The sequence below is a fragment of the Streptomyces sp. CNS606 genome (genome assembly GCF_000426325.1).
In genome coordinates, this window is the sequence record NZ_AUFD01000012.1 from 115,344 (window position 1) to 208,264 (window position 92,921).

General features: G+C 75.0%; 66 protein-coding genes, 1 tRNA gene and 1 pseudogene. 39 read left to right on the forward strand and 29 right to left on the reverse strand.

Annotation, left to right across the window (positions count from 1 at the left end; genetic code table 11):
- The first annotated feature begins 199 nt into the window (after positions 1-199).
- Positions 200-1,315 carry a hypothetical protein gene (locus K304_RS0110150; protein WP_027763657.1) on the forward strand — a complete coding sequence of 372 codons (1,116 nt, stop codon included), beginning with the start codon at positions 200-202 and terminating at the stop codon, positions 1,313-1,315.
- Positions 1,316-1,343: 28 nt separating this feature from the next.
- Here the strand turns inward: K304_RS0110150 and K304_RS0110155 are convergent, their stop codons facing one another.
- On the reverse strand, positions 1,344-2,510 hold the full coding sequence (locus tag K304_RS0110155; RefSeq protein WP_027763658.1) for a serine hydrolase domain-containing protein: 1,167 nt from the start codon (positions 2,508-2,510) through the stop codon (positions 1,344-1,346).
- A gap of 118 nt (positions 2,511-2,628) precedes the next feature.
- Positions 2,629-4,311, reverse strand: a complete 1,683-nt coding sequence (locus K304_RS0110160; protein WP_027763659.1) for a TIGR03767 family metallophosphoesterase — start codon at positions 4,309-4,311, stop codon at positions 2,629-2,631.
- Between the two features lie 310 nt (positions 4,312-4,621).
- Here K304_RS0110160 and pepN point away from each other — a divergent pair, with 310 nt between their 5' ends.
- From pepN to K304_RS0110175, 3 genes are all read left to right on the forward strand, one after another.
- Complete coding sequence (gene pepN, locus K304_RS0110165; RefSeq protein ID WP_027763660.1) at positions 4,622-7,213, forward strand: aminopeptidase N; 2,592 nt, start codon at positions 4,622-4,624, stop codon at positions 7,211-7,213.
- Positions 7,214-7,324: 111 nt separating this feature from the next.
- Entirely contained in the window at positions 7,325-8,803 is a 1,479-nt protein-coding gene (locus K304_RS0110170) for an AAA family ATPase (RefSeq protein WP_027763661.1), read from the forward strand.
- 201 nt (positions 8,804-9,004) lie between these two features.
- The gene (locus K304_RS0110175) at positions 9,005-9,355 is read left to right on the forward strand and encodes a VOC family protein (RefSeq protein ID WP_027763662.1); all 351 of its coding nucleotides are present in this window, start codon (positions 9,005-9,007) and stop codon (positions 9,353-9,355) included.
- Between the two features lie 102 nt (positions 9,356-9,457).
- On the opposite strand, the gene K304_RS0110180 is transcribed toward K304_RS0110175, so the two are convergent.
- The 5 genes from K304_RS0110180 to K304_RS0110200 form a co-directional block, all read right to left on the reverse strand.
- Complete coding sequence (locus K304_RS0110180; RefSeq protein WP_027763663.1) at positions 9,458-9,703, reverse strand: type II toxin-antitoxin system VapB family antitoxin; 246 nt, start codon at positions 9,701-9,703, stop codon at positions 9,458-9,460.
- Between the two features lie 77 nt (positions 9,704-9,780).
- Positions 9,781-10,029: a hypothetical protein gene (locus tag K304_RS0110185; protein WP_027763664.1), complete on the reverse strand. Its 249-nt coding sequence runs from the start codon at positions 10,027-10,029 to the stop codon at positions 9,781-9,783.
- 47 nt (positions 10,030-10,076) lie between these two features.
- A complete protein-coding gene (locus tag K304_RS0110190) occupies positions 10,077-10,877 on the reverse strand; it encodes a DUF427 domain-containing protein (RefSeq protein WP_027763665.1) in 801 nt (266 codons plus the stop codon).
- A gap of 46 nt (positions 10,878-10,923) precedes the next feature.
- Entirely contained in the window at positions 10,924-13,110 is a 2,187-nt protein-coding gene (gene malQ / locus K304_RS0110195) for a 4-alpha-glucanotransferase (RefSeq protein WP_027763666.1), read from the reverse strand.
- Positions 13,110-13,370, reverse strand: a complete 261-nt coding sequence (locus K304_RS0110200) for a hypothetical protein (RefSeq protein ID WP_027763667.1) — start codon at positions 13,368-13,370, stop codon at positions 13,110-13,112. The genes malQ and K304_RS0110200 overlap by 1 nt, the downstream gene beginning before the upstream one ends.
- Positions 13,371-13,877: 507 nt before the next feature.
- Between K304_RS0110200 and K304_RS28280 the strand changes: the two genes are divergently transcribed.
- Positions 13,878-17,060: a glycoside hydrolase family 84 protein gene (locus K304_RS28280; protein WP_078528894.1), complete on the forward strand. Its 3,183-nt coding sequence runs from the start codon at positions 13,878-13,880 to the stop codon at positions 17,058-17,060.
- A gap of 59 nt (positions 17,061-17,119) precedes the next feature.
- On the opposite strand, the gene K304_RS0110210 is transcribed toward K304_RS28280, so the two are convergent.
- Entirely contained in the window at positions 17,120-17,659 is a 540-nt protein-coding gene (locus K304_RS0110210) for an HNH endonuclease (RefSeq protein WP_027763668.1), read from the reverse strand.
- A 307-nt stretch (positions 17,660-17,966) separates the two neighbouring features.
- Here K304_RS0110210 and K304_RS0110215 point away from each other — a divergent pair, with 307 nt between their 5' ends.
- From K304_RS0110215 to K304_RS0110255, 9 genes are all read left to right on the forward strand, one after another.
- Positions 17,967-18,947, forward strand: coding sequence for a mechanosensitive ion channel family protein (locus K304_RS0110215; RefSeq protein WP_027763669.1), 981 nt, complete (start codon positions 17,967-17,969; stop codon positions 18,945-18,947).
- A 198-nt stretch (positions 18,948-19,145) separates the two neighbouring features.
- Entirely contained in the window at positions 19,146-20,429 is a 1,284-nt protein-coding gene (locus K304_RS0110220; RefSeq protein ID WP_027763670.1) for a family 4 glycosyl hydrolase, read from the forward strand.
- Positions 20,420-21,412, forward strand: a complete 993-nt coding sequence (locus tag K304_RS0110225; protein ID WP_027763671.1) for a BadF/BadG/BcrA/BcrD ATPase family protein — start codon at positions 20,420-20,422, stop codon at positions 21,410-21,412. The genes K304_RS0110220 and K304_RS0110225 overlap by 10 nt, the downstream gene beginning before the upstream one ends.
- A 356-nt stretch (positions 21,413-21,768) precedes the next feature.
- Positions 21,769-23,268 (forward strand): hypothetical protein, encoded by a 1,500-nt coding sequence (locus tag K304_RS33325; RefSeq protein ID WP_027763672.1) that lies wholly within the window; start codon positions 21,769-21,771, stop codon positions 23,266-23,268.
- The gene (locus K304_RS0110235) at positions 23,265-24,284 is read left to right on the forward strand and encodes a glutamate ABC transporter substrate-binding protein (RefSeq protein WP_078528876.1); all 1,020 of its coding nucleotides are present in this window, start codon (positions 23,265-23,267) and stop codon (positions 24,282-24,284) included. Before K304_RS33325 ends, K304_RS0110235 begins: the two co-directional genes overlap by 4 nt.
- A 92-nt stretch (positions 24,285-24,376) precedes the next feature.
- A complete protein-coding gene (locus K304_RS0110240) occupies positions 24,377-25,720 on the forward strand; it encodes a hypothetical protein (RefSeq protein WP_027763674.1) in 1,344 nt (447 codons plus the stop codon).
- A gap of 41 nt (positions 25,721-25,761) precedes the next feature.
- Entirely contained in the window at positions 25,762-28,635 is a 2,874-nt protein-coding gene (locus K304_RS0110245; RefSeq protein ID WP_027763675.1) for a tetratricopeptide repeat protein, read from the forward strand.
- A 2-nt stretch (positions 28,636-28,637) separates the two neighbouring features.
- Entirely contained in the window at positions 28,638-30,161 is a 1,524-nt protein-coding gene (locus K304_RS0110250; RefSeq protein ID WP_027763676.1) for a PP2C family protein-serine/threonine phosphatase, read from the forward strand.
- Between the two features lie 190 nt (positions 30,162-30,351).
- Positions 30,352-31,779: an FHA domain-containing protein gene (locus tag K304_RS0110255; RefSeq protein WP_027763677.1), complete on the forward strand. Its 1,428-nt coding sequence runs from the start codon at positions 30,352-30,354 to the stop codon at positions 31,777-31,779.
- A gap of 75 nt (positions 31,780-31,854) precedes the next feature.
- On the opposite strand, the gene K304_RS0110260 is transcribed toward K304_RS0110255, so the two are convergent.
- Positions 31,855-33,345 (reverse strand): PucR family transcriptional regulator, encoded by a 1,491-nt coding sequence (locus K304_RS0110260; protein ID WP_027763678.1) that lies wholly within the window; start codon positions 33,343-33,345, stop codon positions 31,855-31,857.
- Between the two features lie 161 nt (positions 33,346-33,506).
- Here K304_RS0110260 and K304_RS28290 point away from each other — a divergent pair, with 161 nt between their 5' ends.
- From K304_RS28290 to K304_RS0110290, 6 genes are all read left to right on the forward strand, one after another.
- On the forward strand, positions 33,507-35,030 hold the full coding sequence (locus tag K304_RS28290; RefSeq protein WP_051308214.1) for a sodium:solute symporter family protein: 1,524 nt from the start codon (positions 33,507-33,509) through the stop codon (positions 35,028-35,030).
- A 108-nt stretch (positions 35,031-35,138) separates the two neighbouring features.
- Positions 35,139-36,788, forward strand: a complete 1,650-nt coding sequence (locus tag K304_RS28295) for a thiamine pyrophosphate-binding protein (RefSeq protein WP_051308216.1) — start codon at positions 35,139-35,141, stop codon at positions 36,786-36,788.
- A gap of 30 nt (positions 36,789-36,818) precedes the next feature.
- A complete protein-coding gene (locus K304_RS0110275) occupies positions 36,819-37,223 on the forward strand; it encodes a globin (protein ID WP_027763679.1) in 405 nt (134 codons plus the stop codon).
- A 50-nt stretch (positions 37,224-37,273) separates the two neighbouring features.
- Positions 37,274-40,681, forward strand: a complete 3,408-nt coding sequence (locus K304_RS0110280) for an ABC transporter permease (RefSeq protein ID WP_027763680.1) — start codon at positions 37,274-37,276, stop codon at positions 40,679-40,681.
- Positions 40,682-40,685: 4 nt separating this feature from the next.
- Complete coding sequence (locus tag K304_RS28300) at positions 40,686-43,478, forward strand: FtsX-like permease family protein (protein WP_037789857.1); 2,793 nt, start codon at positions 40,686-40,688, stop codon at positions 43,476-43,478.
- Positions 43,475-44,485 carry an ATP-binding cassette domain-containing protein gene (locus K304_RS0110290; RefSeq protein ID WP_051308221.1) on the forward strand — a complete coding sequence of 337 codons (1,011 nt, stop codon included), beginning with the start codon at positions 43,475-43,477 and terminating at the stop codon, positions 44,483-44,485. The genes K304_RS28300 and K304_RS0110290 overlap by 4 nt, the downstream gene beginning before the upstream one ends.
- 19 nt (positions 44,486-44,504) lie before the next feature.
- On the opposite strand, the gene K304_RS0110295 is transcribed toward K304_RS0110290, so the two are convergent.
- The 7 genes from K304_RS0110295 to K304_RS0110325 all read right to left on the reverse strand — a co-directional run bounded on the left by K304_RS0110295 (position 44,505) and on the right by K304_RS0110325 (position 54,071).
- Complete coding sequence (locus K304_RS0110295) at positions 44,505-45,182, reverse strand: DUF8010 domain-containing protein (RefSeq protein ID WP_027763682.1); 678 nt, start codon at positions 45,180-45,182, stop codon at positions 44,505-44,507.
- Complete coding sequence (locus K304_RS0110300; RefSeq protein ID WP_027763683.1) at positions 45,145-45,579, reverse strand: acyl-CoA thioesterase; 435 nt, start codon at positions 45,577-45,579, stop codon at positions 45,145-45,147. The genes K304_RS0110295 and K304_RS0110300 overlap by 38 nt, the downstream gene beginning before the upstream one ends.
- Positions 45,580-45,609: 30 nt before the next feature.
- The gene (ettA, locus tag K304_RS0110305; RefSeq protein WP_027763684.1) at positions 45,610-47,274 is read right to left on the reverse strand and encodes an energy-dependent translational throttle protein EttA; all 1,665 of its coding nucleotides are present in this window, start codon (positions 47,272-47,274) and stop codon (positions 45,610-45,612) included.
- A gap of 245 nt (positions 47,275-47,519) precedes the next feature.
- Positions 47,520-48,935, reverse strand: coding sequence for a Cys-Gln thioester bond-forming surface protein (locus K304_RS0110310; protein ID WP_027763685.1), 1,416 nt, complete (start codon positions 48,933-48,935; stop codon positions 47,520-47,522).
- Between the two features lie 190 nt (positions 48,936-49,125).
- Positions 49,126-49,578 carry a single-stranded DNA-binding protein gene (locus tag K304_RS28305; RefSeq protein ID WP_051308223.1) on the reverse strand — a complete coding sequence of 151 codons (453 nt, stop codon included), beginning with the start codon at positions 49,576-49,578 and terminating at the stop codon, positions 49,126-49,128.
- A gap of 191 nt (positions 49,579-49,769) precedes the next feature.
- Complete coding sequence (locus K304_RS28310; RefSeq protein ID WP_486591621.1) at positions 49,770-51,881, reverse strand: GTPase; 2,112 nt, start codon at positions 51,879-51,881, stop codon at positions 49,770-49,772.
- A 501-nt stretch (positions 51,882-52,382) separates the two neighbouring features.
- Entirely contained in the window at positions 52,383-54,071 is a 1,689-nt protein-coding gene (locus K304_RS0110325) for a dynamin family protein (protein ID WP_027763686.1), read from the reverse strand.
- A 330-nt stretch (positions 54,072-54,401) separates the two neighbouring features.
- Here K304_RS0110325 and K304_RS0110330 point away from each other — a divergent pair.
- A tRNA-Arg gene (locus tag K304_RS0110330) sits at positions 54,402-54,474 on the forward strand.
- A gap of 1,071 nt (positions 54,475-55,545) precedes the next feature.
- Here K304_RS0110330 and K304_RS0110335 read toward each other — a convergent pair.
- Positions 55,546-56,160: a dihydrofolate reductase family protein gene (locus tag K304_RS0110335; protein WP_027763687.1), complete on the reverse strand. Its 615-nt coding sequence runs from the start codon at positions 56,158-56,160 to the stop codon at positions 55,546-55,548.
- 304 nt (positions 56,161-56,464) lie between these two features.
- Between K304_RS0110335 and K304_RS0110340 the strand changes: the two genes are divergently transcribed.
- Positions 56,465-57,091 carry an LAETG motif-containing sortase-dependent surface protein gene (locus K304_RS0110340; RefSeq protein ID WP_027763688.1) on the forward strand — a complete coding sequence of 209 codons (627 nt, stop codon included), beginning with the start codon at positions 56,465-56,467 and terminating at the stop codon, positions 57,089-57,091.
- 95 nt (positions 57,092-57,186) lie between these two features.
- On the opposite strand, the gene K304_RS0110345 is transcribed toward K304_RS0110340, so the two are convergent.
- Positions 57,187-57,801 (reverse strand): glyoxalase, encoded by a 615-nt coding sequence (locus K304_RS0110345; protein ID WP_027763689.1) that lies wholly within the window; start codon positions 57,799-57,801, stop codon positions 57,187-57,189.
- Between the two features lie 99 nt (positions 57,802-57,900).
- Complete coding sequence (locus tag K304_RS0110350; RefSeq protein WP_027763690.1) at positions 57,901-58,482, reverse strand: GNAT family N-acetyltransferase; 582 nt, start codon at positions 58,480-58,482, stop codon at positions 57,901-57,903.
- Between the two features lie 132 nt (positions 58,483-58,614).
- Between K304_RS0110350 and K304_RS0110355 the strand changes: the two genes are divergently transcribed.
- The 5 genes and pseudogenes from K304_RS0110355 to K304_RS33970 all read left to right on the forward strand — a co-directional run.
- Positions 58,615-59,025 (forward strand): hypothetical protein, encoded by a 411-nt coding sequence (locus tag K304_RS0110355; RefSeq protein WP_027763691.1) that lies wholly within the window; start codon positions 58,615-58,617, stop codon positions 59,023-59,025.
- Positions 59,022-59,567: a DCC1-like thiol-disulfide oxidoreductase family protein gene (locus K304_RS0110360; RefSeq protein WP_027763692.1), complete on the forward strand. Its 546-nt coding sequence runs from the start codon at positions 59,022-59,024 to the stop codon at positions 59,565-59,567. Before K304_RS0110355 ends, K304_RS0110360 begins: the two co-directional genes overlap by 4 nt.
- 137 nt (positions 59,568-59,704) lie before the next feature.
- Positions 59,705-60,385 carry a TetR/AcrR family transcriptional regulator gene (locus K304_RS28315; protein ID WP_037789922.1) on the forward strand — a complete coding sequence of 227 codons (681 nt, stop codon included), beginning with the start codon at positions 59,705-59,707 and terminating at the stop codon, positions 60,383-60,385.
- Between the two features lie 114 nt (positions 60,386-60,499).
- On the forward strand, positions 60,500-60,772 hold the full coding sequence (locus K304_RS33965) for a hypothetical protein (RefSeq protein ID WP_486591622.1): 273 nt from the start codon (positions 60,500-60,502) through the stop codon (positions 60,770-60,772).
- Positions 60,773-60,814: 42 nt separating this feature from the next.
- Positions 60,815-61,009 (forward strand): annotated as a pseudogene (locus K304_RS33970) (Uma2 family endonuclease); the annotation flags it as partial.
- 45 nt (positions 61,010-61,054) lie between these two features.
- On the opposite strand, the gene K304_RS28325 reads toward K304_RS33970, so the two are convergent.
- Positions 61,055-62,047, reverse strand: coding sequence for a hypothetical protein (locus K304_RS28325; protein WP_037789859.1), 993 nt, complete (start codon positions 62,045-62,047; stop codon positions 61,055-61,057).
- Positions 62,048-62,231: 184 nt separating this feature from the next.
- Here K304_RS28325 and K304_RS28330 point away from each other — a divergent pair, with 184 nt between their 5' ends.
- Genes K304_RS28330 through K304_RS28340 form a run of 3 tightly spaced genes read left to right on the forward strand, consistent with a single transcriptional unit; the run spans position 62,232 to position 65,223 of the window.
- Positions 62,232-63,044 carry an SDR family NAD(P)-dependent oxidoreductase gene (locus K304_RS28330; protein ID WP_051308230.1) on the forward strand — a complete coding sequence of 271 codons (813 nt, stop codon included), beginning with the start codon at positions 62,232-62,234 and terminating at the stop codon, positions 63,042-63,044.
- Complete coding sequence (locus K304_RS28335; protein ID WP_051308233.1) at positions 63,041-64,348, forward strand: glycosyltransferase; 1,308 nt, start codon at positions 63,041-63,043, stop codon at positions 64,346-64,348. Before K304_RS28330 ends, K304_RS28335 begins: the two co-directional genes overlap by 4 nt.
- Positions 64,342-65,223 (forward strand): DMT family transporter, encoded by an 882-nt coding sequence (locus tag K304_RS28340; protein ID WP_051308235.1) that lies wholly within the window; start codon positions 64,342-64,344, stop codon positions 65,221-65,223. Before K304_RS28335 ends, K304_RS28340 begins: the two co-directional genes overlap by 7 nt.
- Before the next feature lie 78 nt (positions 65,224-65,301).
- Here K304_RS28340 and K304_RS28345 read toward each other — a convergent pair whose 3' ends face one another.
- Positions 65,302-66,636: a 3-deoxy-7-phosphoheptulonate synthase gene (locus tag K304_RS28345; protein WP_078528882.1), complete on the reverse strand. Its 1,335-nt coding sequence runs from the start codon at positions 66,634-66,636 to the stop codon at positions 65,302-65,304.
- Between the two features lie 286 nt (positions 66,637-66,922).
- Here K304_RS28345 and K304_RS0110400 point away from each other — a divergent pair, with 286 nt between their 5' ends.
- Positions 66,923-67,360: a cold-shock protein gene (locus K304_RS0110400; protein WP_027763693.1), complete on the forward strand. Its 438-nt coding sequence runs from the start codon at positions 66,923-66,925 to the stop codon at positions 67,358-67,360.
- Positions 67,361-67,375: 15 nt separating this feature from the next.
- Here K304_RS0110400 and K304_RS28350 read toward each other — a convergent pair whose 3' ends face one another.
- Positions 67,376-68,281 carry a PAS domain-containing protein gene (locus tag K304_RS28350; protein WP_078528884.1) on the reverse strand — a complete coding sequence of 302 codons (906 nt, stop codon included), beginning with the start codon at positions 68,279-68,281 and terminating at the stop codon, positions 67,376-67,378.
- A gap of 734 nt (positions 68,282-69,015) precedes the next feature.
- Between K304_RS28350 and K304_RS0110410 the strand changes: the two genes are divergently transcribed.
- From K304_RS0110410 to K304_RS0110420, 3 genes are all read left to right on the forward strand, one after another.
- The gene (locus K304_RS0110410) at positions 69,016-69,876 is read left to right on the forward strand and encodes a 1,4-dihydroxy-6-naphtoate synthase (protein ID WP_027763694.1); all 861 of its coding nucleotides are present in this window, start codon (positions 69,016-69,018) and stop codon (positions 69,874-69,876) included.
- A 103-nt stretch (positions 69,877-69,979) separates the two neighbouring features.
- Positions 69,980-71,200, forward strand: coding sequence for an FAD-dependent oxidoreductase (locus K304_RS0110415; protein WP_027763695.1), 1,221 nt, complete (start codon positions 69,980-69,982; stop codon positions 71,198-71,200).
- A gap of 9 nt (positions 71,201-71,209) precedes the next feature.
- A complete protein-coding gene (locus K304_RS0110420) occupies positions 71,210-72,145 on the forward strand; it encodes a sigma-70 family RNA polymerase sigma factor (RefSeq protein ID WP_027763696.1) in 936 nt (311 codons plus the stop codon).
- A gap of 47 nt (positions 72,146-72,192) precedes the next feature.
- Here the strand turns inward: K304_RS0110420 and K304_RS0110425 are convergent, their stop codons facing one another.
- Genes K304_RS0110425 through K304_RS0110435 form a run of 3 tightly spaced genes read right to left on the reverse strand, consistent with a single transcriptional unit; the run spans position 72,193 to position 75,559 of the window.
- Positions 72,193-73,212: a Gfo/Idh/MocA family protein gene (locus tag K304_RS0110425; protein WP_078528888.1), complete on the reverse strand. Its 1,020-nt coding sequence runs from the start codon at positions 73,210-73,212 to the stop codon at positions 72,193-72,195.
- Positions 73,213-73,227: 15 nt separating this feature from the next.
- Positions 73,228-74,538, reverse strand: coding sequence for a lipopolysaccharide biosynthesis protein RfbH (gene rfbH, locus K304_RS0110430; protein WP_027763698.1), 1,311 nt, complete (start codon positions 74,536-74,538; stop codon positions 73,228-73,230).
- On the reverse strand, positions 74,531-75,559 hold the full coding sequence (locus K304_RS0110435; RefSeq protein ID WP_027763699.1) for an NAD-dependent epimerase/dehydratase family protein: 1,029 nt from the start codon (positions 75,557-75,559) through the stop codon (positions 74,531-74,533). Before K304_RS0110435 ends, rfbH begins: the two co-directional genes overlap by 8 nt.
- 231 nt (positions 75,560-75,790) lie before the next feature.
- Between K304_RS0110435 and K304_RS28355 the strand changes: the two genes are divergently transcribed.
- Positions 75,791-77,050, forward strand: a complete 1,260-nt coding sequence (locus K304_RS28355) for an activator-dependent family glycosyltransferase (protein ID WP_486591623.1) — start codon at positions 75,791-75,793, stop codon at positions 77,048-77,050.
- 67 nt (positions 77,051-77,117) lie between these two features.
- Here the strand turns inward: K304_RS28355 and K304_RS0110445 are convergent, their stop codons facing one another.
- Together K304_RS0110445 and K304_RS0110450 are read right to left on the reverse strand one after the other, a co-directional pair.
- Positions 77,118-77,768, reverse strand: a complete 651-nt coding sequence (locus K304_RS0110445) for a response regulator transcription factor (RefSeq protein WP_027763700.1) — start codon at positions 77,766-77,768, stop codon at positions 77,118-77,120.
- Positions 77,769-77,773: 5 nt separating this feature from the next.
- Positions 77,774-78,979, reverse strand: coding sequence for a histidine kinase (locus K304_RS0110450; RefSeq protein WP_037789939.1), 1,206 nt, complete (start codon positions 78,977-78,979; stop codon positions 77,774-77,776).
- A 168-nt stretch (positions 78,980-79,147) separates the two neighbouring features.
- On the opposite strand from K304_RS0110450, the gene K304_RS33975 reads away from it, so the two are divergent.
- Genes K304_RS33975 through K304_RS0110465 form a run of 3 tightly spaced genes read left to right on the forward strand, consistent with a single transcriptional unit; the run spans position 79,148 to position 81,482 of the window.
- Positions 79,148-79,663: a YceI family protein gene (locus tag K304_RS33975; RefSeq protein ID WP_027763702.1), complete on the forward strand. Its 516-nt coding sequence runs from the start codon at positions 79,148-79,150 to the stop codon at positions 79,661-79,663.
- Complete coding sequence (locus tag K304_RS33980) at positions 79,648-80,676, forward strand: ABC transporter ATP-binding protein (RefSeq protein WP_106965567.1); 1,029 nt, start codon at positions 79,648-79,650, stop codon at positions 80,674-80,676. Before K304_RS33975 ends, K304_RS33980 begins: the two co-directional genes overlap by 16 nt.
- Positions 80,673-81,482 carry an ABC transporter permease gene (locus K304_RS0110465; protein ID WP_037789941.1) on the forward strand — a complete coding sequence of 270 codons (810 nt, stop codon included), beginning with the start codon at positions 80,673-80,675 and terminating at the stop codon, positions 81,480-81,482. The genes K304_RS33980 and K304_RS0110465 overlap by 4 nt, the downstream gene beginning before the upstream one ends.
- Before the next feature lie 120 nt (positions 81,483-81,602).
- Here the strand turns inward: K304_RS0110465 and K304_RS0110470 are convergent, their stop codons facing one another.
- Positions 81,603-82,565 (reverse strand): WYL domain-containing transcriptional regulator, encoded by a 963-nt coding sequence (locus K304_RS0110470; protein ID WP_027763704.1) that lies wholly within the window; start codon positions 82,563-82,565, stop codon positions 81,603-81,605.
- A gap of 140 nt (positions 82,566-82,705) precedes the next feature.
- On the opposite strand from K304_RS0110470, the gene K304_RS0110475 reads away from it, so the two are divergent.
- Positions 82,706-83,392 (forward strand): alpha/beta fold hydrolase, encoded by a 687-nt coding sequence (locus tag K304_RS0110475; RefSeq protein ID WP_027763705.1) that lies wholly within the window; start codon positions 82,706-82,708, stop codon positions 83,390-83,392.
- A gap of 39 nt (positions 83,393-83,431) precedes the next feature.
- On the opposite strand, the gene K304_RS33330 is transcribed toward K304_RS0110475, so the two are convergent.
- Positions 83,432-92,905 (reverse strand): type I polyketide synthase, encoded by a 9,474-nt coding sequence (locus K304_RS33330; protein WP_078528889.1) that lies wholly within the window; start codon positions 92,903-92,905, stop codon positions 83,432-83,434.
- Between the last annotated feature and the right edge of the window lie 16 nt (positions 92,906-92,921).

The window sequence follows — 92,921 nt, forward strand, 5'->3', positions numbered from 1 at the left end:
CGGACACCGGGCCGCGCCGGCTGAGCGCGGCGGCGCTGAGCGGTCCCGGCACGGAGGTACCCCGCAGAGCGGGGTACCTCCGTGCCGGGACGCCCGACCGATGCTCGAACATGCGTACTTTAGTGCAGCCTTGTCCGGCTTTGTCGACGACCGCGTAACAGCGGTTGTCCCGGCCCGCCTGTGCGGGAATCGCACGATCATGACGTACGACATCCCCCTCACTCCCCGCCCCTTCCAGCAGCTCAACCGGCTCGACCGGCTCGGCCACCCCGGCCGGCACGCCGACGGCCCGGTCGGCGCGGCCGACGAGTCGCCCGCCCGCGTGCTCACCGCCTCGATGCTCCGGGCGCACGGTGTCGGCGCGGCGGAGGCGAGCGAGCGCTGCCGTCCGGGCGGCCCGTGGCGGATGCTGCTCCCCGGCGTCTTCCTGCTCCACCCCGGCCCGCCGACCAGCGAGGACCGGCTGCACGCCGTGCTGCTCCACACCCTCCGCCGGCAAACCATCCCCACCCAGAGCGGCCACGGCCCGGCGGGCCGCAGCACCGCGCACGGCATCGACGCGATGATCACCGGACCCGCCGCCCTCGCGCTGCGCGGCTTCACCTCCGCGCGCCCCCTGCCCGCGCTGGACCGCATCGACGTGCTGGTGCCCGCCACCCGGCGGCTGCGTTCGGCGGGCTTCGCCCGCGTCGTGCGCGGGGGCGACCTGCCGGAGCCCGAGGAGGTCGCCGGACTACCCGTCGCGCCCGTCGAACGCGCCCTCGCCGACACCGTCGCCGACCTCGACGACGCGGAGACGGTCGGCAGGCTGCTGACCGAGGCCGTGCGGGACGGCCACTGCGAGGCCCAGACGCTCATGCGGGAGCTGGAGGCCGCACGCCTGCTGACCGCCCCGCACGTCGCGGACGCCGTCGACCGGCTCGTCGCGGAGGGACGTACGGTCGCCGAGGCGCGCCTCTACGACCTGGTGCGCACGCAGGGCGTGCCGGACCCGTGCTGGAACGTGGACCTGCGGCTGCCCGGCGGCCCGCACCTGGGCGGCGTGGACGCCTACTGGCCGGACGAGGCGGTGGCGCTGTCCATCGACGCCCGCACCCACCGGCACATCCCCGGGGACGAGGGCGGGACGGAAGGGCTCTGGGACGCGTACGCCCAGCAACGCGAGTCGCTGGAACGGCTCGGCATCACCGTCGTGCACCTCACGCCGCGTGCGCTGCGCGAGGCGCCCGAGTTGCAGGCTGCGGTGGTGCGGACGGCCCTGATGGCCGCCGAGGACCGTGAACCCGCCGCGTACGTACTGGTGTTGCCGCGCTGAGGGGTCCGGTACCGAGGCGCCGGCGCCCTCAGGACGCGTCGGCGCAGAACTCGGCCTCCAGCAGGGCGCCGGTACCGTGCGGCGCCCAGTCGGCGTTGAGGTTGAACGCCGCCGCGTGGCCGCCGTCCCGTGTGGCGGCGACGGTCGACAGCGAGCCGTGGATGTCGCCGACGTGTCCCCACACCGTGGTGCCGCAGGGCAGTTCGCGGGCGCGGATGCCGAGCCCGTACCGGTCGGACCGCCCCCGGAGGGAGCCGCTCGTCGGGACGGTGTCGGTCATCTCGGCGAGCTGTTCGGCCGGCAGCAACCCTCCGCCGAGCAGCGCCCGGAAGAAGGTCAGGAGGTCTCCGGCGGTGGAGATCATCTCACCGGACGCGCCGGCCACCGACGGGTCGAGCGCCGTCACGTCGCGCACCGGCCGACCCCGGCCCTCGTCCGGGCGTCCCCGGTAGAACGTGGAGTACGCCCTCCCGTGCGGCCGGGGCAGCGTGGCGGCCGTGCCGGGCAGGGTGGTGCGCCGCAGTCCGAGAGGGACCAGCACCCGCTGCTCGATCTGCCGGGCGTAGCTGCGGCCGGTGACGGCCTCCACGACCATCCCGGCGAGCACGTAGTTGGTGTTGCTGTACGCCCACCCGGTGCCGGGACGGAACGCCGGCGGGTACCGCATCGCGATCCGGACCAGCTCGCGTGCGGTCCGGGTGTCGAAGCGGTGGTCCAGGAACCGGCCGCTGAGGTACCGGGCGCGGAACGCCGGGTCGTGCGTGAAGTCGTGGATGCCGCTGGTGTGGTTGAGCAGCCGGCGCACCGTCACCCGGCGGCCGTCGTTGCCGTGCCCGCGGACGACGCCGGGCAGGTGGGCGGCGACCGGGTCGTCCAGGTCCAGGCGTCCCTCCGCCTCCAGCTGAAGCAGCACGGTGGCGACGAAGGTCTTGGTGATGCTGCCGATCCGGAACCGGTCGGCGGGACGGCGCTCTCGTCCCGTGGCGCGGTCGGCCACGCCTGCCGCGTCGTGCCACCCCTCGCCGTCGTCCTCGGCGCGGGCGAGCACACCGGGCACCCGCTCCCGTTCGACGAGGTCCTCCATGGCCGCCCGGGTGGGGGCGTGCCGGAGGTCGGCGGCGGTGGAGGAGTGCACGGAGACCACGACCACGGCGGCGGTGGCCAGCACGAGGGCGACGGCGGTGCGGAGGGACATCGGCGCCGACGTTAGACGATCTTGCGCCTCCCGCCGCCGCCGCACGCGGTCCGTGCCCGGTATCCGCACACGTTCGTCACGCCCGTCACCCGCGTCGCGCACGGGGGTGGCGTCCGGGTCAGGTCCGGGGCAGCAGCAGCTCCGTGTTGCGGTCCCCCGGCTCCCCGGCCAGCGTCGTACGCCGCCCCGGCGCGTTGAACGCCAGCTCCCGGTAGAGGGAGGCGAGGCCGCTCCGGCTCAGGTCGCCGTGCTCGACGCCGTGCGGGGCCGCGGACTCGATCAGCGTGGTGAACAGCGACAGGGTGCCGTCCCCGTTGTCGGTCAGCTCGATCGTCCGCGCGAGCTGCGGGAAGTCGACGTGCGAGGCGGTGGAGACCTCCCAGAAGGTGCCGTGCGGGGTGATCTCGTTGCGGTGGCTGTGGCCGTTGATCCAGGCCACCACCTGCGGGTTGCGCCGCAGCAGCGCGACCAGTTCGTCCCCGCCCTCGGGCGTCGTACGGGAGGTGTGGTGGCTGAAGACCAGCACCCGGTCGTCGCGGTGCTCCCGCAACGTCCGCTCCAGCCAGCGCAGTTGCGTGCGGCCGACGGAGCCGGTGTAGTGGCCGCCGCGCCGCGTGGTGTCGAGGCTGACGCCCAGCACGCCGTCGGCGATGCGGAAGCTGTAGTAGAGCCGGTCCTCGGCGAGGTTCGCCTCGCCGTAACCGTGCCCGGCCGGGCCGGGACCGGTGAAGCGCGGGTCCAGGTGGGCGCGGACGTAGTCGGCCGGCGTGTACGGCGCCCGGCGCGGGTCGGGAGTGACGGTGCGCATGTCCCGGGCGTGGGCGCGCAGCAGGTCCTTGAACAGCTCGCCGTCCGGGTCCAGCCCCTTACGGATGCGCCGGTGCAGCTCGGCGGCCTCGTCCGGCGGCAGGGAGAAGAGCTTCCGGTCGCCGACGGCGAACTCGGTGAGGAAGTCGTCGCCGTTCGCGTAGCAGCCGCCGGGCAGCACGTCGTGGTTGCCGACGGTGCCGTACCAGGGGACGGTGAGGCCGGGGCTGCGCACCGGGCGGCGGGCGGCGTCCAGATAGCCGTCCAGGCGCGGGAAGCCGAGGTCCTTGTGCGCGTCGCGCCGCCCGGACTCCGGGTGCCAGTACACCGGAAGCCCGCTGTCCTGCACGCCCTCGTACCCCGCCGGGTCGCCGGTGTCGGGGGTGACGCGACCGCCGCTCATGGCGGTGAGGAACCAGTCCAGTTCGGCGGTGCAGTTGTTGTCGGTGTTGTCGCCGGTGGTCATCACGAAGTCGAGCGGCGCGCCCGTCGCGGGGCCGCCGTCCAGCGCGTTGACCTGCTCGATCAGGGAGACGACTCCGGCGACGGAGAGCGCCTCCTGCGGGCGCCAGCCCTTCGTGCCGGCGAAGCGGAGGTACTCGCTGCGCAGCGGATGCTGCACGTCGACCACGTGCAGGTCGGTGAGCTGCACGCACGACGCCAGCACCGTGCGCCGTTCCGCGCGGGTGCGGCGGGCCGCAGCGAGGTCCTCGCGGACGACGCGGCCCCAGCCCGGGCCGGCCGCGAGCCGCCGGTAGGTGCCCGTGCCCTGCGGGGCGGCCGCGGTGGCCAGGGTGGAGGGCGCCGGTGCCGACGGCGCTGCGGCGGCGGCCCGGGCGGGGCGCGCCTGCGCCGGGACGGCGGGCGAACCGTTCGCCGTCCCGCCGCCCGCGCCGAGGGCGGTGCCCAGGCCGGCGGCGACACCGGTGGCGCCGAGCGCGGCGAGCAGGGTACGACGGTCGGTGCCGGGCCGGTGCGGCCGTGTGCGGGTCATGCGATGTCTCCCCGGGGTCGCAGTACGGAGGGGCGCCGGTCGAGGCGCTGGTCAGGGGCCGTCGGAGGGTCCCCCTGCGGATGCTGCTCAGCGGGAGTGGCGGCCGCCTGAACGGGCTCGGAACGCCCGACGCCGATCGCACGGCATGGATCACCGCCGCGCCGCACGGGCCCGGTCGCACGGCCCGCCCCGCGCCGGGCGTCCCGACCGGGAAGCCCTCCCGGCCAGGGGCTGCGGGAGATATGAGCGGCATGCGGTCTTCGCCGCATGGAAGGATGGCGGGACCGTTGACGAAGAGGGAGTGACCGAAGTGCCTGGGACGAACCTGACCCGCGCCGAAGCGCAGGAGCGGGCGCGGCTGCTGACCGTGGACGCGTACGAGATCGAGCTCGACCTGAGCGGCGCCCAGCAGGGCGGGACCTTCCGGTCGGAGACCACCGTGCGGTTCGACGCCGCCGAGGCGGGCGACACCTTCATCGACCTCGTCGCGCCGACCGTGCACGAGGTCGTGCTGAACGGGACCGCCCTGGATCCCGCGAAGGTCTTCGCGGACTCCCGGATCGCCCTGGAGGGCGTGACCCCCGGCCGCAACGAGCTGCGGGTGGTGGCCGACTGCGCATACACCAACACCGGTGAGGGCCTGCACCGCTTCGTCGACCCGGTCGACGACCAGGCCTACCTCTACACCCAGTTCGAGGTGCCGGACGCGCGGCGGGTCTTCGCCTCCTTCGAGCAGCCCGACCTGAAGGCCGTCTTCTCCTTCACGGTCACCGCCCCGGAAGGCTGGACGGTGATCTCCAACTCGCCGACGCCGAAGCCGGAGGGCGACGCCGGCACCGTGTGGCGCTTCGAGCCCACGCCGCGCATCTCCTCCTACATCACCGCGCTGATCGTCGGCCCCTACCACGCGGTGCACAGCACCTGGGAGGGCGACGGGCGGAGCGTGCCGCTGGGCCTCTACTGCCGGCCGTCACTGGCCGAACACCTGGACGCGGACGCGATCTTCGAGGTCACCCGGCAGGGCTTCGACTGGTTCCAGGAGCAGTTCGACCACCCCTACCCCTTCGCGAAGTACGACCAGCTGTTCGTCCCGGAGTTCAACGCGGGCGCGATGGAGAACGCGGGCGCGGTGACCATCCGCGACCAGTACGTCTTCCGTTCCAAGGTCACGGACGCCGCGTACGAGGTGCGGGCGGAGACGATCCTGCACGAGCTGGCGCACATGTGGTTCGGCGACCTGGTCACCATGGAGTGGTGGAACGACCTGTGGCTGAACGAGTCGTTCGCCACCTACACCTCCGTCGCCTGCCTCGCGCACGCGCCCGGCAGCCGCTGGCCGCACGCCTGGACCTCGTTCGCCAACCAGATGAAGACCTGGGCGTACCGGCAGGACCAGCTCCCGTCCACGCACCCGATCATGGCCGAGATCCGCGACCTGGACGACGTGCTGGTCAACTTCGACGGGATCACGTACGCCAAGGGCGCCTCGGTGCTCAAGCAGCTCGTCGCCTACGTCGGGCGGGACGAGTTCTTCCGCGGCGTGCAGGCGTACTTCAAGCGCCACGCGTGGGGCAACACCCGGCTCACCGACCTGCTGACCGCCCTGGAGGAGACCTCCGGGCGCGACCTGAAGGCGTGGTCGAAGGCGTGGCTGGAGACCGCGGGCATCAACATCCTCCGCCCGGTGATCGACGTGGACGGCGCGGGGAACATCACCTCCTTCGCCGTCCGCCAGGAGGCGCCGGCCCTGCCCGAGGGCGCCACCGGTGAGCCGACGCTGCGGCCGCACCGCATCGCCGTCGGCCTCTACGACCTGGAGTCCACCGGCGACGGCGAGCGCCTGGTCCGCACCGACCGGATCGAGCTGGACGTCACCGGCGAGCTGACGCAGGTCGCCGAGCTGACCGGCCGGCCGCGTCCGGCCGTCGTGCTGCTCAACGACGACGACCTGTCGTACGCCAAGGTCCGCCTCGACGACGAGTCGCTGGCCACCGTCACCCGGCACCTCGCCTCGTTCACCGAGTCCCTGCCGCGCGCACTGTGCTGGTCGGCGGCCTGGGACATGACGCGCGACGGCGAGCTGGCCACCCGCGACTACCTGGAGCTGGTGCTGTCCGGCATCGGCCGGGAGTCCGACATCGGTGTGGTGCAGTCGCTGCACCGCCAGCTCAAGCTCGCCCTCGACCTGTACGCCGCCCCCGAGTGGCGCGAAGCCGGGCTGCGGCGCTGGGCGGACGCCGCTCTGGAGCACCTGCGGGCGGCTGACGCCGGCAGCGACCACCAGCTCGCGTGGGCGCGTGCGCTGGCCTCCGTCGCCCGCACCGACGAGCAGCTCGACCTGCTGGCCGGCCTGCTCGACGGCACCGCCTCCGTGGACGGCCTGGCCGTCGACACCGAGCTGCGCTGGACGCTGCTCCAGCGGCTCGCGGCCATGGGCCGCGCCGACGAGGCGGCGATCGAGGCGGAGCTGCGCCGCGACGCCACCTCGGCGGGCGAGCAGCACGCCGCCACCGCGCGCGCCGCGCTGCCCACCCCGGAGGCCAAGGCCGCCGCGTGGGCCTCGGTCGTCGAGTCGGACACGCTGCCGAACGCCGTGCAGGAGGCCGTGATCTCCGGCTTCGTCCAGACCGACCAGCGCGACCTGCTGGAGCCGTACGCGGAGAAGTACTTCACCTCGCTCAAGGGCGTCTGGGAGTCGCGCAGCCACGAGATGGCCCAGCAGATCGCCATCGGCCTCTACCCGACGGTGCAGGTCTCTCCCACCACGCTGGAGGCCACGGACCGCTGGCTCGCCGACGCGGCCCCGACGGCGGCGCTGCGCCGCCTTGTCACGGAGTCCCGCGCGGGGGTCTCCCGCGCCCTCGGCGCGCAGTCCGCCGACGCGGCCGCCGCGCCCCGCTGACGGCCCCCGTCCCACCCGCCCGCCCGCGGCCGCTTCCTGCGGCCGGGGGCGGGCTGCATTTTGCAGGGGTACACTTTTAAAAACTGTAGCCCTACAAAATGGGGAGCCCGGGTGGAGAAGCCTCCGGAGATGTTCGACCGCGACCACGAATGGGCCGCGCTGACCCGCTTCGTCACGGACGAGCAGCCCGGCGCCACGCTCGGCGTCGTCTCCGGCCGGCGCCGCCAGGGGAAGACGTTCCTCCTGGACTCCGTGTGCCGGGCCGTGGGCGGGTTCTACTTCGGCGCCACCGAGGCGACGGACGCCGAGTCGTTGCGCCGACTGAGCGAGGCGCTGACCGCGTTCGTACGCCCGGCCAGCCCCTTCCACCTCGCCGACTGGCGGGAGGCGGTCGACGCGCTCCTCGCCCTCGGCCGGGACCGGCCCGTGCCGGTGGTGATCGACGAGTTCCCCTACCTCGCCCGCGCCAACCCAGAGCTGCCGTCGATCGTCCAGGAGGCGTTCCGCACGCTCCGGGAGGAGCGGAGCCGCTCCCGTACCCGGATGCTGCTCTGCGGCTCCGCACTGTCGTTCATGGGAAAGCTGCTGTCCGGGAACGCCCCCCTTCGCGGACGCGCCGGGCTGGAGCTGGTGGTCCGCTCGCTGGACCACCGCCTCGCGGCGGAGTTCTGGGACCTCACCGACCCCCGGCTCGCCCTCCAGGTCAACGCCGTCGTCGGCGGTACCCCGGCCTACCGGCGGGAGTTCGCCCGGGGCGACACGCCGTCAGGGGCCAAGGACTTCGACGCCTGGGTGATCCGTACCGTCCTCAACCCGGAGACCCCACTGTTCCGCGAGGCGCGCTACCTCCTCGCCGAGGAACCGGACCTGCGCGATCCGGCCCTCTACCTCTCCGTGCTCGCCGCCGTCGCGTCCGGCAACGCCACCCGCGGCGGCATCGCCGGCTTCCTGGAGCGCAAGGCGGTGGACATCGCGCACCCCCTCAACGTCCTCGAGGACACCGGCCTTCTCCAGCGCGAGCAGGACGTCTTCCGCGCCAACCGGTCCACCTACCGCATCGCCGAACCCCTGATCACCTTCTACGAGGCCGTCATGCGCCCGGTCTGGCCGCAGCTGGAACGCCCCGGCGCCGCGGCCCGCGTCTGGGAGGCGAGCCGCCGCCGCTTCGTGAGCAACGTCCTGGGCCCGCACTTCGAGCAGGTGTGCCGCGAGTGGGCCCTCCACCACGCCGACCCCGCCCTCCTCGGCGGACTCCCGGCCTCCGTCGGCCAGGGCGTGGTCCGCGACCCCTCCGCCCGCACCGGTCACGAGGTCGACGTCGCGGTGGTCGGCGTCGGCGACGGTGGGAAGCCCCCGCTCCTCGCGCTCGGCGAGGCCAAGTGGAACGACACCATGGGCCTCGGCCACCTGGACCGGCTCCGCCGCATTCGCGATCTCGTCACCGCCGCCGGCCGCTACGACACCGGCGACACCCGCCTCCTGCTCTTCAGCGCCGCCGGTTTCAACGACCGCGTCCGCGACGCCGCCCGTTCCGCCCCGGAGGTCGTCCTGATCGACGCCGCCCGCCTCTACGCCGCCGCCCCCGTCTGACTCAGCGCGAGCAGGGGAGCCGTCGGCGAGGCGGCTGTCTGTCCGCCGCGACGGGCTGACGTCGGCGCAGCGGGCCGGTGATCGCGCGGCCCGTCGGGCATGCGCTGCAGGCGGACTCCGCTGCTCGCGATGAGATTGCGGCGCGAGAATCGTCTCTCCGTGTACCGGCCCGCCCACGCCTCAGGGAAGGAAGCACCCGCCATGCACGTCTCCCACGTCCTCGCGGTCGCCCCGGTACGCGACGTCGAGACCTCCGTGCTCTGGTACGAGCGGCTGATCGGCAGGCCCGCCGACACCCGGCCGATGCCGAGCCTGGCCGACTGGCACCTCACCCCCGACGGGTGGGTGCAGGTCTTCGAGTCCCCGGAGCACGCCGGATCGACCCTGCTCAACCTGACCGTCGCCGACCTGGACGAGGCCCTGACGGAGCTCGCCGCGCGGGGCCTCGCCGCAGGGCCCGTGCAGTCGGGTGGCGGCGGAACGGTGCGCTTCGCCGCGTTGCACGACCCCGACGACAACCGCATCACGCTCCTCGAGAACCCGGTCGCGTGAGCAGGACCCGTGGTCGCGCCGCCATGCGCCGTTCCCCTCGGCGGCGGCGGAGCGCGCGGGACACCGGAGCCAGGGCCGACGTGTCGATGAGGTGACGCGCGGTCACGCTGCCGGGTGCTCCGGCCCCGCGTCGTCCTCGCCGGGCTCACCGGGATCGCCGGGCTCAACAGGACCGGTGAGATCGGGGAGGAGGCCTGCGTCGAGCCGGTCGAAGAACGCCTGGCGCTTGCGGCGGTTCACCACGTCTGCCGGTGCGGCGTTCACCATGGCGACCTTCTTGTCCGTGCCGAGTATTCCGGCGGCTTCGGCGAGCAGCTTGTCGTCGATGTCGATGACGGTGCGAGACACGCGCACCACCCTGTTCGATATCGCCCACTCGTGAGGACGACAGGGGAACGGGGTTCCGTCGGGTCGTCGCCGCGGGGTCAGTCCCGGGAGGCCTGCTTGGCCGGCCGGTCGCCGACCATGACCAGGGCGGCGATGACCAGGAAGAGCGCGACGGGGGCGACGACGAAGAGGCCCAGGGTCTCGATGATGCTCAGGCCGGGGCCCGGGTCGTCGCCGTCGTCGCGGACGAGGGCGAAGGCGGGGGAGGTCAGCAGAGCCGTGAGGGCCGCGGTCCCGGCGGTGAGGGTGCCGGCGCGCAGGGCCTTCGTCTTAGCGTTCGTCTTCACGCTTCGAAGGTAACCAATGCCCCGGCACGGCGCGCGACCGGGGTCGCTCAGCCCGCCACCTCGCCGTCGACGCGGGTCTCCACGCCCTCGCCGTGGAAGCAGAGATGGTCCGCGACGCGGACCGCGTCCTGGAGCGGCTCCGGGTACCAGAAGACCGTGTCGGGCAGGGAGAGGGCACCGACGCGGAGCGAGCCGTAGGAGGCGCGGCCCTTGTACGGACAGACCGTGTGCGTCGCGCTCGGCTCGAGGTGTTCCACGCGGACGTCCCGCCGCGGCACGTAGTAGCGGTTGGGCAGGCCCGTCTCGGACAGCAGCATCGCGTGCCGGGTGGCGGCGATCTCGACCCCGTCCGCGACGACCCGCACATCGCGGGAGGTGGGGCGGACGTCGACGCGGTGGTACGGGTCGCGGAGGTGGCCGTGGATCTCCTCGTCCTCGTCGAACCAGGCGTCCATGCGGTCGAAGTAGGGAGCGACCAGCCCGGCGAGCCAGCGGGCCTCGGGCAGCGGGTCGGGGTAGTGCCAGAAGGCGTTCTCGGCGGTGCGGTCCCCGGCCGTCACCGAGAAGTAGCGCGCGTCGCCCTTGAACGGGCAGTGCGTGCGGTGGTCGGTCGCGGTCAGCAGGCTGTCGTCGACGTCCTCACGGGGCACGTACAGCTGCGGCGGCAGGCCGGTCTCGTGCAGCAGGGCGCCCCGCACGCTGTCCAGGACCGTACGGCCGCCGAAGTGGGCGCGGACGCGGCGCGGGAAGGGGTGCTGGAAGAGGCGGTGGGCGGGGCCGTCGACGCGGTAGTTGACGGTGTCGGGAGACCGCCGCGCCAGCGGCCCGCCGGGGAGGGTGAGCGACATGCGTTCGGTTCCTCGCGTTCTGTTCGGGCTGTTGCTGTCGGGCCGGTCACCGGGCGAGGGCGGCGCGCAGGTCCGCGAAGAGGGCGTGCACCCGCGGAGTGGCGGCGAGGGTCTCCAGGGAGACGGGTCTGCCGTCCGCGTCGGAGACCGGGAGCCGCCAGTTCGGATACGCGTCGCAGGTGCCGGGCACGTTCTGCGGACGGTGGTCGCCGACGGTGTCGGGCAGCCACACGCCGACCATACGGGCGGGGGTGCGGGCGAGGAAACGGTGCGCCGCGAGCAGCGCGGCGTCCGGAGCGTCGGCGTCCGGGAGGCCGGCTTCACGGGGGCCGTCGGGGCCGTCGTCGGGGCCGTGCTCGGGGAGCAGCCCCAGCGCGCGGAAGCAGGCCAGCCAGCCGGCCGTCTCCGCGGCGTCGGCGTGCTCCGCGTCGCCGAGCAGGCCGCCGAGCAGGCCGAGGCCGTGCCGGAGGGCGACGTGCCCGCCGCTGAGGCGGGAGGCGGTGGGCGGCAGGTCGTGGGTGGTGACGGTGGCAAGGCAGTCCGCGCGCCACGCCTCCGGCGGCAGGGGCGGGGGCACGTGGTCCACGTCGTCGTCCTCCGCCTCGCGCGCGTGCGCCGCACCCGCGCGCGCCTCGCGTTCGCCCGCGGCGGCCCAGTCGCGTTCGAACCACAGCACCGAGGTGCCGAGGATGCCGCGGGAGGCCAGCTCCTCCCGTACGCCGTCCTCGACCGTGCCGAGGTCCTCGCCGATCACCGCGGCGCCGGCCCGGTGGGCCTCCAGGGCGAGAGCGCCGAGCATGGCCTCGGCGTCGTACCGCACGTAGGCGCCCTCGGTGGGCGGCCTTCCCTCCGGCACCCACCAGAGCCGGAAGTGGCCCATGACGTGGTCCATCCGGACGGCGCCCGCGTGCCGCAGCAGGCCGGCGACGACCTCGCGGTAGGGGCCGTACCCGGAGTCGGCGAGGGCGTCGGGCCGCCAGGGCGGCAGGCCCCAGTCCTGGCCGTGGGCGTTGAACGCGTCGGGCGGGGCGCCGATCGACATGCCGCGCGCGAAGGCGTGCTGCTGCGACCAGGTGTCGGCACCGTGCGGGTGGACGCCGATCGCGAGGTCGTGCACCAGGCCGACGGCCATCCCGGCGTCGCGTGCGGCGCGCTGGGCGTCGGCGAGCTGGGTGTCGGTGAGCCAGGCGAGCCAGCGGTGGAGGTCGACGCGGTCGCGGTGCTCGGCGCGGGCCTGCACGGTGCGCGCGGAACGCGGGTCGTCGAGGCCGGCGGGCCAGGCGCGCCAGTCGGGGCCGTGCAGTTCGGCGAGCGCGCACCAGGTGGCGTGGTCCTCCAGCGCGCGGCCCTGCGCGGCGAGGAAGTCGTCGTACGCGGCGCGGCGGCCGGGGCCGAGCGGCACCCGCCGCGTCAGGCGGAGGGCTTCCCGCTTGAGGTCCCAGGAGGCGTCCCGGTCGAGGAAGGCTCCCTTGTCGAGGACGGCTTCACGGAGGGCGGCGGCGCGGGCGAGGAGGGTGCCGGCGCGGTCCCGGGCGGGGCCGTCGAGCTGGGCGAACTCGGGCACGGCCTCCACCCGCAGGTGCACCGGGTCGGGGAAGCGGCGGGAGGAGGGCCGGTACGGCGAGGGATCGGTGGGCGCGCCGGGTACGGCGGCGTGCAGGGGTCCGAGCTGGAGGAAGCCGGCGCCGAGGGTGCGTCCGGCCCAGGAGGCGAGGTCGGCGAGGTCTCCGAGGTCTCCGATGCCCCAGGAGCGGGCGGAGAGCAGTGCGGGGAGGAGGGTGAGCAGGCCGGCGTGGCGTCCGCCGGCGCCGGAGCAGCCGGCGGGGGCCGGGACCCGGTCCGGCACGACGAGGAGCGTGGCGTGGGCCGCCCGCCCGTCCGGGGCCCGGGCGCGCAGGGTGTGGACGCCGAGGGGGAGGACGGTACCGCGCCCCCAGTCCAGCGACCGCCCGGTGTCGGTGTCGACGCGTAACGCCGTGCCGTCGGGCAGGTCGGGGAGGCTGCCGCCTCCGGACGGGGTGCGCAGCACCACGGTGGGCGGGAGCAGGCGGCGTGCTTCCTGCTCGTGGAGCGCGAGGGCCTCGCGTACGGCTCGGGGCGTGGTGGCGTCGACACCGAGTGCCGCCAGTACGGCGACGACGGTGTCCTCGGACACCTCGACCACGGTGCCCGGCGCGGGCTCGTAGGACGTGGCGACGCCGTGCGCCGCCGCGAGCCGCGCGAGGCGCTCCATCAGATGTCCGTGGACTCCGCGCCGAAGCCGGTGCCGGTGGGCTCGCTGGTGAGCGGCAGTTCGGCGGCGATGGGGGGCTCGCTGGTCAGCGGTGCGACGTCGGCGAGCGGCGGTTCACTGGTGAGCGGCGCCTCGGGGTAGCCGCTGGAGCACGAGCCGTCCAGGCCGGAGTCGATGTCGGACACGCCGGCCGGTTCTACCGACTCGTGCACCTGTTTGGGAATCAGGACGGTCATCAGGGCTTCAGCGGACGCGGCCACGGTGGGCCTCCCGTTCATGGACGTCGTTGGTCAAGTGCGCGCTTACCCAGCCTGCGGGAGGACAGACGTGTTCCGCGAAGGAACGTGTCCCACCTCACGTGGCTCGCTCCGCCGATTTGCCGGTGGGACACCCGGCGGAGCGAAGGGGTATCGGACATTTTGGGCATCGCACTCCACATTTTACGCCATGCCACCGGGCTGTGATCCTTCGGCGACGGTGTGTCACCGGGTGGGGCGTCCGTGCTGCTCGGCCCGGCCCCGGCGGACGGGGCCCGGCAGCGCGGTGCCGGGGGTGCGGGGCGGGGAGGAGACCACGCGGCTACGGACCGCTACCTTGGGTGCGGCACCACGGAACGCGGCGCCGCGTACACGCGTGGGCGCCGGAACGCCGTCAGGGAGGGAGCCGCCGTGCCGTCACCGGACCGTGACGCCCACCGCGAGGCAAGGCCGCACGTCCCCGCGTCCCGCCGTCCTCGCCGCCTGGCCCGCAGCGCGGGCACGGCGGCGCTGGTGGCGGGGGTGGTGTCGGGACTCCTCGGTGGCGGCCCGGCGACCGTGCACGCGGCCCCGGGCGGCCCCGGCGACGGGACGAACAGCCGCGGCGAGGACCGTGCGCGGGAGGACGGGGCGCCGCAGGTGTGGCCGCGCCCGCAGCAGATCACGGCCGACCGGGACGCGTTCGCCCCGCTGGGCGCCGAGGTGACGCTGGTCGCCGACGAGGACGCCGACCCGTACGCGCTCCGGGTGGTGCGGGAGACGCTGCGCCGGGCGGGCGCGCGGACCGTGCACGAGAGCACGCCCGGCGAGCGGTCCGCGCGCGGCACGGTGGTCCGGGTGGGGACGGTCGCTGCCGGCGAGGCGCTGCGGGCGCTGAAGGCGCGGGAGCGGGGCGATCTGCCGGCCGGCGGCTACCGCCTCGCCGCGGGCCGCGTCGACGGCCGGGACACCGTGGCCCTGTCGGGCGTGGGCGGGGCGGGGCTCTTCCACGCCGCGCAGACGCTGCGGCAGCTGCTCACCGAACGGGACGGCGCGACCGGCGTGCCGGGCGTGGTGATCCGCGACTGGCCCACCGCCGGGGTCCGCGGCGTCACGGAGGGCTTCTACGGCGAGCCCTGGAGCCACGCCGAACGTCTGGAACAGCTGGACTTCCTCGGCCGCACCAAGCAGAACCGCTACCTGTACGCGCCCGGCGGCGACCCGTTCCGGCAGTCCGCCCGCTGGCGCGACCCCTACCCGGCCGCGCAGCGCGCCGCGTTCCGCGAACTGGCGCGGCGCGCGGAGGAGAACCACGTGGTGCTGGGCTGGGCGGTCGCGCCCGGCCAGGGCCTGTGCTTCTCCTCCGGGGACGACCGCCGCGCACTGCTGCGCAAGGTGGACGCCATGCGGGCGCTGGGCGTCCGCGCCTTCCAGCTGCAGTTCGACGACGTGTCCTACGAGGAGTGGCACTGCGAGGAGGACGCCGGCACCTACGGGACCGGCCCCGAGGCGGCGGCCCGGGCGCAGGCCGAGGTGGCCGGCGCGGTGGCCGCGCATCTCGCACAGCGGCGGACGGAGGGCGACCGCGACCTGGAGCCGCTGTCCGTGCTGCCGACCGAGTTCTACCAGGAGGGCCGCACCGCGTACCGGACGGCGCTGGCCCGCGCACTGGACGACTCGGTGCAGGTGGCGTGGACGGGCGTGGGCGTGGTGCCGCGCACCATCACCGGCGGCGAGCTCGCGGGCGTCCGGAAGGCGTACCCGCAGCAGCCGGTGGTCACGATGGACAACTACCCCGTCAACGACTACGCGCCCGAGCGGTTGTTCCTCGGCCCGTACCGGGGGCGGCAGCCGGCCGTGGCCTCCGGCTCGTCGGCGCTGCTGGCCAACGCCATGGAACAGCCCGTCGCCTCCCGCATCCCCCTCTTCACGGTGGCGGACTTCGCCTGGAACCCGCGCGACTACACCCCAGCCGCCTCCTGGGAGGCGGCGGTCGGCACCCTGGCCGGCGAGGAGCCGGGCACACGTGCCGCCGTGCGCGCGCTGGCCGGGAACGACGCGTCGTCGATGCTGGGCGTCGAGGAGTCGGCGTACCTGACGCCGCTCCTCGACGCCTTCTGGGAGGCGCACGCCGCCGACGACCGTGCCGGGCTGAAGACCGCGGCGGACCGGCTGCGCGAGGCGTTCCGCACCATGCGGCGCGCCCCGGAGCAGGTGCCCCGCCCGCTGGCGCGGGACGCCGAGCCGTGGCTCGACCAGCTCGCGCTGCTGGGCCGGGCCGGCGACGCGGCGGTGCGGCTGCTGTCGGCGCAGGCGCGCGGGGACGGCGCGGCGGCCTGGGAGGCGCAGCTGGAGGTGCAGCGGCTGCGCGGCGAGGCGAAGGCCGCGCAGGTGGTCGTGGGCGAGGGCGTGCTTCCCGCGTTCCTGGACCGCGCGCTGAAGACCGCCGGGGACTGGACCGGCGTGCGCACCGACGGCGGAGCGGAGCGGAAGGCCGACGGCGGGCCGCCCGGCCGGAGGGGCGCTTCGGTGGCGAAGGCGGTGGACGGCGACCCGGGCACCGCCTACCGCGCCCGCACGACGCCCACGACCCACCTGCCGCCGACCCTGCCGGAGGAGCGGAGCCCGTCCGGATCGGCGGACGCCGCCGAGCAGGCCCTCACCGTGGAGCTGGACCGGCCCCGGCCGCTGACGGCGGTGACGGTGCTGACCGGGCCCGGTTCCGGTACCCGCGCGGAGGTCGAGGTCCGCGTGCCGGACGAGGGCTGGCGGCGGATCGGGCGGCTGTCCGGCAGCGGCTGGACGCAGTCCGACGCGTCAGGCGCCACCGCGGACGCCGTACGGCTGCGCTGGGAGGACGGCACCCGCGCCCCGGTGGTGCACGAGATCACCCCCTGGTACGCGGACACCCCCGGCACCTCCCTGGAACTGTCCCGGCAGGACGTGTACGCGGCCACCGGCGGCGAGGGGGCACGGGTCACGGCGCGGCTCACCGGCCGCCGCCCGCAGGACGTCCGCGGCGAGCTGGAGGTGGACGCGCCCGACGGCTTCACCGTCCGCGCGCCGGACGAGGTCACCGTGCAGCGCGGCGGCTCGACCCGGGTGCCGCTGGAGGTCGCGGCGGGGAAGGACGTACGGCCGGGCGTGTACCGGGTCGGGGTGGCCTTCGGGGAGCAGCGCCGCACGCTGACCGTGCGGGCGTTCCCGGCGACGGGCGGGCGCGACCTCGCGCGCGGCGCGGCGGCGGTCTCCTCCGGGGACGAGACGCCCGACTTCCCGGCGTCCGCCGTCACGGACGGCGAGGCGGAGACCCGCTGGTCCTCGCCGGCCGAGGACGACGCGTGGGTGCGGATCGAGCTGGACCGGCCCGCCCGGGTCGGCGAGGTGGTGCTGCACTGGCAGGAGGCGTACGGCGCGCGGTACCGGATCGAGGTGTCGCCGGACGGCCTGGACTGGCGTACGGCGGCGTCCGTGAGCGACGGCCGCGGCGGCCGGGAGAGCGTGCGGATGGACGCCCCGGAGGACACGCGGTTCGTCCGGGTTCGGGGCGAGGAGCGCGGGACGCGCTTCGGCTACTCGCTGTGGTCGGTCGAGGCGTACGCCGTCCGCGAGGACGACCGGGACGGCGGGGACGCTCCGGTCACCGAGGACGGCCGGGACGCTCCGGACCCGGAGGGGCGTCCGGGCGGGGAGGACGGCGGCGGTCGCGACTGATCGTGCCGTGGCACCGTCCCCGCACGGGGTCGGCGCCGCGACACGGTGATGGCCCGGTCTCAGGCAGGAACTCTGCCCTCGATCCGGGCCATGGCGTCGTCCGCGCCGTACGGTTGGAGATACGGCAACCAGCGTGGGTCGCGATGACCGGTGCCGATGATCCGCCAGGCCAGGCCGGTGGGCGGCGCGGGCTGGTGCCGCAACCGCCATCCGATCTCGGCGACGTGGCGGTCGGCCTTCACGTGGTTGCAGCGGCGGCAGGCCGCCACCACGTTCTCCCAGGTGTGCTGCCCGCCGCGGCTGCGCGGGATGACGTGGTCGACGCTGGTTGCGACGCCACCGCAGTACGCGCAGCGGCCCCCGTCCCGCGCGAACAGGGCGCGGCGGGTCAGGGGAACGGGGCCGCGAAAGGGCACCCGCACGAAACGCTTCAGGCGTACGACGCTGGGGGCGGGTATGACACGGGTCGCGCTGTGCATCAGGGCGCCGGAGTCCTCGAGGCTGACTGCCTTGTCGTTGAGTACGAGGATGAGCGCGCGGCGAAGCGGTACGACGCCGAGCGGCTCGTACGACGCGTTGAGGACCAGGACATGCGGCACGGTGCCTCCAGTTCCGTCGGCGGCGCGTGGCTCGCGCCGGGACGATCTCCCCTCAGTGTGTCGTCTGCCCCACCACCTGCGCCACCACGGCCCGGTAACGCGGTGTCCGTGTTTTCCACCACACGGCGTTCCGCCGAACCGCCGGTCAGTGGCAGGGGGTGACCGGTGCGTGACCGGAACCTCACGTCCGTCGCGCGGGCGGCGGGCGAGGCGCCGTTAGTGTGGGGAGGCGTCCGCTTCCCGTACAGAGCCCCCGCGAGGCCCCGTTCACGGCCGTGCGGACGCGTCCCGCACGGAAGGTTGCGCAGTGCCCCTGTTGACCGGAGCCACCCCGCCGCCCGCGGTCCCCTCGATCGAGGAGGCCCGCCGGACGGCGGACACCGCCGCGGGCTGGATAGAGCGGAACTGGGAGTCCTGGCTGGCGGGCGGCATCCGGATCGGGCTGATCCTGGTCGTGGCCTTCGTGCTGAACTTCGCGGTCCGGCGGGCGATCACCAAGTTCGTCCGGCGGATGAACCGGAACGCCGAGGCCGAGGCCAGCGGGAACGCGCTGCGCGGCCTGCTGGTCAACGCCGAGCGCAGGCGGCAGCGCTCGGAGGCCATCGGCTCCGTGCTGCGCAGCGTCTCGTCGCTGCTGATCATGGGCACCGCCGTACTGATCGTGCTGTCGACGCTGGGCATCAACCTCGCGCCGCTGCTGGCCAGCGCGGGCGTCGCCGGCGTCGCCCTGGGCTTCGGCGCCCGCAACCTGGTGACCGACGTGCTGACCGGCATGTTCATGCTTCTGGAGGACCAGTACGGCGTGGGCGACCGGGTGGACGCGGGTGAGGCGACCGGGACGGTGCTGGAGATCGGGCTGCGCGTGACGAAGCTGCGCGGCGACGACGGCGAGATCTGGTACGTCCGCAACGGCGAGATCAAGCGGGTCGGCAACCTCAGCCAGGGATGGGCCACGGCCTCCGTGGACGTGCAGGTGCGCGCCACCGAGAACCTCGACGTGGTGCGCGCCGCGGTCGCCGCGGCCGGCGAGGAGCTGGCGAAGTCCGAGCCCTGGGACGAGCACCTGTGGGGCGGTGTCGAGGTGCTGGGCCTGGACTCGGTCACGCTGGAGTCGATGACCGTGCGGGTCGCGGTCAAGACGATGCCCGGCAAGGCGCTGGGCGTGGAGCGCGAGCTGCGCTGGCGCATCAAGCGCGCGCTGGACGCCGAGGGCGTGCAGCTCGTCGACGACGAGTCGCTGGCGGTCGAGGCGGGCCGCGTCTCGCTGCGCAAGGACGCCCGGGACTGACGCCGGACGCTCCGGGGCCCCGGACGCCCCCGGGCCTCGGACGCTCCCGGCCTCGGACGCTTCCGCTCGTCCGGAGGCGCCCGGTCACCCGGCAGCGCGCCCTCCCGGGGGTGCCGGCGCGCCGCCCCCTCTCCCTCTCCGACCTCGCGCCGGATATTGTCTAGACCACTTGTCGAGTCTTCGTCGGAGAGGCACCGCATGAACGTCACCCTCGCCGTGGTCGGCGGCGGCTCCACCTACACGCCCGAACTCGTCGACGGACTCGCCCGGTTGCGCGACACGCTGCCGGTGGACGAGCTGATCCTCGTCGACCCGGCCGCCGAACGCCTCGCCCCGGTCGGCGCGTTCGCCCGACGACTCCTGCGCGCGCAGGACCACCCGGCGAAGGTCACCACCACCGCGGACCTGGACGGTGCGGTCGAGCGGGCCGACGCGGTGCTGCTCCAGCTCCGCGTGGGCGGCCAGGCGGCCCGCGCGCAGGACGAGGCGTGGCCGCTGGAGTGCGGCTGCGTGGGCCAGGAGACCACGGGCGCGGGCGGGCTGGCGAAGGCGCTGCGCACCGTCCCCGTCGCGCTGGACATCGCCGAACGCGTACGCCGCCGCAACCCGGACGCGTGGATCATCGACTTCACCAACCCGGTGGGCATCGTGACGAGGGCGCTGCTCCGGGCCGGCCACAAGGCCCTCGGCCTGTGCAACGTGGCGATCCACCTCCAGCGCACGTTCGCCGAACTGCTGGGCACCCGGCCGGACGAACTGCACCTGGACCACTACGGGCTCAACCACCTCACCTGGGAGCTGGCCGTCCGGCAGGGCGGCCCCGACGGGCCCGACCTGCTGCCCGGACTGCTCGACGCGCACGCGGCGCGGCTCGCCGAGCACCTGCGGCTGCCCCAGCCGGTGCTGGAGCGGCTCGGCGTCGTCCCCTCCTACTACCTCCGGTACTTCTACGCCCACGACCAGGTCGTCGACGAGATGCGGACCAAGCCCTCGCGGGCGAGCGAAGTCGCCGCCCTGGAGGAGCAGTTGCTCGCCATGTACGAGGACCCGGCGCTGACGCGGAAGCCGGAGCTGCTGGCGAAGCGGGGCGGGGCGTTCTACTCGGAGGCGGCGGTCGCGCTCGCCGCCGCGCTGCTCGGCGGCGGACCGGAGACCGGCACGGGGTCCGTGCAGGTGGTCAACGTGCGCAACGACGGCACGCTGCCGTTCCTGCCGGACGACGCGGTGGTGGAGGTGCCCGCACGGATCACCGCCGCCGGCGCACGGCCGCTGCCCGCACCGCCCGTGGACCCGCTGTACGCGGGGCTGATCGCACACGTCGCCGCGTACGAGGACCTGGCCCTGGACGCCGCCGTGCGCGGCGGCCGGGAGCGCGTGGCGCGGGCACTGCTGGCACACCCGCTGGTCGGCCAGTACGACCGCGCCGAGGCGCTGACGGACCGGCTGCTCGCCCACAACACCGCACACCTGGCATGGCTGTGACCGCGGCCTGCCTCGCCGTCGACGCGGGCAACAGCAAGACCGACGTCGCCGTCGTCGGCGGGGACGGCACGGTGCTGGGCCGGGCGCGGGGCGGCGGCTTCCAGCCGCCCGCGGTGGGCGTCGGCGCGGCGATGGACGCGCTGGCCGCGACCGTCGCCCGCGCCGCGCGGGCCGCCGGATGCGACAGCGGTTCCGGCGCGCCGTTCGCCGACGACGTCACCGCCTGTCTCGCCAACGCCGACCTGCCCCGCGAGGAACGGGAGTTGGCGGACGCCGTCCGCGCCCGGGGCTGGGGCCGCGAGACGCACGTGCTCAACGACACGTTCGCGCTGCTGCGCGCCGGGCTCCCCGACGACGCGGCGGACGGGCACGGGGTGGCCGTGGTGTGCGGCGCGGGCATCAACTGCGTCGGGCGGGACGGCGGCGGCCGTACGCACCGCTTCCCCGCCGTCGGACGGCTGTCCGGCGACTGGGGCGGCGGGGGCGGCCTGGCCGACGAGACCGTGTGGCACGCGGCGCGCGCGGCCGACGGCCGCGGGGACCGTACGGCGCTCGCCGAGGCGCTGCCCGCGCACTTCGGGCTGCGGTCGATGGGGGCGCTGATCGAGGCGTTCCACCTCGGCGACCTGCCGCCCGCGCGGAGGCTGGAGGCGGCCCCGCTGCTGTTCGCCGTGGCGGCGGACGGCGACCCGGTGGCCCGGTCGCTGGTGCGGCGGCAGGCGGACGAGCTGGTGGCACTCGCCGGAGTGACCCTGGAGGCGCTCGCGTTGACGGACCGGCCCACGCCGGTCGTCCTGGGCGGGGGCATCCTGACGGCCGGACACGCGCTGCTGGACGACTGGGTGCGGGACGGGCTCGCGGCGCGGGCCCCGCACGCCGTCCCGCACGTGGTGACGGCACCGCCGGTGCTGGGTGCCGCCCTCCTGGGCCTGGACCGCGCGGGCGCTCCCCGGGCGGCCTACGTCCGCCTCCGCGCGGCCTGACCGGCGACGCCTCGCCCGGTCGGGACGCACGACGACGCCCCCCGAGACCCGCACCGGTCCGTACCGGCTGGGGCGTCGACCGGCGCGAGCGGGCCGCGTGCGCCGGGGCCGGGGCCGTAGGTCGAGGGGCGCGTTCGCGGGGCCGGGGCCGGTATCGCGTTCGCTGTCACGAGGCGGTCGGCGGTTCCGGCCCGAAACGCGCCCTGCGAGCGCCGCATGCCGGGCCGCGATCACGGGCGCCGGAACAGTGCCCGGGCCGTCCGGACTCCTGAAGTGGGGTACCGCATGTGGGCGTCGGCACCGGCCGTCATACTGCTGGGCAACGGGGAGAACGCCAGGGGGAGGACCGACCAGCCGTGACACAGCCGCCCGCCGCATGGCCGCCGGCACCACCGACCACCGCACCGGCACCGCCGCCGCCCGGCCACAGCACCCCGGCCCGGCCCGGCCCGCCCGGGACCGCGCCGCCGCCCGGCCCTGCACCGGCCCCCGCCGAGCCCGGTGCCGGACCGCCGCGCACACCGCGCGCCCTCTGGGAGGAGACGGTCCGCCGCGTCCGCGAGGCCGCGACGACCGAGCCCGGCAGGCTGCGCGGCATCGCCGCGCTCCTCGCCGCCCTGCTCCTGCTGTTCGGCGCCCTCACCGCCGGGCAGGTCGGGGCGCGCGCCGCCGCGGCCGACGCGGTGGTCGAGCACAGCCAGCCGCTGAGCGAGGACGCGGCAAGCATCTACCGGTCGCTGGCCGACGCCGACACGACCGCCTCCGGCGGCTTCCTCGCCGGAGGCGGTGGCGTCGGCGAACCGCGCGCCCTCCGCGAGCGGTACGAGCGCGACATCCGGCGCGCCTCCGAACTACTGGCCAAGGCCGCAGCCAACTCGGAGGGCTCGTCGCAGACCCAGCGCCGGATCGCGGAGCTCAACCGCGAACTCCCCCGCTACACGGGCCTCGTGGAGGCGGCGCGGGCCAACGAACGCCAGGGAATGCCGCTGGGCGGGGCGTACCTGCGGTACGCCAACGAGCGGATGCAGGAGAAGCTGCTGCCCGCCGCCCGCGACCTGTACGAGGCGGAGAACGCCCGGCTGCGCGCGGACTACGCCGAAGCCCGGTCCTGGCCGTGGGCGGCCACCCTCGCCGGTCTGGCCGCGCTCGGCGCGCTCGGCTGGGCTCAGCGCCGCGACTACCTGCGCACCAACCGCATGCTCAGCCCGGGCCTGGTGGGCGCGGCGGCGGCAACCCTGGTGGCGCTGCTGTGGCTGACCGCCGGCTCCGCGCTCGCGCGTTCCTGGCTCGACAACTCGGACGAGCACGGCGCCCGTTCGCTGCACGCGCTGAACGAGGCGTGGATCGGCTCGCTGCAGGCGCGCAGTGCGGAGAACATGTGGCTGGTCGCGCGCGGCGCGGGCGGCACGTACGAGCAGGACTCCGTACGGCACCTGGCACGGGTGGCCGGACCGACGCCCGAGCCGGACGCGGAGGGCCGGGGCGGCCTGGTCGACGAGGCGTACCGGCTGGCCGACGACGAGGCGGGGCGCGGCCCGGTGGCCGACGCGCAGCACGGCCTGCACGTGTGGCACAAGCGGCACGCGAAGGCCCGTGCCGCCGAGGACGGCGGCGACTACGAGCGCGCCGTGGAGCTGGTGATCGGCCGCGAGAGCGACACGACCGGCGACGCGTTCGACGTCGTGGACACGGGGCTGCGGAAGGCGAGCGCGCACGAGAAAGCGGAGTTCGAGGAGGAGGCCGGCGACGGGCGGGCGGCGCTGACCGGGCTCGCCGCCGGTGGGGCACTGCTCGCCCTGCTGGGCGCCGGGGGCGCGACGGTCGGCATCGGACGCCGGCTGTCGGAGTACCGATGAGGGGGGACGACGTGGACGTGCACGACGGCGGACGGCGGCGGAGGGCCCGCCTCGCGACGGCGGTGGCGGCCGCCGCGACGGCTGCGGCGCTGGCCGTCCCCTTCCTGACGAGCGGGTCAGGCCGCACGCAGGCGGCGCCTGCCGGCCCGGTGGGCTCCTTCCGGTCCGCTGCGTTCGCGGAGGCGGAGACCTGCGCCGACGGCGGGGACCCGACGGCGAGCCTCAGCCCGTCGTCCGCGGCGGGACCTGCCGTCGCCCGCATCCAGGAGCGGGGGCGGCTGGTCGTGGGCGTGGACCAGAACAGCTACCTGTGGGGCTACCGCGACCCGGCCACCGGGGAGTTGGCGGGCTTCGACATCGACCTGGTGCGGGCGGTGGCGGAGGATCTGCTCGGCCCGGACCCGCAGATCGTGTTCAGGACGGTCCCCACCGCGCGCCGCATTCCGGCGATCCGGGAGGGCGAGGTGGACATGGTGGTGCGCACCATGACGATCGACTGCGACCGGGTGGAGAAGGTGGCGTTCTCCACCGCCTACTTCCTCAGTGGGCAGCAGCTCGTCGTGCCGGAGGACAGCGACATCACCGGGCTGGACGACTCGGTGCGCGGCAGGCGCGTGTGCAACGCCCGCGGTTCGACGGCGGAGAAGCTGCTGGAGACCGAGGAGTACGCGGCGCTGGACGTCCGCCGGGTCAAGGTGGCGAACCAGCTCGACTGCCTCGTGCGGCTGCAGCTCGGCGAGGCCGACGCGGTGCTGACCGACAACGCGCTGGGAGCCGGGCAGGTGGCGCAGGACCCGTCCGTGAAGCTGGTCGGCGAGCCCGCCACGGTCGAGCCGTACGGGGTCGCGATGAACCTGGAGGACGACGATCTGGTGCGCCGGGTCAACAGGGTGCTGGAAAAGTACCGCGCAGGGGGCGACGGGAGTCGGTGGAGGGCCTCGTACGACCGCTGGCTGGCCGACATGATGGACCCGGGCACGGAACCGGCACCGCCGGAACCGGTGTACCGGGACTGAACGCCCCGCCGGCACCCGCCCGGCGGGGCGGGTGCACGCGCCGGACGCACGACCGACCGCACAGCCACGGACTTGGATCAGCGAGGTGATCGATGGGCCCGCCGCGACCCGCCGTACCGGCGATGAGCCGGGAGGAGGCGGACCGTGAGCTGTCGCGCCTGTACACGGAGCGCGAGACGGTCGAGTCGACACTCCTCGCGCTGCAGGAGCACGCGGGCCGCCGCCTGCTGGAAGGCGCGGACCTCACCGGCGTCACCGCCCGGCGCTGGGCGCACGCGGAGACGACGATCACCCTGCTGTGGACCTGCTTCGACCTCTACACCGACACCCTGCGCGCGGCACGCGACCTGCGCAAGCGGCACCGCTGGCCGACCCGCGACGACCTGACGGAGCTGACCGGGCTGCTGCACGGCACCCTCACCGTGCCGGTCGAGCGGCCCGCCGACGGCACGTCCGGGCACTCCGTGGACGGGCACTCCGTGGACGGGGACGCCGTGGACGGGGACGCCGTGGAGGAGCTGACGCTCCCGCAGCTGGTGCGGCGGATGAACGCCTGGTACGCCCGTGCCCTGGACGTGGTCGTCGCGGCCGAGGCGGTGTGGTCCGCCCTGCCCGCCCGGATCGACCTGCTCGCCGAGGAGCTGGGACGGGTGCGGTCGCTGGCGCGCTCGGTCGGCGTGCGGCCGGGTGAACACCCCTCGGGCGACGGGCTGGAGGAGATCACCGGTGAACTCGCCGCGCTGCGCGCCGAGGTGCTGCGCGACCCGCTGGCGTTCTGGAACGCGGACGGCGGCAGCTCCGCCCCCGGCGGCGGCCGTCCGGACACCGCCCGCTACGACGCGGCCGCCCGCGCGATCGAGGACGTCCGGCGGGACATCGAGGCGGTGCTGACGGTGCGGCAGGACGCCGAGCAGCGGCTGCTGCGCCTGCGGGACATGCTGTCGCGCGCGGACCGCACCCTCGCCGAGGCGCGCACGGCCCGGGTCGAGGTGCTGGCGAAGATAGCGGCCTCCGAGGTGCCGGCGGTCAGCGGACCGCCGACGGCGCTCCAGGAACAGCTCTCCCGCGCCGCCGAGTACCGGCGCTACGCGCAGTGGAACCGGCTGTCGCCCCTGCTGGAGTCGCTGGAGGAGGAGGCGGAGGACGAACTCGACCGGGCCAGGGCGTCGTTGTCCGCGGTGACGGCCCCGCTCGCGGTGCGCGCGGAACTGCGGGGCAGGCTGGACGCCTACCGTGCGGAGGTCGCCCGGTGCGGCGCGGGTCAGGACCGGCTGCTGAGGGAGCGCTACGACGCGGCACGGCGCATTCTGTGGAGCGCACCGTGCGACCTGGGCGCGGCGGAGACCGCCGTGCGCCGCTACGTGGACGCGGCGAGAGAAGTCTTCGTACCACGGCAGGGCGACGGTTCCCCTGCCGAGCACAGGGGGGAAAGGTGAACGTGGCACCGCAGGCGGGAACGGCGGCACCGGGCGGCGGCATGGCGGGGCGGACCTGCCAGCGGCCGGGCTGTTCGGGGCGTTATGAGGGCGCGGACGGCGGCGAGTTGTACTGCGGCGCCTGCGGCCTGGCGCCGGTCGTCTCCGCCGTCGGCGTGATCGGCGCGACCGCGACCGGGCTCACCCCGCCCGCGCGCCCGGACCCGGCACCCGCCTCGGGCGGCTCCGGACAGGTGTCCGGCCGGGACTCCTCCCGTTCGCAGGCGTCCCGCCGGTCGGTGTCCGGGCGGCTGTCCCGTTCGGCCTCCGGCAGGGGCGTGCGGTCGGTGTCGGTGCGCAGTTCGGGCACGACGGCGGGAACGTCGGCGCGCAACCGGCTGGGCGCGGGGCTGGTCACCGTGCCGGAGGTGCCGAAGGCGAACCCGGCGTCGGTGGTGCTGGACGATCCGCGGGTGCCGGAGCGTAAACGCTTCTGCAGCAACGGCGCGTGCGGGGCGAAGGTCGGGCGTTCGCGCGGCGGCCGCCCGGGCCGTACGGAAGGGTTCTGCACGCAGTGCGGGCGGCCCTACTCGTACCTGCCCAAGCTCCGGGCCGGCGACGTGGTGCACGGGCAGTACGAGATCGCCGGCTGCCTCGCACACGGCGGGCTGGGCTGGATCTACCTGGCCGTCGACCACGCGGTGTCCAACCGCTGGGTGGTGCTCAAGGGGCTGCTGGACACCGGCGACGAGGACGCGATGGCGGTCGCGATCTCGGAGCGCCGCTTCCTCGCGGAGATCGAGCACGCCAACATCGTGCGGATCTACAACTTCGTCGAGCACCTGGACCGGCGCACCGGCAGCCTCGACGGCTACATCGTCATGGAGTACGTCGGCGGCCGCTCCCTCAAGGACATCGCCAACTCCCGTCGCACGGAGGCCGGCCGGCGCGACCCGCTGCCCGTCGAGCAGGCGTGCGCGTACGGCATCGAGGCGCTGGAGGCGCTGGGTCACCTGCACAGCCGGAACCTGCTCTACTGCGACTTCAAGGTCGACAACGCCATACAGCAGGCCGACCAGCTCAAGCTGATCGACATGGGCGCGGTGCGGCGGATGGACGACCTGGAGAGCCCCATCTACGGCACCGTCGGCTACCAGGCGCCGGAGGTCCCCGAGACCGGGCCGTCCGTCGCCTCCGACCTGTACACGGTGGCTCGCACGCTGGCGGTGCTGACCTTCGACTTCAAGGGCTACACCGGCGACTACGCCGACCGGCTCCCGGACCCGGAGAGCGTGGAGATCTTCCGCCGGTACGAGTCGTTCTACCGCTTCCTGGTCCGTGCGACGGACCCGGACCCGCAGCGCCGGTTCGCCTCCGCACAGGAGATGGCGGATCAGCTGACCGGCGTCCTGCGGGAGATCGTCGCCCTGCGCACGGAACGTCCGCGACCGGCCCTGTCCACCCTCTTCGGGCCCGAACTGCGCGTGGTGGACACGGCGTTGCTGCCGCACCTGACGGGCGACGCGTCCGCGCTGGGCGCGCGGGCCGCCGTACCGGCGGTCGGCGGACGGTTCGGGCGGCTCCTGCGCCGCCGCGCGACCGCGGGCGCAGGCGGTTCCGCCACTGCGCCCGTGCCGGGGCCCGCGCAGGGGTGGGCCGTCCCGGCCGCCCCGCACCCGGCGGCCGGTCCCGGGGTCTCCGGGGGCGGCCTGCCGTATCCGCCGCCCGCGGGGTACACCACCGCGCACCCCGCCGAAGGGACCTCGACCGGCCCTGACGGGGACCTCGACACGGCGGGCACGCTGTCGCTGGCCGCACAGTCCCGCCGTGCGGCGACGGCACCGGAGCATCCCCGGGGCGGTCCGCCGTCCCACGGCGTCCCGGGCTCTCCCCCGGGCCTGCCGCCCGGGTACGCCCCGGGTGCGGGAGCCGGTGTGGGTGCGGGACGGGGCGCCGCCGCCTGGCGGGCCGGCGGTCCGGCCTCGGCACCCCACGGCCCGGCGCCCGTCCCGTTGGAGACCCGGGCGACCGCGCTGGCGCTGCCCGTGCCCCGGGTCGACCTCTCCGACCCGTGCGCCGGATTCCTCGCCGGACTGGCCGGTTCCGCGCCGGCCGAGGTCGCCGCCGCGCTCGCCCACGCCCCCGCCGACTCGATCGAACGCCGGCTGCGCGAGCTGCGCGCCCTGCTGGAGCTGGCCGGACCGCAGGACCGGCACGGCGCCGCCCGCCTGCTGGCCGAACTGGAGGCACGGCACCCGGAGGACTGGCGGGTGGTGTGGTTCCGCGGACTCACCGCGCTGGCCGACGGCGACCGCGAGACCGCGGCGCTCTCCTTCGACGCCCTCTACGACGCGTTCCCCGGCGAGATCGCGCCCAAGCTGGCCCTCGGGGTGTGCGCCGAGGCGCTGGGCCAGCTCGACAACGCCGCCGAGTACTACCGGCTCGTCTGGACCACCGACCCCTCCTACGTCAGCGCCGCGTTCGGACTGGCGCGGGTGCGGCTGGCGACCGGCGACCGGCAGGGCTCCGTGCAGGCGCTGGAGTCCGTACCGGAGACCTCCAGCCACCACACCGCCGCCCGCGTGGCGGCCGTACGGGCGCGGCTGCGCGGGCGGGACCCGCGCACGCTGCCGTTCGACGACCTGTGTGCCGCGGCCCGCCAGGTGGAGCAGCTGCGTGAGGCGGGCCTCGACGCCCTGCGGTACGAACGGCTCACGACGGAGGTGCTGGGCGTGGCGCTGGACTGGGTGCTCGCCACCCGCCCGGCGTTCAACGGCCACGTGCTGCCGCTGCTGAACGCGATGCCGGAGGAGGCGCGGGTCCGGGAGGCCCTGGAGCGTTCCTACCGCCGGCTCGCGAGGCTGGCGCAGTCCGGCTCTGAGAGGATCGAACTGGTGGAACGGGCCAACCGCTTCCGCCCCAGAACGTGGGTGTGACGATGTCAGAGAACGACCGACCGGCGGCCTGCCCCGAGTGCACCGAGCCGGCCGAGGACGGCGACCTGTTCTGCGGGGCCTGCGGCACGGACCTGCGGCCCCGGCGTTCCACCGCCCCGGGCGGCGACTTCGACCCGCGCCCGCCGCGCGGCGGCACCCACGTCACCGTCCGGCAGCCCCCGCCCGGCGCGTCCCGGACGGGCTCCGCCGCGGGGAGTGGGTCGCGCGGCGCCTCGGCGTCCGGGGGCGCCGCCGCAGCGGCGGCGGTGGGCTCCGGCACCGGGCACGGCCCGTCGGGGCCGAGCGCGGCGGCTGCCGGCGGGACGGCGGGACGAGGAGACGCGCCCGCTGCCCCCGCCGCTTCCCCCGCCCCGGCGGCGGAGGCAGCCCGGCAGGACGCCGGAACCTGGCCGGCCCCGGCACCGGCACCGGACCCCGCGCCGTCGCCGCACGCGGGCACCGCGCGGACGGAGGGTGCGCCGGCCGCCGCACAGGGTCCGGCGCACGAGGCCGCGCCCCCGGCTGGGGCGGACCGCGCGGCGCAGCCCGCGCCCGCCGCCGACCCGGAGACGCGGGACGACTCCCCGGAGCGGGAGAAACCGGGACAGGACACCCCGGGGTGCGTCGGGTGCGGCACGGGGTCCGTCGGTCCGGACGGCCACTGCACACACTGCGGCCACAAGCAGCCCGTCGCGCGCGACCACTGGGAGCGCGAGGTGGCGGGGATCGCGGCCGCGAGCGACCGCGGCCTGCGGCACCGCCGGAACGAGGACTTCTTCGCGGTCTCCGCGGTGACCACGCCGTCCGGAGGGCCGTCGCAGATCGCCGTGGTGTGCGACGGGGTCTCCTCCGCCTCGCGGTCGGACCAGGCGTCGGAGGCCGCTGCCGAGGCGGCGGCCGCGTCGATGCGGGAGTCGATCCCGCGCGGAGCACACCCGCAGCACGCGATGCACGACGCCCTGCTCGCGGCGGCGGAGGCCGTGGACGTGCTCGCGACGCCGGAGGAGCGCGAGGCTCAGCAGAACGCGCCCGCCTGCACGATCGTCGGCGCGGTGACCGCCGACGGCATCCTCACGGTCGGCTGGGTCGGCGACAGCCGCGCCTACTGGGTGCCCGACGACCGTACGCAGCCGCCGTCGCGGCTCACGCAGGACGACTCGTGGGCCGCGCAGATGATCGGCGCGGGCCTGATGACCGAGGCACAGGCGTACGCGGACGCGCGCGCTCACGCGATCACCGGCTGGCTCGGGGCCGACGCGTACGAACTCGACCCGCACACCGCGTCGTTCAAGCCGGACCGGTCCGGGGTGGTGGTCGTGTGCAGCGACGGGCTGTGGAACTACGCCGACGCGTCGAAGGACATGGCGGCGGCGTTGCCGGCGGACGCGGCGACCCGTCCGATGGCGGCGGTCCGGCACCTGGTCGGCTTCGCGCTCGACGGCGGGGGCCACGACAACGTGACCGTCGCGCTGGTACCGGTCGCCGTCCCGGCGGACGGCCCTGCCGCGTCACCTGCGGGGACCTGACACCGAACGTCCCGATCGCCCGCTTCTGTCCGCATCCGTGTTCGAAGGTGGTGGACGTGGTGGACGCGGTGCCGGGTACTGTTCGGCGGAGGAGGAGCGTCGGCCGGACCGCCCGGAACGACCCCTTCCGCCGCGGACCGGTGAACGGCCCGCACGAGGCAGCGAACGTCACGATGGGGGAGGCAGGACCATGCCGACTTGCCCGAACGGCCACCAGTCGGCGGCCGACGACTGGTGCGAGGTGTGCGGTCACCGCATGGCCGCACCGTCCGGTCCGCCCGGTGGCGGGATCCCGGGTCCGCCCGGCCCGCCCGGCCCGGGCACGCCTCCCGGCCCGCCCCCGGGTTCCACACCTCCCCCGGGACCACCTGGTCAGGGGGGCTACGGCTACCCGCAACAGCCCCAGCAGCCCGGCCCACCACAGGCGGCCGCCCCGGGCGCACCGCCGCACGGCGGACCGCAGCCCGGCGGCTTCCCCGGAGGCCCGGGCGGCATGCCTGGGCCCGAGCACCCGCAGGGCGGGCCGGAGCGCTGCCCCCAGTGCGGTACGCCGCGCGCCCCGCAGGCGTCCTTCTGCGAGCAGTGCCACTTCGGCTTCCAGGGCGGACCGGGCGGGCCGCCCCCCTTCGCCGCGCCGCCGCAGCAGCCCGGCCCGCCGCAGCAGCCCCAGCACCCACAGCAGCCCGGACCCGGCATGGGCGCACCACCCCCGGCCCCCCAGGCACCGGGCGGCTACGGCTACCCGCAACAGCCCCAGCACCCCCAGCAGCCCGGCCCGCCGCAGGCACCGCAGCAGTCCGGCCACCCGGGCATGGGAGCCCCGCCGGGCCCCCCGGGGCAGGGCGGCTACGGCTACCCGCAACAGCCCCAGCACCCCCAGCAGCCCGGCCCGCCGCAGGCACCGCAGCAGTCCGGCCACCCGGGCATGGGAGCCCCGCCGGGCCCCCCGGGGCAGGGCGGCTACGGCTACCCGCAACAGCCCCAGCACCCCCAGCAGCCCGGCCCGCCGCAGGCGGCCGCCCCCGGCGCACCGCCGCAGGCACCCCCGCAGGGCGTGCCCCCGCAGGGAGGTCCGCAGCAGGGTCCGCCGAGCGGCGACTGGCAGATGGCGCCGCCCGGCGCTCCCGCCCCGCACGGCGCGCCTCCGGGACAGCAGCCGTACCAGCCCCCGGCCCACGCTCAGCAGGGCCCGCCGGCCGGCCAGGATCCGTCCGGCCCCTGGACCGCCGTGATCGCCCCCGACCGGGAGTACTTCGCCGCGATGATGCAGCGGAGCGGGCCGGAGGCGTCGGCGCTCAACCTTCCGGCGTACTCCGCGGAGCACGAGATGCCGCTCACCGGCCACCAGGTCTCGATCGGGCGGCGCCGCAACTCCACCGGTGAGGCGCCGGACATCGACCTGGGCCGGCCCCCGGAGGACCCGGGGGTGTCGCATCAGCACGCCCTGCTGATCGCCCAGCCGGACGGCAGCTGGTCCGTCGTCGACCAGAACTCCACGAACGGCACCACGGTCAATGGCGGCGAGGACCCGATCCAGCCGTATGTGCCCGTCCCGTTGCGGGAGGGCGACCAGGTGCACGTCGGCGCCTGGACGACGATCACCCTGCGCCGGGGCTGACGCGCCGGAACCGGAGGGGAGCGGCGGGTCGCCCACCGCTCCCCTCCTGCATCCGCGCCGCCTACCGGGTCAGGGTCAGACCCAGCGCAGCGCGAGCCACAGCTCCGCACGCTCGTCGGGGTCGCCCAGGTCGGCGTCGAGGAGTTCGCCCGTGCGGGCGATGCGCTGGCGCACGGTGTTGCGGTGGACGCCGAGCACCGCGGCGCTGCGGTCCCAGCTGCCGTGCACGGACAGCCAGGCGCGCAGGGTCTCGACCAGTGCCGGCCGGTCGGCCAGCGGCCGGAGCCGGGCACGGGCCCGTGCGCGCGCCTCGCCGGGAGCCAGCAGCGCGCCGAGGTCGTGGGAGTGCGTCCGGCGCTGCCGTACCACCGGGCGGTGCTCGGCGACCGCCCGCCCGAGAGACTCGGCGGCTCCGGCGTCCCCGAGCGGGAGGTCGTCGGCGGCCACGGGGCGGGACGCCCCGAGTGTCCATCCGGGCTGGGCCGCCACCGGCCCGTCGCCGGGCACCAGGGCCCGGAGAGTGTCGCCGTCGACGTCCACCAGGTCGGTCCGCAGGCCCGCCGCCAAACCGGTCCTCGCGAGCAGCCCGTGGTCGGGAGTGCCCGGCCTGCGCCGCCCGTGCACGACCGTCCAGGGGCCGGCGACGCCCAGCACCGGGAGGACGTCGGCGACCGGGAAGCCGAGGAGCAGCCGGACCAGGGCGGCCGAGGGGCGGGCGTTCGTCGCGGCCACCCGGTGGCTGGTGAGCAGGGACAGCAGCGCCACGGCCGACCGCACGAGCGCGTCGTCGGCCCCCTCCGGGCCGGGGGCGCACACCCCGAGCGCCAGGCGCTCGCCGTCCTCCGCTCCCCCGGCCGCCCCGGTGAGGGCGAACGCACTCAGCCGCCAGGCTCCCGACGCGTCGGCGGCGGAGGACGGCGCGGCCCGCAGCCTGCCGGTGAGCGCCGCGAGGGCGCGGCGCTCGTCCTGCGGCGGTTCGGCGCCCGCGACGGCCACCTCCCGGCCGCCGCGTCCGAACAGCGCGGCCCAGCCGTCGGTCTGTTCGGCGAGCCGGGCCAGCACGGCGGGGACCGGGTGGGGCCGGGTGGCCGCGGTGGTCAGGGCCTGCTGGGCGGCGCTCAGCCGTTGCAGGTCGCGGTGCCGCCGCTCCGCGACCAGCTGCCAGAGGGTCCGCGCCACCGCCGTGAAGGGCGTCTCCTCCGGGACCCGGAGAAGCGGCAGGCCGTGCCGGTCGCAGGCCTCCGCCAGCGCCGGCGGCACCTCGTCGTAGAGGGGTGCGATGCCGAAACCGAGGGCCGTCGCCCCCGCCCGGACGGTCCGGGTGACGTACTCCGCCCAGTGACGTGCGGCGCCGTCCTCCGGTGCCGGGCCGTGCACGCCCGCGGTCAGCAGCAGCTCGCCGCCGAGCAGGTACGGCACGGGGTCGCCCATCTCGCTGGTGTGCACGGCGTAGACCTGGTCGCCGGGACCCGCGGGCGGGCCCGCGACCTGGTGCAGCGCGAGCTGCTCGTCGCGGAGCAGCTCGGTGAGGGCCACGGGGACGGTGGGGGGCAGTACCTCCTGCATGGCGTCCTCCGCTCGCGCCGCGGGTGGACGATTCGCACAGGTCCGCCCGCTCGGGGAGAGGAAACGTACACTTCCCCTGCTCCCTACGGCTACCTACGTTGTGACGCACCCTGCCGACGGGGTGCGCCCGGGCACCCCTCATTCCGGACCGAGGAGCGTTCATGGCCGTCGACTACGCAGTGATCGTGACGTACCTGGCGGGCATGATCGGCGTCGGCTGGTGGGGGATGCGCCGGGCCCGGACGAAGAGCGACTACCTGGTGGCGGGCCGCCGTCTCGGCCCGCTCATGTATTCCGGGACGATGGCGGCGATCGTGCTGGGCGGTGCGTCGACGATCGGCGGCGTGGGGCTCGGCTACCGGTACGGGCTGTCCGGCGCATGGCTCGTCTTCACGATCGGCATCGGCCTGCTCGTGCTGAGCCTGGTCTTCTCGGCGCGCATCTCCCGGCTGCGCGTGTACACCGTCAGCCAGATGCTCGAACTCCGTTACGGAGGCGCGTCGACGCTGGTGTCGGGCGTGGTGATGTGGGCGTACACGCTCATGCTCTCCGTCACCTCGACCATCGCGTACGCCACGATCTTCGACGTGATCTTCGACCTGGACCGGGTGGCCGCGATCCTGCTCGGCGGCGCGGTGGTGGTCTGCTACTCGGCGCTCGGCGGCATGTGGTCGATCACGCTGACGGACATGGTGCAGTTCGTGGTGCAGACCGTCGGCATCCTCCTGCTGCTGCTCCCCCTCGCGGTGTGGAAGGCCGGCGGATGGTCCGCGATGGCCGCCGAGCTGCCGGACGACTACTTCTCGCCGATGAGCATCGGGGCCGAGACGGTACTCACGTACGTGCTCATCTACTCGTTCGGCATGCTCATCGGCCAGGACATCTGGCAGCGCGTCTTCACCGCCCGCAACGACCGGGTGGCGCGCACCGGTGGCACGGTGGCCGGCACCTACTGCCTGCTCTACGCGCTCGCCGGCGCGGCGATCGGCACCGCCGCCAAGGCGCTCTACCCGGACCTGGCCCGCGCCGACAACGCCTTCGCCGTGATCGTCGGGGACGCCCTGCCGGTCGGCCTCAAGGGGCTCGTGCTCGCCGCCGCGCTCGCCGCCGTCATGTCGACGTCCTCCGGCACCCTGATCGCCTGCGCGACCGTCGCCCACAACGACATCTGGACGCGACTGCGGCGGCGTTCGGCCGCCGCGTCGCAGGGCCCGGACGCCTCCGGCCGGGCGGAGGACGAGGTCCGGGACAACCGGGCGTTCGTGGTTCTGATGGGCTTGGCGGTGATCGCCATCTCGGTGGCCATCGACGACGTGGTCGGCGCGCTGACCGTCGCGTACAACCTGCTGGTCGGCGGTCTGCTGGTGCCGATCCTGGGCGGCCTGCTGTGGAAGCGGGGCACCGCCGGCGGAGCGCTCGCCGCGATGGGCGCGGGCGGAGTGACGGTCGTGGTGACGATGATGGTCGAGGGCATGCTCGCCACCGAACCGATCTACTACGGCCTGCTGGCCGCGCTCGCCGCCTACGTGCTGGTCAGCCTGGCCGGCAGGCCGACGGACCCGGTGCGCCTCGCGACTTGGCGGCAGCGGCTGGCCGGCCACGGAGGGGCGGAGCCCGGTGACGGCGGCGCGCCGCCGTCACCGAAGGAAGGGGCGGGAACGGCCTCCGCCCCGCGCACCGACTGAACCGCCCACCCACCCGCAGGACCACCCACCACCCGCGATGTCACCCACCACCGGCGACATCACCCACCACCCGCGGCACCACCCGTACAGAAGGGCCACGACGCAACGATGACCACCCCGGTCCGCACCGGCGGCGACCTCGTCACCGAATCCCTGACCGCACTCGGCGCGACCACGGTGTTCGGCCTGCCGGGCCAGCACGCGCTGGGGCTCTTCGACGCGGTGCGCCGCTCACCGCTGGAGTCGGTGGGGCTGCGGGTGGAGAACAACGCGGGCTTCGCCGCCGACGCCCACGCCCGGATCACCGGCACGGTCACCCCGCTCCTGGTGTCCACCGGGCCCGGGGCCCTGATGACGCTGGCGGCGCTGCAGGAGTCGGCTGCGGCCTCCGTGCCCGTGCTCGGCATCGGCAGCCAGGTTCCGGTGGCCGGGCTCGGCGGGGCGCGCAGGGGATACCTGCACGAACTCGCCGACCAGGCGGCCGTGATGCGGGGCGTGGTCAAGTCGGCGCGCACCGTGCGGGCCGCGTCCCAGATCCCCTCCGCGCTCGCCGCCGCCTGGGCCGACGCGCTGGAGGCCCCGTGCGGCCCGGTATGGGTGGAGATCCCGGAGGACGTACTGCTCGCCCCCGCCGCAGCTCCGCCGGTGCGCACCCTGACGGCACGGCCCCGGCCGCTTCCGGCCCGTCCGGAGACCCTGGCGGCGGCGGCCGAGGCGCTGAGCGGCGCCCGCCGCCCCGCCGTGCTGGCCGGCGGCGGAGTGGTCCGCGCCGGGGCGCAGGCGGAGCTGCTGGCCCTGGCCGAGCTGCTGGACGCGCCGGTCGCGTGCACCTTCGGGGGCAAAGGAGCCTTCCCCTGGGACCACCCGCTCTCCCTCCAGTCCTGGCTGGAGGACCGGCACACGACGGACTTCCTGCAGGACGCCGACGTGCTCCTCGTGGTGGGCTCCGGGCTCGGTGAACTGTCGTCGAACTACCACACCTTCACCCCCCGCGGCCGCGTCGTGCAGATCGAGGCCGACCCCGGCAAGCTGGAGGCGAACCACCCCGCCCTGGGCCTGCACGCCGACGCCCGCGCCGCGCTCGCCGCACTCGCCGAGTCCGTGACGCCGCGGCCGGCCGGGGACGGCCGCGTGCGGGCCGCCGGGCTGCTCGCCCGGGTCCGGGAGCGGCTGGACGCCCAGGACCTCGCCCGTGAACGGCGCGTGCTGCGGGACGTCCGTGCCGCGCTGCCCGACGACGCGGCCAGCTTCTGGGACATGACGATCCTCGGTTACTGGGCGTGGTCCGCCTTCGACCCCCGGTCCGGGCCGCTGCACACCGCGCAGGGCGCCGGCGGACTGGGCTACGCCTTCCCCGCCGCGCTGGGAGCGGCGGCCGCCGACCGGAGCCGTCCGGTGCTGGCCGTCTCCGGCGACGGGGGCGCGATGTACTCGCTGGCCGAACTCGCCACCGCCCGGCAGCACGACCTGCCCGTGACCTGGCTCGTCGTCGACGACGGCGGCTACGGCATTCTGCGCGCGTACATGACGGACGCGTTCGGCGCCGCCGCCGGGACGGAACTCGCCCGTCCCGACTTCGCCGCCCTCGCCGCGTCGTTCGGCGTGCCCGCGGTGCACACCACCCTCGACGGGCTGCGCGACGACCTCGGGGCCGCACTGTCCTCCCCGGGCCCCTCGGTGGTGGTGCTGCGCACGACGCTGCGCATGTTCGCCCCCACGCACGACCCCGGTCCGGCGGCGGTCCCTCGCCCCTCCTGACCCCGGCCGGGCATCTGCGACCATGGGGGCGTGATGGAGATCCCGCGCGGCAGTGTGCAGAGCCAGACCTTCTACGAGCAGGTCGGCGGCGAGGAGACGTTCCGGCGGCTCGTCCACCGCTTCTACCAGGGCGTCGCCGAGGACCCGCTGCTCCGGCCGATGTACCCGGAGGAGGACCTCGGCCCGGCCGAGGAGCGGCTGGCGCTGTTCCTCATGCAGTACTGGGGCGGCCCGCGGACCTACAGCGACAACCGCGGCCACCCGCGCCTGCGGATGCGGCACGCCCCGTTCACCGTGAACCGGGCCGCGCACGACGCGTGGCTGCGGCACATGCGCGACGCCGTGGACAGCCTCGACCTCGCTCCCGAGCACGAACGGCAGCTGTGGGACTACCTCGTGTACGCCGCAGCGTCTATGGTCAACTCTGCGGACTAGGTCCTGTCCGGGCATCGCCCGGGCGGGCGGGGGCCAACGGGGGGCGGTAAGTGCCGGGGTTGATGCTCGCCCGTCTGCGCGCGCACCTGCTGCTGCCCGCCGCGGCCGCGCTCACCGTGCTGCTGACCGCCTCGGTGCTCGCCGCCCTGACCGCCTTCGGCGCGACCCTCGGCGACAGCGGCCTGCGGCACCGGCTGGAGCGTCAGGCCGCGGACGACGCGGTGATCGACGTGCACGTCGCCGTCACCGCCGGGGGGCGGGCCGACGCGGACGCCTCGGTGCGGTCCGCTCTGCGCCGGGCCTACGGTGGGCTGCCCACCGAGGTCGTCTCGGCCACCCGGTCCGGTTCGTACGCGCTGCCCCGGCCGGACGACGCGCCGCCCGCGCGCGAGGAGAACCCGGACCTGACCCTCTTCACCTCGCTGGACCGCGAACGGGTCCGGATGACCGACGGCGTATGGCCCTCCGGCGCCGGACGCCCGGGCCCCGGAGGCACGTTCCGCGTACCGGTGGCCGTGCCCGCGCTCGCCGCGGAACGCCTCGGCCTGGAGCCCGGCGACGCGCTGCGGGTGGCGAGCCGGCTGGACGGCCCGCCGCCGGTGAGCGCCGAGATCACCGGCGTCTACGTGCCGAAGGACCGCTCCGACCCGTACTGGCGGCTGGATCCGCTGGGCGGGGAGGCCGTCCGCACCCTCTCCTACACCACGTACGGACCGCTCGCCGTCTCCGACGCCGCCTTCGGCGCGGAGCGGCTGACGCCCGACGCGACCCACTGGCAGGCGGACGCCGACTTCTCCGCCCTCACCGCGGACCGGCTCGACGCGCTGCGCACACGGGTCGCCGCGACGGCCGCCGAGTTCGACGCGGCCTCCGGCGTGGACGGTGCCGTGGCGACCAGCGATCTGCCGCAGGTGCTCACCGGTCTCCAGCGCGGCCTGCTCGTCAGCCGCTCGACGCTGCTGGTCGCCGGGCTCCAACTGGCCGCCCTGGCCGGGCTGACGCTGCTGCTGGTGACCCGGCTGCTGGCCGCCGACCGGCGGGAGGAGACGACGCTGCTGCGCGCCCGGGGCGGTTCGCGGGGGCGGGTCGCGGCCGGTGCGCTGCTCGAAGGACTGCTGGTGGCGCTGCCCGGTCTGGTGCTGGGGCCGCTCCTGGCCGGGCCGTTGGCCCGTGCGCTCGCCGCCGGGAGCGGCAGCGGGCCCGCCGGGTTCGGGGACGCGCTGCGCCTGCCCGGCACGGTCTGGTGGGTGTCCGCGGCGGTGGCGCTGGGGTGCGCGCTGACCGCGGCAGCCCCCGGCTTCCTGGGCTCGGCCGACGTGCACCTCGCCTCCCGGCGTCCCAGGGCCGCCGCGCTGCTGCGGGGCGGTGCCGACGTCGCCCTGCTGGTGGTGGCCGGCGTGGCGCTCTGGCAACTCGCCCGCCGCTCGGCCGGCGCCGGCGTCCTCGCCGGCGCCGGTCCGGACGGAGGACCGGCCACGACCGGCGGAGGCGCGGTGGCCGGGAGTTCGGCCGCCGCGGGCATCGACCCGGTGCTCGTCACGGCCCCGGCACTGGCTCTGGTCGCCGTGACCGTTCCCGCGCTGCGCGCTCTGCCGCTCGTCGTCCGGCTCGGCGAGAGAGCCGCCGCCCGGGGGCGCGGACTGACCGCGGCCCTCGCCGGCTGGCAGCTCGGACGGCGGCCGGCCCGCAGCGCCGGGCCGGCGCTGCTGCTGGTCCTGGCCGTGGCCATGGGGGTGTTCGCGGTGGGGCAGGGAGCGAGCTGGGACCGCTCGCAGGCCGACCAGGCCGCCTTCCGGGTCGGCGCCGACGTCTCCGTCTCCGGGCCGGGCACCCCGGCCTTCGGCCAGGGCGGGCTGTTCGACGACGTGGACGGCATCGCCGCGGTGGCTCCGGTGAACCGGACGATGTTCGGGGTGGGCGGAGACCTGGACGCCGAGATCGTCGCCACCGACGCATCCGAAGCCGGCCGGCTGCTGAACCTGCGCGGAGACCTCGCCGACCGGCCGCCGGAGTCCCTGGCGGCCCTGCTCGACGGGCCCGGGCGGAGGAGCGGCGGCGTCGAACTGCCCGCCGACGCCACCGCACTCCGCCTTGACCTGCGGCTGCGCGCGCAGGGGCCCGAACCGGTCGACGCCACCGTCGCGTTGACCGTGGAGGACCGTTTCGGGGTGCCGTACCGCTTCCGCGTCGGCGACCTCCCGGCCGACGGGGAGACGCACACCCTGACCGCCGCGTTCGACGAGGCGGCCGGCGACCGCGGTGTGCCCGCCGGTCCGCTGCGGCTCACCGGGCTGAGGGCGGCGCACGTCGCACCCACACGGTCCGGCGAACAGCGCCTGACGGTCCAGGAGTTGCGCGCGGAGACCCCCGGCGGCACCCGTGCGGTCGAAGCTGCGGGCGGCGGGTGGTCGGCCCGGGCGACAGCCGGGGACACCGGGGAACGCCTCGGCGTCCCGATGCCCGACCGGCCTCAGCTGCGCTCGGTGCGGACGGGCGACGACGCGGGCGGCGACACGGTGACCGTCGCCTACACCACCGGTGCCGCCGAGGAACCGCCGTCCTTCACGTACCCGGCGGTGCCCGTCGACGTCGTGCTGACGCTCCAGGGGGCTGCGCCGCCGAAGGGGCCGCTGCGCGCGGTCGCCACGGACGCGTTCCTGCGCGCCGCCGGAGCCGAGGTGGGCGACGAGGTACTGGTCCAGATCTCCCAGCAGGACGTCCCGGTCCGGGTCACCGGTGCCCTGCGCGCCCTCCCCACGACGGGAGCCGGCGGCGGAACGGCGAGCGCCGCGGGCGGAGACGCGGCCGGTGAGGGGGGCGGGGACGGAGGTGCGTTGCTGGTCGACCTCGCGGCGCTCGACGCACGGCTGCTGGCAGCCGGCGCAGCCCCGCTGGAGCCGGAGGGCTGGTGGGTGGACGCGGCTCCCGGCGCGAGCCCGCGGATCGCGGACGCGCTGCGCGCGCACACGCCGTTCGACGCGGTCGACACCCGCGAGGAGCTGACCGAGCGGCTGCGGGACGATCCGCTGGGTTCCGGTCCGCGTGCCGCACTCACCGGCATCGCCGTCGCCGCCGCGCTGCTGGCCGCGACCGGCTTCGCCGTGAGCACCGCCGCCACGGCACGCGAGCGGCGCGACGAGTTCGCGGTGCTCCGGGCCCTCGGCGCTCCCCGGTCGCGTCTCGCGCGGGCGCTGGCGGCGGAGCAGGGAGTGCTGGTGCTTCTATCGCTGACGGTCGGTGTGGTGCTGGGGGTCGTGGTGACGCGGCTGGTCGTCCCGCTGATCGTGCTGACGGAGCGCGCGACCACCCCGGTACCACCGCTCCTGGTACGGATTCCGCCGGAACAGGTCGCGCTGCTCGTCGGCGCGCTCGTCCTCGGCTGCCTGCTGGTGATCGCCGTGAGCGCGGCGCGTGGCGCGGAACCGGCCCGGGCACTCCGCGCGGAGAGGGGCGACTGAGCGCATGTACCTTCCCTCCCGCCTCCGGTCGGCCCCGCTGTCGGTGCTCGCCTTCGCGGTGCTCTGCTTCGTCACGACGTGCGTGACCGCGGTCCTGCCGCGCGCCGTCGACGCCTACGGGGACGCCGCGCTGCGCGAGGTGCTGGCCGACGCACCCGCCGGAGCGACGCTGTTGAGCGGCACGCTGCCGGTCCAGCCCGGGGTGGACTCCGACGGCGAACTCGTCGCGCCCGCGCTGCGTCCGGAACGTGTCGACGCGGTCGGAGGCGTCTTCGCCCGGGCCGCCGCACGCACCCTGCCCGTGGGCACGGGGCCCGCCGTGGCAGGCGTCCGCAACCCCGTGCCCGTTCCGGTGGGCGACCCGGACCTGCCCCGGCTCACCGAGAGCCGACCGCCCGAACTGACGCTGACCGCCCCGCGCGCCCTGGCCGAGCACAGCCGTCCGGCCGGGGGCGAACTCCCCGGCCCCGAGGTCCGTGTCGAGCTGCCCGGGAGGTCCGGAAACGACGTCCGCGGCGGCTCCCAGCGCGTCGAAGCCGCGGTGACCGCACGCACCGCGCACCGGATGGGTCTCGAGCCGGGCGACTCCGTCGCCTTCGGCACGCCGACCACCCCCGGGGAGCCGGACTTCCGCACCGTGCTGACGATCACCGGCGTCGTCGAACCCCGCGACCCGGACCATCTGTTCTGGACGGCGGACCCGGTGACGGCGCAGCCCCGCCGGGCGTCCGCGGCGTCGGGGGCGCCCGGCAACCCTCCGGACCGCTTCTGGCGGTTCGGCGCCTTCGTCCACCGGGACGCGGCGAAGGCGCTGCTCGGCAGCGAGAGCGGCGCCGAGGCGTACTGGCACTTCTCCCTGGACACCGACGACCTGCACGCCGCTCGGGTCCCGGAACTGGCCGACGGGCTGACGTCGCTCACGCGCGGCCCGGAGGCCACCACCCTGGCCCGCGAGGCCGGTGCGCCCGTGACGGTCGACGAGAGCCTGGGCACGCTGCTCGGCGGGTTCGCACGCGACCGGTCGGCCGTCGCCCCGCTGCTGGCCATGGCGGCAGCCGGCGTGCTCACCACGGCACTCGTCGTGCTCCTGCTGTGGAGCGTGCTCGCCACCGAACAACGCCGCGACGAGCTGGTCCTGCTGCGCGCCCGCGGCGGTTCGCTGCGCGGCCTGGTCCGCTGGTCGCTGGCGGAGACCGCCGCCTGCGGACTCCCCGCCGCCGTCGCCGGATACGGGGCGGCGGTGTGGCTCGTCCCCGACGCCCGGACGGCCGCTTCGCTGCTCGCGGCCGCCACGACGGCCGCCGTGGCGCTGCTCGCGACGCCGCTCAGCACGGCCTGGCTGCACCGGCGGCCTCTCGGCGCGGCCTCCGAAGGCGACCGCACCGGTCGCGGGCGGGGGCGCCTGGTCGCCGAGGCGACCGTGCTGACCCTCACCACCGGCGCGGTGGTGGCCCTGCGGCAGCGCGGTGTGGACGAGGGGGCGACCGGCACGGACCCGTTCACCGCCGCCGCGCCCGTACTGCTCGCGCTCACGGCGGCGTTGCTGCTGCTGCGCTGCTGCCCCCGGGTGCTGCGGCTGCTGTCGCGGGCCGCCGCCCGCCGTCCGGGCGCGGTCGGCTTCCTCGGGCTCGCCCGTGCCGGGCGGCCCGCCTCCGCCGTGGTGGCGGGGTTGCCGCTGCTCGGTCTGCTTTCCGCGCTCACCATGGCGTCCTTCGGCGGCACCGTGCTCGCCGGCGTGGCCGACGCCCGGGACCGGGCGGCGCTCGCCACGGTCGGCGCGGACGCGCGCATCGCCTCGCCCGGCGCGCTGGCGCCAGAGCTGGCCGAACGGGTACGGGAAGCCGACGGCGTGCGGGACGTCAGCCCCGTCCGCACCTACGAGAACGCCTCCCTCCTGTCGGGCCTGGAACAACCGACGCTGGTCATCGTCGACCCCGCCTCGTACGCCCGGCTGGCCGCGCGCACCGGCCTCGGCGCCTACCCCGCCGGCGCTCTCGACGACGACGGCGGGACCGGCGACGGAACGGTTCCGGCACTGGTGTCCGCGGAGGTGAACGCCGAACGGGTGGGCGGGCCCATGCGGCTCGTGGCCCCCGGCCTCCGGGTCTCCGTCCGGCCGGAGGTGGTGCGGGAGGCGACGCCCGCCGCGCCGCAGGGGTCCTTCGTGGTCGTCTCCCGGAAAGCGCTGGAGAAGGCCCAGCCGGACCTGGCCGGCTCCGCCCTGGCCGAGCCCGACACGCTGCTGGTCGACACGGAGGACGGCGGCGCGGCCGGTACCGAGGCGCTGCGCGCACTGACCGAACGGGCCGATGCCGCACTGTCGTTGAACCTCGCCGCGGAGGAACGCGCGGCCTACGGCGGCTCCGCACTGCGCTCCGGCGCCGAACGCCTCTACCGCGCAGCGGTGCTGGTCGCCGCGGTGCTGAGCGCGGTGGCCGTACTGCTGTCCCTGACGCAGTCCGCACCGGAACGGGCGGCGCTCCTCGCCCGGTTGCGGGCGCTGGGCATGCCGCGCCGGCAGGGCAGCCGGCTGGTGCTGGTGGAGGCGCTCCCGCTGTACGTGCTGACGGCGGCCGCCGGAGTGCTGCTCGCGCTGGTCTCCGTGCCGCTGCTGCGCCCCGGCATCGACCTCGTCGCGCTCGCCGGCACCCCGGAGGGCACGCCCGCGCCTCTCTCCACGGCCGTCCTGCCCCTGCTTCTGCCCGCCCTCTGCCTGCTGCTCCTCACCGTGCTCGCGCTCCTGGCCCAGGGGCGCGTCGCCGCGCGGAGGACCGACGCCCGCCTGGAGTCGACATGAGCACCGAGCACGACGCGTCCCGCGCCGGCGGCCGGACCGCCGCGGAGTCTCCCTCGCTGGAGGAGCTGGAGCGACGGGCGACCGCGACCGGCCCTGCGTACGGCGAGGACGCGCTGATCGTCTGCGACCGCCTGGTGCGGGTGTTCCAGGCGGACGGCGTCGAGGTCCAGGCGCTGCAGGGCCTGGACCTGCTCGTCCGTCCCGGCGAACTGACGGCGCTCGTGGGGGCGTCCGGCAGCGGAAAGTCCACGCTGCTGAACATCCTCGCTGGCCTGGACACCCCGACCGCGGGCCGGGCGACGGTCGCGGGATGCGATCTGCTCGGCATGGACGCCCGCGCGCGGCTGCGCTACCGGCGCGACACCGTCGGCTTCGTCTGGCAGCGGACCTCGCGCAACCTGCTGCCCTATCTGACCGCCGAACAGAACGTGCTGCTGCCGATGCGGTTGCGCGGCGGCGGACCACGCGGCCGGCGGGCGCGGGCGACGCGCACCGCGCGGTCGCACGAGCTGCTGGACCTCCTCGGCGTGGCGGATCGCGCGGCGCTGCGTCCGGCGCAGCTCTCCGGCGGCGAGCAGCAGCGGGTGGCGATCGCGGTGGCGCTGGCCAACGGCCCGTCGGTGGTGTTCGCGGACGAGCCGACCGGCGAACTCGACTCCGCGACCGCCGCGCAGGTCTTCGCCGCGCTGCGCCGGGCGAACGAGGAGCTGGGCACCACCGTGGTCGTCGTCACCCACGACCGTGCCGTGTCCTCGGAGGTGAACCGCACGGTCTCCATCCGCGACGGACGCACCAGCACGGAGACGCTGCGGCACACCCGCACCGGGGAGGACGGTGCGGCCTCGACGGTGACGCGCGAGTACACCACGATCGACCGGGCGGGACGGCTCCAGCTCCCGCAGGAGTTCACGGAACCGCTGGCGATCCGTGACCGCGTCCTGCTCGAGCTCCGGCCCGACCACATCGAGATCCGCCCCGACGCGCCGGGCCCCGGGGAGACCGGCTGAGGCCACCGGGGCGGGTGCCTCAGACAGGGGTGACGGTGAGGCCGGTGCCGGGCCGGGGGACGGCCGCGCCGCTGCGGGCGATCACGGAACCGTAGGCCGTCCGCAGGCGCAGCCACGGGCCCGTGTCGTAGAGCCCCAGGGGCTCGCCGCCGCGGAGGAAGCCGAGGGCGTGCGCGGCGTGCACCGCGCGCAGCGGCAGCGCGGTGCCGGTCAGCGGCCGGTTCCAGATCTCCTCTGCGAGCGCGTCCACCCGGTCGCGGGTGCGCTCGGACTCCGGCAGCCGCTCGGTGCGCTGCCGGAACTCCGCGACCACGCCCGCCGCCCGGTCGCGGACGCCGGACGCCGGGAGGTCCGCGACGCGGCGCCAGCCGCCGCGCGGCGGCAGCAGGCCGGCCCAGGACGGGCCGGTGACCTCGCCGGGGAGGGTGACCGTCTCGGCCGTCTCGTCGATCCCCTCCAGGAGTTCGCCCGCGGAGACGGTGACGTCCGTCTCCGCCCGCTCCAGCAGCCGCGCGGTGAGCACGGCGAACACCTCGAAGCGGGCAGGGCGGGCGAAGACGCCCAGCACGCCCCCGCCGGCCTGGAGGCGCACCGCGGCCGCCTTCTCCCAGCGCAGCAGACGCCCCAGGAAAGCGGCCAGCGCGGCCGCCTCCCCGGGGTCAGCGAAGACCAGGCGCGGCGGGACCGGCACTGTCATCGAAGTACTCCTCCAGGAAGGACTTCTCCTCGGACGACAGGCGGCGCGGCCGCTCCCGTTCGAGGTCGTACGGGACCACGACCGTGCTCGCACGGACGAAGACCGTCGTGTCGTCCTTGATCTCGTACGCGAGGGTGGCCGACGCGGCGCCGACCTTGGTCACCCAGGTCTCGACCGTCACCGGCTCGTGCCGGTGGACGAGCGGACGCAAGTAGTCGATCTCGTGCCGGGCGACGACCGAGCCGCCGGTGAACGCGCCGGAGTCGGCCTTCCGCGCCAGCCGGAACATGAAGTCGATCCGCGCCTCCTCCAGATAGCGGAGGAAGACGACGTTGTTGACGTGCCCGAAGGCGTCCATGTCCGACCAGCGCAGAGTGCACGCGAAGGTGTGCCGCACGGTGTGATCTTCTCCCGAACTCCCGCGGCCTCAGCCGCGGGTGAGCTTCTTGTACGTCGCGCGATGCGGGCGGGCGGCGTCCGGGCCCAGCCGCTCGATCTTGTTCTTCTCGTACGACTCGAAGTTGCCCTCGAACCAGAACCACCGGCTCTCGCCCTCGTAGGCGAGGATGTGGGTGGCGATGCGGTCCAGGAACCAGCGGTCGTGGGAGACGACCACGGCGCAGCCCGGGAAGTCGAGCAGCGCGTTCTCCAGGGAGGACAGCGTCTCCACGTCGAGGTCGTTGGTCGGCTCGTCGAGGAGCAGCAGGTTGCCGCCCTGCTTGAGGGTGAGCGCGAGGTTGAGGCGGTTGCGCTCACCGCCGGAGAGCACGCCGGCCGGCTTCTGCTGGTCCGGGCCCTTGAAGCCGAACGCGGACACGTAGGCCCGGGACGGCATCTCGACCTGGCCGACGTTGATGTAGTCCAGCTCGTCGGAGACGACGGCCCACAGCGTCTTCTTCGGGTCGATGTTGGCGCGCGACTGGTCGACGTAGGAGATCTTGACCGTGTCGCCGACCTTGATCTTGCCGGAGTCCGGCTCCTCCAGGCCCTGGATCATCTTGAACAGGGTGGTCTTGCCGGCGCCGTTCGGGCCGATGACGCCGACGATGCCGTTGCGCGGGAGGGTGAAGGACAGGTCGTCGATGAGGACCTTGTCACCGAACGCCTTGCTGAGGTTCTCCACCTCGACGACCACGTTGCCCAGGCGCGGGCCCGGCGGGATCTGGATCTCCTCGAAGTCCAGCTTCCGGGTCTTCTCGGCCTCGGCGGCCATCTCCTCGTAACGGGTCAGGCGGGCCTTGGACTTGGCCTGCCGCCCCTTGGCGTTGGAGCGGACCCACTCCAGCTCCTCCTTGAGGCGCTTGGAACGCTTGGCGTCCTTCTGGCCCTCGACCTTGAGGCGTGCCTGCTTCTTCTCCAGGTAGGTGGAGTAGTTGCCCTCGTAACCGACGGCGCGACCGCGGTCGAGCTCCATGATCCACTCGGCCACGTTGTCCAGGAAGTACCGGTCGTGGGTGATGGCGATGACGGTGCCCGGGTACTTGGCGAGGTGCTGCTCCAGCCACTGCACGGACTCGGCGTCCAGGTGGTTGGTGGGCTCGTCGAGCAGCAGCAGGTCGGGCTGCTCCAGCAGCAGCTTGCACAGCGCGACGCGGCGCTTCTCACCGCCGGAGAGGTTGGTGACGGGCCAGTCGCCGGCCGGGCAGCCGAGGGCGTCCATGGCCTGCTCCAGCTGCGCGTCCAGGTCCCACGCGCCTGCGTGGTCCAGGTCCTCCTGGAGCTTGCCCATCTCCTCCATCAGCGCGTCGGAGTAGTCGGTCGCCATCTGCTCGGCGATCTCGTTGAAGCGGTCGAGCTTGCCCTTGATGGCGGCGACGCCGTCCTCGACGTTCTCCAGCACGGTCTTGGACTCGTCCAGCGGCGGCTCCTGGAGGAGGATGCCGACGCTGTAGCCCGGCGAGAGGAACGCGTCACCGTTGGAAGGCTGCTCGAGGCCCGCCATGATCTTCAGCACGGTGGACTTGCCGGCGCCGTTGGGGCCGACGACGCCGATCTTCGCCCCCGGCAGGAAGCTCAGGGTGACGTCGTCGAGGATCACCTTGTCGCCGTGCGCCTTGCGCGCCTTGCGCATGGTGTAGATGAACTCAGCCAAGAGAAACCGTCCGCCAGTGTGGAGTGTCGTGCGGCTCGCGCCGCGCAGGTCTGGGCGCGCGGCGAGGGCGCCGCGCCCGCGAAGTGCCGGGCGCGGCAGAGCCGCGCGTAAGGCATACGCACCCCATCTTGCCGCACAAGGGCGTGTACACCGAAACGGGGCGGCCCACCAGGGGCCGCCCCGTCGCTTTCGGTCACCTGTCGGTCACGCCGTGGCGGGATCCGGCAGGTGGGCCGGGAGGGTGTTCAGTCCTCGCTGCCGGAGCCGGCCGCGGACGGCTTGCGCTTGCGGACGAGCAGCATTGCGACGCCGCCGACGACGACCAGCGCCACGGCCACGCCGATGATCAGCGGGGTGTTGCTGTTGCTGCCGGTGGCGGCCAGGTCGGTGCCGCCCTCGTCGGCCGTGTCGCCGACGGGGGTGTCGTCGCCGGTCTGCGGGGTGGTGCCCTCGTCACCGCCGGTGGTGTCGGTCTCGCAGTCCAGCACGCCGGTGAAGTTCTTCTCGAACCCGTCGGGGCCGGTGATGGTGATGTCGTAGGCCTGGTCCTCCTGCACGGGGACCGTGATGGTCTGCGAAGCGCCCGCGGCGATCTCGTGGCTCTCGCCGGCCAGGGAGAAGGCGAACGGCTTGTCGCCCTCGTTGGCCACGGTGACGTCCACGCCGCCCTCGGCGCAGTTCTTCTCCGCGGTCACGGCCGGGATCGGGCCGGCGTCGGCCCAGCGGGCGGTGGCGGTCGCGGTCACCGTGGACTCGCTGGAGCCGGCGAGGATCTGGGTCTGGCTCTTGACGCCGACGCTGGTGAAGGCGCGGCCGACCGGCACGGGGGTACGGGCCTGCACCGACACCGACGCCTCACCGGGCTCGGTGCCCGCGGGGACGTCGAAGTACAGCTCGCTGCCGTCGGCGGCCGAGGTCACGGGCTTGCCGCTTCCGTCGACGACCTTCACGTCGCCGGCGGTCACACCCGCGGGGGTGCTGATGGAGACGGCCTGGGCGTTGGTGTCGACGGTGACCGGGCCGAGGCGGTCGCCGGCCTTGCCGGAGACGGCGGCCGGCGTCAGGTGCAGCGACGCCTTCGGCTCGGGGACGTTCTGGGCGGCCTTCTCCAGGTAGTCGGCGAGCTGCTCGGCCGCCGGGTCCTTGGCGGTGACGTCCGCGTCGTCGGAGAAGCGCCAGATCGCGACCTGCGTGCCGGCGGCGGCGGTCTCGTTCGTCAGGGCGCCGGCGACGCCGGCGGCCTGGCCGAGCTTGGCGAGGTCGTTGACCTGCGGGTAGGAGTTCTGCAGGATCCAGAGGATCTTGCCCGCGTCGGCGTTGTCGTTGAGCGACGACGCGTCCCAGCCGACCTCCTTGTAGCGGGACTTGCTGACGGTCGGGTTGGCGATGTCGATGCAGTAGGTCTGCAGCGCGCCGCCGCCGTCGACGGTCATCTCGAAGAGACCGGCACCGATCTCCTTCTTCTCCCCGTCCGGCTCGACGAGCAGGGCCTGGCTGTACGTCTTGAGGCCGTCGAGGGTGGCGGAGGCGCCGCCCGGCTGCGCCGCGTTCTCGTCTGCGGCGGCGGTGCCCGCACCGGTCAGCGCACCGGCCGCTATCAGGCCGGGAGCCAGGACGGCGGCGGCGAGACGGGAGACGACCCGTCTGCGAACAGAAGTCATGCTCTTCCCCTCTGGGCGAGACAGCCGGGACGTCGGGCAGTTGACGTGCGTCTCGCCGAACAAAGCTCCGAACCCCCGTGAGTACCCGAGGGATCGTAAGGAGACGGGCGCATCACCGTCCCCGGGAACCCCACCGCTCAAGCGTTCCGAATCGGAATCGTTATCGAGGGAACCCGGCGTAACAGGACGTTCACCGCAGACCGAACTCCGGGGCCGGCGCGCCGGTTGGGCCCGGCGCGACCTGTGGCGTCCCGGCCTCGGGCGGTCCGCCTCCGGCCCGAGCCGGGGAGACGCGCCGGAAGGCGGCGGTGCCGCGGTTGAGGTCGTGTCCGATGGAGGATGCCAGCAGGTCGGCGGTGACGTAGCGGCGCCCCTCCTTCTCCTCCTCCCTGACGCGCAACCGGCCCTGCACGATGACCGGTTCGCCGAGGGTCACCGAAGCGGCCACGTTGGTGGCCAGGGTGCGCCACGCCCAGACGGTGAAGAAGCTGGTCCAGGCGTCCTCCCACGCCTCGCGGGCGCGGTCGAACCGTCGGACCGTGCCGGCCAGCCGGAACCGCACGGCCGGCTCACCGGAGCGGGTGGTGCGGTGATCCAGCTCCGTGGCCACGTTTCCGGCCACCGTCACCTGCGGCTCGTTCATGCGCGACGCCTCCCTGCGGGACTTCCGGGCTCGTTCCCGGTCGTCCCACCGTGCCCGGCCCCGGGGGATCCTGCTCGCGGCTGTGGATGAACCAGGGGGTGTGGACAACCCGGTCCCCCTCAGGCACCCCCGGAGCCCCAGCGGCCCGCCGGGTCACTCCGGCCCGGGCCACGCCGCTCCGGGCGCACGGGTCACGCCGGGCCGGTGTCTCCCGCGGCCACCACGTACTGCTCCCGCACCTCGCGGTAGCGCATCAGCTCCGCCGCCACCGGCTCCAGCACGCGTGTCCGCCCGCAGCCGGCGGAGAGCTGCCGCAGCCGGCGTTCCTCCTCCTGCCCGAACGCGCGCGCGGGCCCACGGGCGGCGGCACGGCAGGCGGCCGCGAGTCCCGGCGCCGCGACGGCACCGCCCAGCACCAGGACGACCGGTGGCCACAGGGCGCCCCGGTACCCGCCGAAGACCGCGCCGACCAGCAGGAAGACCCCAACCACCTGAAGCGCCAGCAGCAGCCCCTGCCCGAGCATCGCGACCGTCCACCACGGCGGCCGCTCCAGGCGCGGAAGCCCGTGCGGCCGCTGTGCACCACGCGCCGGCCCGCGGTCGGACGGGGATGCGTCGCCCGGCGGAGCGAGGGCCTCCCCGATCAGCGCGTCCAGCGCCGCGGGCAGTCCTTCCGCGCCCCGCCAGGCGGCGTCCCGCACGGTCCGCCGCCACGCGTCGGGCAGGCCGACGGCCGCCTGTTCTGCGACCCGGCGCACTGCCTGGGTGAGCACGGGCCGGGCGGCCCGGTGCCGTTCCGGCACCGCGCCGCGCGGCGCGGGCTCCGGCTGCCCGGGGGTGGTCTCCGTGCTGCCGGACGACACGCGGCGACGGGCATCGCGCGCACGCACCAGCTGCGACCACGGGGTGCCGCAGGACCGTTCGGCGTGCCGCAGCCAGGCCCGTTCCGCGGCCTGCCCGGCCGCACGGGCGCCGACGGCCGAGGCGAGCAGGTCCTCGAACTCCTCACGGTCCGCCTCGGTCAGCCCGGTCGGCGCGGGCAGGGCCGGGTCGGCGTACACCCGGCGCAGCCGCTCCGCGGCCCCGTCCAGGTCTGCGGTCAGGCGACGGGCTGGAGCCTCCCGGGTCGCGGCGAACGCGCCCAGTTCCTCGCGCAGTTCGTGCAGCCCCGCTCCGGTGAGCGCCGAGGTGGCCAGGACCCGCGCGCCCGGCTCGCCGTAGTCGCCGAGCGCCATGCCGTCCTCGTCCAGCAGACGTCGCAGGTCGTGCAGCACGGCGTCCGCGGCCTCGCCCGGCAGCCGGTCGACCTGGTTGAGGACGACGAAGGTGACCTCCGCGTAGCCCGCGAGCGGCCGCAGGTAGCGCTCGTGCAGCAGTGCGTCCGCGTACTTCTCCGGGTCGACCACCCACACCACCGCATCGACCAGTTCCAGCAGCCGGTCGACGTGTTCGCGGTGGCCGGCGGCGACGGAGTCGTGGTCGGGCAGGTCGATCAGCACCAGGCCGTGCAGCGAGGGGTCCTTCACCCGCCGGCGCAGGCCGGGGGCGACGCCGAGCCGGTCGAGCAACCCGTCGGCGCCGCCCTCGCGTTCGGCCTCCCAGGTGCAGGCGACGGGCTGGGCCGTCGTCGGGCGGCGCAGCCCGGTCTCCGAGAGGGTGCGGCCGGACAGGGCGTTGAGGAGCGAGGACTTGCCACTGCCGGTCGCGCCCGCGATGGCGACCGTGGTGTAGGCGGCGGACAGTTGGGACCGTGCACCCGCCTCGTCGAGCACCCTGCCGGCCTCGGCCAGCACCCTGCCCTCCAGCCGGGTCCGGGACAGGCCGATCAGCTCCCGCAACGCCCCCAGGCGGCGGCGCAGGGCACCGCCGACCGCTCCCCCGCCGATGCCGTCGGGGGACGGCAGCCCCCCGATCCCGGTCGGCCTGGCTCCCCCTCCCCACGCGGCGCCCTCCCGGGTCTCGGGAGCCACGTCCCCGGGAGCCACGTCCTCGGGGGCCACGTCCTCGGGAGGGGGCGGCTCGTCCGGGGGCGGCGTCCCGGGGGCGGAGGGTCCGGACGGCGCGGCGGCACCGTGCGCGCGCCCACCGTGCCCGTGCTCGGCCTCGCGGGCGTCGTACTCGCAGGCCGGGCCGTCCGCGGACTCCCCCGCGCCCTGCGGGAGGGATTCCGGTGCGCGACGGGCGATCAGTCCGTCGTTCCAGCCGTGGCGCGGCGGCACCGACGGCCGGGGCGGCACGTGCGGCCTGGGAGGCGCGGCGGGTCTCGGCGGCGTGCGCGGCGCGGCCCCGGGCGCGCCGTCCACGCCGTCTGCTCCGTCTGCTCTGTTCACAGCCGGCCGGGGACCGGTCTCCGGCGCGCCCGCCGCCGGAGTCTCCTCCCCCTCGGCCCGGAAGACCTGCGCCGGTGCCTCGGCTCCGTCCTCCGCCACGTCGGGCCACGCGTGCGCCGACGGTTCGTCAGCCGAGCTGCCCGGCCCGGAAGGCGGCACGGCAGGCGCCTGCGCCGGAGTGGCGGACGCGCGTGTTTCCGGCCGATCGTCCGTCCCGCTCCGTTCCGGGGCGGGACGACCGGGTGACAGGAATTCGGGCCACACCGGGCCGCCGGCCTCGCGCACCCTCCGGGACCGTTCGCGGCGCGTTCCGTCCGTCGCTCCGCGCACCGCGTCCGGCGCGTCCGGTCCGCCCCGTCCGTGCGCCCCTTCCGGCTCGGACCCTCCTGGCGCCCCGTTCGCCCCGGACTCCGTTCCGCCCTCGTGCCTCCCCGCAGCCGTCACCACGTCACCTCTCCCTGTCGCTCGTCGCGGCTACGACGTCCGCCGCGCCGCCTCGGCCCTGCGCAGCACGGAGAACGCCGCGATCAGCTCCACCTGCGGGTCCGGCGTGGCACCCAGCGCGTCCAGCGGCCGCAGCCACTGCTCGCGTTCGGCGCAGAGCACCCGCTCCACGCACGTGCCGAGGATGCGTCCGGCCCGCTCGCGCAGCCGTGCGGCACTCTCCGTGCCGAGCAGGCGCCGCAGTTCCTCCTCCGCGTCGGCTGCCGCGTCCGCACCGCCGAGCAGGGCGACGGCCAGCCGTGCGGCGGTCTCCTCCGCGTCGGTCTGCGAGGCGCCCTCGGAGCCGCGCACGGCCTCGTCGGCCAGTTCCTCCAGGCAGCGTCTCCAGCGACGGGCCAGCAGGCCGATCCGCCCGCGTGCCTCCTCGTCGGCGGCGTCCTCCCCGGCCGCGGCGGTCCCCGTACGCCTTTCGGGGGCGCCGGGTTCACCGCGCCAGGCTGCGGCGATCCGCTCGTCCGCCGCGGCGGCGGCGCCGGCGAGCAGGGCGGTCAGGCCCTCGGTGAACGCGTCCAGCACCTCGTCGCCACCGGAGTCCAGCGGGAAGCCCCGCCACCGGGCCGCCGCGTCCCCGGCGAGAAGACCTCCGGCGACGGTCAGTTGCCGGACGCGGGCCGCCGCCTCCTCGAACGCCTCGTCCACATGGCGGCCGAGCCGCAGCGCCGTCGCGTGCTGTGCCGCGGCGGCGCCGGCGAGGGCGCCCACCCGGGACCGCAGCGAGGCGAGTACCCCGGCCGTCGTACGGGCCGCCGCGCGGCTGCGGGCGTGCGGGTCGCGGACGCACTGCGCCAGCCAGTCGCGCAGGCCGGCGACCGCGGTGGTCGGCAGCAGGCCGGAGCCGCCCGCCGATTCGGGGAGTTCGGGAACGGTGAAGCGCCGTACGCCGCCCAGCCCTTCGCGGGCGAGCATGGCGGCGTAGCGCTGGGAGACCTCGTCGGCGATCTGGTGCGGGACCCGGTCGAGCACGGTGGCGAGCACCACGTCGTACTCCCGCGCGGAGCGCAGCAGGTGCCACGGCACCGCGTCCCCGTACCGCGCGGCCGTCGTCACCAGCACCCACACGTCCGCCGCGCAGAGCAGACGGGCCGCCAGATCCCGGTTGCGCACGACGAGGGAGTCGATGTCGGGAGCGTCCAGCAGGGCGAGCCCGACGGGTACGCCGGGGTCGGTCTCGATCCGCACCTCGAGCTGGGCGTCCTCCGGTCCGGCGGACAGTCCGTCGAGCCGGGTGGCGCCCGGACCCTCCGGCAGCCCGTCCGGGCCGTCCTCCGTGTCGGCGAGGCTCTCCTGACGGGGCATCCAGGCCCGCCCCAGACCGGGCAGGACCCGCTCCCCGGCGAACCAGTGCTCGTCGTGCGGGTGACAGACCAGCACCGGCGTGCGCGTGGTGGGTCTCAGCACCCCGGCCTCGCTGACACGGCGCCCCACCAGCGAGTTGACCAGGGTGGACTTCCCCGCTCCGGTCGAACCTCCGACCACGGCGAGCAACGGGGCCTCGGGGGCGCGCAGCCGCGGCACCAGGTAGTCGTCGAGCTGGGCCAGCAGCTCGGACCGGGACCGCCGGGCCCGTTCCACGCCCGGGAGGGGCAGCGGAAAGCGTACGGCGGCGACGCGCTCCCGCAGCGCGGTGAGCGCGTCGAGCAGTTCGGGCTGTACCTCCAAGATCGCCACAGGGGAAGAATGACCGATTTTGAGAGCTTTTTGAAGCGTTTCCGCTCCTCATCCCCCGAAATCATCCCGCAACCACCCCGCGACCGCTCCCATCGGCCCAGTCGGCCCCCGCGCGGCACACGGAGCCATAACGACTGCGCAACACCCCACGAACGAGCCGCCGAAAATGCTGCGGAGATCGCCGCAGCCTGCGAGTATCGGGACCGCTTCACCGAACCTTTACAACCCGTCGCGGACGTGAAGCAGCGAGGGTGCGTCGGCCCCTATCCTTGACCGAGCCATGGTCAACCGGGGGGTGAGTACCCGCCCGCGACCCCACAGGCCCCCGTAGCTCAGCGGATAGAGCAGGCGCCTTCTAAGCGCTTGGCCGCAGGTTCGAGTCCTGCCGGGGGCGCAACGTTTTCGCAGGTCATAGACCACTCTTGACCCGCCGCAAGATCGATTGCGGCGGGTTTTTCGTTGCCCTTCGCGCCCCTTCTGCCCTGATTTTTGAGCCCTCTCACGAGTCTCTGTCCCCCATACGCCCCCCAACCGGATCTCGACGTCCGCCACAAGGTGGGATCATCCACCTAAAACACCTGTTCAGAAGACCCCTGACAGTACGTTGGCTTTGTGGGGCCGGCAGAGGCGCACCGGCGACGTCCCTCCCCACAGCACGCGCCCGCCCCGCACCCACCGCTCCCCTCCCGACGACCAGGCGGACTCTCGTCGGACTCGGCATCGCCGGCGGCCTCGTTCCCAGCCCCTCCGCACTCGTCGTCCTCCTCGGCGCAGTCACCCTGGGCCGCACGCCCTTCGGAGTCCTCCTCGTCCTCGGGTACGGCGCGGGAAGGGCCGCCACCCTCACCTCGCCGGCCTCCTCCTGGTCCGGGTCCGCGACCGCCCCTCCCTTTCGGCGAATCGCCGTCGGCAACGGCAGACCAGAGCCTTCCGCCTGCTGTCCCGGCTCGGCCCCGTGCTGACCTCCGCGCTGATCCTCGCCGTCGGCGTCGGACTCACCGCACGTGCCCTGACCGCCCCATGACCACGCGTGACCGACGCAGCCGCCGACGACCACCGACGTGGACGCGCCACCACTTCTGCCGTCTCGCCGGCGCGGTTCACTGTCTGATGCTCATTCCGCGCTGTCACCCGGGCACCGGACGTTGCGGCGGCACTGGGCCCATGTGGTGACACCTGTCATCAGCCGCTTTACAACGCCGTTACAGATTGCGCCCGTCCCTTCACCGCTGGAACAGTGATCGTCGCAGGCCGGCGCTGCCGATGACCGTGGCCTGCGCGGTGACCCGTCGACTGCGCCTCCGGCGGGCACCGTCCCTGCTCCCGCCCCGTGTGAAGGCTCTGCCCGCGGGCGGGACGGCGTCCCGGCTCTGGGGAGGTGTCCTGGACGCCAACACCCGCGCCCCCGCCCGCACCCCCTGCGGGCGGGGGCGCCTTCGCGCGTCCGGGGTCGGGTGCGGCCTCGTCACAGGACGTCGTAGGTCAGGTGAGTCGCGGTCGATGTCGAGGTCGCGCTTCGCTGCACCAGCGTGCGCGGCGCTCCGCCGGTGAACAGTGGCGTCCCGGCACCCAGCAGGACCGGCGCGAGGTGCAGGGTCAACGCGTCGACCAGTCCGGCTCCGAGCGCCGAGCCGATCGTGGCGCCGCCGCCCATGAGGAAGACGTCGAGATCCCTGCCGGTGCGCGAGGACGCCTCCTCGGCGCGTTCGCGCGCGGCGTCGACGGCATCGGGCAGACCGGTGGTGGCGAACGTCCAGTCGAGGTCGGTGAGCCGCACCGACTCCGGCGGCGCGTTCGTCACGACGACGAACGCGGGCTTGCCGACCTCGCCGGCGCCGTAGCCGGACGTGTCGTCCCAGCCGTTCGGCGCGTCGACCACGTCGAAGAGCCGGCGCCCGAGGACGACGGCGCCGGAGCGGGCGGTCGCCTCGCGCAGAAGGCGGCGGTCCTCGGGGTCGTCGGAGAACGCCCAGGTGTGCAGGGCTTCGCCGCCGGCGCCGAGACCGTTGTCGGGACCGGGGTCGGGGCCGGTCACGAAGCCGTCGAGGGAGACCGAGATGTCAGCGATGATGCGTGTCATACCGGTGCAGACCCGATCCACGACCCGGACTCATCGCTCACACGTGGGTCTGCTGCCGGGCCCCCGCGTGCTGCGGCGTCGCTCCGGCGCACCCGAGCCCCGCGCACGGCGCCGCAGCACGCGTGGAGCCTCCTCGGACGGGGCTGTCAGGCGAGGGAGGCTTCCAGGCGGCTGACGTAGGCGTCCACGACCGGCAGGTAGTGGCAGTTGTGGGGGGCGGGTGAAGGGCCGGCCGACGGAGGCGGTAGCGTTCCGCTCTCGCACAACCCCTCTGTACACCCTTCTACCAGCCGGAGTGGGATAGTTGAGCACAAAGCAGCACAGACGCCGTAGCGGCATAGCACTCGGTGCGGCGGGCGTCGCGCTGGCGGGTTCGGTCTTCCTCGCCGCCCCCGCCTCCGCGCACACGCCGAACTGGACCGTCGACTGCGACTCGGTCTCCGTCGACCTCAAGTGGTACAGCACCCAGGCGCCCAACACGGTGACCATCACCGCGGGCGGCGAGGAGATCCTCAGCGAGGAGTTCGGCAAGAACTTCCACAAGCAGGACCTCGCGCTGCCGCAGCACAGCGAGCCGCTGGACGTCCGCCTCGTCGTCGTCGCGAGCGACCACGCGAAGTACAACGTGGACGAGACCAAGACCTCCCCGGTCTGCGAGGGCCAGGAGAGCGAGTCGCCGGAGCCGGAGCCCACGCCGTCGGAGACGACGCCCAGCGAGGAGCCCTCCGAGAGCGCCGAGCCGACCCCGTCGGAGAGCACCACCACTCCCCCGGTCGAGCCCGCCGACGACGAGAGCACGGCGCCGACCGACCTCGCCGAGACCGGTTCCTCGGACTCGACCCCGCTGATCGCGGGCATCGCCGCCGCCGTCGTCGCCGCCGGCGCCGGCCTGCTGGTCGTGGCGCGCAAGCGTCGTTCCGTCAAGGCGTGACCGACGCAGCGGCCTGATCGGTCGCACGGCGTGCACGTCACGAACCTCCCCGGCCCCGTCCCACGGGCCGGGGAGGTTCGTCGTTTCCGGCGGGGTCAGGGCGCGGACTCCTCCCAGGGGAAGCCGTCCGGGTCGGTGAAGGTTCCCGCGTCGCCACTGAGCGTGAGCCGGTGGGATCCGGTGCCGTCGGGCGACACGCCGGCGGTCCTGGCGAGCCCCCGGCGCCCGCAGAGCGCCAGTTTCACGGGACTCGACGGCATGGCGAACTCGGCATACCTGCGGCCGAAGCTCTTCGCCACGGTGAGGCCGCGGTCGACGTAGAACCGCTTGCTCTCGGCCACGTCCGCGACGCCCAGCAGGAGCACGACGTCGTCGATCTGCCGGGTCGCAGGGCCCTTGTCCTTCTTCGCCGAGGTGGTGGCCTGCCAGATCGCCCCGTCCGGGGCGCGCACCACCCCGCCGTAGCCCCAGAAGGACTTCGCGGGCGCCTTCAGCGCGGTGGCGCCCGCATCCAGGGCGCTGTCGACGAGGGAGTCGACGGTGGACGGCTGGGAGACGACCAGCGACAGCGTGTAGCCGCGGAAGCCGGTCGTCGGCGCCTCCGAGGCGCGCAGGCGCACCTGGGCGTCCAGGCCGAAGGCGGTCGTGTAGAAGCGTTCCGCGGCCGAGGGGTCCGCCGCGTCGAGGATGACGGAGTCCAGAGAAGTCATGCCTGCGACGCTAGGCCGCTCCGGGTACCGGCGCTTCTCGAAACCTGACCGGTTGCTCCGGCCTTCCCGGACCGTGCCGGGCCGCGCCCGGAGAGGCCGTCACCAGAGGCAGTCGATGCGCCCCGGGTAGAGCTCGATGCGGGCGCCGGTGAAGTCGGGGCGCGCGCGCCGCGCCTCGGGGGAGAAGAAGGCGGCCATGGTGACCTTGACGAAGCCCGGGCGGTCGCTGGGGAACGGGGAGTCGGGGGTGCCCCCGATGAGCACGGTGCCGGGCAACTGCTCCCACCCGGCGCTCTCGTAGAACGGGCGGAGCCCCGGATCACAGGTGAACAGCCCCACGTCGAGGGCCTGTTCGGCCATGTGCGCGCGTCCGGCCGCAGCCAGCCGGCGGCCGTGGCCCCGGCCCCGCACGTCCTGCCGGGTGACGACGGTGCTGAGACCCGCGGCCCGGTACGTCCGCCCGGCGTGCCGCAGGTCCTTGGTCAGCACGTCCAGCGCGGCCAGCACCCCGCCGTCCTCGACGAGGAGCATCGACAGCGGGTGCAGGGCGGAGTCGTGGACGGTCGCGTCGTGAGGGGTCCGCCCGCCGTCCGACGAGGGCCAGGCCGTGTCCTGCAGGGCCCGCACCTGCGCGCGCAGGCCGGGCGGCGTGGACGCCTCGGGAAAAGTGAGGATCTGCACCCGCCGATTATGGCCACCGTCCCCCGCACTCTCGGACTTGAACGTGTTCAAAAACAGGTCTACAGTCGCCCCGACACGGCGTTTTGAACGCGTTCAAGAACCTTCGGGGAAGGTTCGGAAGAGGGGTGGGTCATGGATCTGACAGTGGTGTCCTATGTGGTGTACCTGCTGGTCAGCGTCGCGCTGACGGTGTGGGTGGCGCGCACGCTCAGCCGGAACGGACGGATCTTCCTGTCCGACGTCCTGCGCGGGAACGAGAAGCTGGCAGACGCGGTCAACCACCTGCTGGTGGTCGGCTTCTACCTGGTCAACCTCGGCTTCGTCGCCCTCTACCTGAGCAGCGACGAACCCGTCGCCAGCGTGCGCGACGTCTTCGAGGCGCTCTCCACCAAGCTCGGAGTGGTGCTGCTGGTGCTGGGCGTGCTGCACCTGGGCAACGTGTGGGTGCTGAACAAGATCCGGCGGCGCGGCGCGATGGAACGCGAGCAGGTGCCGCCCGTCGAGCCGCAGGGCTGGACCCCCGCTCCCGGGCTCACCAAGTGACCGCCGCGACGCCCCCCGCGGCACCCGCCGCAGGCGACCGGGGCGCCGCGCGCGTCCCGGTCCGCCGGCTCACCGTGCTGTACGACGCCGAGTGCGGGCTGTGCACCTACGTCCGCGGCTGGCTCGCACGGCAACGCCAGCTCGTGCCGCTGGAACTGGTGCCCGCAGGGTCCGCGCAGGCCCGCGACCGCTTCCCGGACCTGGACCACGCCACGACGCTCGCGGAGATCACCGTCATCGGCGACGGCGGCCAGGTCTACCGCGGCCAGTCCGCGTGGATCGTGGTCCTGTGGGCGCTGGCGGAGCACCGGCCGACCGCGCACCGGCTGTGCACCACGGTGGGTGCGGGACTGGCCCGCAGTGCGGTGCTCGCCGCCGCCAAGTGGCGCGGCTCCCAGCAGACGGGGAACGGCTCCGGCTGGAGCGGCGGCGTCTACCGCAGGGCGGACGGCTGGACGTACCACCCGCAGAAGGGCTGGGGTCACACCGGTGCCCCCGAGGGCACCGCCGCCTGTGCGGACGGCACCTGCGGCACTGACTAGGCTCTTCTCCCGTGCCAGCAGCAGAACAGCCGTCGAAGCCCGAGCGTGCGTCCGGCGCGGAGGACGGCGCCGCCCCGGCCGGTCACCGGCCCCCGGGCGGCGCCCGGCCCGCCGCCAAGAGCGAGCAGACCCGCACCCTGATCCTGGAGACCGCGCTGCGGCTCTTCCGGGAGAAGGGGTACGACCGGACCACCATGCGGGCCATCGCACGGGAGGCCGGGGTCTCCACCGGCAACGCGTACTACTACTTCGGCTCCAAGGAGCACCTGGTACAGGGCTTCTACGACCGCATCGCCGCGGAACACCAGGCCGCCGTACGCCCGGTGCTGGACCGGGAACGGGAACTGGAGCCCCGCCTCGCCGGGGTGTTCCAGGCGTGGCTCGACGTCGCGGAGCCGTACCACGAGTTCGCGGCGCAGTTCTTCAAGAACGCCGCGGACCCCGACAGTCCGCTCAGCCCGTTCTCCCCCGAGTCGGAGCCGGCCCGGGAGGCGGCCATCGACGTCCACCGGGAGACACTCGCCGGCTCGACGGCGAAGGTGGCCCCCGAACTGCGGGGCCCCGTACCGGAGATGATGTGGCTGTCGCAGATGGGACTCGTCCTCTACTGGGTCTTCGACCGCTCCGAGGGCCGCGTCCGCACCCGTCGCCTCGCGGACCGCAGCGCGCGCCTCACCGCCCGCGGCGTCTCCCTGTCCCGCTTCCGCCTCCTGCGTCCCCTCGTCCGCGACGTGCACGAGCTGTTCACCGACTTCCTCCCGGGCATGACGCACGGGAAGCCCGCCGCCACCGGCGACGCCGCTCCACCGAAAGAGTGACCCTGCGCTCAAGGTCAACCACGTCAGGCTGCTCCTGGGCGGCCATCGGACGTCTCGGTACCCTGACAGCATCCCGAGTTCCGGCGGGACCACCCGTCCAGGGAGGAGGCGCAGGTGAGCGTGACCGACGCCGAGATCAGCCTCGCGGAGTTCGAGGCCCTCGAGAAGGCGGCGTCGCCCGACAGCCTGCATGTCGAGTTCATCGGGGGAAGGATCCACGTGACACCGGCACCTGACGGTGACCACTCGGAAGCTTCTCGCACCGTGGCCTCGCAGACCATCTCCCGCCGCCCCGACCTCTCGCTGTACGGGGAACGCGGCCTCGCGGTCCCCGCTCACCGGGCGGGCCGTGCCCGGGTCGACGGCGCTGTGGCGCCCGTGGGGTAGTTCCGCGGGCAGCCGTCCTGGGCGGACGCCCGGGTCGACCGCGTCGACAAGCGGGACGCCTACGCGCAAGCGGGACTCCCCGTCCACCTTCTCGTGGACCGCCACCGGGCCGAGGCCGTGGTGCACTGGTCCCCGGCGGCCGGGCGCTACCAGCACCAGTCGCGAGCAGCCTTCGGCACCACGCTGCGGCTCCCCGGCCCTTTCGACTTCGACCTCGACACGGCGGAGTTCGCCTGACCCGGAGCGCCGGTGACGCCTGCCGGTTCGAAGCCGTCGGGCGGCTCAGCGGGTGCGCGGGCCGGCGCTGCGGCGGGCGGCGTCGCGGGTGGCGCGGTCGGCGCTTCGGCGGGCGGCGCGGGCGCCGCGGGAGGCGTCCTGGACCCGGGTGTGGGCGTCGCGTTCGGCGTCGGCGGCGGCCCGCTGCTCGCGTTCGGCGTCGCGGAGTTCGTCACGGGCGGCGGTCAGGCGCCGGCCGGCTGCCGTTCTGCGCTCCTTCGCACGGGCCAGCGCGTCGGTGGCCGCGACGCGTTCCTCCTCGGCTCTGCGGGCCTCCTCGGCGGCTTCCCCGGCGGCTTGCTCCGCAGCGCGGCGGGCCTCGTCGGCCTCCTCCTGCCGCTGACGGCGCCGGTCGCGGGCCCGGTCGAGGTCGGCGACCTTCGCAGGGCGCTCCTTCGCAGGGCGCTCCTTCGCAGAACGTTCCTTCGCAGAACGTTCCTTCGCAGAACGTTCCCCGGTGGGCTTCGCGGGACGCGTGGACGTCCGGGCCGGGGCACGGCCCGGCGCGGCGGCCGGGAGGCCGGTGGAGGTGAAGTCGGTCGGCGGAGTCAGGGACGTGGCCAGGTGGCCGGCGGACCACTGGTCGGCGGCGTCCGGGTCGGCGAGGACCGCCTGGAGCGTCTGCTCCACCTCGCGCCGGGCCGCTTCGCCGAGGGACTGGCCGGAGGCGGCGGCGGAGTCGAGGGCACTGCGGGCGAGGGCCCGGATCAGCTCCCGCTGGGTTCGGGCCAGTTCGCGGAGCCGGCCTCCGTCGAGGTCCCGGTAGGCGCGGCGCAGCTCCTCGCCGAGGGCCAGGAAGCGTTCCGTCGCCTCGGCGTGCTCGCGCACCAGCAGGTTCGCGGCCCAGGCGGCGAGGGTGGGCCGGCGGAGGGCGGAGATGCGGGTGGCGAGGTCGCGGTCGCCCGCCCGCCGGGCCTCGCGGGCGCGGGCGTCCCGGGTCGCGGTGAAGGCGGAGGGGCGGAGGGCGTAGAGCTCGTCCGCGACGGCTTCCAGGTTCACGGTCGGTCGTACCTCGCCGGTGGGCGGTGTCGCGGGCCGTGCGGGCGGCGGCCGACGACGGGCATGCGCCGACGGTAGCCCGGCTCGGCGCGGCGCACATCTCGGCGGCGCGCCGGTGCCCGGGGCGGGACGACACGCGCGAGCACGCGGCGCGGACGGACGAAACGGGGCATACCGTGAACGCATGGCGGGCGTACCCAGCGGCGTGGCACTGATCACCGGCGGCTCCAGCGGAGTCGGCCTCGCGGCCGCCCGCGCCCTCGCCCGGCGCGGGCGCCCCACCGTCCTCGTCGCCCGGCGCTCGGGTCCCCTCGAAGCCGCCGCCGCGGAGCTCCGCGCCCACGCCCCCTGCACACCGGTCGCCCTGGACCTGGCCGCCGACGACGGCATCGTCGAGAAGGAGCTCACCCGGCTGGCCGAGGAGCTGGGCCCCGTCGAGGTCCTGGTCAACTGCGCGGGCCACGGCATGTACGTGCCGTTCCTCGAACTGGACCCGGCCGAGGCCCGGCGGCTGTTCCAGGTGCACTGGTTCTCCCCCGCCGCCGCCGTGCGCGCCGTACTGCCGGGCATGCTGGCCCGCGGGCGCGGCCACGTCGTGAACGTCGCCTCCGTGTCGGCGAAGTCCGGCCCGTGGGGCCACAGCGCGTACGCCGCCGCCAAGGCGGCCCTGACGACGCTGACGGAGTCGCTGGCCGCCGAGTACGGGGGCCGGGGCGTGCACTTCGGCGTGGTGCATCCCGGGCTGGTGGACACGCCGTTCTTCGGGGCGCCGGACCTGGCGTCGCTGCGGGCGCGCACCGCCCGGCGGATGATCCGTCCGGAGCGCGTGGGCCGGGCGGTGGCCGACCTGGTGGAGCGCCCGCGCGCGGAGGTGTGCGTCCCGCGGCACTACCGGGTGCTGGACGCGCTGCGCGCCGTGAGCCCGGGGGCGCTCGGCCGCCTGGTCGCCCGGCAGAGCGCGCCGGGCCGGGCCGCGGCCCGCGGGCGCCGCCCGTGACCGCCCGGTACGCGCGGCCGTCGGTGGCGGTGCTGGTGGAGCTGGTGCGCGGGCCGGACGCCGGGGGCCACGTCAAGTGCTGGGAGCGCTTCGCCGAGGCGGCGGCCGGCATGGCGCCGCCGGACCTCCGTGCGGATCTGACCCTCTACGTGCTGGGCCCCCGGGAACGGGTCGAACGCCTCTCCCCCGCCGTGCGGTTCGTGTCGCTGCCGCCGGTGCTGAGCACCGCCCCGCTGATGCGGGTCAGCGGCGGCGCGGACGTCAGCGACCTGACGCCGTTCCACCCCCGGCTGGCGCGGCTGCTGCCCGGGCACGACGTCTGGCACCTCACGCACGTCTTCGGCTTCGCCGCCACGGCCGTACGTCTCGCGCAGGCGCGCCGCCGCTCGCACCGGCTCGGCCGTACGCCCGGGCGGGCGGCCCCGCCCGGCCTGGTGGGGTCCGTGCACACCGACGTGCCCGCGCTGGCCGCCGCCTACCTGCACGCCCTGACCGGCCCGTACCGGCTGCCCGGCACGGTGGCCGCCGGGCTGGTTCGGCACCGCCGGGACAGGCTGCTGCACGCCTGCGACCGGGTGCTGGTCGCCACGCCCGAGCAGCGCGGCGAGATCGCGGCGGGCGTGCCCGGCCACCGCGTCGGGCTGCTGGACCGGGGCGTGGACCACGAACGGTTCCGGCCCGACCCGGCGGCGCGCCGCGCGCTGGCCGAGCGGTACGGCGTCCCGGAGGACCGGCCCGCGGTGCTGTTCTCCGGCCGCGTGGACGCCTCCAAGCGGGTGCTGGTACTGGCCGACGCGCTGCGGCGGCTGCGCGCGGACGGAACGCCCGCGCACCTGGTGGTGGCGGGCACCGGGCCCGACGAGGCCGTGCTGCGCGACCTGCTCGGACCGGACGTGAGCCTGCTCGGACCGGTGGCACAGCGGGAACTCGCCCGGGTGTACGGAGGGTGCGACGTGTTCGCCTTCCCCTCCCGCTCGGAGACCGTGGGGAACGCGGTGGGCGAGGCGATGGCCAGTCACCTGCCGGTGCTGCTGCCCGCAGGGGCACGGACCACGCGGTGGCTGGCGCGACCGGGTGAGGACGGCGTGGTGGTGGCGGCGGACGACGCCCCGGGGTGGGCGGAGGCACTGCGCCCGCTGCTGGAGCGGCCGGAGCTGCGGGCGGCGCTCGGCGAGGCGGCCGGTGCGACGGCGCGCGGCCGGCACCGCTCCTGGCGCCGGGTGCTGGCCGAGGACCTGCTGCCGGTCTGGCACGCGGTCGCGCCCCACGACGCGGGCGCGGCGGGCGGGACCGGCCGATGCTGATCGCGATCCTCGGTTCGCTGTGCGCGGCGGCGTTGTTCGCCGTCGCCGGGGTGCTCCAGCAGCGTGCGGCAACCGGCGAACCGGACCACGAGGCGATGTCGTACCGGCTGCTGACGCACCTGGCCCGCAGGCCGCTGTGGCTGGCGGGCATCGGCTGCGCGATCGGCGCCTACGGCTTCCAGTCCGTGGCCCTCGCGCACGGCCCGCTGGCCCTCGTGCAGCCGCTGATCGTGACCGAACTGCTCTTCGCCATCCCGCTGTCGGTCCGGCTCTACGGCACCCGGCTGCGGGGCCGGGAGTGGCTGGGCGCGGTGGCGGTGGCGGCGGGGCTGGCCGTCGCGATGGCGGCCGCCGCCCCGCAGCGGTCGGAGCCGGTCGCCGGCCCGGAGGAGTGGACGCTGGCCATGGCGGCGGCGGCCGCCGCGACGACGCTGGTGCTGTTCCTCAGCCGCCGCATGAGCGGCCCGGCCCGCGCGTCGGTGATGGCGGCCGCGGCGGGCATCGTGATGGGCACCCAGTCGGTGCTGCTCGCCACGACGGTGTCCAAGTTCCAGGTGAGCGTGGACGAGGTGGTGACGTCGTGGCAGACGTACCTTCTGATCGTGGCGAGCATCCTGGGTCTGCTGCTGATCCAGAGCGCGTTCCAGGCGGGGCCGCTGTCGGCGAGCATGCCGGTCATCGACACCGTCGAACCGGTGGTCGCGGTCGCCTGCGGCGTGACGCTGTTCGACGAGTCGGTGCGCGGCGACCCGCTCGCGGTCGCGGTCGCGCTGCTGGGCGGGGCGCTGCTGCTGACCGGCATCTGGCTGCTGGACACCTCGCCGATGCTGCGGGCGCTGCACGAGCGCGCGCACCGGGAGCAGACCGCCCGCTGAGCCGCCCGGGCCGCGCGCCGACGGGCCGGGGTACCCGGCTCCGGCGGGCGTGAGGCGTCGGGCGTGAGGCGTCGGGCGTCAGCGGGAGCCGTCGCGGTAGGTCTGGGCCACCAGGAAGGCGAGGTCCAGCGCACCGGCCCGGGTGAGGCAGGGGGTCGGCGGCAGGCTCATCACCCGGTCGGGCGCGGGGTGGCGCTGCAGGCCGCGGTCCTCCGGGCCGCCGATCTCCCGGCCGGTCAGCTCGACGTGCAGTCCGCCCGGGTGGGTGCCCAGTGCGCGGTGCACCTCGAAGAAGGCGGTCACCTCGTCCAGCACGTCGTCGAAGGTGCGGGGTCCGGGCGGGCCGCCGTCGGCGCCGAGGGGGACGCCGGGGTGCATCGCGTCGCAGATCCAGGCGGCCCGGTGCCCCTGCGCGGTGACCTTCTCGATGACGGCCGGCAGGGTCTCGCGCACCGCGTCCGCGCCCATCCGGACCACGAAGGTGAGGCGGCCCGGTTCTCTTGCCGGGTCGAACCGGTCCAGGTGGGCCGACGCGTCGTCCGGTCCGCAGCCGGGGCCGAGCGCGATGCCGATCGGGTTGCGGATGCGGGCGAGGTGGTCGACGAACGCGCCGTCCAGCTCACCCGTCCGCTCCCCGATCCACACGAAGTGACTCGCCGTGCTGTACGGCTCCCCGGCCCGCGAGTCGATGCGGGTGAGCTCCTTCTCGTAGACGGGCTGCCGCGCCTCGTGGGAGGCGAAGAACTCGACGTCGGCCGGGCCCGCGGAGCCGGGACCGCAGGCGTCCATGAAATCCAGCGCGCGGCCCAGCTGCGCGCTGAGCGGCTCGTATCCGGCCCGGGAGGGCGAGGCGGCGACGAACTCCCGGTTCCACGCGTGCACCTGGCGCAGTCCGGCGTAGCCGCCGGAGGCGAAGGCGCGGACGAGGTTCAGCGCGGCGGCGGCGGTCTGGTAGCGCGCCACCAGCCGCCGCGGGTCGGTGAAGTGCGCGATGCGGCTGACCTTCACCACCGGCACGGACGTGGCGTAGGTGAGCAGCGCCGACATCTGCATCATCGTGCGCAGGGTGTCCCGGATGGCGTCGGCGGTCTCCCGCCCGTACGTCTTCGCGTGCAGGCCGCCCTGGAGGACGAAGGCCTCGCCGCGGGCGACCCGGGCCAGACGTTCCCTCAGGAGGTCGCACTCCCCGGCGAAGACCAGCGGCGGCAGGGCACGCAGCTCCGCGGCGTCCGCGTGCGCCGCTCCGCCGGGAGCCGGGCCGCCGTGCGAAGCGTCGGCATGCGGAGCGTCAGAGTGCGGCGCGTCGTCGTGCGGCGTGCGGGCTCGTGGCACGTCGGCGAGGGGCCGCGCGGTTCCGGGCCCGCCGGGGCGTTGCCGGACCGGACGTTCCCGCCGCGTCTCGATGTCGGTCATATCCATCCATCAGCTACATGGCCTGTACGCGTCCGGCCACCGGGTCTCCCGCGTCCCGGGGAGTCCGACGGTAGGGCGTGCCGGGCCGGGCGGTCCCCGCCGCACCGGGTCACTAAGAGAACTGCCAGAGGGGCCGTGCGCGCCGCGGCAACCCGGCCGTGCACGGAGGTCGGCCGGTTGCCCGGCGGGCCGACCTGCGGCTACGTTGCGGGCTCCCGCAGCGGCCGTGCACGCCGTTCGCGGAGCAGTGACGTGGTGACGGGTTTCGGTCTTCGGGGAGCGGGGCATGGCGCAGGGCATCGTGGTGCGTTTCGACGACGCCAAGGGGTACGGCTTCATCACGCCGGACGGCGGCGGCGAGGACGTCTTCGTCCACGTCAACGAGCTGAGCCCGCCCGGGGCTTCGGTCTCCTGCGGCACCCGCGTGGAGTTCGCCGTGGTGGACGGCGAGCGCGGGCTCAAGGCGTTCGACGTCCACGTGGTCGGCGCGCCGCCCGCGGGTGCCGCCCCGCCCGCTGCTCCTGCCGCCGGCCGGGGCGTACCGGCCGGCGGCAGGAGCGTGGAGGGCGGCGAGGAGACCTGCGAGGTCTTCGGCCGCGAGGAGTTCACCCGGATCGCCACGGAGATGCTGCTCTCCGCCGGCCCGGACCTGACCGCCAGGCAGGTCCTGGAGGTGCGCCGGGCGCTGGTCCGGTTCGCCGAGGAACACGGCTGGGTCGACTGACCCCGGTCGTCCGGGTCAGGAGGTCGCGCGGCGGCGCTCGGCGGCCGGCTGGCGCGTGCGCTCGGAACCGTTGCGGTCGGTGCGGATGTAGTCCGGGAGCACCTTGGGCGGCCAGCAGCCGATGCTGAACATGCCCATGGAATATGCCTTCGCTGCCAGGGCGGTGCGGTTGGGCACCTTGAACTGCCGCAGCAGAATGCTGACGTGGTATTCGATACCCTGCCGGCTCAGGAAGAGTTTCGCGGCGAGGCGCACGGTCGGGTCGCCGGCGGCGACACCTTCCAGGACCTTCGCGGTGAGCGGCGTCAGCTTCCGCTGCGACCCCACCGGCGGGGCCGGCGGCTCCTCGGTCTTCTCCGGGGTGAACTGCACCAGGATCATGGTGCCGCGGCCGTTGTCGTCGTCCACCGGAAAGGCGGTCAGCTTTCCGGCGACGGCCGTGTCGTTGAACCACATCGCGATCGACCGGCCCACGAGCCGGGCGTGGTGGCCCTGCACCAGGCGGCCGAACTGGCGCATCAGGTGCTGGCGCACGCTGGGGTGCAGGAAGTCGGCGAAGCTGCGCTCCGCGATGTCGTCCCGGCCGCGGCCGCACTGGGTGAGGAACGCGCTGTTCACGGCACGCACCCGCAGCGTCGGGTCGAGGACCGCGAGGCCGATGCCGGAGCGCTCGAAGAGGGAGAGCACCGCGTCGCCGTACTCGTCGCTGCGGAGCTCGGCGTCGGTGGCGGCGGACGCCGTCGGGCGGGCGGCGGGCGGGGCGTCGTCCACCGGGCCGGCCTGCCGGGGAATGAACGGCTTTCGCGCAGCCGCGGCATTCTGCTGGGAGAAACCGTTCACACTGAATTCAGATTCCGGAACGGCAATCACGTCACCGGCGTACTGAAGTTCTCTGTCTGCGCCATCCTTGGTCAACGCCATGTGAGTCGCACCTTCCCCGATCGCGTTCCTCAATGAACGCCGGGGAGTCTAAGGAGACCCCTCAGGAGGGTCAACGGACGTCGAGGGCGACCGCAGCGCCGTGACCTGCGGCTAGGGGTGCCGGATTCCCGGTGCGACCTGCCGGGGTTCATCTTCTCCCCGGACCGCTGTCCACTTTTCCCGCGGAACACGGAGGGGTTTTCTAGGGGACCCCTGTCCGGGGCACCCCTATACGGGGGCGGCCTAGGGGGACCCCCGGGACGGGTGTGGCGGGATGTGCGTCCACCGATACCCCGCGGCGGGAGGCGCATGCATCCTCGCAACCAGACTCACAGCCCCCGGGACAGGGCCCCGACCTGCTCCACAGCGCGGGCGGAGCCGCCGGAGCCCCCGCCCCGACCCGCGTCCGGGCACCGATGCGCCCGCGCACGCGCCCTGGGCGACGAACGGCCCCCGGCGACGGGGTGCCCGCCCGCGGCACGTCCGCCGCCCGGCCCTCGCGGGCGTGCCGCGGTATCCCGCCTCCGCCACGGAGTGCACGCCGTCCTCGGGCTACCGCTCAGTACGCCAGGATGCCAGCGGCACGGACGGCCGGGCCCCTTTTCGCGGTCTCCCCGGTCGAGTCTGAGGAATCCATCAGTGCATTCGTGCACGTTTTTCCGCGCCTCTCACGCGGTGTGCGAGTCGTGCTCGACTGCTGCGACACCTCAGCCGACGGAGAGGGAGATACAGCCGTGAGCGGAGACGGCTCGGTTTCACTGGCCTACTCGCCGTGCCCGAACGACACGTTCGTCTTCCACGCCTGGACGGCGGGGCTGCTACCGGACGCGCCGCGACCCGACGTCACCATCGCCGACATCGACGTCACCAACAGGCTGGCCGCCGAGAGCGGGCTGGACGTGCTGAAGATCTCCTACGCGGCACTGCCCCACGTGCTCGACGAGTACGCCCTGCTGCCGTGCGGCGGCGCGCTCGGTCACGGGTGCGGGCCACTGCTGCTCACGCGCGACGCGTGCGAACCGGCGGCGCTGGCCGGGAAGACCGTGGCGATCCCCACCGAGCGGTCCACCGCCTACCTGCTGTTCCGTCTCTGGGCGGAACAGGCCCTGCCGGGCCACGAGGTGCGGACGGTCGTGATGCCGTTCCACGCGATCATGCCGGCGGTACGGGACGGCGAGGTGGACGCCGGACTGGTCATCCACGAGGCGCGGTTCACCTTCCACGAGTTCGGGCTGCACCGGCTGGTGGATCTCGGCGAGGCGTGGGAGGCGCGCAGCGGCCTGCCCATCCCGCTGGGGGCGATCGTCGCCCGGCGCGCCCTGGGTGCGGAGCGGATCGCGGCCGTGACGGAGGCGGTGCGGGCGTCGGTGCGGCACGCGTGGGCGGACCCGGAGGCGTCGCGTGCGTACGTGCAGCAGCACGCGCAGGAGATGAAGCCCGAGGTGCAGGAACAGCACATCGGGCTGTACGTCAACGGCTACACCGAGGACCTGGGGCCGAAGGGCTTCGAGGCGGTGCGCGAGCTGCTCGGACGCGCCGCGGAGTTCGGTGCGGTGCCCCGCTTCGACCCCGCCGCGCTGACCCGGGGGGCCTGAGAAGTCCCCATCCCGCGTGTGTGATGCACGTCACATGTTGCTCCTGTCAGCAATCGGTCCGCCGCCCCGTTCAAGGGGCACGCGAACGAGACAGGAGCCAGCCATGAAGCACCGCATCGTCGTTCTCGGCGCCGGATACGCCGGGGCCTTCGCCGCCGGGAACCTGGCACGCCGGCTCTCTCCGGCGGACACCGAGATCACCGTCGTCAACGCCGCGCCCGAGTTCGTCGAGCGGATGCGGCTCCACCAGTACGCGAGCGGCCAGGACCTCGCCTTCCGCGCGCTCGCGGACGTCTTCGCGGGGACCGGGGTGCGATTGCGTCTGGCGCGCGTCACCGGCGTCGACCCGGAGCGCCGCACCGTCGCCGTCGCAGCGGAGGACGGCTCCGACGGCTCGCACGACTCGGATGCCCCGGACGGCCCCCTGTCCTACGACACGCTGCTCTACGCGCTCGGCAGCTCCGTGGCCCACCACGACGTCCCCGGTGTGGCCGAGCACGCCTTCGACGTGACCGGCCTGTCCTCGGCGCGGCGGCTGCGGGAGCGCCTGGCCGGCCTGGGCCGGGGCAGCGACGTGCTGGTCGTCGGCGAGGGCCTGACCGGCATCGAGACCGCGACCGAGTTCGCCGAGTCACGGCCCGACCTGTCCGTCGCGCTCGCCGCCCGCGGCGAGCTGGGCGCCTGGCTCTCCCCGCGGGCCCGCCGTCACCTGCGCCGGGCCTTCGACCGGCTCGGCGTCACCGTGCACGAGCACACGGCCGTCGCCGCCGTCGAGCCGGACCGTGCGCTCACCGCCGACGGGCGTTCCCTGCCCGCCGACGTGACGGTGTGGTCGGCCGGCTTCGCCGTGCACCCGGTCGCGGCCGCGAGCGGCCTGGAGGTCGCCGGGACCGGTCAGATCGTCGTCGACCGCACCATGCGCTCGGTCTCGCACCCGGACGTCTACGCCGCCGGCGACTGCGCCTACGCGATCGGCGACAACGGCCGGCCGCTGCCCATGTCCTGCGCCTCCGCCGGCTTCACGAACATGCAGGCGACCGCATCGATCATCGCGCGGCTGACGGGTGGCGAGGTCCCGGCCACCGGACTGAAGTACTACGGCAACCACATCAGCCTCGGACGGCGGGACGCGCTCTTCCAGATGGTCGACGGGAGCGTCCGGTCGAAGTCCTGGTACCTGGGCGGCCGGACCGCCGCGCGGCTCAAGTCGGGCGTGCTCACGGGAGCCGGATGGGGCATCGCCCACCCGACCTTCGGCATGCCGAAGCGCAGGCGCCGGCTGGCCACAGCGCCGGAACGGGCCGGTACGAGGGTCGCCGCATAGGCTTTCCGCGTGGACACCGCAGCCGTCGAACGCTTCGAGGCCGGCCGGGCCCGGCTGGCCTCGCTGGCGTACCGCCTGCTCGGCTCGGCCGCCGACGCCGAGGACGCCGTGCAGGACGCGTTCCTGCGCTGGCAGGCCGCGGACCGGGAACGCATCGAGGTGCCGGAGGCGTGGCTGACCAAGGTCGTCACCCACCTCTGCCTCGACCGGCTCCGCTCGGCGCGGGCGCGCCACGAGCAGCCGGCCGGAGACCGGCTGCCCGAGCCGCTCCTGGAGGGCGACCCGATGCTCGGCCCGGCCGACACCTTCGCGCAGCGCGAGTCGGTTTCCCTGGCCGTGCTGACCCTCATGGAACGCCTCTCACCCGTCGAGCGGGCCGCCTACGTGCTGCGTGAGGCCTTCGCCTACCCGCACTCCGAGATCGCCGGCATCCTCGACGTCTCAGAGTCCGCCAGCCAGCAGCACGTCCACCGGGCCCGGCGCCACCTCGCCGCCGAGCGGCGCGGCGGCGAGGTGGACCCCGACGCCGCGCGGCGGATCGTCGAGGAGTTCCTGGCCGCCGCCACGTCCGGGCGCACCGAACGGCTGGTGGCGATGCTCACCGCCGACGTGACCGCGGTCTCGGACGGCGCCGGACTCGCCCGGCGGCCGCTGCGCTACACCACGCGCGAGCGCGTCGCCTCCCACCTGCGGGCCGGGTTCCGGCCCACTCCGGCGAAGCGGCGGCTGGCCGGCGGCTCCCCCGCGCTGTACATCGCGCCGGTCAACGGTTCCCCGGCGGTCGTGGCCGTGGTCGACGGGCGGGTCGTGGGCGCCGTGGCGTTCGGCGTCAGGGACGGCAAGGTCGCGTCCGTGCACGGCGTCGCCGCCGCGGCCCGGCTCACGCGCCTCGACGCGGCCTGGCGACGGCACGACGCGGGCGCACCGGTCATCGGCTCCTGGTGACGTGCCCGGCGCCGGCCGCCCGTGCCGGCGGTTCCGGTGCGGCGCGCTCAGCGCGTGGACGCACGCAGCACGGCCTCCATCACGGTGGCCTGCCGGACGGCGTCCTGCGCGTGGTGACGGTGCGCGACGGGCTCCCGGCACGCCGCGGCGAACGCGGCGAAGGTGCGCTGGAACTGGTCGGCCGCCGCGAGCACCCGTTCCTCCCGCACGTCGCCGCGCTGCAGGCGCAGCACCGGACGCGTCTCCGGCCTGGGGTTGAACGCCCAGTCCAGTTCGACGCGTCCCTCGCTGCCCCAGAGCGCGTACGTGTTGCGGTAGGAGTGCTCCAGCCCGAAGTCGCACTGCGCGGTGAGCCCCGCGCCGTCGGCGAGCAGCGCCGAGCCGGCGACGTCCACGCCGGTGGCCGGGTCGGTCCGCAGGTGTGCGCCGAGGACGCGCAGGTCGTCGCCGAGGTGCAGCAGCGCCGCGCGCAGCGGGTAGCAGCCGTTCTCCCGCAGGGTGCCGCCGGCGAGTTCGGGGCGGTAGCGGATCAGGTCGCCGCCGCCGCGCGGGATGCCGAGCGAGGCGGTGAACGTCTGCGGCGTGCCGATCGCTCCGTCGGCGACGAGCTTGCGGACCTCGTCGTGCTGGGGGTGGCAGAGGAAGGTGAAGTTCTCCATGAACGCCAGGCCGCGCGCCTCGGCGAGACCGGCGAGGCGCCGGGCCGCTTCCGCGTCGACCGTCAGGGACTTCTCCACCAGCACGTGCTTGCCGGCCCGCAGCGCGGCCTCCGCCCACTCCTCGTGCAGCGCATTGGGCAGCGGGACGTAGACGGCCTCGACGTCGTCCCGCTCCAGCAGACGCGGGTAGGAGTCGACCGCCTCGCAGTCGAAGCGGTCGGCGAAGCGGTCCGCCTTCTCGGCGCTGCGGCTGGCAACGGCGACGAGCCGCAGCCCGTCGCAGCGTTGCACGGCGGGGAGCGCGTTCCGCCAGGCGATGTCGGCGGCGCCGAGGACGCCCAGCCCGATCGGACGCGTGCCGGCCCGGTCGTCGGCTCTGTGCGGTTCGGACGAGTCCCGTGCTGCCATGCGTGCGCCTGCCCCTCAGTCGTGCTTGGCGACGAACTCGCGGAGGGAGTCCGTCATGTAGTCGATCATCTCGGTGGTGATGCCGGGATAGACGCCGATCCAGAAGGTCCGCTCGGTGATGATGTCGCTGTTGGTCAGCTCGCCGCTGACCCGGTAGTTCTCGTTCTTGTAGGCGGGGTGCCGCAGGAGGTTGCCGGCGAACAGCAGGCGCGTGCCGATGCGGCGGTCGTTGAGGAACTGGATCAGCTCCCCGCGCGCGAACTTCGCCTCGTCGGTGAGGGTGATGACGAAGCCGAACCAGCTCGGGTCGCTGCCCGGGGTGGCTTCCGGCAGCAGCAGGCCGGGCACGCCCTCCAGCCGCTCGCGCATGCGCCGCCAGTTGCGCTTGCGCGCGGCCACGAAGTCGTCGAGCTTGGCGAGCTGGGTGAGGCCCAGCGCGGCCTGGATGTCGGTGGACTTCAGGTTGTACCCGACGTGCGAGAAGATGTACTTGTGGTCGTACCCGTGGGGCAGGTCGCCCATCTGGTACGAGTAGCGCTTGAGGCACTTGTTGTCCTCGCCCGGCTCGCACCAGCAGTCGCGGCCCCAGTCGCGCATCGACTCGGTGATGCGGGCCAGTTCCAGGGTGTTGCTGAGGACGCAGCCGCCCTCGCCCATGGTCAGGTGGTGCGCCGGGTAGAAGCTGACCGTCGAGTAGTCGCCGAAGGTACCGGTGGTCTTCCCCTTGTAGGTGGACGCCACGGCGTCGCAGTTGTCCTCGATGAGGAACAGGTCGCGTTCCGCGCACAGTTCGGCGATCTCGGCGGCGGGGAACGGGTTGCCCATCGTGTGGGCGATCATCACGGCCCGGGTGCGCGGCGTGATCGCCTGCTCGATGCGCTCCAGCGTGGTGTTGTAGGTGGCCAGGTCGACGTCCACGAAGACCGGCACCGCGCCGCACTGGAGGATCGGGTTGACCGTGGTGGGGAAGCTCGCCGCGACGGTGATGACCTCGTCGCCGGGGCGCAGCCGGCGGTCCTCCAGCTCGGGGACGGTCAGCGAGGCGAGGGCGAGGAGGTTCGCGGACGACCCGGAGTTGGTCAGGTGCGCCTTGCGGACCCCGATGGTCTTGGCGAAGCGGCGCTCGAAGAGCAGCGCCTTCGCGCCGGAGGCGATCTTCATCTCCAGGGCCTGCTCGACGAGCGCGGCGCGGTCGTCCTCGTCGAGGACGGCGCCGGAGGGAAGGATCGGCGTGACTCCGGGGCGGAACTCCTGCGCGGACGCGTCCCGGTCGCGGTGCAGCTTCCGCGTCTGCTCGAGGATGGACTGCACGTCCGTGTCAGCCATGAATGCTCTCTCCGTCCACTGCGAGGTTCGAGGTCGTGGTCAGGGGTGCGGGCGACGCGTCGGGCCGCCCGGGGACGGTGTCCCACAGGGCCGTGAGGGCGTCGGCGAGGGTGTGGTGCGGGGACCAGCCGAGTGCGCGGCGGGCGAGGGACACGTCCAGCGGCTGTTCGCCGATGCCGGCGTCGCGGCGGGCGTGTCCGCCGTCGTCGGGGACGGGGCTGCGCAGGACGGCGGCGGTCGTGCCGGTGACGCGGATCAGGGTGTCCACGGCCTCGGTGAGCGGGACGCCGGTCCCGGATCCGATGTTGAGGAGCGGCGGTACGCGCGGCGCGTCGGCGGCGCGGCGCACGGCGTCGGCGACGTCCCGGACGTCGACGATCTCGCGGACACCGGCGAGCGGCGGCAGTCGCAGTTCGCGGGGCTGTTCCGCGATGCGGCGGGCGAGCGAGCCGAGGAGGCTGTCCGGCGGGGCGTACGGTCCGGCGGACATGGCGATGCGCAGGACGGTCGCGTCGATCCTGCCGTCGGCGACGGCGTCGGTGAGGACCCGGGTGCCGGCCAGTTTGGTACGGGCGTAGCGGCTGGTGGGATGCTCCGGGAGGTCCTCGGTGAGCGGCCTTCCGGAGCTCTGGCCGCCGTACTCGTAGGCGGAGCCGATGTGGACCAGCCGGGCGGGCGCCGGGAGTTTCGCGACGGCGTCGACGAGGCGCCGGACCAGGGTCACGTTGCCCTCGGTGAGCTGTTCGTCGGTGACGTTCCACAGCGCGCCCGCGGTGTTGACGACCAGCGTGGGGCGTTCGGCTTCGAGCAGCGCAAGGAGCGCGGACTCGTCGGAACGCAGCAGGTCCAGCCGTACGGTGCGGCAGCCCGGCGGCAGGCCGGAAGCGGTGCGGCGTACGACGGCGGCGACGGACCAGCCGCGCGCGGACAGCGCCTCGCAGACGTTGCGGCCGACGAACCCGGCGGCGCCGAGCACCACCGCGGTCGGCGGCTCACGGTCCGCGGGACTGACTGCACGCATGAGCGGCCCTTCTCGATCGGTCGGCCGAAGGGCGGGCCGACGTCGTCCGGGCGGCCCCGCCGGGCGTCACTATTCCTGCGGGCGCAGCGCGGGGACACCCGTGCCGGTGGTCGGCAGGGGAACTCTGGGTGTTTCCCCCGAGTCGCACGTCACGCGCCCGCGGCCCCCCGGCGGCGCCCCGAACCTGGTGAGGCACCGGCCCGCCCGCCCACCCTGGAGTGCACTGTGCGCGTGTTGTTCGCGACCATCCCGGAGAAGTCGCACCTGTACTGCATGACGCCGCTGGCCTGGGCGATGCGCGCCGCGGGCCACGAGGTGCGCATCGCCAGCTGCGTGGAGTTCGTCGACGTCATCGCGCGCACCGGCATGACGGCGGTGGCCGTGGGCACCAACGACGGCATCACCGAGGCGATGACCGCCCACCGGGAGACCCAGGTCGAGGAGAAGGTCAGCTTCAACGAGCTGGACCCGGCGAAGCTGAACTACCAGGACGAGCTGGCGCGGGTCACGCTCGCGGCCTACGGCTCGGCGATGTACAACGAGCCCATGATGGAGGGCCTGGTGGACTTCGCCCGGTCCTGGCGGCCGGACCTGGTGGTGTGGGACCCGCTGACCTACTCGGGCCCGATCGCCGCCGGCGTCGTCGGCGCCGCCCATGCCCGGTCGCTGTGCTTCGCCGACGTGTGGACGATGAAGCGGCAGCTCTTCCTGAAGCTGCACGAGCAGGCGCCGCCGGAGGAGCGGCACGACCAGATGGCGGAGTGGCTGGGCGAGCGGGCGGAGCAGTTCGGCGGCGTCTTCACCGAGGAGTTCACCACGGGGCAGCTGACCCTGGACCCCCTGCCGGACAGCCTGGGCATCGACACGCACGCGCGGCGCACGCCGGTGCGCTTCGTGCCGTACAACGGTCCGGCGGTGGTGCCGGACTGGCTGAGCACCCCGCCGGAGCGCCCGCGCGTGTGCATGAGCCTGGGGGCGTCCAACACCGAGCGGTACGGCGGCGACTTCGTGTCGAAGAACGACATCCTCTCCGCGGTGGCCGAACTGGACGTCGAGGTGGTCGCGGCGCTGCTGCCCGCCCAGGTGCGCGAGGTCGGCACCATGCCGGACAACGTGCGGGTGGTGGAGTCGGTGCCGCTGCACGCGCTGCTGCCCAGCTGCTCGGCGCTGATCCACCACGGCGGTTTCGGCTCCTACGCCAACGCGCTGGTGTACGGCGTGCCGCAGATGACCGTCACCACCACGGTCGCCGACCAGATCTACCGCGGCGAGGGCCTGGAGCGGCAGGGCGCCGGGCTGCTGCTGGAGCGCAGCCAGGTCACGCCGGAGAAGGTGCGTGACGGGATCGCCGGGATGCTGGCGGACGACGGGTTCCGGCGGAACGCGGACCGGCTGCGCGAGGAGGCGGTCTCCCGTCCGTCGCCGGGCGCGGTGGTGCCGGTCCTGGAGCGGCTGGTGGAGGAGCGGCGCACCGCCCCTTGGCAGGTCTGACGGTGTGACGGTCTGACGCCCGCGAGACCGGGCCCCGGCCGGGCCGGAGGAGTGCGGGCCCCGGCCCTCAGGGATGGGCGACGCCCGCCTCGTGGGCGATCAGTCCGGCCTGGGTGCGGTTGCGGCACTCCAGTTTGTCCAGCATCCGTGAGACGTAGCCCTTGATGGTGGCCTCCGACAGGTACAGCCGGGAGGCGATCTGCGCGTTGGACATGCCCTCCCCGAGGCAGGCCAGCACCTCGACCTCGCGTTCGGTGAGCGCCTCGACGAGTTTCCGGGCCCGGTCGCGGGCGGACAGCCCGTCGGTGGAGGCGGCCACCAGGCGACGGGCGGCGGCCGCGGACAGCACGGTGTGGCCCTCGGCGGCCACCCGCACCAGCCCGATCAGGTCCTCCGGGGGCGTGGACTTCACCAGGAAGCCCGCGGCGCCCGCGCGCAGCGCCCGCATCACGTAGTGGTCGGCGTCGAAGGTCGTCAGCACCACGACGGCCGGCGGGTCGGGAAGCTTCCCGATGCGTTCGATGGCGGTCAGGCCGTCCACGCCGGGCATCCGCAGGTCCATCAGCACCACGTCGGGCCTGCTGCGCTGCACCGCCTCGACGCCGGCGGCGCCGTCGTGCGCCTCGTCGACCACCTCGATGTCCTCGGCGGAGCCGAGGATCGTGCGCAGGAACACGCACACCATCGGCTCGTCGTCGACCACCACCACCCGGACCATGCCCGTCACACCGCCGATTCCGCAGTCGGTACGTACGCGGGCAGCGTGGCCTCCACGCAGAACCCGCCGTCGGGAGCGCTTCCGGCGCGCAGCGTGCCGCGCAGCACCTCGACGCGCTGCCGCAGGTTGACGATGCCCAGGCCGGAGCCGGTCCGCACCAGTTCCCTGCTGGGACGCGCGGTGGGCGGCGTGTTGTGCACGGCGATCCGCACCTGCGACTCCTCGTAGTGGACGCGCACCTCGACCTTCGCGCCGGGTGCGTGCTTGTGCGCGTTGGTCAGGGCCTCCCGCACGATGCGGTACGCGGTGCGGCCGACCACGGGCGAGGCCAGCCCCGGGTCGCCCTCCTCCAGCAGCTCGGCGTCGACCCCCGCGCCCGCCGACTCGGCGACCAGCGTGGGCAGCCCGGCCACCGACGGCGACCCGTCGCCCTCGGGCTCGGTGCGCAGGATGCCGACCAGGTCGCGCAGCTCGTCCAGCGCCTGGCAGCCGGCCTGCCGCAGGTCCTCGGCGGCCCGCCGGGTCGCCTCGTCCGTCGCGGTCATCCGCAGCGCCCCCGCCTGGAGCGCCATCAGGCTGACGCGGTGCGTCACCACGTCGTGCATCTCTCCGGCCAGCCGGGCGCGCTCCTCGGCGCGGGCGCGTTCGGCGAGCAGGTGGCGTTCGCGTTCGGCCCGCTCGGCGCGTTCGGTGAGGGCCAGCACGAGCTTCCTGCGGGCCTCGAAGTACAGCGCGAGCAGCGGGCCGACGGCGGTGCGCAGCAGGCCGATGGTCAGCACCGTCCAGGACGGCTGCCAGGGCCGCATCACGATCAGGGTGAACACGGCGAGCGCGACGAACGCGGCCCGCCGGTTCTGCTGGTAGAACAGCGGACCGTACGCCGCGAGGACGGTGGCGAACGGCGCCCACAGGTTGTTCTCGTGCGCCGGGGTCAGCGCCCCGAAGGGGTGGATGAGCAGCGTGATCGCCAGAGTGAAGGCGCCCAGCACCACCACCACGGCGATCGGCGCGCAGCGGCGGGCGGCTAGCGAGGCGCAGGCCAGTGCCTGGAGGCCGAGCATCGTCCAGGCCAGGGCGCCCGGCCGCTCCGGCCACCAGGTGGTGCCGGCCAGCGTCAGGCCGGTGTCCAGCAGCACGAAGAACGCGGCGATCGCCGCGTCCACGACGGCCCAGTGGCGCAGGTGCCAGGGCGCTTCGTTCCTGCTGGTCATGCGCAGCACGGTACGCCACTCGCACGGCCGGGCACCCTACAGCGGACTTTCGCCGGGACGGACCCTACGAAAGTCGCATGCGGCTCCCGTCCGGCGGACCGTTCGTCGCTGCGGGTCCCTCCCCTCCGCCCTGCCGCCGCACCCCCGGCACACGATGGGATGTGGGACATGGACGCGACACAGGACGACGTGACGGCGACCCCCGCACTGGGCAGGTACGCGATCGACACCGACGCTTCGACCATCCACTTCCGCAGCAGACACCTCTTCGGGCTGCTGCCGGTCAAGGGCACGTTCGCCGTCCGCAGCGGCACCGTGGACGTCGCCGAGCCGGTCGGCGAGTCCCGTGTCCGGGTGGAGGTCGACGCCACCAGCTTCCACACCGGCAACGACCACCGCGACGGCGACGTGAAGTCGTCGAAGTTCCTCGACACCGACACGCACCCCACCATGACGTTCGTCTCCGACCGGGTGGAGGGCACGCAGATCGTCGGCCGCCTGACCGCCTGCGGCGTGGAGCAGCCGGTGACACTGCGGGTCGAGGAGTCGAAGACGACGGCCGCCGGGTTCACCGCCCGCGCCACCACCCGCGTGGACCGGACGCAGTTCGGCGTCACGGGATCGCCGGGCATGGCCGGACGCCACCTCGATCTGACCCTGGAGGTCACGTGCGTTCGGTCGTAGTCGAGGACCTGCGCAAGTCGTACGGCTCGGTGCATGCCGTGCGTGGCGTCAGCTTCGACGTCGAGCAGGGCGAGATCTTCGCCCTGCTCGGCCCGAACGGCGCCGGCAAGTCCACCACCCTGGAGATCCTGGAGGGCTTCCGCAAGCGCGACTCCGGCACGGTCGAGGTGCTCGGCATGGACCCGGGAAGCCGCGCCGACGGCCGCGAGCTGCGCGAACGCATCGGCCTGGTCCTGCAGGACATCGCCGTCGAGCCGTACCTCACCGTGCGCGAGACGATCACCCGGGCCGCCGGCTACTACCGCACGCCGCGCGACGTGGGCGAGGTCATCGAGCTGGTCGACCTGGCGGGCAAGGAGAAGCAGAAGGTCCGCAACCTCTCCGGCGGCCAGAAGCGGCGCCTGGACCTGGCGCTCGGCGTGATCGGCGACCCGGACCTGCTGTTCCTGGACGAGCCGACCACCGGTTTCGACCCCAACGCGCGGCGCGGCGCGTGGGAGCTGGTGCGCCGGCTGCGGGACACCGGCACCACCATCCTCCTCACCACGCACTACATGGAGGAGGCGCAGCAGCTCGCCGACCGGGTGGCGGTGATCGCCGCGGGCCGGATCGTGTCCGCGGGCACCCCGGCCACGCTCGGCGGGCGGGACAGCGCCAAGGCCCGCATCCGCTTCGCCCTCCCGGAGGGCTGCACGGCGGAGGACCTGCCGGTCGCGGACGCCGTCCTGGCCGAGGGCCTGGTCACCGTCGAGGCGGACGAGCCCACCGAGGCGCTGCACCGGCTGACCGGCTGGGCCCTGGACCGCGGCGCCGTCCTGGACCGGCTGAGCGTCGACCGCCCCAGTCTGGAGGACGTCTACCTGAACCTCACCGGCGAGTCCGGTCCCGCTTCCGGGGACGAGCCCGCAGACGGACCCGGAGACGGGCCCGCGACGACGGAGAGCGCGACCACGGAGGGCGCCGGGCGGAAGACGGGCTCGCCGGAGCCCGTCCTGGAAAGGAGTGCCCGATGAGCACCGCCGCTCCCCCGGTGCGGCCGGACGCGCCGGCCGCACCGCGCCGCGACATGACCCTGCTGTGGCACCAGATCAAGTACGAGCAGCTGACGTTCTGGCGCAACCCGCAGAGCGCCTTCTTCACGTTCGTCTTCCCGATCGTGATCATCGCGATCTTCGGCGCGCTGTTCCGGGGCGGCAAGGCGAGCCCGTTCTACGACGGGCTGACGCCGCTGCAGTACTACGTGGCGACGATCGCCGCGCTGTCGGTGCTCAGCGCCTGCTACAGCCAGCTCGCGATCGTGCTCTCCACCCGCCGCCAGGACGGCATTCTCAAGCGAGTGCGGGCCACGCCGCTGCCGACCTGGATGTACTTCATGGGCCTGCTGGCGCACTGCGTGATGGTGAGCGTCGTCGACATCGCCCTGGTGATCGGCATCGGCAACCTGTACGGCGTGCCGTTGCCCGAGGCCTCCCAGCTCCCCGCGATCACGGTGACACTGATCCTGGGTGCGGCGAGCTTCTGCGCCATCGGTGTGGGCGTCGCCTCGCTGATCCGCAACGCGGAGGCGGCACCGGCGGTGGTGCAGTTCATCCTCTTCCCGCTGGTGTTCGTCTCCGGGACGTACATCCCCATCCAGGCCGACTGGCTGAACCTCGCCGCCGGGGCGCTCCCGGTGAAGCCGTTCAACGAGGCCCTGCTCGGCTCCATCTCCGGCGACGCGGCCTTCCCCTGGCAGAGCCTCGGCGTCCTCGCCCTGTGGGGCGCGCTGGGCGCGGTCGTCGCCATCCGCCGCTTCCGCTGGGACCCGAAGCCGGAGTGACCCCGAGGGGCGTGCCGCCCCTCCCCCGATCCGCCGTGGCCCTGCGGCCCCCGACGCAGGGCCACGGCGCCGTCATGCCACCTCGCGTACGGCCCGCCGGCCGCCGCGCGGCGCGCACGTTCAGGTCTCCTCCGTCAATGCGGCGGTGAAGCGGGTGGCGACCTCGGCGACGGCGGCGCGGAGTTCGGGGCCGCCGTCGACGCGGAAGGCGAACGGCAGGGTGGCCAGCCACTCCTGGGCGTACATGGCGGGGTTGCCGGTGCTGCCGACGAGCACGCATCCGTCGCCCGACGGCTCCAGGCGGCCCATGGGCGGACGTATCCACGGCGCCACCTCGGCCGCCGGGGCGTCGAAGCGGACGCGGGTGGGGTACTCCCAGCCCGTGCCCAGGTGCTCCTCCAGGACGGCGACCGGGTCCAGCCCGGTGGGCGGTGCGAAGCCGTGCCCGGTCTGCCGTACCGCGCCGATCCGGTCGGTCCGGTACGTGCGGACCGCGTCGGCGCGGTGGGAGTGGCACAGCAGGTACCACCGGCCGTGGCGGACGACGACCGCCCAGGGGTCCACGTCGGCCTCCCACTCCCGGCCCGCCGCGCTGCGGTAGGCGATCCGCACCCGCCGTGCCGCGGCGACGGCGGCGACCAGCGCGCTGACGACGGCCGGGTCCGGGCGGGTGGAGTACCGGTCGGGCGCCACCGCCGCGTGGTCCCGCAACGCGGCCGCCTGCCGCCGCACGGACTCCGGCAGCGCCCGGAGGATCTTCCCGAGGGCGTCGCCGAGCAGGTTCTCCGCGTCGCCGGTCACGGGCCGGCCGTCGAGCACCGCCATGACCACGCCGACGGCCTCCGCCTCGGTGAAGACGACCGGCGGCAGCCGGGTGCCGCGGCCCAGCCGGTAGCCGCCGTAGGGGCCCCGGACCGAGGCGACGGGGATGCCGGCCTCGCGCAGGATGCCGACGTACCGGCGTGCCGCCCGCTCGGTCACCCCCAGCCGTTCGGCGAGGTCACCGGCCGTCGTGCCGGGGCGGTCGCGGAGGATCTCCAGGGCACGCAGCGCCCGCGCGGTGGGGCTGAGGTCGGTGGGCACGCGAGCAGCGTAGGGCCGCCCGGGCGTGTACCGGAAGCAGAACGTCCGGAATCGGTTCTAGCGTGAGAGGCGCGCGGTGGGCGTCACTCGCCGCCGCGCGTGCTCCGACCTCTGAACTTCCGCAAGAAAGAGATGCGCCCATGAGAATCCTGCTCATCGCCGGCCTGTGGCTCGACGGCTCCGCGTGGGACGAGGTGGTGCCCGCGCTGGAGGCGCACGGCCACCGGCCCGTGCCGCTGACGCTCCCGGGCCAGGGCGACGGCGCCTCGGCGGCCACGCTGGAGGACCAGCTGGCGGCGGTGCTCGCCGCCGTGGACGCCGAGGCGGACCGGCCGCTGGTGGTGGGGCATTCGGCGGCGTGCACCCTGGCCTGGCTGGCCGCCGACCGGCGGCCGGAGAAGGTCGCCGGGGTCGCGCTCGTCGGCGGCTTCCCGTCCTCCGACGCGGAGACCTACGCGGCCTTCTTCGAGCGGAAGGACGGCGTCATGCCCTTCCCCGGCTGGGAGCCGTTCGAAGGCCCGGACTCCGCCGACCTCGGCGAGGAGAGGCGGCGCGCCGTCGCGGAGGCCGCGATCCCCGTGCCGGCGGGAGTGGCCGAGGGCGTGGTGCGGCTGTCCGACGCGCGGCGCCACGACGTCCCGGTCACGCTGGTGTGCCCGGAGTTCGGCCCCGACGAGGCCCGGCAGCTGATCGCCGACGGCGAGGTGCCCGAGCTCGCCGCAGCGCGGCACGTCGCGTTCGCCGACATCGACTCCGGGCACTGGCCGATGTTCAGCAGGCCCGCCGAACTCGCCCGGCTCCTCGCATCCGTCGCGGACGAGAGCTGATCCCGGCACCCGGGCGCGCGGGGCGCGCCCGGGTGGTCGTCACGCCTCCCGGGCGCGCAGCCAGTCGTCCACGACGCCGGCGGTCGTCCCGGCCAGGTCCTCCATCATGGTGAAGTGGTTGCCGGGGACGTCCACGACGTCGTCGGCCTCGGTCCAGCCGGTCTGCCAGTCCTCCGGGGAGAGCGTGTCCCCGCCGGCCACCGGTTCCCCGGCCCGGACGAGGAGCCGCGAGGCCGCGAGCTTCCCGGGCGCCCAGTCGCCGAGCAGGTTGAAGTACCACGCCATGGCGGACAACCGCGCGGTGTCCATGCGGGCGAAGCTCTCCTCCCGCGCGAACATCCCGCCGAGCAGCTGGTCCTCGAACTGGCCGAGGGAGTCGTCGCCGGGGACGTAGGTGTCGAGGAGGACGACGCCCGCCGGAGGGTGACCCGCCTGTTCCAGGTGGGCGGCGGTCGCGTACGCGAGGATGCCGCCCGACGAGGAGCCGAGCAGCGCGAACGGCTCGTCGCCGACCTGCTCGCGCACCATCCGGGCGAGGAGCTCGAGAAGGGCGTCCTCCGTGGCGGGCAGCGACTGCCCGCCCGCGAACCCGGGCACGGCCAGCGCGACGACGTCCCGCAGGTCGCGGAACTTGGAGGCGAACCGGGCGTACTGGTGGACCCCGGCGAGCGCCACCTGGGAGCTGATGCAGACCAGCCGCACCGGCGCCGGTCCGCCGGCGAGACGTACGGCCGTCGGCGACGCGGCGACCTCGTCCGCCGAGGAGAACGTGGGCCGCAGCCGGGCGACGCTCTCCAGCAGCGCGAAGCCTTCCTTGTGGCGGCCCTCCTCGGCGGCCCGGCGGAACAGCATGCCGACGGTGTCGTCCGCGTCCCGGCGGGCGGCCGGAGCCGGTTCGGCGCCTTGCGGGCTCTCCGGGCCGGTGGCCCCGGCGAGCTCGCCGGACAGGTGGTCGGCGAGGTCGACGGGCGAGGTGTGGTCGAACACCAGGGTGGCCGGGAGCCGCAGCTCGGTGGCGGCGGCGAGCGCGTTGCGCAGCTCGACCGACGTGAGGGAGTCCAGGCCGAGTTCGAGGAAGACCGCGTCCGGTGCGATCGCGTCGCCGGACGGGTGGCCGAGCACGGCCGCGGTGGCGGCCCGTACGGTCTCCAGCACGGCGGCCCGGCGGGCCTCCGGGTCCATGCCGCGCACCCGCTGGGCCAGGGACGGACCGGCCGGTTCGCCGGACGCGGCGGCGCGGCGCGGCGAGCGGCGCACCAGGCCCCGGAACAGCGGCGCCGGTTCGGGCCCGAACGCCGAGGTGTCGAGGCGTACGGGGACGAGGGCGGCGTCGGGCGTGCGGAGGGTCTGGTCGAGGAGCTGGAGCCCTTCCTTCTCGGTGAGGGCGAGGACGCCGCCGCGCGCCATCCGGCCCCGGTCTGCCTCGTCGAGCCGCCCGGCCATGCCCTGTTCCCAGGCGCCCCAGGCCAGCGACAGGCCGGGCAGTCCGTCGGCACGGCGCTGTGCGGCGAGCGCGTCGAGGAAGGCGTTGGCCGCGGCGTAGTTGCCCTGCCCGGGGGCGCCGAAGGTGGCGGCGGAGGAGGAGAAGAGCAGGAACGCCGACAGCGGCGTCTCGCGGGTCAGTTCGTGCAGGTGGAGCGCCGCGTCGATCTTGGCGCGGAAGACGGCGTCGAACCGTTCGGGGGTGAGGGCGGAGACCACGCCGTCGTCGAGCACGCCGGCGAGGTGGACGACGGCGGTGAGCGGGTGGGCGTCCGGGATGCCGTCGAGGGTGGCCGCCAGGGCGTCCCGGTCGGCCGCGTCGCAGGCGGCGAGGGTGACGTGGGCGCCCAGCGCGGTGAGTTCGTCGCGCAGGGCGGCGCCCTGCGCGGAGGCGGCGCCGCTGCGGCTGAGCAGCAGCAGGCGGCGGACGCCGTGGTCGGTGACGAGGTGCCGGGCGACGGGGCCGCCGAGCGACCCGGTGGCGCCGGTGACCAGCACCGTGCCGTCCGGGTCCCAGGCGTGGGCCGGGTCGGCGGGCGCGGCGACGCGGGCGAGGCGTGCGGCGCACACCCGGCCGTCGCGCACGGCGAGTTGGGGTTCGCCGGTGTCGAGTGCGGCGGGCAGGGCGAGCACCGAGTCGGGCTGGTCGTCGAGGTCGACGAGCACGAAGCGGCCGGGGTTCTCCGTCTGGGCGCTGCGCAGCAGGCCCCACAGCGGCGCGGCGGCGAGGTCGCCGGGGCGGTCCTGGCCGGTGCCGACCGCGGAGCGGGTGACGAACGCGAGCCGGCTGCCGGCGAGGGCGTCGGCGGCGAGCCAGGTCTGCGCGGTGCGCAACGCGTGTGCCGTGACGCTCCGGGCGGCGGCCGGGGTGTCTGCGCCGTCGGGGGCTTCGGTGGAGGCTTCGGTGGAGCCGCCCCCGGAGGACCCGTCGGAGCCGTCGACGGCGACGAGGACGAGTTCCGGCAGCGTCATGCCGGTGGAGACGGCGCCGGTGAGCGCGTCGAGGTCGGCGAACGACTCGACGGGCACGCCGGCTTCGGTGAGCGGGCCGGTGAGGTCCAGGGTGTCGGAGCCGACGAGTGCGCAGCGGCGGGTCTCCGGCTCCGCCCCGCCCACGGCGACGGGCGTCCAGTCGACGCGGAACAGGGCGTCGGACCAGCTCTCCGGGCGCGGCGCGTCGGCCGGGGCCCGCAGGGCGAGGGCGCCCACGTCGGCCACGGGACGACCGGACGGGTCGGCGGCGGCGATGGCCACCTCCTGCGGGCCGTTCGCGGTGAGCCGCACCCGCAGCGAGGCGGCGCCCGTGGCGTGCAGGGCGACGTCGCCGAAGGAGAACGGCAGGAGGCGTCCGGCGCCTTCGGGCAGGAGGAAGGCGATGCCGTGCAGGGCGGCGTCCAGCAGCGCGGGGTGCAGGCCGTAGTGCGGCGCGGCGGCGCGCACCGGTTCGGGCAGCGCCACTTCGGCGTACAGCTCGCCGTCGCGCTGCCAGGCGTCGTGCAGGCCCTGGAACGCGGGGCCGTAGGCCACGCCCTCCTCGGCCGGGTCGTCGTAGAGGCCGTCGACGGGCACCGGCACGGCGTCGGCGGGCGGCCAGACGGTGGCGTCGAACGGGTCGGCCTCGGCGGCGGGCCGGTCGGTGAGGGTGCCGGTGGCGTGGGTGGTCCAGGGTGCGTCGGCGGGGGCGCCGACGGTGCGGGACAGGATGCGGACGGTGCGGTCGCCGGTCTCGTCCGCGGGTCCGGTGACCACCTGGAGCTGCCGGTCGTGGGCGACGTCGAGGGGGAACGGCGCGGCGAGGACCAGTTCCGCGACCCGGTCGGAGCCGGCGTGGTCCCCGGCGTGGACGGCGAGTTCGAGGAGGGCGGTGCCGGGGAGCACGGCGCTGCCCGCGACCCGGTGGTCGGCCAGCCACGGGTGGGCGACGGACGGCAGCCGCCCGGTGCACACGGTGCCGCCGTCGGGCAGCGGCAGGCAGGCGCCGAGCAGCGGGTGCGCGGCGCCGGCCAGGCCGGCGGCGCTCAGGTCGGCGGGGCCGGTGCCGGCGTCGGCCCAGAACCGCTGGTGCCGGAAGGCGTACGTGGGCAGCTCGACACGGCGGGCGCCGGTGCCGGCGAACAGCGTCTCCGCATCCAGGTGGTCGCCGTGGGGCAGGACGGCGGCCAGTGCGCCGGCGAGGGTCTGCGTCTCGGGGCGGCCGCGGCGGAGCAGGGAGACGACGAACGGCTCGGCCGTCTCGCGGCCGGTGGTGCCGGGCTGCGCGGTTTCGGTCTCGAGGATCTCGCGGACGGCGGGGGCGAGGGCGGTGTCGGGGCCGAGTTCGACGAAGCCGGTGACGCCGCGGTCGCGGAGCCGGGTGACGGCGTCGTGGAACCGTACGGCCTCGCGGACCTGCCGCACCCAGTACGCGGGGTCGCCGTACCCGCCCTCGGGGGCGCCGGCGGCGGTGGGTTCGCAGGGGATGCCGGCGGGGTGGTAGGTGACGGACTCGGCGACCTCGCGGAACGCCTCCAGCATCGGCTCCATGCGGGCGGAGTGGAAGGCGTGGCTGACCCGCAGGCGTTTGGCGCGGCGGTCGGCGAAGTGGCCGGCGACGCGCGTGACGGCGTCGTCCTCCCCGGAGAGCACCACGGCGTCCGGGCCGTTGACGGCGGCGAGGCCGACGTCGTCGCCCAGGTGCGGGCGCACCTCGTCCTCGGTGGCGCGGAGCGCCAGCATGGCGCCGCCGGGCGGGAGTTCCTGCATCAGGCGGCCGCGTGCGGCGACGAGACGGCAGGCGTCGTCCAGGGTGAGCACCCCGGCGACGTGGGCGGCGGCGAACTCCCCGACGGAGTGGCCGGCCAGCACGTCGGGGCGCAGGCCCCAGGACTCCAGCAGCCGGTACAGGGCGACCTCGACGGCGAACAGCGCGGGCTGCGCGTAGCCGGTGCGGTCGAGGAGGGCTTCGGCTCCGGGCTCGGGCTCCTCCCAGAGCAGCTCGCGCAGCGGGCGGTCCAGGTGCGGGTCGAGGCGGGCGATCACGTCGTCCAGGGCGGCGGCGAACACCGGTGAGACCGCGTGCAGTTCACGTCCGGCACCCACCCGCTGGGCGCCCTGGCCGGTGAAGAGGAACGCGACCTTGCGGGGGGCCGCCCTGCCGTGGCCGGTGCCGGGTGCCGGGGTTCCGGAGGCGAGGGCGTCCAGGGCGGCGAGCAGTTCGTCGCGGTCGCCGCCGACGGCGACGGCGCGGTGGTCGAAGCGGCTGCGGCCGGTGGCGAGGGAGAACGCGGTGTCGAGCGGGGTGAGTTCGGGGCGGTCCGCGAGGTGGTCGCGGAGTGCGGCGGCCTGGGCGCGTACGGCGTCCGGGGTGCGTCCGGAGAGCAGCAGCGGCACGGTGGGTGCGGGGCCGTCGTCGGACCGGGCGGGCTCGGGCTGCCGGTCGGCGGCCTCGATCACGACGTGGGCGTTGGTGCCGCTGATGCCGAACGAGGAGATGCCGGCGCGCCGGGGGCGGTCGTCCCCGGTGTCCCAGGGACGTGCCTCGGTGAGCAGTTCGACGCTGCCGGAGTCCCAGTCGACCTGGGTGCTGGGCTCGTCGACGTGCAGCGTCGGAGGCAGCACGCCGTGCCGCATGGCCTGCACCATCTTGATGACGCCGCCGACGCCGGCCGCCGCCTGGGCGTGGCCGATGTTGGACTTCAGGGAACCGAGCCACAGCGGCCGGTCCTCGTCCCGGTCCTGGCCGTAGGTGGCGAGCAGCGCCTGCGCCTCGATGGGGTCGCCGAGCACGGTTCCGGTGCCGTGCCCCTCGACGGCGTCGATCTCGCGGGGTGCCAGTCCGGCGCGTTCCAGGGCCTGGCGGATGACGCGCTGCTGCGACGGCCCGTTGGGGGCGGTGAGGCCGTTGGAGGCGCCGTCCTGGTTGACGGCCGAGCCGCGCACCGTGGCCAGGACGCGGTGGCCGTTGCGGCGGGCGTCGGAGAGGCGTTCCAGCAGCAGCATCCCGACGCCCTCGGACCAGCCGGTGCCGTCAGCCGCGGAGGCGAACGACTTGCAGCGGCCGTCGGCGGCGAGGCCGCGCTGGGCGCTGAAGTCGATGAACGTGCCGGGGGTGGCCATCACGGTGACGCCGCCGGCCAGCGCGCTGTCGCACTCGCCCTCGCGCAGCGCCTGCGCCGCCATGTGCAGGGCGACCAGGGACGAGGAGCAGGCGGTGTCGATGGTGACGGCCGGGCCCTCGAGTCCGAGGAGGTAGGCGACGCGGCCGGTGACGACGCTGCCCGCCGAACCGGTGCCGAGGAAACCCTCGGCGCCCTCGGGCACGGTGTGCAGCCGGGACAGGTAGTCGTGGTACATCACGCCGGCGAACACGCCGGTGCGTCCGCCCCGGAGGGTCGCCGGGTCGATGCCGGCGGCCTCGACGGCCTCCCAGGAGGTCTCCAGCAGCAGTCGCTGCTGCGGGTCCATGACCAGGGCCTCGCGGGGGGAGATGCCGAAGAACGCGGCGTCGAAGTCGGCGGCGTCGTGCAGGAAGCCGCCCTCGCGGACGTAGGTGGCGCCGCTCGCGCCGGGGTCGGCGGCGAAGAGCCGGTCGAGGTCCCAGCCGCGGTCGTCGGGGAACGGGGTGACGCCGTCGGCGCCGGTGCTGACCATCCGCCACAGGTCGTCGGGGTCGTGGACGCCTCCCGGGTAGCGGCAGGCCATGCCGACGATGACGATCGGGTCGTCCTCGGCGCGCTGCGCGCGCCGGGTGGGCCGCGCGGCGGGTGCGGTGGCGGCGTCGCCGCCGAGCAGCCGTTCCAGGAGGTGGTCGGCGACGGCGGCCGCGGTGGGGTGGTCGAAGACGAGGGTGGCGGTGAGCCGCAGGCCGGTGGCCGCGTTGAGGTGGTTGCGCAGTTCGACGGCCGTCAGTGAGTCGAAGCCGAGGTCGCGGAACGGCTGGTCGACGGCGACGTCGTCGGCGCCCTCGTGACCGAGGACGAGGGCGGCCTGTGCGCGGACCAGGTCGCGCAGTGCCGGGAGCCGGTCCTCGGCGGGCAGCGCGGTGAGCCGGTCGACGAGGGTGGCGGCCTGGGCGGAGGTGGCTGCGGCGGCCTTGCGGCGGGGGCGCCGGACCAGTCCGCGGAACACGGGCGGCAGGTGCTCGCCGGTCTCCCGCAGCGTGCCGAGGTCGAGCCGTACGGGCAGGACGGCGGCGTGGCCGGTGGCGGCGGCCGCGTCGAACAGGGCGGTGCCGTCGTCGGCGGTCAGCGGGATGACGCCGCCGCGCGCCATGCGCCGCAGGTCGGCGTCGTCGAGGCTGCCGGTCAGCTCGCTCGCCTGCGCCCACAGGCCCCAGCCCAGGGAGAGTCCGGGCAGGCCGGCCGCCCGGCGGGACGCGGCGAGGGCGTCCAGGAAGGCGTTGGCGGCGGCGTAGTTGCCCTGGCCGGGCGCGCCGAGTGCGGCGGAGACGGAGGAGAACACCACGAACGCCGACAGCGTGCTGTCGCGGGTGAGGTCGTGCAGGTTGAGGACGGCGTCGACCTTGGGACGCAGCACCCGTGCGACCCGGTCGGCGTCGAGGGAGGTGACGGTGGCGTCGGCGATGACGCCGGCCACGTGCACCACGCCGGTCAGCGGACGGTCGGCGGGGACGTCGGCGAGCACGGCGGCCAGCGCGTCCCGGTCGGCGGCGTCGCAGGCGGCGAGGGTGACGCGGGCGCCGGCGTCGGTGAGTTCGGCGGCGAGCGCGCGGGCGCCGGGGGCGTCCGCACCGCGGCGGCTGAGCAGGAGCAGGTCGCGGACGCCGTGCGCGGCGACCAGGTGGCGGCAGATCACGCCGCCGAGTTCGCCCGTCGCGCCGGTGACCAGCACCGTGCCGTCGCCGTATCCCGTGGAGTCCGCCTGCGCGCCGGGGGCGGGGGTGGCGCGGGCGAGACGGCAGGCGAGCACGCCGCCGTCGCGGAGGGCGAGTTGGGGCTCGTCGGGGGCGGGGGGCTCGGTGACGGGGGCGGAGGTGTCGAGGAGCTGGAAGCGTCCGGGGTGTTCGGACTGTGCGGACCGCACCAGCCCCCACACGGCCGCGCCCGCCAGGTCGGTGACCGCGTCGCCGTCCCGGGCGGCGACGGCGCCGTCCGTGACGAGGACGAGGCGGCTGTCCTCGAACCGCTCGTCGGCCAGCCAGCCCTGGATCAGCTCCAGGGCCTCCAGCACGGCCTCGTGCACGGCCTGCGCGTCGGTGGCGCCGGGACGTCCGGCCGGTGCGAGGACGACCGCGGGGGCCTCCTCGCCGCCGTCCAGCGCGGCGCGCAGCGCGGCCAGTCCGGGGTGGCGGGTGCCGGGCGGGAGGAGCCGGGCGGTGTCCTCGGTGCCGAGGACGGCCGTGGGGCCCGCGTCCGGGTCGGCGGCGGGGGTGGTCGTCCGCGTCCAGTCGAGGCGGAACAGCGCGTCGGCGGGGGCGTTTCCGGCAGCGTCGGGCGCGCCGCCGGTGAGGGCGTCGACGGCCATGGGGCGGAGCGTCAGCGACCGTACGTCGGCCACGGCGCGGCCGGACACGTCGGCGACCTGGACGGTGAGGCTCTCCGGACCGGTGACGCGCAGCCGTGCGCGGAGCGCGGTGGCGCCCTCGGCGTGCAGCGTCACGCCGCTCCAGGAGAACGGCAGCCGGCCCGGGGTGGCGTCGTCCGGGGCGGCGGACGGGTCGCCGCCGCCGGTGTCGAGGGCCATCGCGTGCAGCACCGCGTCCAGGGCGGCGGGGTGCAGGTGGAAGGTGTCGGCGTCGGACTGCTGACCGGCGCCGGAGGGGCGGGGCATCAGCACCTCGACGAACAGCTCGTCGTCCACGCGCCAGGCGCGTTCGAGGCCGCGGAAGGTGGGCCCGTACTGGAGGCCGAGCGCGGAAAGGTGCGCGTAGAGGCCGGACGCGTCCAGCGCCTCGGCGTCGGACGGCGGCCACTCGGTGAGGTCGGCGGGCGGCGTGGCGGTGGCGGGCGCCAGCGCACCGGAGGCGTTCTCCGTCCACTGGCCGGCCGGATCGTCGTCGCGGCGCGAGGACACCTGGAGCGCACGGCAGCCGCTGTCGTCCGGGGGGCCGAGGAGCAGTTGGAGGTGCACGACGCCGGTCTCGGGGACGACCAGCGGAGTGGTGATGGTCAGTTCGTCGACCTGTTCGCATCCCACCCGGTCGCCCGCACTCAGCGCCAGCTCGACGAAGCCGGTGCCGGGGAAGACGAGCTGCCCGGCCACCTGGTGGTCGGCCAGCCACGGGTGGCTCTGCGCGGAGATGCCACCGAGCATCAGCACGTCGCTGCGCCCGGCGAGGGTGATCACGGCCTGGAGGAACGGGTGCCCGGCGCGCACGGAGCCCAGCGGCTGGGAGCCGACGGACAGCCGTGCGGTCGGCCAGTAGCGCTGGTGCTGGAAGGCGTAGGTGGGCAGGTCGACGACCCGGGCCCGGGCGGGGGCGTAGTACGCCGCCCAGTCGACGGTGCCGCCGTGCGCCCAGAGGCGGGCGAGGGCGGTGAGGACGGTGCGGGGTTCGGGACGGTCGCGGCGGAGGGCCGGGACGGCGAGCGCCCGTTCGCCGCAGGTCTCCTCGATCGCGGCGACCAGTGTGGCGTCGGGGCCGAGTTCGACGAAGCGGGTGACGCCCTCGGCGGCGAGGCGTGCGGCGGCGTCGGCGAAGCGGACGGTGCCGCGCAGCTGGTCCACCCAGTAGTCGGCGGTGAACTCCGCCACCAGGTCGCCGGTGAGCGTGGACACCACCGGCAGGGTCGGCTCCGCGTGGGTGATGCCTGCGGCGACGCGGCGGAAGTCCTCCAGCATCGGGTCCATCAGCACGGAGTGGAAGGCGTGGCTGACCTCCAGCCACCGCGACTGCCGCCCCTCCCCCAGCACGGCCGCGACCTGCTCCACGGCCTCGCGCGCCCCGGAGACCACGACCTGGCCCGGCGCGTTCACGGCGGCGACCGACACGCCCTCCACCAGGTGCGGCTCGACCTCCTCCGGCGTGGCGCGGACGGCCCACATCGCGCCGCCGTCGGGCAGCGCCTGCATCAACGACGCCCGCGCCTTCACCAGCGCACAGGCGTCC

Bases quoted from the DNA above. Each gene is read 5' to 3' on its own strand.
- K304_RS0110190 (WP_027763665.1), bottom strand. From the start codon at position 10,877: ATGTCGCTCACCCTCCCCGGCGGGCCGCTGGCGCGGCGGTCTCCCGAC.
- K304_RS0110160 (WP_027763659.1), bottom strand. From the start codon at position 4,311: ATGACCCGCACACGGCCGCACCGGCCCGGCACCGACCGTCGTACCCTG.
- K304_RS0110260 (WP_027763678.1), bottom strand. From the start codon at position 33,345: ATGCAGGAGGTACTGCCCCCCACCGTCCCCGTGGCCCTCACCGAGCTG.
- K304_RS28345 (WP_078528882.1), bottom strand. From the start codon at position 66,636: ATGACCGACATCGAGACGCGGCGGGAACGTCCGGTCCGGCAACGCCCC.
- malQ (WP_027763666.1), bottom strand. From the start codon at position 13,110: ATGGAGCGCCTCGCGCGGCTCGCGGCGGCGCACGGCGTCGCCACGTCC.
- K304_RS0110250 (WP_027763676.1), top strand. From the start codon at position 28,638: ATGTCAGAGAACGACCGACCGGCGGCCTGCCCCGAGTGCACCGAGCCG.
- K304_RS0110235 (WP_078528876.1), top strand. From the start codon at position 23,265: ATGAGGGGGGACGACGTGGACGTGCACGACGGCGGACGGCGGCGGAGG.
- K304_RS28300 (WP_037789857.1), top strand. From the start codon at position 40,686: ATGTACCTTCCCTCCCGCCTCCGGTCGGCCCCGCTGTCGGTGCTCGCC.
- K304_RS28350 (WP_078528884.1), bottom strand. From the start codon at position 68,281: ATGGCGTTGACCAAGGATGGCGCAGACAGAGAACTTCAGTACGCCGGT.
- K304_RS0110465 (WP_037789941.1), top strand. From the start codon at position 80,673: ATGAGCACCGCCGCTCCCCCGGTGCGGCCGGACGCGCCGGCCGCACCG.
- K304_RS0110255 (WP_027763677.1), top strand. From the start codon at position 30,352: ATGCCGACTTGCCCGAACGGCCACCAGTCGGCGGCCGACGACTGGTGC.
- K304_RS0110240 (WP_027763674.1), top strand. From the start codon at position 24,377: ATGGGCCCGCCGCGACCCGCCGTACCGGCGATGAGCCGGGAGGAGGCG.
- K304_RS33975 (WP_027763702.1), top strand. From the start codon at position 79,148: ATGGACGCGACACAGGACGACGTGACGGCGACCCCCGCACTGGGCAGG.
- K304_RS0110290 (WP_051308221.1), top strand. From the start codon at position 43,475: ATGAGCACCGAGCACGACGCGTCCCGCGCCGGCGGCCGGACCGCCGCG.
- K304_RS0110475 (WP_027763705.1), top strand. From the start codon at position 82,706: ATGAGAATCCTGCTCATCGCCGGCCTGTGGCTCGACGGCTCCGCGTGG.
- K304_RS28340 (WP_051308235.1), top strand. From the start codon at position 64,342: ATGCTGATCGCGATCCTCGGTTCGCTGTGCGCGGCGGCGTTGTTCGCC.
- rfbH (WP_027763698.1), bottom strand. From the start codon at position 74,538: ATGGCTGACACGGACGTGCAGTCCATCCTCGAGCAGACGCGGAAGCTG.
- K304_RS0110450 (WP_037789939.1), bottom strand. From the start codon at position 78,979: ATGACCAGCAGGAACGAAGCGCCCTGGCACCTGCGCCACTGGGCCGTC.
- K304_RS0110400 (WP_027763693.1), top strand. From the start codon at position 66,923: ATGGCGCAGGGCATCGTGGTGCGTTTCGACGACGCCAAGGGGTACGGC.
- K304_RS0110310 (WP_027763685.1), bottom strand. From the start codon at position 48,935: ATGACTTCTGTTCGCAGACGGGTCGTCTCCCGTCTCGCCGCCGCCGTC.
- K304_RS0110245 (WP_027763675.1), top strand. From the start codon at position 25,762: ATGGCGGGGCGGACCTGCCAGCGGCCGGGCTGTTCGGGGCGTTATGAG.
- K304_RS0110335 (WP_027763687.1), bottom strand. From the start codon at position 56,160: ATGACACGCATCATCGCTGACATCTCGGTCTCCCTCGACGGCTTCGTG.
- K304_RS0110355 (WP_027763691.1), top strand. From the start codon at position 58,615: ATGGATCTGACAGTGGTGTCCTATGTGGTGTACCTGCTGGTCAGCGTC.
- K304_RS28330 (WP_051308230.1), top strand. From the start codon at position 62,232: ATGGCGGGCGTACCCAGCGGCGTGGCACTGATCACCGGCGGCTCCAGC.
- K304_RS0110155 (WP_027763658.1), bottom strand. From the start codon at position 2,510: ATGTCCCTCCGCACCGCCGTCGCCCTCGTGCTGGCCACCGCCGCCGTG.
- K304_RS28305 (WP_051308223.1), bottom strand. From the start codon at position 49,578: ATGAACGAGCCGCAGGTGACGGTGGCCGGAAACGTGGCCACGGAGCTG.
- K304_RS0110220 (WP_027763670.1), top strand. From the start codon at position 19,146: ATGAACGTCACCCTCGCCGTGGTCGGCGGCGGCTCCACCTACACGCCC.
- K304_RS0110150 (WP_027763657.1), top strand. From the start codon at position 200: ATGACGTACGACATCCCCCTCACTCCCCGCCCCTTCCAGCAGCTCAAC.
- K304_RS0110445 (WP_027763700.1), bottom strand. From the start codon at position 77,768: ATGGTCCGGGTGGTGGTGGTCGACGACGAGCCGATGGTGTGCGTGTTC.
- K304_RS28295 (WP_051308216.1), top strand. From the start codon at position 35,139: ATGACCACCCCGGTCCGCACCGGCGGCGACCTCGTCACCGAATCCCTG.
- K304_RS0110295 (WP_027763682.1), bottom strand. From the start codon at position 45,182: ATGACAGTGCCGGTCCCGCCGCGCCTGGTCTTCGCTGACCCCGGGGAG.
- K304_RS0110435 (WP_027763699.1), bottom strand. From the start codon at position 75,559: ATGCGTGCAGTCAGTCCCGCGGACCGTGAGCCGCCGACCGCGGTGGTG.
- K304_RS0110425 (WP_078528888.1), bottom strand. From the start codon at position 73,212: ATGGCAGCACGGGACTCGTCCGAACCGCACAGAGCCGACGACCGGGCC.
- K304_RS28290 (WP_051308214.1), top strand. From the start codon at position 33,507: ATGGCCGTCGACTACGCAGTGATCGTGACGTACCTGGCGGGCATGATC.
- K304_RS0110415 (WP_027763695.1), top strand. From the start codon at position 69,980: ATGAAGCACCGCATCGTCGTTCTCGGCGCCGGATACGCCGGGGCCTTC.
- K304_RS0110345 (WP_027763689.1), bottom strand. From the start codon at position 57,801: ATGACTTCTCTGGACTCCGTCATCCTCGACGCGGCGGACCCCTCGGCC.
- K304_RS0110225 (WP_027763671.1), top strand. From the start codon at position 20,420: ATGGCTGTGACCGCGGCCTGCCTCGCCGTCGACGCGGGCAACAGCAAG.
- K304_RS0110175 (WP_027763662.1), top strand. From the start codon at position 9,005: ATGCACGTCTCCCACGTCCTCGCGGTCGCCCCGGTACGCGACGTCGAG.